This window comes from Parapedobacter luteus, assembly GCF_900168055.1.
In the GTDB taxonomy this organism is placed as follows: domain Bacteria; phylum Bacteroidota; class Bacteroidia; order Sphingobacteriales; family Sphingobacteriaceae; genus Parapedobacter; species Parapedobacter luteus.
The window spans coordinates 690299-799322 of sequence record NZ_FUYS01000001.1 but is presented as its reverse complement, the minus strand read 5'-3'; the positions used below and the strand labels follow the sequence as shown (position 1 = coordinate 799322).

General features: G+C 49.3%; 86 protein-coding genes (1 of these 86 only partly in view). 38 read left to right on the top strand and 48 right to left on the bottom strand.

From position 1 onward, the window contains the following. Positions 1-397, top strand: a 397-nt coding sequence (locus B5X72_RS03210; protein ID WP_139378501.1) for a GDP-mannose 4,6-dehydratase, incomplete at its 5' end; no start/stop codon positions are given. 23 nt (positions 398-420) lie between these two features. Here the strand turns inward: B5X72_RS03210 and B5X72_RS03205 are convergent. The 24 genes from B5X72_RS03205 to B5X72_RS03090 all read right to left on the bottom strand — a co-directional run bounded on the left by B5X72_RS03205 (position 421) and on the right by B5X72_RS03090 (position 26916). Next, positions 421-1701 (bottom strand): glycosyltransferase family 4 protein, encoded by a 1281-nt coding sequence (locus tag B5X72_RS03205; RefSeq protein ID WP_079715365.1) that lies wholly within the window; start codon positions 1699-1701, stop codon positions 421-423. Positions 1702-1728: 27 nt separating this feature from the next. Beyond that, positions 1729-2898, bottom strand: coding sequence for a glycosyltransferase (locus B5X72_RS03200; protein ID WP_079715364.1), 1170 nt, complete (start codon positions 2896-2898; stop codon positions 1729-1731). Positions 2899-2942: 44 nt separating this feature from the next. Continuing rightward, positions 2943-4034 (bottom strand): glycosyltransferase family 1 protein, encoded by a 1092-nt coding sequence (locus B5X72_RS03195; protein ID WP_176146074.1) that lies wholly within the window; start codon positions 4032-4034, stop codon positions 2943-2945. A gap of 203 nt (positions 4035-4237) precedes the next feature. Continuing rightward, positions 4238-4603 carry a hypothetical protein gene (locus B5X72_RS03190; RefSeq protein WP_079715363.1) on the bottom strand — a complete coding sequence of 122 codons (366 nt, stop codon included), beginning with the start codon at positions 4601-4603 and terminating at the stop codon, positions 4238-4240. 87 nt (positions 4604-4690) lie between these two features. After that, positions 4691-5113, bottom strand: a complete 423-nt coding sequence (locus B5X72_RS03185; RefSeq protein ID WP_176146073.1) for a DNA-binding transcriptional regulator Fis — start codon at positions 5111-5113, stop codon at positions 4691-4693. A gap of 159 nt (positions 5114-5272) precedes the next feature. After that, positions 5273-6595, bottom strand: a complete 1323-nt coding sequence (locus B5X72_RS03180; RefSeq protein ID WP_079715362.1) for an NAD(P)H-dependent oxidoreductase — start codon at positions 6593-6595, stop codon at positions 5273-5275. Between the two features lie 19 nt (positions 6596-6614). After that, positions 6615-7157 (bottom strand): dTDP-4-dehydrorhamnose 3,5-epimerase, encoded by a 543-nt coding sequence (gene rfbC, locus B5X72_RS03175; protein ID WP_079715361.1) that lies wholly within the window; start codon positions 7155-7157, stop codon positions 6615-6617. Beyond that, complete coding sequence (locus tag B5X72_RS03170) at positions 7132-8238, bottom strand: NAD-dependent epimerase/dehydratase family protein (RefSeq protein ID WP_079715360.1); 1107 nt, start codon at positions 8236-8238, stop codon at positions 7132-7134. The genes rfbC and B5X72_RS03170 overlap by 26 nt, the downstream gene beginning before the upstream one ends. A gap of 4 nt (positions 8239-8242) precedes the next feature. Beyond that, positions 8243-9079, bottom strand: coding sequence for a glucose-1-phosphate cytidylyltransferase (gene rfbF / locus B5X72_RS03165; RefSeq protein ID WP_079715359.1), 837 nt, complete (start codon positions 9077-9079; stop codon positions 8243-8245). A 77-nt stretch (positions 9080-9156) separates the two neighbouring features. Then, complete coding sequence (locus tag B5X72_RS03160) at positions 9157-10158, bottom strand: glycosyltransferase family 2 protein (protein WP_079715358.1); 1002 nt, start codon at positions 10156-10158, stop codon at positions 9157-9159. Positions 10159-10198: 40 nt separating this feature from the next. Further along, positions 10199-11356, bottom strand: coding sequence for a glycosyltransferase (locus B5X72_RS03155; RefSeq protein WP_079715357.1), 1158 nt, complete (start codon positions 11354-11356; stop codon positions 10199-10201). An 80-nt stretch (positions 11357-11436) separates the two neighbouring features. Beyond that, on the bottom strand, positions 11437-12492 hold the full coding sequence (locus B5X72_RS03150; RefSeq protein WP_079715356.1) for a CgeB family protein: 1056 nt from the start codon (positions 12490-12492) through the stop codon (positions 11437-11439). A gap of 7 nt (positions 12493-12499) precedes the next feature. After that, positions 12500-13957, bottom strand: coding sequence for a hypothetical protein (locus B5X72_RS03145; RefSeq protein ID WP_139378500.1), 1458 nt, complete (start codon positions 13955-13957; stop codon positions 12500-12502). A gap of 185 nt (positions 13958-14142) precedes the next feature. Next, the gene (locus B5X72_RS03140) at positions 14143-15684 is read right to left on the bottom strand and encodes a lipopolysaccharide biosynthesis protein (protein ID WP_139378499.1); all 1542 of its coding nucleotides are present in this window, start codon (positions 15682-15684) and stop codon (positions 14143-14145) included. Next, positions 15636-16694, bottom strand: coding sequence for a glycosyltransferase family 2 protein (locus B5X72_RS03135; protein ID WP_079715353.1), 1059 nt, complete (start codon positions 16692-16694; stop codon positions 15636-15638). Before B5X72_RS03135 ends, B5X72_RS03140 begins: the two co-directional genes overlap by 49 nt. Positions 16695-16792: 98 nt before the next feature. Continuing rightward, positions 16793-19150 carry a GumC family protein gene (locus tag B5X72_RS03130; RefSeq protein WP_079715352.1) on the bottom strand — a complete coding sequence of 786 codons (2358 nt, stop codon included), beginning with the start codon at positions 19148-19150 and terminating at the stop codon, positions 16793-16795. Between the two features lie 17 nt (positions 19151-19167). Next, positions 19168-19899, bottom strand: coding sequence for a polysaccharide biosynthesis/export family protein (locus B5X72_RS03125; RefSeq protein ID WP_079715351.1), 732 nt, complete (start codon positions 19897-19899; stop codon positions 19168-19170). A 415-nt stretch (positions 19900-20314) separates the two neighbouring features. Further along, the gene (locus tag B5X72_RS03120) at positions 20315-20704 is read right to left on the bottom strand and encodes a terminase gpP N-terminus-related DNA-binding protein (RefSeq protein WP_079715350.1); all 390 of its coding nucleotides are present in this window, start codon (positions 20702-20704) and stop codon (positions 20315-20317) included. Between the two features lie 3 nt (positions 20705-20707). Beyond that, entirely contained in the window at positions 20708-21259 is a 552-nt protein-coding gene (locus B5X72_RS03115) for a UpxY family transcription antiterminator (RefSeq protein ID WP_079715349.1), read from the bottom strand. 108 nt (positions 21260-21367) lie between these two features. Continuing rightward, entirely contained in the window at positions 21368-22300 is a 933-nt protein-coding gene (locus B5X72_RS03110; RefSeq protein ID WP_079715348.1) for a hypothetical protein, read from the bottom strand. A gap of 313 nt (positions 22301-22613) precedes the next feature. After that, positions 22614-22973 (bottom strand): hypothetical protein, encoded by a 360-nt coding sequence (locus B5X72_RS03105; RefSeq protein ID WP_139378498.1) that lies wholly within the window; start codon positions 22971-22973, stop codon positions 22614-22616. Between the two features lie 18 nt (positions 22974-22991). After that, positions 22992-24014, bottom strand: a complete 1023-nt coding sequence (locus B5X72_RS03100) for an LLM class flavin-dependent oxidoreductase (protein WP_079715346.1) — start codon at positions 24012-24014, stop codon at positions 22992-22994. Positions 24015-24105: 91 nt separating this feature from the next. After that, positions 24106-26328, bottom strand: a complete 2223-nt coding sequence (locus B5X72_RS03095; RefSeq protein WP_079715345.1) for a catalase — start codon at positions 26326-26328, stop codon at positions 24106-24108. Between the two features lie 36 nt (positions 26329-26364). Continuing rightward, a complete protein-coding gene (locus B5X72_RS03090) occupies positions 26365-26916 on the bottom strand; it encodes a ferritin-like domain-containing protein (protein ID WP_079715344.1) in 552 nt (183 codons plus the stop codon). Between the two features lie 148 nt (positions 26917-27064). Here B5X72_RS03090 and B5X72_RS03085 point away from each other — a divergent pair, with 148 nt between their 5' ends. After that, positions 27065-27580 (top strand): ankyrin repeat domain-containing protein, encoded by a 516-nt coding sequence (locus B5X72_RS03085; protein ID WP_079715343.1) that lies wholly within the window; start codon positions 27065-27067, stop codon positions 27578-27580. Between the two features lie 94 nt (positions 27581-27674). Here the strand turns inward: B5X72_RS03085 and B5X72_RS03080 are convergent, their stop codons facing one another. From B5X72_RS03080 to B5X72_RS03040, 9 genes are all read right to left on the bottom strand, one after another. Then, a complete protein-coding gene (locus tag B5X72_RS03080; protein ID WP_079715342.1) occupies positions 27675-28256 on the bottom strand; it encodes a hypothetical protein in 582 nt (193 codons plus the stop codon). A gap of 215 nt (positions 28257-28471) precedes the next feature. Then, a complete protein-coding gene (locus B5X72_RS03075; RefSeq protein WP_176146072.1) occupies positions 28472-29620 on the bottom strand; it encodes a thioredoxin family protein in 1149 nt (382 codons plus the stop codon). A gap of 184 nt (positions 29621-29804) precedes the next feature. Further along, positions 29805-30911 carry a glycoside hydrolase family 88/105 protein gene (locus B5X72_RS03070; protein ID WP_245826788.1) on the bottom strand — a complete coding sequence of 369 codons (1107 nt, stop codon included), beginning with the start codon at positions 30909-30911 and terminating at the stop codon, positions 29805-29807. 44 nt (positions 30912-30955) lie between these two features. Beyond that, positions 30956-32977, bottom strand: a complete 2022-nt coding sequence (locus B5X72_RS03065; protein ID WP_079715339.1) for a RagB/SusD family nutrient uptake outer membrane protein — start codon at positions 32975-32977, stop codon at positions 30956-30958. A 19-nt stretch (positions 32978-32996) separates the two neighbouring features. Beyond that, positions 32997-36485, bottom strand: a complete 3489-nt coding sequence (locus B5X72_RS03060) for a SusC/RagA family TonB-linked outer membrane protein (RefSeq protein ID WP_217698082.1) — start codon at positions 36483-36485, stop codon at positions 32997-32999. A 255-nt stretch (positions 36486-36740) separates the two neighbouring features. Next, entirely contained in the window at positions 36741-37976 is a 1236-nt protein-coding gene (locus tag B5X72_RS03055; protein WP_079715338.1) for a FecR family protein, read from the bottom strand. Between the two features lie 76 nt (positions 37977-38052). Beyond that, positions 38053-38619, bottom strand: a complete 567-nt coding sequence (locus B5X72_RS03050) for an RNA polymerase sigma factor (RefSeq protein ID WP_079715337.1) — start codon at positions 38617-38619, stop codon at positions 38053-38055. A 265-nt stretch (positions 38620-38884) separates the two neighbouring features. Then, the gene (locus tag B5X72_RS03045; protein ID WP_079715336.1) at positions 38885-39757 is read right to left on the bottom strand and encodes a class I SAM-dependent methyltransferase; all 873 of its coding nucleotides are present in this window, start codon (positions 39755-39757) and stop codon (positions 38885-38887) included. Positions 39758-40021: 264 nt separating this feature from the next. Further along, complete coding sequence (locus B5X72_RS03040; protein WP_079715335.1) at positions 40022-40213, bottom strand: hypothetical protein; 192 nt, start codon at positions 40211-40213, stop codon at positions 40022-40024. A 100-nt stretch (positions 40214-40313) separates the two neighbouring features. On the opposite strand from B5X72_RS03040, the gene B5X72_RS03035 reads away from it, so the two are divergent. From B5X72_RS03035 to B5X72_RS02990, 10 genes are all read left to right on the top strand, one after another. Beyond that, the gene (locus B5X72_RS03035) at positions 40314-40886 is read left to right on the top strand and encodes an RNA polymerase sigma-70 factor (RefSeq protein WP_217698081.1); all 573 of its coding nucleotides are present in this window, start codon (positions 40314-40316) and stop codon (positions 40884-40886) included. A 92-nt stretch (positions 40887-40978) separates the two neighbouring features. After that, positions 40979-42142, top strand: a complete 1164-nt coding sequence (locus tag B5X72_RS03030) for a FecR family protein (RefSeq protein WP_079715333.1) — start codon at positions 40979-40981, stop codon at positions 42140-42142. A 206-nt stretch (positions 42143-42348) separates the two neighbouring features. Then, complete coding sequence (locus B5X72_RS03025) at positions 42349-45681, top strand: TonB-dependent receptor (RefSeq protein ID WP_200120832.1); 3333 nt, start codon at positions 42349-42351, stop codon at positions 45679-45681. A 19-nt stretch (positions 45682-45700) separates the two neighbouring features. Continuing rightward, positions 45701-47176: a RagB/SusD family nutrient uptake outer membrane protein gene (locus B5X72_RS03020; protein ID WP_079715331.1), complete on the top strand. Its 1476-nt coding sequence runs from the start codon at positions 45701-45703 to the stop codon at positions 47174-47176. Between the two features lie 9 nt (positions 47177-47185). Then, positions 47186-49384 (top strand): hypothetical protein, encoded by a 2199-nt coding sequence (locus B5X72_RS03015; RefSeq protein ID WP_139378497.1) that lies wholly within the window; start codon positions 47186-47188, stop codon positions 49382-49384. Further along, entirely contained in the window at positions 49377-51539 is a 2163-nt protein-coding gene (locus B5X72_RS03010; RefSeq protein ID WP_079715329.1) for an alpha-amylase family protein, read from the top strand. Before B5X72_RS03015 ends, B5X72_RS03010 begins: the two co-directional genes overlap by 8 nt. Positions 51540-51696: 157 nt before the next feature. After that, the gene (locus B5X72_RS03005; RefSeq protein WP_079715328.1) at positions 51697-52305 is read left to right on the top strand and encodes an RNA polymerase sigma factor; all 609 of its coding nucleotides are present in this window, start codon (positions 51697-51699) and stop codon (positions 52303-52305) included. 67 nt (positions 52306-52372) lie between these two features. After that, the gene (locus B5X72_RS03000; RefSeq protein WP_079715327.1) at positions 52373-53524 is read left to right on the top strand and encodes a FecR family protein; all 1152 of its coding nucleotides are present in this window, start codon (positions 52373-52375) and stop codon (positions 53522-53524) included. Positions 53525-53692: 168 nt separating this feature from the next. Next, the gene (locus tag B5X72_RS02995) at positions 53693-56836 is read left to right on the top strand and encodes a SusC/RagA family TonB-linked outer membrane protein (protein ID WP_245826786.1); all 3144 of its coding nucleotides are present in this window, start codon (positions 53693-53695) and stop codon (positions 56834-56836) included. A gap of 83 nt (positions 56837-56919) precedes the next feature. Continuing rightward, positions 56920-58455, top strand: a complete 1536-nt coding sequence (locus B5X72_RS02990) for a RagB/SusD family nutrient uptake outer membrane protein (protein ID WP_233632573.1) — start codon at positions 56920-56922, stop codon at positions 58453-58455. A gap of 85 nt (positions 58456-58540) precedes the next feature. On the opposite strand, the gene ligD is transcribed toward B5X72_RS02990, so the two are convergent. Beyond that, a complete protein-coding gene (gene ligD, locus B5X72_RS02985; RefSeq protein ID WP_079715325.1) occupies positions 58541-61261 on the bottom strand; it encodes a DNA ligase D in 2721 nt (906 codons plus the stop codon). Positions 61262-61427: 166 nt separating this feature from the next. Between ligD and B5X72_RS02980 the strand changes: the two genes are divergently transcribed. From B5X72_RS02980 to B5X72_RS02940, 9 genes are all read left to right on the top strand, one after another. Further along, positions 61428-62027, top strand: coding sequence for an RNA polymerase sigma-70 factor (locus B5X72_RS02980; protein WP_079715324.1), 600 nt, complete (start codon positions 61428-61430; stop codon positions 62025-62027). Between the two features lie 68 nt (positions 62028-62095). Further along, positions 62096-63301: a FecR family protein gene (locus B5X72_RS02975; RefSeq protein WP_079715323.1), complete on the top strand. Its 1206-nt coding sequence runs from the start codon at positions 62096-62098 to the stop codon at positions 63299-63301. A 214-nt stretch (positions 63302-63515) separates the two neighbouring features. After that, entirely contained in the window at positions 63516-66980 is a 3465-nt protein-coding gene (locus tag B5X72_RS02970; RefSeq protein WP_176146070.1) for a SusC/RagA family TonB-linked outer membrane protein, read from the top strand. Positions 66981-67000: 20 nt separating this feature from the next. Then, positions 67001-68773 carry a RagB/SusD family nutrient uptake outer membrane protein gene (locus B5X72_RS02965; protein ID WP_079715321.1) on the top strand — a complete coding sequence of 591 codons (1773 nt, stop codon included), beginning with the start codon at positions 67001-67003 and terminating at the stop codon, positions 68771-68773. Positions 68774-68801: 28 nt separating this feature from the next. Further along, positions 68802-70994, top strand: a complete 2193-nt coding sequence (locus tag B5X72_RS02960; protein WP_139378496.1) for a GH32 C-terminal domain-containing protein — start codon at positions 68802-68804, stop codon at positions 70992-70994. Then, positions 70994-73138: an outer membrane protein assembly factor BamB family protein gene (locus tag B5X72_RS02955; RefSeq protein WP_079715319.1), complete on the top strand. Its 2145-nt coding sequence runs from the start codon at positions 70994-70996 to the stop codon at positions 73136-73138. The genes B5X72_RS02960 and B5X72_RS02955 overlap by 1 nt, the downstream gene beginning before the upstream one ends. After that, on the top strand, positions 73135-74514 hold the full coding sequence (locus tag B5X72_RS02950) for a glycoside hydrolase family 140 protein (protein ID WP_079715318.1): 1380 nt from the start codon (positions 73135-73137) through the stop codon (positions 74512-74514). The genes B5X72_RS02955 and B5X72_RS02950 overlap by 4 nt, the downstream gene beginning before the upstream one ends. Positions 74515-74643: 129 nt before the next feature. Beyond that, complete coding sequence (locus B5X72_RS02945) at positions 74644-75648, top strand: nucleoside hydrolase (RefSeq protein ID WP_176146069.1); 1005 nt, start codon at positions 74644-74646, stop codon at positions 75646-75648. 493 nt (positions 75649-76141) lie between these two features. Beyond that, positions 76142-76966, top strand: coding sequence for an NYN domain-containing protein (locus B5X72_RS02940; protein WP_079715316.1), 825 nt, complete (start codon positions 76142-76144; stop codon positions 76964-76966). 19 nt (positions 76967-76985) lie between these two features. On the opposite strand, the gene B5X72_RS02935 is transcribed toward B5X72_RS02940, so the two are convergent. The 4 genes from B5X72_RS02935 to B5X72_RS02920 form a co-directional block, all read right to left on the bottom strand. Next, a complete protein-coding gene (locus B5X72_RS02935; protein ID WP_079715315.1) occupies positions 76986-77846 on the bottom strand; it encodes a sigma-70 family RNA polymerase sigma factor in 861 nt (286 codons plus the stop codon). 76 nt (positions 77847-77922) lie between these two features. Next, complete coding sequence (locus tag B5X72_RS02930; protein WP_079715314.1) at positions 77923-78558, bottom strand: DinB family protein; 636 nt, start codon at positions 78556-78558, stop codon at positions 77923-77925. A gap of 178 nt (positions 78559-78736) precedes the next feature. Further along, entirely contained in the window at positions 78737-79522 is a 786-nt protein-coding gene (locus B5X72_RS02925; protein ID WP_079715313.1) for a hypothetical protein, read from the bottom strand. 249 nt (positions 79523-79771) lie between these two features. Beyond that, on the bottom strand, positions 79772-80371 hold the full coding sequence (locus B5X72_RS02920; protein WP_079715312.1) for a YceI family protein: 600 nt from the start codon (positions 80369-80371) through the stop codon (positions 79772-79774). Between the two features lie 244 nt (positions 80372-80615). Between B5X72_RS02920 and B5X72_RS02915 the strand changes: the two genes are divergently transcribed. The 3 genes from B5X72_RS02915 to B5X72_RS02900 all read left to right on the top strand — a co-directional run bounded on the left by B5X72_RS02915 (position 80616) and on the right by B5X72_RS02900 (position 83137). Continuing rightward, entirely contained in the window at positions 80616-81092 is a 477-nt protein-coding gene (locus tag B5X72_RS02915) for a cation:proton antiporter regulatory subunit (protein ID WP_079715311.1), read from the top strand. A 25-nt stretch (positions 81093-81117) separates the two neighbouring features. Continuing rightward, entirely contained in the window at positions 81118-82362 is a 1245-nt protein-coding gene (locus B5X72_RS02910) for a cation:proton antiporter (protein ID WP_079715310.1), read from the top strand. 253 nt (positions 82363-82615) lie between these two features. Beyond that, positions 82616-83137, top strand: a complete 522-nt coding sequence (locus tag B5X72_RS02900; RefSeq protein ID WP_139378495.1) for a hypothetical protein — start codon at positions 82616-82618, stop codon at positions 83135-83137. A gap of 36 nt (positions 83138-83173) precedes the next feature. Here B5X72_RS02900 and B5X72_RS02895 read toward each other — a convergent pair whose 3' ends face one another. Beyond that, on the bottom strand, positions 83174-83494 hold the full coding sequence (locus B5X72_RS02895) for an iron-sulfur cluster assembly protein (RefSeq protein ID WP_079715307.1): 321 nt from the start codon (positions 83492-83494) through the stop codon (positions 83174-83176). A 121-nt stretch (positions 83495-83615) separates the two neighbouring features. On the opposite strand from B5X72_RS02895, the gene B5X72_RS02890 reads away from it, so the two are divergent. Continuing rightward, on the top strand, positions 83616-85103 hold the full coding sequence (locus tag B5X72_RS02890) for an NAD(P)H-hydrate dehydratase (protein ID WP_079715306.1): 1488 nt from the start codon (positions 83616-83618) through the stop codon (positions 85101-85103). Positions 85104-85158: 55 nt separating this feature from the next. On the opposite strand, the gene B5X72_RS02885 is transcribed toward B5X72_RS02890, so the two are convergent. The 4 genes from B5X72_RS02885 to porW all read right to left on the bottom strand — a co-directional run bounded on the left by B5X72_RS02885 (position 85159) and on the right by porW (position 92417). Then, on the bottom strand, positions 85159-85302 hold the full coding sequence (locus tag B5X72_RS02885; RefSeq protein ID WP_245826783.1) for a hypothetical protein: 144 nt from the start codon (positions 85300-85302) through the stop codon (positions 85159-85161). Between the two features lie 139 nt (positions 85303-85441). Then, positions 85442-87244: an excinuclease ABC subunit UvrC gene (gene uvrC / locus B5X72_RS02880; protein ID WP_079715305.1), complete on the bottom strand. Its 1803-nt coding sequence runs from the start codon at positions 87242-87244 to the stop codon at positions 85442-85444. Between the two features lie 67 nt (positions 87245-87311). Next, complete coding sequence (locus tag B5X72_RS02875; protein WP_079715304.1) at positions 87312-89555, bottom strand: penicillin-binding protein 1A; 2244 nt, start codon at positions 89553-89555, stop codon at positions 87312-87314. Positions 89556-89615: 60 nt separating this feature from the next. Beyond that, positions 89616-92417: a type IX secretion system periplasmic lipoprotein PorW/SprE gene (gene porW / locus B5X72_RS02870; RefSeq protein WP_079715303.1), complete on the bottom strand. Its 2802-nt coding sequence runs from the start codon at positions 92415-92417 to the stop codon at positions 89616-89618. A gap of 203 nt (positions 92418-92620) precedes the next feature. Between porW and B5X72_RS02865 the strand changes: the two genes are divergently transcribed. From B5X72_RS02865 to B5X72_RS02855, 3 genes are read left to right on the top strand one after another with little or no spacing between them, the layout of a single operon-like run. After that, positions 92621-93466 carry a M23 family metallopeptidase gene (locus B5X72_RS02865; protein ID WP_139378494.1) on the top strand — a complete coding sequence of 282 codons (846 nt, stop codon included), beginning with the start codon at positions 92621-92623 and terminating at the stop codon, positions 93464-93466. Between the two features lie 30 nt (positions 93467-93496). Next, the gene (locus B5X72_RS02860) at positions 93497-93928 is read left to right on the top strand and encodes a bactofilin family protein (protein WP_079715301.1); all 432 of its coding nucleotides are present in this window, start codon (positions 93497-93499) and stop codon (positions 93926-93928) included. Further along, positions 93900-94127 carry an AtpZ/AtpI family protein gene (locus tag B5X72_RS02855; RefSeq protein ID WP_079715300.1) on the top strand — a complete coding sequence of 76 codons (228 nt, stop codon included), beginning with the start codon at positions 93900-93902 and terminating at the stop codon, positions 94125-94127. Before B5X72_RS02860 ends, B5X72_RS02855 begins: the two co-directional genes overlap by 29 nt. A 7-nt stretch (positions 94128-94134) precedes the next feature. Here the strand turns inward: B5X72_RS02855 and B5X72_RS02850 are convergent, their stop codons facing one another. The 5 genes from B5X72_RS02850 to B5X72_RS02830 all read right to left on the bottom strand — a co-directional run bounded on the left by B5X72_RS02850 (position 94135) and on the right by B5X72_RS02830 (position 97404). Then, entirely contained in the window at positions 94135-94515 is a 381-nt protein-coding gene (locus B5X72_RS02850) for a DUF2784 domain-containing protein (RefSeq protein ID WP_079715299.1), read from the bottom strand. 33 nt (positions 94516-94548) lie between these two features. Then, on the bottom strand, positions 94549-95529 hold the full coding sequence (locus B5X72_RS02845; protein WP_233632572.1) for a DUF5777 family beta-barrel protein: 981 nt from the start codon (positions 95527-95529) through the stop codon (positions 94549-94551). 13 nt (positions 95530-95542) lie between these two features. After that, complete coding sequence (locus tag B5X72_RS02840; RefSeq protein WP_079715297.1) at positions 95543-96085, bottom strand: YceI family protein; 543 nt, start codon at positions 96083-96085, stop codon at positions 95543-95545. 29 nt (positions 96086-96114) lie between these two features. Continuing rightward, positions 96115-96486, bottom strand: coding sequence for a hypothetical protein (locus B5X72_RS02835; RefSeq protein ID WP_139378493.1), 372 nt, complete (start codon positions 96484-96486; stop codon positions 96115-96117). 72 nt (positions 96487-96558) lie between these two features. After that, a complete protein-coding gene (locus B5X72_RS02830) occupies positions 96559-97404 on the bottom strand; it encodes a hypothetical protein (RefSeq protein WP_200120806.1) in 846 nt (281 codons plus the stop codon). A 149-nt stretch (positions 97405-97553) separates the two neighbouring features. Between B5X72_RS02830 and B5X72_RS02825 the strand changes: the two genes are divergently transcribed. From B5X72_RS02825 to B5X72_RS02780, 10 genes are all read left to right on the top strand, one after another. Further along, on the top strand, positions 97554-98126 hold the full coding sequence (locus B5X72_RS02825) for an RNA polymerase sigma factor (protein WP_079715295.1): 573 nt from the start codon (positions 97554-97556) through the stop codon (positions 98124-98126). A 38-nt stretch (positions 98127-98164) separates the two neighbouring features. After that, a complete protein-coding gene (locus B5X72_RS02820; protein ID WP_079715294.1) occupies positions 98165-99358 on the top strand; it encodes an outer membrane beta-barrel protein in 1194 nt (397 codons plus the stop codon). Between the two features lie 148 nt (positions 99359-99506). Continuing rightward, complete coding sequence (locus B5X72_RS02815) at positions 99507-101867, top strand: TonB-dependent receptor (protein WP_079715293.1); 2361 nt, start codon at positions 99507-99509, stop codon at positions 101865-101867. A gap of 4 nt (positions 101868-101871) precedes the next feature. Beyond that, entirely contained in the window at positions 101872-103158 is a 1287-nt protein-coding gene (locus B5X72_RS02810; protein ID WP_079715292.1) for a hypothetical protein, read from the top strand. Beyond that, positions 103158-104354: an alpha/beta hydrolase gene (locus B5X72_RS02805; RefSeq protein ID WP_079715291.1), complete on the top strand. Its 1197-nt coding sequence runs from the start codon at positions 103158-103160 to the stop codon at positions 104352-104354. The genes B5X72_RS02810 and B5X72_RS02805 overlap by 1 nt, the downstream gene beginning before the upstream one ends. Before the next feature lie 30 nt (positions 104355-104384). Further along, positions 104385-105437, top strand: a complete 1053-nt coding sequence (locus tag B5X72_RS02800) for a YncE family protein (protein ID WP_079715290.1) — start codon at positions 104385-104387, stop codon at positions 105435-105437. Positions 105438-105477: 40 nt separating this feature from the next. After that, entirely contained in the window at positions 105478-106509 is a 1032-nt protein-coding gene (locus B5X72_RS02795) for a YncE family protein (RefSeq protein WP_079715289.1), read from the top strand. Between the two features lie 91 nt (positions 106510-106600). After that, entirely contained in the window at positions 106601-107710 is a 1110-nt protein-coding gene (locus tag B5X72_RS02790; RefSeq protein ID WP_079715288.1) for an ABC transporter substrate-binding protein, read from the top strand. A gap of 13 nt (positions 107711-107723) precedes the next feature. Next, positions 107724-108770: a FecCD family ABC transporter permease gene (locus B5X72_RS02785; RefSeq protein ID WP_079715287.1), complete on the top strand. Its 1047-nt coding sequence runs from the start codon at positions 107724-107726 to the stop codon at positions 108768-108770. A gap of 12 nt (positions 108771-108782) precedes the next feature. After that, on the top strand, positions 108783-109024 hold the 5' portion of the coding sequence (locus B5X72_RS02780) for an ABC transporter ATP-binding protein (protein ID WP_079715286.1). 538 nt of this gene lie beyond the right edge of the window; only the first 242 of its 780 coding nucleotides appear in the window; it begins with the start codon at positions 108783-108785; its stop codon lies beyond the right edge, outside the window.

The window sequence follows — 109024 nt, the reverse complement described above, 5'->3', positions numbered from 1 at the left end:
GCAGGCGCTGCGCGGGGAAGACCTCACCGTCTTCGGTGACGGCTCACAGACCCGTTCATTCTGCTACGTGGACGACCAGGTGGAGGGCATCTACCGCCTGCTGCACAGTGATTACCCTTATCCGGTAAACATCGGTAACCCGGATGAAATCACCATCAAACAGTTCGGCGAGGAAATCATCAAGCTGACGGGCACTTCCCAGAAGCTGGTGTACAGGGAGCTGCCGGTAGACGACCCCAAGCAGCGGCGGCCGGATATCACCAAGGCCAGGGAGCTGCTGGGTTGGGAACCCAAGGTGGGCCGTGAGGAGGGGCTACGCATCACGTATGCGTATTTCAAATCCTTGCCGGACAAGGAAATCGAGCACAAAGACTTCACCTACTATAACAAACGGTAACCCATGCGGGCATTACGTATGCCTCATCGGTGAATGGCAAGCTGTCGGCTCCACTTTTTTACCTTTTTTATCCTATTGATAACATGCAAGGGAAAAAGGATGCCGATAGCCCTTTTGAAATAGTAAACACCATTCCGGGGATCGAATTCAGTAAAGTCATTGGGGTCGATATTTTCACCATTTAACAGCGCCGCCCAGCGCCGAATAGATTTTTCTTCGTTAAAATAAGTGATCATTCGTTTCCGGCCGGTCTTGCCAAACTGAATGGCTTTCTCTTTATGTTCCAAGATATAGGTGATGGCCGATAAAAGCTCCTCTTCGTTTGCTGCTAAAAGTCCCCCGCGTTTGTTTCCAACAACTTCTAAAAGCCCTTCGGCTTTGCCTCCGATGACTGGAACCCTCAGACTCATTGCTTCCGCGGCAGACACACAAAACGTTTCGGTTGACCCATGTGCCGTCGCATTTGGGTTGACGACTACTACGGTACTTCGGCTTATGATGTCATAAAGCACTGTCTTAGGCACGCTGCCTTGAAATGCTACGTTCAGTTCCTTCGCAGATTCCCTGCTTCCGCCCAGTGGTGCTAAAATCCTGCGTTCGTATTCTTCTTCTGCAATCCCGTGAGGCCCAAGTTGCTGTGTTTTTCCGTATAAGCCGGGCGAACCGCATACGTTAAGTATATACGATGGAAAACGCCGGTGCACCTCTGGCCAAACATCCGCTAGATGGTGAAATCCCTTGCTTGCTTTCAGTGCACCGATATAGGTAATGAATGTTTCCTTGTGCTTGGTAGGATTCACCAGATAACCCAATCCGATAGCGTCTACAAAATTCAGAATGGTGACGGTTCGGTTAAATAGCGGATGATGAGCCATATTATAACGTTGCACATTGGAAACGCTGATAAGTTTATAGAAAGCGGGGCAATGATAGGCCTTAGTCATCCAATCAAACGATGGCGAGCAATGGGCCCAAGCGATAATTTTTGTGTGGTTATGTTGAGCGATTTGGAACAATCGGTACTGTACCAAATCTTCTTCGGCATTAAATACCAAAAAGTTGATCTGATTATTGTTGCAATAGTGATAGGCATCAATCAGGTCCTTGACTAAAACGATGGCGGTTTTTTCTTTCTGGCTAACGGGTTTACTGGTCGAAAGGAGATGTACGCCTTTATGTACACCGGCCAACTTCGTGTAAACCCGGAGCGATATACCATCGGTACCAGACAATGCCTGTTCGGATACATTGAGCGACCATTGGCGGCCAAGCCGTGCGGAATCAAAGAAAAAAGCTGCTTTCATGTCGTGCGTTAAGGATGTGTTAATGTGTCAATATTTAATAGCATAAACGTTTTCACTATACGATTTTATGGATGTGACCATTCGCGAAGCAACTCGCTCCATAGTAAAATTAGTCTCAAATACGTGTGTTGTGGCGACGGAAATAGCTTGTTTTTCTCCTTGGTTTAGGTTAAGCCAACGCTTCAGCATGTTGTAAACCCCCTCTCCTGTGTCCGTATCGACCAACCCCCCGCCGCCTTCCACGACTTCCCGCCAGATGTTTACCTTATCGCTGATCAATACCGGTTTTCCACAAGCCATAGCTTCGACAATGGCAATGCCGAAATTCTCCTGATGGCTAGGCAATACAAATAGCTCGCAGTTGTATATCGCGCCCCATTTGGCTTTGCCGGTCAGCATTCCTGTAAAATGAATGCGCGGATTATCTTTCGCCAGTTGAAGAATATATCGTCCGTATGGCGTATTAAGGCCCGGCCCAGCTATAACCAAATTAGGAATATCTACATATTCCGACAACACCCTATTATAGGCGGAGATCAGCAAGTCGACCCCTTTCTTGGGTACTATCCGGCCAAGAAAAAGCCAATAAGGTCTATCCGGTAATGCGGAGGGCATGGTTGATGAGTAAACGGGTGGAAAAGGGATTCCCAAACCCACATTGAATGTAGCTTTGGGCCTATAACCTAAAAAGGTTTCCTTCGCAAGGATCTTTTCCTGCTCACAAGTAAAAAAAAGTCCGTCGGATTTATTGATTAAGTTTTTCTCAACTAAATGCCAGACGAAAATGTTACGGATTGCCTTAAGGCGTCGCCCTCTTGCTTGCTGGAAATAGGGATCCAGCATACCGTGTGGCATGGTGAATAACAGCGGCTGGGTTTTTTGCGAGGTACTAATCGCCTTCACAATGGCATAGCTTTGATATTGCCACAAACCATGTACGATGATGACATCGTATTTCTGTAGATTAATCGTTATCCATTTCAATAAATCTTTATGGTATTTCCAAGCCGATTTGCCGGGACTGAGCGCGTGCACAACATAGGGTTTGTTTCTAATATAACTCTCGAGAGGGTTATCCAAACATAAAACCTCTTGTTTTACGCCCTCATTTTCGGTTGCAATTATAAAACTATGAACTGCGGTAGCCACGCCGCCACTTTGCGGGTCGAGCGTGGAAACTAAATGGAGAATGTTCACTGCTGCTAAATTTTTAAAGGTTTATTTTGGTTCGCGTTGTCTACCTATAAAAAATCCGTAATCGACGCCACGGAATTTCTCGTTTGATTTTCAATGGAATACCTCGAAATTTCACGAGCCAGCTGTGGGTTTTCCGCCGTAAATACGCTGAGCAGCTCCTTTGCTTTGTTCTCCGAGCTGTTCTGGTGCGCCCACTCCCAGCATTTTCGCTGAAGTGATGCGTATTTTTCCTTATCCAGTCGATTGATTTGTCCCATCAAGTCATCATAATCGTGATATACAATACAGTTAACTCCTGCTTTCAGCCCATGAGGTGCACAGGTATGGGGCTTTCGGTCTAAGTCTTTAAAACAAATCACGGCACCGTTTGCAGCCACTTCATAGTGCCGCAGGCAGTCCCATCCTGCGCGCATGGTCGTGATTCCGAAACGGGCGTCTTGTAAATCCTGATAATATTCGATTTCGCTTTGGAAAGCATAGGTGGTGGTGGACCCTGATATCTTATCCGCCAGTTCATTGTCGACTATGTGTTTCGGGAAGTCCTTTTTCTTTTCGGGGAGCTGGCCGACAATTTTTTCTTCCGGCACACTAAAGGAAATCGACCGAAGGTTTTTAGCTGAAGGTAACCTTCTTCGTACCGGAGCCGGTAACAAACGTGCCGCCGCATTGAAATAAGTATCATCCGTCCACTCTCGTTTAAAATAAAGAAAAGGCTTATGGGCCTTCGGAAGAAACCAATAATAAGGTCTCCGCCACCAGCGCCCGCGGGCCGGGTAGGGCTGCGAAGTATCTAACCCATCCATGATAATCGTATTCCGCTTCGTCAACCATGGTCGGAAGTGCACGAACAAGCCAAACTGACGTTGTATATCCCCGAATATAATGAGATCATAGTACCCGTTTTGGAGTTTGTACTCAATATTAAACCGATCGATAGGAATGTCATCCAGCAAACCCGTATACAACGTAAACCCCTTTCCCCGCACTTGTGACAGCACATTGTCCGGGCAATTTTGGTAAAGTATTTCGCATTTTGGATAATCAATACAATCGTCACCAAAAAGTGCACGCAGGCCGATTAAGATGCCATCACCTAAATAATCTTCGACGGCACTGGTAAAAAATAAAATCTTCATTAGAATAAATTGCTTGTGGATGATTGTTTGTTTTAACTGTATCAATTGGCCACTACGTTATGTTTCAAATGGCAAAGAAGCTTACGTAAGCTGGACTTTCGGCAGCTCATGCAGGTTTCATAGCGAAACGCGGTTTTGGTTTAGTTGTAGGAATGTTGTATGAAAGCAAGCCTGGCCAGATCTTGCTTATCAGGCGTTATGTGCTATTTTTTAGGAGGGTGAACAGCGAATTTATGTACCTTCTGAAGTAATTCGTGGTACTTGCTTTTCCAATATTGTTCGTTGAACTTTTCCGTTGCTTTCAACGCTGTCTGAGGGTTCAAACGATTCTTTTCGAAAACGCTGCGGAACTCATCATCAGAAAAAAGTTCAGGAAACTCTTTCGAAAAGTCATATTTAATCGCATAGCCAATCTTGAAGATGATTTCAGAGCGCAAATGGGGCTTATCAAACCAGTTATAAATCGAGCGCCTGTCTACATTTAACAAACGGGCTAGCTCACTAATGCTAATTTGATGAACCCTTATAACACGTTCTATCGTTTTACCATGGTGTTTTCCGGTCTTCATAAACGTTGGTTTTAATTGTAATAGGTACTTTACTATGATAAAAAAAGAACAGTTACCACTAGTAAAATTTAGCTTGGACGATCGGCGTTAAAAGTGAATGGCGAATTCAGCAATCAGTGGTACGCCAAAATTGAATAGTGATCTGCAAACACCGGAACTGTATAATTGCTCGACTTGGTTCAGCAGCATCTCATTATATTTTTCCAATAATGCGATGTATTTATGTTCCCAGCGATCTCCGCTCCGGTCTAAGGCCGCGGTTTTTTCGGGGTTCCGAAGGCATATCTTTTTACTGAACTCCTCGGGACGAAAAAGTTCAGGAAATTCCTTTGAAAAATCATACCTAAGCGCACATCCAATCTTAAAAATTATTTCCGGTCGAATCCTTGGCATGTTAAACCAATTATAAATAGACCTTCTGTTAACATTCAAAAGCCTGGATAACTCGCTTATATTAAAACCATTGCTGCGAATAACGTGTTCCAAGATTTGACCATAATGCTTTTCCATGTCGTATAACAATTAGAAATGTGTTGCAGAATTCGTCAGAAATACCCTTTATTTATTGATTGTAAGGCAAATTTATCTCTTTAAAAATACACATTACGTTGAAAAAATAATGTTTCGATTAATAAATATAACATAACCCAACGCAATTTGACGATTTATTTAAACTACTGACCGAGCTGATTCGGGCATCAATCCAAAGAACGCGTCCTGTTGCCGGATTAGTTGGTCGATGAATCGGCCCTCTGGCAACAAAACATCATCATAGGTAAGTACTCGGTCTTTTGGCACATCCTTCCTAAGTATGCAGCCTTCAGCTGCGCCGATAGGAAGATAACCTTTTGCAGCCCGGGCTGGGGTGTTCTCACAAAGGCCATACGTCATGTAGTGCCCGATACCATCCAAGATGGATCCGGCTGTCAAATCGATTTTCGCCGCCGCCACGACTTCTACATGAGGTTTGTTCATCGGTTTCAGGGTAGCGTCGTTGAACAGCACCGCCCTTGCCACCGTGTTCGGCACCTCGAAATGGCAAAGGTGATAGGGCGTATAAAACAAGTACAGTGGCCCTTCCCCAAGCTTATAAAGATGCAGATAATGTTGCTGCATGGGATGGTCGTGCGTGCCTAATACGAACACGCCAGGACCTGGTTCTGCACCCACCACGTAGTCCACTATCCCTTCTCCGGCCAATAATTCGTCTAACGGAAATAGGCCGACTGCTTCTTTTAGCGAGGTGCCGGCGGGCACCGTAGGGCCAAGCATCCCCAGTTTTGCTACACGCATACCTGTACCATTGGCAATGACGGCTTGTTCGAAGGAAATCTTGCTGCCGTCTGCAAAAGAGGTGACCATGGCCGGCTTCTGTCCCCATTTTTTAGCAAACCCTTGTTGGGTCGTTGGATTGCGATATGGATCATGGAGCCCCTTGATATTGCCACAGAGTACGGGTTTGACTCCGATTCCTTTGACAAAACGATATAGGTTCATGGTTACTCCCGGTTGATCGCCATCCGCATTGGTGTATACGACGCCAGTACGTTGGGCAAACACACTTAAAATAGGGCCCACGGTACCATCAACTTCAGCATTCATGGAGACGACGTGTTTTTTGTGCTTGATGGCCGTGAAGATTACCGTTGCCGCAAATTCAACGGTTCCTGTTACTTCAATGATTGCATCGATTCCTTCGGCCTCGCATAACAGTAACGCATTATCAGTAACCGCAGGTTTTTGCTGTGCAATTAGTTCTTCTACCTGCCGCACCGTACCGGCCTCATACACAGCTGGAACTCCCGCCAATGTATACGCATTCCTGGCCTTTTCAAGGTTTCGGTTGGCAATTGCTACCAGCTCCATTCCAGGTGTATAGCGGCAAATCTGAAGAGCTATGCCCCGGCCCATAAAACCGGCGCCTATCATCGCTACTCGAATGGGCTTACCCTCGCTTTGACGTTTTGCTAAAGCAGTATCTATAATAATCATCGTTATAAACTTTATTCAGTTAAAGATTTTTATTCCATTGAAAAAGGGCATGCGCCTGATCTTTTTCAGAGATAACAACTGGATTTATGGGCCATTGAATTCCAAAGACGGGGTCATCCCAACGGTAGCCCCGCTCATGGCCTGGCGTATAAAATTGGCTCACTTGATAACAGACATCGGTATGGTCTTCCAACGAAATAAAACCATGAGCAAAACCTTCCGGAACATATAACATCCGGTAATTTTCGGCTGTTAATTCGACGCCAATCCAATGGGTAAAGGTTTCCGAATCTTCTCGCATATCGACAATAACGTCATAGATAGCACCCCGCGTGCAACGCACCAACTTGGCTTCTGCATAGGGAGCTGCCTGCAAATGCAAGCCGCGGAGTGTGCCTTTTTTTTTGTTAAAACTGAAGTTCGTCTGTACAACCGTGCTGATGAGTTGGTGTGCGGCAAATTCCTTTTGACAATAGCCCCGGGCAAAAAATCCACGCTCGTCTTCAATGGGGTTTATATCGACAATGTAGGCACCTTTAAGCTTGGTTTCTTTGAAAATCATGATATACTAAATTGGTTTCAAATCTGGGTGGGTTATGATTTGTCCATGTTAAGTCGGCGTTTAACCTTTCTTCAATCTGTAACTTGTTCAACACGCGCAAACGGATAAGGGGCGATTGATAAATATCATAGCTTTTGAAATCCAATGAAACAAGTCCTTCCACGAGTTCAATAATCGTTTCTTTCAAGGTGAAAACAGGTTGATGATCAGGAGCAAGCTCGGCAAATTTATCGAAATTAACCCGATACGATCGTTTGTCGGGCACAGCGTCCGAATTGATACTGATAGTCGTGTCGGGGATGATGTTGGCGACAGCTTGGGCCAGCGCCTTTACCTGATAGTTCCAGGCATTGCTCCCTACGTTGATGGCAAGGAAATCCCCTCCATTTGTCGCAGGCCTACAGACTGCCCATTCGATTGCCCTGGCCATATCACTGACATGGATAAGCGGACGCCAGGGGCTTCCATCGCTCATGATTTTAATGTGCCTTTTTAGCACGGCGTTGGCTACAAAATCATTCAAGACAAGGTCTAACCTAAGACGGTCACTCATTCCACAAGCAGTTGCAAAACGAAGGGAGGTGACCGTAAACTGTTCATCCGCCAGAGACGCTAAGGCTTGCTCACTTTGTACTTTAGATTGCGCGTAAGTTGTGAGCGGATTAAGGTCGTCCGTTTCCACTTTATCTGCACCATCGGCAAAACCATAGATGCTGCAACTGGAAGCAAAAACAAAATGACGCACCCCTGCTTGTTTCGCCAACGTCGCAATGGCAATGGTCGCGCGATAATTGACATCAAGTGTGACATCGTGGTAGGCTAATCCCATGGGGTCGTTAGAGATGGCTGCCAGGTGTACAACGGCGTCAATCGCCGTTAGCACATCCGGCGACAGCGATCGGACATCTCCGAAGATTTGCTGGTTGAGCTTGCATTCAGGCAATACGTCGGCATTGGTTATGCATGAGGCGAAGTAACCCATGTCATAGCCAATCAACGTCGCTGTCGGAAATGCATTTCTGAGCCGATAAATCACACCCGGGCCGACATAGCCCATGTTTCCTGTAATTAAAATGTTCATATTTTTAGGATTTAATGTTATCAACAGCTGCGTACAGGAGTTTCTTGGCGATGTTCTTTTCCAGCGATTCTACATGCCATGGCGCTACGCCTTTTTCCCACAGTTCCTCAAGCACGTTCTTATCGCGGAGGGTATCCATGGGTTGCCAAAAACCAGTATGCCGATAGGCAGATAATTGTCCTTTGTTGGCCAAATACTCAAGCGGTTCACGCTCCCAGACGGTGTGGTCTCCTTCTATATAATCAATGACCGAAGGTTCGAGCACAAAAAATCCGCCATTGATCCAAGGCATCTCATGCCCTGCTGGCTTTTCATGAAATGAGGAGATCTGAATGTCTTCGGCTCCTAAATTAAATGCACCGAATCTTCCTGGCTGTTGGACTGCCGTCAGCGTGGCTTCTGTACCGCAAGCTTTATGGAATTTTATCAGTTCATCGATATCGACATCGCTAAGCCCATCACCATAGGTCATACAAAAGGTCTCATCACCGATATATTCCCGTACCCGTTTAAGCCGCCCTCCCGTCATACTGTGGTAGCCGGTATGCACCAAGGTGACGCGCCAGGGTTCGGTGTCCTTTTTATGCACTTCGAGGCTATTTTTCGCCAGATCAAACGTTATATCAGCATTATCAATATAATAATGCGAAAAATACTCTTTGATAACGTGCCCCTTATGCCCACAGCAAATAATAAAATCATGAATACCGTAGGTCGAGTAGATTTTCATAATATGCCACAGGATCGGTTTGCCACCGATCTCTACCATCGGTTTGGGGCGTATACCACTTTCTTCGCTGATACGGGTACCAAAACCACCCGCTAGAATAACTGCTTTCATTAGTACTGGATTTAATTAATCACCTATATTTATTGGTTCTTTCCGCGTGTGCACTGTTACACGGCGGTTTTGCGACGCTATTTTTCAAGAGGTGTCCTGCTCTGTACCCGCAAAATACGGAGCGCGCTTCGGTAGGTCAGTTCCTGTTTCCTGTTGAAGAATACGTAGATGAGCCCTTCGAACAGCATCCGCCACTTGGGCCAGACAATTGAACCGCGTGTGTTTATGAATGTGCGGATAAAGGCAAACTGTCCATGTAACATGCTTCGAATCCCCGTCCTATAGAAGCTGGCACAGACCTCCTGATTAAAATAATTTACCAAACTCCGTTTCTCGATAGAAGGCGTCAACCGGTCGATTAACAGCTCGTATACCGTTATTTTTTCTCTCAATGCTTCACATTTCCGATTCATGTAATGCGTGGCCGTCCCGTTATGCTGCCGTACATAAACGATGGGTACTTTCTGAAAACCTATCGCAACGCTTTCCGAAGCCCTCAACCAAAACTCAAAGTCCCCTACTGTAGGAAGTCCTTGGTCGAAATACCCCTTATCCGCGATCAATCGGGTACGCACGGAAATATTAGACAAGTTGCCAACAAAATTGCCAAAGACGAAAAACCATAAGTTGGCCATTTCCGGGGTGATGACTTCGGGAAGAAACTTGTTTTTTAGTTTGGTGATCCGCGAATCGGACGGGAGCTCGTCCGTAAAGCACGCAAAACCCACTGCCGGCCGCCCATCCCAAAATTGGACAATTTGCCCGAGCGATTTCGAATGTATAAAGTAATCGTCAGCACATAAAATCTGACTAATCGGGGCCTGCGCCTGTTCGAACAGGAAATTTAAGTTTCCCATGATTCCGAGATTTGTCGGCTGTTTGAATACCCTGATACGCTCGTCATCCAATGTATCCAAGTACGCTCTTGTTCCGTCAGTAGACCCGTTGTCACTGATCAATAGCTCCCAGGAATCGAATTCTTGCATCAGCACGGAATCCACACACTCCCTTATATAAGGGAGCCCATTCCATACGGGTGTAATGATAGAAATAGTCGGAGAGCGTTTCTGCTTGTGCATATGAGATTTAATAAATAGCGTTCAACGTCAGTAGAAAGATCTATACAATGTGGCGATAAATGGTCTCTATACAGTTGAGTGCAGCATTTGTATTGAATCGCTGTGCGTTTTCAACACAATCAGCCACGATTTTCTGGTAGTCTTCCTCGTTCAATTCCAGTACGCGTTCGATTAGCCTACCTGCTTCAAAGGCCCAAATTTCAGCTTCTTCAGGATGGGATGGCCGCCTGGGAATGTAGATACCTGCTTGAGCGGCAACTTCTGTCATAGGTGCCTGATTGGTTGTTATGACCGGACTACCACAAGCCATGGCTTCGGCAATGGGCCAACCAAAACCTTCGGCCAATGAAGGGAATAGAAAAATCTGGGCGCCGGCATACACAAAGACCAATAGCTCGTTATCTACGTCGGACATAAAGTAAATATCCCGTTTATATGGCGACCGGTTATAGGCATCAGCTAATCGACTGTCAGGTGTGGCACCGACCATCACCAAAGGCAATTTACGTTTGGTAAAAGCGCGCCAAGAATCGTATATCTCCAACACCCCTTGCCGGTTTTTGTACCAGTGATTGGAGCCAACGTGCAGCAGGTAACCGCTTCTCAAGTTACGCCCCAGTCGCCTTCCCAAAATAAGCCGGGCGAGTTCTTTATCAAAAGGCTGATAGTCCTCGTTGAGCCCATTGTAGACAACTTTTGAAATAATCGGATCTTTCCTCAAAAACCGGTGAAGGTCATTACGTGTCTTCTCCGATACGGAAATAAAGTTCTTGCCCATCCGGAAGCCACGCCTAATGTAAGCTTGCAAGACTTTCCCGGTAATACCCGTGGGATTTTCCTTGATTTCTCCAAGCGCCGACTGCTGCGCTAGGAAATCGTGGCAATGGATGACGTGGGGACGTTTACGGAGCAAGGGCACATAAGGTCCAAGGGCCTGATCTGTAAAAACAAATAGGGTATGCTTAGGGCATGTCTTTAGGCGCCTTTTAATCGTTATCGGAAAGACGAGGTATTGATCAATGTATCCCAACCATTTTTTCAGTAAAGGGTGCCTGGTTTGCCTGAAGAAGAAATCATCAGCAGTCCAAACTTCCACATCGTGGCCTCTTATTTCCATACCGTCTTTAAGTAATTTAGTGTACTGCGCTATACTTCGATAGCCCAAAAAAGTGGGATGCGCTACCAGTACAATGTCCATATCGTTAAGTTGATAGATTAGCGACTCAATACATCGAAACCCGCCGTGTCCGTGCCTCACGCAGAAGATAAAGAATATGCCTATAGTAAGACAGGTTGTAAATCGACGTGGGACAGGATTTCTTTGCAAATCATCTCGTTGCCAAGCCCCAGTTTTCGAACTTTCTCCGCGCCGGCCTGCTTAATCCGCTCCCTTAAGGTATCGTTTCGCAAAAGGTGTTTACAGATTAAGGCACAGTCCTGTGCGTCAGACCAAAATACAGCTTCTTTCCCCGGAAAATACATTGCGACATGTTCGGGCGTTCGCTCGGCACATAATAACCCTCCCGCATAAGGTATTTCAGCCGAGCGAGTGGTATGTTGGTCGCGATTGCCTTTGGAAACAAAGCCCAGGCAGATCTTTGCACCCTGAATCGCAGCCACATAATCCCTACCGCCAAGCGCGGCTCCTCGGTAATACGGTTTTAGCCGTTCCCAATAGGGCGATTTCGGCCATCGATTCCCCCAAATGCTGACGGAGATATCTTGTTCGATCAGCGTACATAAAAATCGGTCACGGTTTTCATTTTTCATCCATGTGCCTATAAAGGTCACATCCGAGCGGTATTTTGCGGGAATATCCGCAGGATTGTCGAAAGGCCTGTGTTCGATTTCGTCATAACTTCTATACACGCGAATCACCTTCTTTGCTCCTAAAAGCTTGCATTCCCGTTCGGTCTCTTTCCGTACAACCACCACCAAATCGTAATGGCGTATTGCTTTCAATAGCGTCTTAAACCGGCCTTTGTCCCGGCGTCCCGTAGGGTCGTCAATATTGTAAAGGATGACTGGGCACTTAAACGATTTTAGTAATGAGAGACAAGAAACGCCAAAAAGTTCGCCGCTGTCTACCCAGACGATATCATACCTTGTTGTATCTTCCAGCAGACGGCGAATCCATTTTTTGAGCTGCGCCTGCAAGGCACGATATCCTGTCCGGTAATGAATGTAGTTGAGGACATTCGATTGTAGCGACCGTTTCACAGCATCGAACGGATTGACAATCCGAACATGATACCCCAAACGACGAAGTGCGGTTGCGCGATGGGCTGAAGTAGAAAAGGGATCATTGTCACCTAAGTATAGTATCTGTATCATATGGAATTTATTTCGACATAAATAGCTTGTGTACCATGTTTGTGAGATGAAAAAGCATAAAATAAAGAACCATCAGTTGGAACCAACCCCTAACCAGAAAAGTAGCGAGGGAGATGACACTTTCTGAAGGAAGAAATAGGAAAACAGAAGTGATATTCAATAACGCACAAAGGCTAAATCGATGTTCGATGTAAACATAGTCCGTTGGATGATACCCTGCCAAGTAGTTCTTTACATACAAGATATCGAGCAAGAAAAAAACAGGAACAAGTAAAACGCCGAATACCAAAAGATAAAACCAACCGAAGGCCGCAATACCTGTACCTGACATGTGGCCGGCTAAAAAGGAACCCAAATATATTGGATTCTTGAGAACCAGGTAGCGCAGGTAGTCACCGTACGACATGCCGCTTACTTCCGTTTTGTCGACGTTGATACGTAGTAGGTTTAGAAAAGGCTGCGGAAGCTCCGCCCATATTTTATCGAGCGAAAACTCCAGCATGTTGTTTTCTTCCTGCTTGACCCGAGATGCGAGCACAAGACTCATGTCGTTGAATTTTAAGTTACAGAAGCGGGCGAGAAAAATATTGTCCAAGTAATACTCATCCCATTCCTCCAGTTCATTGAAGTCTTGGGCCTCGTCGCGGAACGCTGCTATGGCCTTATAGTCCTGTACGGCCTCCATAGTTTTCATGATAAGCTCATGGCGGGGTATGTCATTCCGTTCACCGCGAACCAGCACCATAGCGACCCCCAAATCGGATATCGGGCCGGTAATCAGCCAGACGCCTAACACAACAATCAACACATTCTTGAATGTCAATATTTTAAATTTATAAATACCGAGAAGCAACCCCAATGCGTAAGTAAAGCCTATCGCCGTGAATCCCATCATAAAAGCACCACGGCTATTTCTTCCCATACTTACCAGGAAAAGCAAGAGGGTGAAGATTGCCAGCATGAGTATAAAATAGGGCGGGTTGTTTTTTGTCTTTCCATAAAGCCTTCCAAATGGAATGGCATATGGCGCATAGCTGAAGGGCATTAAACCCTGAATAACCCTGTCGGCAACACTCACATCAGCACCTTCCTGCGAAGAAATAAAAAATACGCTGTACGCCATTGCCCCTAAACCGACACATCCCATAAGCCAGATTTGCAGATTAGAAGGCGGTGTAAACCATCCGCCCTTTGCCAGTAGTTTTACACCCTTGGAAATCGCCGAGACCTTTCGGTAGGTAAATGTCCGGTAAATCGCGTGCGTCAGGATAAGGACACATAGCTCCGCCAAGCTATGGAAAAACACCTCGTAAGGAAGAAGCAAATTAAAAATCAAGGACTTCCCTTCGATAAATGTAAAAACAACAGGAAAATAAAACTGGGTAAGGGCGAAGGCAATGACCAAAAAGGACGTGAGCGGATATCCCCGCAATATAGCGGGTTTGAAATAGATTGTTGTAATCAATATCCACGCTAAAACTGAGGCGGACAACGCGCTTAAGTTTTCGAAGCTTGGATAAAATGATAGTTGTAAAAAAACAAATAACGCCAATACACCCCATGACCAAGCGGTAAGTTGGTGTAAAAACACGTCGCCTTTCAACAAATAATAATACGGCGGTCTCCACAAAGAAAAGGAAGTATTTAGTGTCAAAATGCTCGGAAATTACAGATTAACGGAATCTTATTCATTAACGTCTTGGCCCGGTCCCTGGCCAACAGGGGAAGTTCTTTCCAAAAGCTGACCGTGTTGGCAACCAATGCAACCAACCCGATGGTGACCAACACCCATCGTGATCCGGGCCAGTAAACCATGGCAAGGGAGATGGTACCTGCAATAATGACCGCCAACAATGCCAAGGTAGCTATTCGTATGGGCCACATCAGTTGGTTCGTTTCAAGCCATTTAATAGCCACCTTGAAATAAGCTGCTGTCATGATCAATTCTGAAATCAATAAAGCCAGTCCCGCACCCTTAATTCCAATCCAAGGCACCAATAAAAATACACCAATAACCAAGATGAGTGCAGCGCCTGTATTGATAATCAATTGCTGCCTCAATAAGTTATTGCCCAAAACGATGGCTATTGCGGGCTGGGCCAGGGCATAGACCAAAACCCCTATCGAGAGATATGCAAACAAAGCCGGGTCAAAATCCAATTTACGCCGTGTCCAGATGGCGTATAGCGGTGTAATAAACGCCTGTAAAAGCACCACCATAGGAGCCATCACCCCCACGAGGATCATCCATACCGTGGAAAAAGCGATCTCACTTCTTGCCTGATCACGTTGATGTAAAAAACGCATCAGCTCCGGCATCAATGGGTCGGTAATACTATGCAGCCCCTGCATGGCAAAATTCGCACCGGTGCGTATGGTAGTGAAGGTAACCAACGCCTGCGTGCCGGCCAAGGAGCTGACCATCAATCGCACCCCCCCTACCTGCCAATTTTCAAGCAGGCTTTTCCAAGAGAGAGCCAGCGAATTTACCCAGTTTTGAAAGCCGAGCCTTAAATTCCATCGATTAAATGGTATTCCTTCCTTCTTGAACAAGGAAAACATATCCACGTAAAGGAAAAAGTTGACCAGCCAGGTAGACAGGACCAGATTAATGCCCGTTTGAAGTAGCCCAGCTCCGAGCACTACACCTATTGCTGGTATCAGGGCGTTGGCAAATGCCATGAGCACACCCCACCAAGCCATACGAGGATAATAGTCAAACGCATACAACGCACGTCCGCAGATCCCGCCGGCGCTACCCGTAAGCATCCACGTTGCGCTTTGCAGCATCAGAACTATACCAGCGTCGCGGAGCAGCTGATCGTCGAGATCGATAGCCGTAGACAATAGCTGTCCTAAACGATTGGATAGGCAGATAAAGACAACAACGACTAATTGAAATGCACCTAAAAAAAATCCGATGATCATGCCCGAACACAAATGAAGACCCAGTTGTTCCCTTTGAGGCTGTAGCCCCAACTTCAGAAATTTATAGCCCAGATAATTTTGGTGGCCAATATCCAGCATGGTCAGTAACGCCTGAAAAGCCCAAACAGCCAACCAAACCCCGTAGGTCTCAATATCCCAGAACGATAAGTACAGTGGGACAATAGCCAATTGGGAGATCAACGTAATGATGATCTTTAACCATGCAGCTGTGGTACCGGAAACAAGTCGAGAAAAAGCTGACATAATGAAAGTAGGTTGAGATTCCTGATTTTTCGGCTTTTTAGATAGAGCTTATCAAGGAAACTTAACAACGTGGTTAGCAATTTAGCGGGGCGTTGTATCTCAGACGGATACAGTCCGTTTGAATTTCCAGTCTGCTGAAGCAGCAGTTCCCAGTCAAAACTCCATATGTTATCCAAATGAAACCGTTTACAACCATGCGTCTTGAACAGTTTTAACACCTCCAAATCTTGCCAGTTGAAAGAAGGATCCGGAAAATTATTAAGATCAACATCTATCGTATGGTGATAATTAATCCAGCTTTCAGGTAGTGGCTCTATCCGTTCTGCGTAGTTTCGCTCATACGTATCCGGACTATAAATGTATCGACGCAGGTAAAAACGACTGGTATGCTTTATATTTTCCAGCGCCGAGTAATAACGCAACTTTGCAAGACGCAAGTTTAACCGTGCACAGAAAAAGTGCATAAACTTAAGTTCTTCAACATACACATGTTCTCCGGACGGGTTGTTGGGCACCCGACGGGAGTGGATCAAATCCGGTTGATGCGGGCTGCCGTCATCGATATAGCCCAAAGGGAAATAATGAGCATATTTTTTGCCCCGGATACATGCTTTATTGCCATATAATATATCCGGCCGCTCGAAGTGCAAGGACGTGCCTTTTGGCAACCGCTTTAATCTGGCCCATACTTGGGTCATTTCCAAGCTGTCGGCGCTGACAAGCTCATCGGCGTCGAGTCCGAGCAGCAGCCTGGTGTCTTTTGGGAAGTGCCTCCTCGCGGTTTCTATTAATAATAACTGCCGATGGTCTTCATTAAACTCTTTGGAATTGTTTTCAATGCGTATTACTTTCGGAAATGCCCTGCAGATTTCGGCGCTGCGATCACTGGATTGCTGGTCGGCAACAATAATGCAGTCAGCAAACAAACTGGTTAATGTAAGAAACTGATGGAGAATCCAATCCTCATTTTTTATGGGCGTCAATACAATGATTTTGGCTTCGTTGTTCATTTACATGAATTGTTTTTAGGTGGTGAAACTTGTCTGCCTACCGCAGGCAGGTATTTCTGCGGCAGGCACAAGCTATGATGTGTTTGCTTTAATAAGCGCTAAAAACGTTTAAGAAAGTCTCCGAAGACCGTATGACCAAATTTTTGTTTAGTCGAATCGTAATACCCATAATCGATATGGTATCCGAAGTGATTGGTCATCATGACGCCGTTGAAAACGATATTCATATTGGGCAATTTGTGATTCCGATAAATCTCATCGATAAATTTCAATTCTGATTTCGGTGTGTAGTTATGCCTGACCACGTAAAGGCACACATCGCAGTAAGCCGCCAGAATCATTCCGTCTGTCACTAAATGCACGGGCGGAGAGTCAATTAGTATGTTATCATACTCTTCCCTGAGCTCATTGATAAGCTGTTCCATAGCGACATTGTCCAGCAATTCCGAAGGGTTGTCCGGCACCGGCCCAGATTTCATGACGTAAAGCAAAGGATGCACTCCGGATGGCTTGATGACTTCGTTTTTGCTGACTTCCCCTTTCAATAAGCTGGTCAATCCAACGGTCTCTATCTTTAAGTTGAGCAATCTGGTCAGTTCTGGTTTTCGGAGATCGAGTTCGAGTACGATGGTTTTTCTACCGGAAGCTGCCAAGGATGCGCCGATATTAGCGGTGACAAAACTTTTACCTTCACTAGCAATGCTGGAAGTCAGCAGCGTCACTTTACCTTTCTCTTGCCTGCCGTACAGCCGCATTAAGTTTGTTCGTAATATACGCATTTGTTCGGCGATAATGAGCCTACTATTGTCGAATACGACTATGGCATTCTGTTTGTCGTTTGAATGGCTTAATTCACAAATAATCGGCGCGCTGGTAGCCGAGGTAATATCTTCTCGTGTCATGACCTTATTGCGTAAGGACTCCCGGATATGGATAATGCCGATAGGCATCAGGAAGCCGAAAAGAAGCGCAACAGCAACCGGGAAGCTTTTTCCGCCATTAGGCTCGTCATAATAGGGCTGCTCGATGATTTTCATCCCTGCAAGCGTAGAGGCATAGCTTAATGCGGTCTCCTCGCGTTTCTGCAACAAGTACACATACAGTCCCTCTTTGATACTTTGCTGCCGCTTGATGCTCATGTATTTCTGTTCCTGAATGGGCATGCTCCTTATTGAACTTTCGATTTGTTCATTGTTGCGCTGCAACTGGCGCTGTGTCACGACCAACGAGTTCTTTATGCTCTTGATGTAATCATTCAAGGCGACCTTTGTGCTGTTGATTTGTTTATTCAACGGAATAAAAATCGGGTTGCCCTCGGGTGTCGTAGCAAGTAACCGCTCTTTCTGCAACTGTAGTTTTGTTAGCTGATCCACTAAACTGATCAGCCCAGGGTCTTTAATACCGATGGTAGCCGGAGGCGTGCTGCTCCCACCCGCCGTAGTAAACCGCTCAATATCCTCTATCACGTTTAATTGAACGTTTACTTCGTTCAGAAGCGCATCATTTTGCTGGACATTGTCTAAAAAAAACTGCGATTTTGACGATATATCAGTCAGCCCGACACTGCTCTTAAAGCCTGCGACGTTTTGCTCCGCAGCATTAAGTTCACCTGTCAAGGAAGTCAGCCGCTCGTCTAAAAATTTAAGTGTATTTTTGGTCTCCAATCTCTTATCTGTGACATTGTAATCTTCATACGCTTCAATCAGCATGTCTAAAATCGCGCTCCCCCTTTCAGGAATCACATCGGTAAGGGAAAGATCCACAATCGGATCTACCTTATCCAGGGTTACCATAATCTCTTTTTGGTATCTCGTCACAACTTTATTCGGATCGCTGACTTCGATTCGGATAGTTTTTCCGATGAAGGAATCAAACCGATCAGTCTTGGTCAGTTTCCAACGGCCGAAGTCATCGGACAACGTATCATTAAACGTAGCTGAAAGCTCCGTTCCATCTTTTTTCTTCAATGTGAAGTGAGTCGAATCGTCAATGGTGATTAAGTATGTGTGATCTTTCTTAAATAGCCCGGATGGCTGCACCATTGTTAACTTTAACGGCGTATTTTTCCATAAGTCGCGTTTTCGATAGTCGGTATGGAAGTAGTTGGTCCACAACTGAAGCCTGGAGACGACCGAAAGAATCAATTTTCTCGACTTAAGAACCTCTACTTGGCTTTTTACTTCTTTCTTTTGCACATTGAAGCCCAACTGTTGCACAGCCAGTTTATCTGCAGTCGATTTTGCTTCGTCCGAGAGCGTCAGTTTGGCTCTTACCGTGTACGCAGGCTGGCGGTAGGAAATGTATAAAAAAGCCCCTGCAAGCGTAAAGAACAGGCATAGCAAAAACAACGGCCAATGATAGAGGTACTTCGATAGCAATAATCTAAAATCTTTCGGCTTGTCCTGCTCTATTAAATCGGCAAATTGCGGCGGTAGATTCAAAAGTTTCGCGTCCATGGGAAATAGTTATTTAATCAACGTGTAACAATAATGGCAACGATGGAAGCAGCAGACAGCAGGAGACTTAAGATTCGGTAGTTTCCATCAACTGAGGCGTACTTATTCCTGCCCGCTTCCACATAAATAATATCATTGTTTTTGAGGTAATAATACTCTGAATTAAAGGTTTTTCGCCCGGCTAATAAATCGATGGGCACGAAGATCCGTCTTCCGTCCACCTCTCGGATCAATAAGATATTGCTCCTTTTTGCCGTTATATTCAGATCGCCGGCCATCCCCAACGCTTCATTGATGGTTATCCGTTCGCTCAACACGGGATATACATCGGGCTTTAAGACATCGCCCATTACCGTTATCTTGAAATTCAGCACCCTTACAACCACGGAAGGTTCCTTTAAATAGGGAAGCAGCTTCTCTTTAACCTCCTCGGCTATTGCTGCAGTTGTTTTTCCGGCAACGGCAAGTGTACCGACCATCGGCAACGAGATGGTCCCATTTTGATCAACTAAATACCCTTTGTCGGTGTTCGCAGTATCTGGCCATGCTATGGGGTTTAGACTGGTAACCGAAATAGATAAAATATCGTTAGGCTGCACCGTTACAGGTGTAAAATTCTTAATAGCTTCTTCAGTTTGCTGTCGCCTACTGATATCCTGGAAATAAATGGTTTTTTTATAGAAACTGCAAGAAGTGGCCCCGAGAAGACATAAGAATGCAATGCTTAAGTTTAAACAGAATCTGAACATAGTGATTGTTTTTTTTAAGAAAAGGATTGTGAGATTTTTTCCGTCGGATATATAGCTTCGCCACTCCGCTTACATGCGCCACACTCTGTAGGCTATTGTTCAGCATAATGTTTTAGCCAAACAATTTTCTCAATAATCAAAGATAAACCATATAGAGCGTAATAAAATAATGCCTATCGACAATTGTTTAATAATTGTGAAATTATGTAGAGTTCTGACTTCCTAATTCCACCGATGAATTATGTATTCAAAATAGGCTTAGGATAGGTGAGAGGGGATTTTTTTTAATCACGTATTGCTCCGGCAATCTGGGCGAAAGACCAAGTGTGAAAAATATTTCATTTTTTTTCACACGTTAGTTACAAACCCGCAAACAAGATCTATAGATCGGATAATGAGCACCTTAAGTTGATGTTTACTTCTCGTAAAATTTATACATCTTAACCAAAAACTCGTTGTATTTCTCTAAAAGATCAACGTATTTGTCTTTCCAGTAATGGTACGCTGCCTCAAGTTCATCGGTTTCCTCGAAGCCGGGCTCAGATTCTTGGTGCATTGAATCAACTGGCAGATGCTCATCGTCCAAAACAACTGTATTCGCCAGTTTAGAAAACTCGTTCGTAAAATCAGTTTTAATGACTGAGCGAACTTTAAACAGAATGTCCGGACTAAGCTGTTTCCGTTTAAACCAATTGTAAACTGACTTTCTGTTTACATGAACCATCTTGGCAAATTCGGACACCGAATAGCCATTTCTCCTAACGATGCGTTCAAGCAATTGCCCTTGATGCAGTTGTTCTTTCATCCGTCACCTAGTGGTACTGACACCTTGCAAGACAGTAAGTTGTTCATATGGAACCTTTACTTTAGCTACCAAGGCACAGTTCAATTGTTTAATGATTACCAATACCTTTCCTCCCTCTACTCCTACAATTTCTCCTTTTAGATTATTTAGTGCTCCTTCGTTGATACTAATGATATCTCCTATTTTAAGCTCCTCCAGCCTAACTGCTTCGATATCATCATACAAATTGACCGATTGCCTAACCTGTTCAATGATCAATTGCGGAACAACTGCCGGCTTGCCGTTGTGGGTTACAAAACAAACCACACCCGCCGTTTGCAGCACCTTCAGCTGTTCATGGAAGTTTGCATATACAAATACATAGGAATTGAAAAGTGGCAGTTCTACTACGGTTTGACGGTCTGCCCATTTACGGCGACGTTTAATTAACGGGCAGAAAGTCGTGATATGCTGATTGTCCAACATCGTTGCGACCTTTTTTTCCCATTTGGACCGCGTGTAAATAACCATCCAATTTCGCGAGTTCATTCTTTTAAGAGATTCTTTACGTTCCATGATAATCACTTTTCGCCAACCAAAGTCGGCCTACCTAAAATATTCTGTCGTCTGTTTTGGTCAGTGCTTGTTTGGCACGCCGGCCTTCACCTGTTAGGTATTCGGATTTCAATGTCCTATCATCATGTTGCGTTGCATGTAGGATAGTACCCTTGCCGCTAATTTTCGCTGACCATTGTCGTTAATGTGAATATAATCCCTGAACTCATCCGAACTCAAACCTAATTCCAAGTCCTTTATTAGTGGTATTTGATTTCCTTCTGCAAATTCGATGATTTCTTTTCCTTGTTCGTTGTACGAACCGGCTCCCAATTCCGACTGTTCAGCATGAAGATAGATGGTTAATGGAATGTTGAATTCCTTTGAGTATGAAGCAAAGGACGAAAATCCGCTATTAAATTTATCGCTGTTTGTGTGCTTATTAACTTCCGTTTTTTCTGAACCTAGTTCTTTCTGCGCCAACTTATCCTTGATTGTTGGTATTACATAGCGTTCCATTAATTCAGATAACGCAAAAGTGTATTGTTTGTTTGGAAAACTATTATCAACGCCCACAACCTTATCAAAAGTCATATTATCATAGGCATCATGTGAGCTGACAAAAAGAAATATCGCCCTCGCTCCGAAGTTTCCATGTCTATTTAGGTACGCAAAACAATTGTCTGGCCCCCAAGTTCCAGCAGAGATATTCAAAAACTGAATCTTTTTTCCAGAAAGGCTCGTTAAGGTATCCGACAAAAGCGTAGTGGCAAGCGAATTATGGTCGGTCACCGTACCCCCGTTGATAAAAGAGTCTCCAAAGCCTAAAATAATCGCCGCAGCAGCATCTATCTCATCACTTCTCATGGATACCGCATTGGTCTTTATGTGTTTTTTGAACCGGAATCGATTTTGGCCCGGCTGGGCAATGTATTCGTAATCCGGATCTTCTCTGATTAACACAGCGTCACAAAAACCATAATGATACCTTAATACAAGCTCGGCGACAACAACGCAACAAACAAGGGAAATAACGAGTAGCGGTAACTTTTTCGTAAGCATAATTTTATTTATTTTTAATAGCAATGAGACTCACCTACCTACTACAGGCAGGTATAAGTTGGGCTTTATTCGTGTCACCGTTGCTTGTCTTCCGTCGCTTTGCTTACTTCGCATCCTTATTGAGCAGCAGCCTATGCAGATTTATGCTACACTCAGATACGTTTGTTTGTTTTCCGCCCCGCGACGTTATCAGTTTGGATCCTGAAAGGGCTTCAAATATTTCACGTTTTAAAGATAGGCATAACTGATGAATGAACAAAACATACTTTTTTTTAATTAAATCACTGCCAAGCAGTTTTTGCTAAAAAAATCATTAGGCGATGGCTTTTTTAAACCATCTCCGCACATACGGAATATATTTTTTATTATTCTTTTTTTTCCGGACAAGCCTGTCGCTCCCTTTTTCGGCTGCTTTTCTTCGCCCTTTTTCCGGCCATTGTTTTGCCGTGATGCGGGGCGGATCCGGGGCGTATGCGGAGCGGATCCGGCTTTTTCCCAGATACATCCCGGATCCGCTCCGCATCGTGCACGGATGATGGCAGGAAAAAGGCAGAGGCGTCATAAAAACATGGCGGGCGATGGTATGGCTTTCTACCGGCATTTGCAGGTACCGCGGACATACCGTGGCAATACCCCAAGAAACCCGGAAGCATACCTGGTCTTGCGGATGCACTTGACCGCAGTTTGAATATTAACGCCAGCCTAAACCGGGCGCAACATGCTCCAGAATAGCAGTCAATATGTGCACGTTATAATCAACCCCCAATGTGTTGGGTATCGTCAGCAGGAGGGTATCCGCTTCCTGGATGGCTTCATCCTGGGCCAGCTCTTTGATGAGTTGATCCGGTTCTGCCGCATAACTTCTTCCGAAAATAGCGCGTTTGTCTTGCTCAATCATTCCGATCTTGTCGACCCGGTTGGACTCATGTCCAAAGTAATAGTGATCTTGATCAGTTACCAAAGCAAAAATAGAACGGCTCACCGATATCCTGGGCTCACGCTGGTGACCCGCTTTTTTCCACGCTTCTTTATACGCCCTGATTTGATCGGCTTGCTGTACATGGAAAGGCTTGCCGCTTTCGTCGTATTTCAGGGTAGAGCTTTGCAGGTTCATTCCGTTTTCGGCCGCCCAAACGGCCGTGGCATTAGACGCCGCCCCCCACCATACGCGTTGCCGCAATCCTTCCGAGTGTGGTTCCAAGCGCAACAGACCTGGAGGATTTGGGAACATCGGATAGGGGTTCGGCTGGGCAAATCCAACACCTTTCAGTTTATCCAAGAATTCCAGCGCTTTCCGGCGTCCCATTTCTGCATCGGTTTCACCCGCGACCGGCTCGTAACCGAAATAGCGCCAACCGTCGATCACTTGTTCCGGCGAACCTCTACTGATTCCCAGTTGCAACCGCCCCCTTGAAATCAAATCAGCAGCTCCGGCATCTTCCACCATATACAGTGGATTTTCATACCGCATATCAATGACACCGGTTCCAATCTCAATGCGGTTCGTTTTGGCTCCAATAGCTGAAAGTAACGGAAATGGCGATGCCAACTGGGCCGCAAAATGATGAACCCGGAAATACGCACCATCCAAACCGACTTCTTCGGCAGCGACAGCCAAATCAATGGACTGCAGCAAGGTGTCACTTGCTGTGCGCGTTTTATAAGCCGGATGATTGGCCCAATGCCCGAACGATAAAAACCCTATTTTCTTCATAAACTGATGACAAAGATAAGGATTATCAACTTTCCGGCATGAAGCGCACAGCTTAGCCGATGGCTTGCTCCCAAACCTACCCGAAATGTTCTTAGGCAGGCACCTGCCTGGGCTTCTCACGCTCCCAAAAGCGGTGCTGCGCGATTGCCGCCTTGAAATGCATCGCCAGCGTTGCAGGATCTGCTTCGATGACAATCCCTTCCCGCATCACGGTTTCGGGCGTGTTGTCATCGGGGAGTTTATTGGCAAAGTAAGTAGCGTCAAGTACCTGTCGCGCTCCGGCATCCGCAGCAATCGCCTTGCAATGCTTGAATGCTTCGTTGAGAAAATGAATAGCCGTCGGCTCACCTTCAATGGTGCCCACGCTATTTGTTCCTCCGGGCACATATACCGCGTCATACAGCACCGAGGCTGCTGTCAAAAGGCTATGGTGCACGCCGATTTCGACGTCATTTGCAGACAACAGAAAGCCTTGCCTCGGCGCAATGATCTCCACAACGGCTCCTTCTGCCTCCAATTCAGCCTGCACCGTACCCAGGGAAGCTTCGTCTACACCATCAGCGGCAAGCACCGCTATCTTGCGCGTTGCAATTGTGTCTTTAGGCGTATTGGCCATGCTCAACGCTTCCGATCTCGCCAACGGAGATTCCGCCGGTATGGGCTGGTAGTCGCTTGGATCGGCGTCTGCCGGAAAACTGTGATTAAGTGGCTCGCCAGTATTCGCTGGCACGGATAACCGGAGGGCATAAGCTACCGCGGCCGCAAGCGCCCTATCGACATGCGCGAGCACACCAATCATGCGCTGACGCACTTCCACGGTTTTCACCTTGCCCAATTCGAAGCTGAATGCATCAATCATATGGTTTTTCTCAGGTTCGGACTGGCTGTGGTAAAACAGTCGTGCCTGGCTGAAATGATCAAAAAAACTCTTGCTTCGGGCCCGTATTTTACGGCCGTCTATGCGTTCAGGATAAGAGGTGAAGCCTCCTTCCGCCGCAGGCGCCTGCGCCGGATAGCCGTCGCCCAAGCTGTTGGGATTATAGCTGGACTTCCCGCTATTGATTGTCTGCCGCATATAGCCGTCGCGCTGGTTGTTGTGTACCTGCACAATGGGCCGGTTAATGGGAATTTCCTGAAAATTGGGACCGCCCAGGCGAATCAATTGGGTATCCGTGTATGAAAACAACCTCCCCTGTAATAGCGGATCATTGGTGAAATCAATGCCAGGCACCACGTGCCCAACGTGGAATGCGGCCTGCTCGGTCTCCGCAAAAAAGTTGTCCGGATTGCGGTTGAGCGTCAATTTGCCCACACGCTCCACGGGGACAAGCTCTTCAGGAATAATCTTCGTCGGATCAAGCAGGTCGAACTCAAACCGGTGCTCATCTGCTTCGGGCACGACCTGAATGCCCAGTTCCCATTCGGGAAATGAACCGCTTTCGATAGCATCCCAGAGGTCGCGCCGATGAAAATCCGGATCTTTACCAGAAATCTTCTGCGCTTCGTCCCAAGCCACGGAATGAACACCCAACAGCGGCTTCCAATGGAATTTCACAAAATTCGACTCGCCCTGTTCATTGACGAAGCGAAAGGTGTGCACACCAAACCCTTCCATCATCCGGTAGCTACGTGGTATCGCGCGATCGCTCATCAGCCACATGATCATGTGGGCTGACTCGGGCATGAGCGATATGAAATCCCAAAACGTGTCATGTGCAGACGCCGCCTGGGGTATTTCATTATCCGGCTCGGGCTTTACGGCGTGTATCAGATCCGGAAATTTCAATGCGTCCTGGATGAAGAAGACCGGCATGTTGTTGCCCACGAGATCAAAATTTCCCTGGCGGGTATAGAATTTTACCGCAAAGCCACGCACATCCCGGGCAAGGTCTGTCGAACCACGGGAGCCGGCGACCGTTGAAAAGCGAACGAAGACCGGCGTTTCCAGTTCTGGATGTTGCAAAAAATCCGCCTTGGTCAGGTGAGACAAGGACTTGTATACCTTGAAAACTCCGTGCGCTCCCGATCCGCGGGCATGCACTACACGCTCCGGAATGCGCTCGTGGTCGAAATGGGTAATTTTCTCCCGTAGTATGAAGTCCTCCAGCAAGGACGATCCCCGCTCTCCAGCTTTTAGTGAATCTTGATCGTTGTTTATCCGCACACCGTGATTGGTAGCCATGAACTCACCCCGCGATACTTCGCGGTTGGGAGCCATTTCATCAGTTTTTTCGTTAGCAGGGTGTACTTTTTTTTCGGTAGGTTGCGCGGGGTTCGGAGTGTCCTGTGCACTCGGTTTTGTTTTTCTGGCCATTTCTTTAGTTACTTAGTTAGTATCAAATAATTTGGCTTATGCCATCTTTTCCGTCGTGCCTGCAAGCATTTCGCCTACCATTTCGGCAAGTAGTTTATCAGTTTGCTGCTCTTCCTGCAGTGTCTCCTGCAACTGTTCGCCTACCTCGCTGAGCCCTAAGGTTGTTGCTAACTGATAAGCACCGAGGTAGCTCGCTATTTCATAGTGTTCGACCTTTTTGGACGCGAAGATGATACCCACATCCCTCGTTTGTGTACCTGCCGGCGTGGTCTCGATAATTGCTTCACCTTCTTTGGTCAGGCCTTCCATGGCGTCGCATTTCTTGGCAACTGCCTTTTCGCCCAGCATTTCAAAAATTTTCTCCAGCCGGCCAACCTGCGTTTTGGTCTCATTTAAATGTTTGGTGATGGCCTTTTTCAAAGCCTCAGACGAGGCCGAGGCGCTCATTTTGAAAAGTGCTTTTATTAAATGGTTTTCCGCCCAGTACAAGTCGCGGACGGTGTCCAAAAGCAAGGTGTGCAATGTGGGTTCAGCGTTGTCCAATGTGCCTGTTTTGGCTGCTGTTTCGGGGTTTGTCTTCGTTTTCATGTCTGCCTATTTTAGTTGAAACTATTAGCTGCCTGGTGGTATGAATGCCAACAATATACGGAACCGTTTGTTTCATCTTCTTGTGCTTTTGCGGAGCTACTTCCGACCGGATTAAAACCTTCGGTGCCATTCGTTGGTTTAAGTCTACATGGAAAGGTTAAACGACTACATCATTCCGGCAGCCCGGCAGGGAAATACAGCCGTGATTAGCGAACTGGTAAAACAAGGAGCAGACGTCAACACCAGCAATGAGCAGGGCCACACACCATTGATTATTGCCTGTTATCATGGCCACTACGATGCCGCAAAACTGCTTCTGGAAGCAGGGGCAGACGTCAATGCCAGAGACAACGGCGGCAATACGGCGCTGATGGGCGTATCGTTCAAAGGGTACACTGATTTGGCGGGGCTGCTCATTAAGCACCATGCCGATTTGGATGTGCAGCACGGCAATGGCGGCACCGCACTCATGTTTGCCGTGATGTTCGGACGCACTCCCATAGCCAAACTTCTTCTGGAACATGGCGCCGATCATAGCGCACGGGATATACGTGGTTTCTCAGCCGCCGACCACGCCGCCCAGCAAGGCAATCTGGAAGCCCAACAGCTTATCGAATCATTTCAAAACCGACACGAGAGGGAAATTAAAACGAACGCCCAATGAAGTGAAAGAAGCGGTCGAAGTCGTCACCCTTAACGTTTCTGGCACTTGAAAGCTCTTTACGCAATAAATTCGCTAACGTATCTAAAGGGATGTTTTAGCTACGATCTCGCCGTTTTAATTCAAGAGGTAATTTGTTGTTGGTTGCTAATGCATAGCTTAATGCTTTGGTTAAACTGTCTTTTTTTAACCTATAGGTATCCGTGTATAGCTGCTGCAGGCTGTCTACTTTTTCGCGCATCTGCGTATCAAACGCCTCCGAGTGGACCTTCATCCTAGTGGTAAGACTTTCATAACCGTTGTTTATGCTGTCAATTGCCGAAGCAGACAGTTGGTCTGGCCCAATAATTCGGTATAGACTATCTTGGGCAGGGTCAAGGTATAGTGTTTTCATCACATAACACTCCTTGCTCGGACGAAAGCGGGACTCTGTTGCAACAGCAGTGAGATTCCGTCTCCACTCGATTTTCAGAATATATTTGTCGGCGGGGATACTGTCGACCGTTAATGTAAAAGCATTGCGGAAGATAGGGGCCTGAGCAATTTTCTTTTTGGTTTCATAATCGAGCAAATACACCCTGCCATTCGCTGGAATAAACACTTCGCCTTTCAGGATGACCTTGGTGTTGAGCTCCGTTTCTCCGCCGCAACCGGCAAAAAAAACATAACTAACGCGCAACTGAATAAAACACCAACCCGTACACTATTCATACGCTAAGATTAAAGAACAGGAGACAAGCCCCCTATTCTATACTTCGACATTTCATTAACAACTAAATTTCAGTCATCAATTACATGTTGGCCGCGTGCAGCTCTGTTAATTGATGCCCTTCTAATAATGCTTCTTCATGTAATGCGGATAACTGTCATTAGCGGATACACCGATCACTCGGCTTACTGTTGTCCTTTTTTAATCTTAGCTTCAACATCCGCTATAAGCATATGCAGACCCGTTGGTTCCATTTCTGCGGCTGGATTGTCCAGCCTATACTGTTTCAAGCCTTTCCCATAAAAGCGTAAAGCAACGGTCAAGTCGCCAGTTTTCTCATGTAGTTGCCCTGCAATTATATATTGCTGGCTGCTAATTTTGTGGTTCAAGCTTTCATTGATCCACATTTTTGCTTTTTCCAACAAAGGGCCATGGTTAATATCTCTTAATACAACCCATGTTGCTCCGTCAATCAGTCTATCGTATCTATCTGGGTACAATGATGGGTATTGCTGCGCTTCGATTAAACTGATGAACTTATCATAGTCCTCGATTTGCAGAAATAAGAGTTTTTCATTCTCGTATAATAGCCGGTCAGTATTACCGAAGTCTCCATTTTTAAGTTTTCCTGCTAGTTTATAAAACGCCGGCACATTGCTTTCCAGTGCTGCATTTTCCAATTGGATGCTGTACGGCCTGGCCAATAGGTGATTCACCCTTTCTTCTCCATATAAGAATACAAGTTCGCTTTTGTGATCCTTAAGAAATCGGTAATCTTCTGTCGTATCACTATTTATATAAGCATTCATCTTTGCCCACATAAACTCACCTTTCATTTCCTGGGGACTACTCAGTTTACAGAGCAGCGCATATACGGAGTCAGCCCCGGAATCGTGATATTCTTCCAATGTGTTTAAGTATCGGCGTAAAAATCCGATCGATCGGTCTCCATTCTCATATTGTTTCCTTAAGAGATTGATTGGCGCGTTTTCAGGATCGAGCCCTTCTTTCAGCTGTTGAATTAAATTATCAGCGTCGTTGTAACCCGAGAAATGATAGGTACGTTCGCCGATCCCATCAATTACGGAAAATGAAGGTACAGTACGGATGTCAAATCGCTTTTTTAAATGTTTACCTGAAGCCGAGTCAATATCAACCTTGTAAAAAACAAATAAGGAATCGATCAAGGAAACCACCTGTTTATCGACGAAAACCTTTTTCTCCATTAATTTGCATGGTGCACACCATGCTGCCGTAAAATACAACAAAAGTGTTTTGTTTGTTGATTCCGCCGCTTGGAGCGCTTTATCAAAACTTCCAGCATAGCTTCTCAAGGAATCAGTCTCGGCCGATGCAATGAAATACCAAACACAAAAACTGTAATCGATACTGTATTTTTATACCACGAAGGGGCATTCATCATTAAAACGCCAATCATAACCAAAAATTTAAAAGGCAGGTATACCAGCTAGTATGCCTGCTCAATATGATAAATCTGAGTCCGCCCAACATATTTAGTCATTTCTCCAAAAGCGCGTTCACACACCAAAGATACGGAGCCTGACCGTGAAAATCACCTGCATTGCGTGGGCGGTCATAATAATATTGTTTGTCATTCTTCTTGTTCGTTCCCACACAAACCTCAGCGACGCTCCCCCGCTCATCAACGTAGTCCACTAACGCCATCCACGCTTTCCGGGCTGCGGGCGTGTATTCATCAGCGTTTAGCCATCCCTGCTTAACCCCCGTAATAAACGCATATGCAAACATGGCCGATCCGGATGTTTCCGCCCAGCAATCCGGTTCATCAATCAGCTGATTCCACATGCCATTGGGGCGCTGAAAACTTTTCAAACTTTCCATCATCTTTTGGTAGCCTCGCAAGATGCGTGGCCGGTCTTGATGATCCGCTGGCAAATGCCGGAGCAATTCCGTGACGCCCGCGGCCATCCAACCATTGCCCCGCCCCCAATAAAAGGGCACATCGGGGGCATGGTAAAACAGGCCGTTCGGACGTTGCAACTCTTCCAGATAAAGTACCATTTCCTTGGCTGCCCGATCAATGTATTTGCAGTCTCCGGTCACGTTGTAGGCTTGCGTCTGCACAATGGTAATCATGTACATGTCATCGATCCATAGGCGTGTCTGCCAGCTGTATCCGTTGTCCGCCCAGGCCTTTTCTTCGGGCTTTGCATCCGCCGGAACCTGCCATTGTGTGTCGGCATAAGGAAGACCCAGTTGCAGATAGCGCTGGTCATCTGTCATCCGGTAGAGCCTCAAGGGTAAGCTGCCAAACATATTCAGGTCGACATGATTTTTGATGGGCAACAGTTCCTTTTCTGCGGAGAATAGGAGTTCAAACCTGTTTTGCAAAAATCTAGCCAGCATTTCGTCGGCTGTCAGTTCAGCGAAATTCAGCGCGCCATTCCAATAAAATGTCTCCGGATAGCCGATCCATTTTCCGGCGTGCAGTGCATGGTTGGCATACACAAACCGGTACGCGATTAGTTTACCCACCTCTTCGGGACTATACCCATCTGGAAAATCCTCCAGTGCATTTTTTTGGGCAAACAAGAAATGAAGAGGAAGAAGAAGTAATAATATCAATAGGTTGCTACGCATCATTTTAGTTTTTAATGATTAAGTTTCGAGTTTCCGAACACGTTGATTTAATCTTCCGTCCGCTCTTCATCCGCAACCGCATCTTCCCAGTTACTCCATTTCGGGGTAGCGGGATTATAGCCATCATATCCATAATTCTGGCTAAGCTGCCCCTTTATGTTGGCCGTAATTGCCGAATTCGGTATAGGCCAATGCATATTCTTTTTGTCCATCGTATAGTTGGGGCTGCTATTGCCGGGAGCATTAATCTCGATAGGCCCTTTGTTATACATGCTGTAGTGGACGATACGCTGGTACCAGTAACTTCCGCCTACAGGATCTGTTCCACTCTGCTTGTCATAGTTGTCCAAGCTATAGGTGTTACCCCATTCGTCGGGTTTACCGCTGCGAGCCAGACAAAGTGAAACCCGCTTTAATTCTACATTGCGCCATTCTTCCCAATACAATTCACGTGCGCGCTCATTCATGATATCCCCTATCGTAACCGGGCCTGTGTATAATTGGGTGCATTTTGCACGTTGTCTTACGGCATTCAAATCGTCTTTGATCGTTCCATCATTTGGGTCCATATAGTATTTGGCTTCCGCACGAAGCAGGTACGCTTCTGCTAAGCGGTAAAGGTACCAGTCTGCATTACCACCGTTTGTGGCACCACGATGCCCGTCAGACCCGATAATATTCGCTTCAGCGACCGGGTCATCCAAGTAGAATTTATAATGGGGTACATCAAACCAACGACGAATGGTATCGCTGCACAGGAGGACACCATTATCAGGGTTGAAAAGCGTGAGGGGATTACCAAATTCTGTCGAAGCCTTATTGTTCACCCGGTAGTCTTCCATGCGTATCCAATTGCCCGCCTCGGAACTATGGCGCAAGTCCGTCTCGTCCATTACGCCATTCACACGCCACAGTCCCGTCATCTGAAAGCGGGTGGGACGAAACGTCGCAATGCCGCGTCCGAAGGCCCGCATGTAGTCGTATTCGGGGTCGTAGTCTGCTGTATTGCGGCGGATATTAAGCAACGCCTGCCGACCATCCTTGGCTTGGAGCCTATTGTCAAATACAAAGGGATACAATATCCGCATGGTCAGCATTTTCACAAAGGACTCGGCTTCCGCACCCCGGTTCGGCATTCCCATAATCAGTTCTCTGTTGTCTGAGCGAAGTTTATTCTCCGCGCGGTGCATATCCCAGATCACGTTGCGCGTAATGGTCCAGGTTCGCGGTTCGCCGCCGTCGTTAAAGGTGCCGAATTCATCACCTTGGATGAGGGCGTAGCCGGACTGGTCAATGAGGATGTCGGTTTGCGCTTTGGCTTTCGCATATTCGCCAATGGCCAGGTAGCATTTTGCAAGCAGCATCCGGCAAGCGCCTTTATTGACCATACCAACTATACCAATCTCACTTTGATCGGGCACCCACTCGACGGCGAGCTCCATGTCCCTGGTAATCATTTGCAGGATCGCCTCCCGCTCGGTGCTGCGGTAATTCTGCTTAGGTACTTCCAGCAATTTGGTAACTAATGGGACATCACCGTATTGAAACACAAGGGCCATGTAGCGAAAGGCGCGGTGAAAGTATGCACGCCCCTTAAACATGTTTTTCGTGGCTTCGTCCAATTCCTCCACGTCGTCGACATAATGGATAATGGTATTCGCGTACATAATACCTTTGTAGGTTTCGTCCCAAAAATACCATAGACTATTGGTCCGGTCCAGGTTATGTTGAGTGCTACCATCATCGCTTGTCGGTGTAAGCATATTGGCTATATCAGCAAGCATATTGCGCTTGTCGGTCGCGGCGGCGACCATCAGTTCGGAAAAGATGTACTCCGTACCGAGCGCCAGCATTTCGTTATGGTCTGTCATCCAATACAATTTTAGGTGGCGGTCGCAAATGGCTAAAGCCGACTCCAACCCCGATCGGGTATTAAATGTCGTGTTGGGTTCGTAAAACGATAGCGGATCCGGGTTCAGAAAATCCCGCGAACAGCTGCTGGCCAGTAAGGTCCCCCCAAAAAGCAGGGCTAATGATATGCGATGTAGTTGTTGTGTTATCTTCTTCATCTCTGTCGTTGTTAATCGCTTAAAAGGTTACGTTCAAACCAAAGGTAAATGTACGGGAGGCCCAACCACCGGTTTCAGGGTCTCCGTAAATCCATTCCTGCGCCCAGGTCGCCGTGTTCCGAACGGCACCAAATACTTTGACCCGGTTTAGGTTATACATGGAAGTCCATTGTTGTGGAAGCGTATATCCGGCGGATATGTTGTCCAGGCGGATAAAGGAACGGTTATACAATTTTTGTGCGGCAGCGGCACCTACAGGTCCAGAAGCTTCAATACGGCCGAATTTGTTGGTCGGATTATCAGGGGTCCAATATTCTTTCTCGGGCAGATTGGCTAAAGCATATTGCATACGTCCACCATCGTCGTCGTTGTTCAGGTAATTGCCGGACAAACTTTTATGGCCCATATAGGAATAAATCTGGAAAGAAAAGGTCAGTTCTTTCCAAAGAACAAACTCATTACGCAAAGACCAGTGGTAGGGTGCAACAGTTTCGCCCAGGAACTCCTTATCCAGGTCATTATAGACATGCGTGATCGAGCCATCTGCGTTGACCACGTCGTCTGCGGTATAATTATTGGCGACTTTCGGATCACCCGGTCGCTGCCCATATTTTGCGGCTTCTTCAACCTCATGCGTCTGCCAAATGCCGGTAACTCGATAGTCCCAAATGGTATTAATGGATTGACCAATGAACCAGCCGTTTGTGATATCGTCCCGTTCCCTACGGCCAATCACATGACCGTCTGCATCTACCACATCTTCATAGTCGTAATAGAGGTGTTTGATCCGGTTCTTGTTATACGAAAAGCCAAGAGTAGTTGACCATTGGAAATTTTCGCGCGCGATATTGCGGGTATTGAGTGCAAGCTCAACACCGCTGTTATTCACCTGCCCCAGGTTCGTGGTTATTGAACTGAATCCTGAAAAAGTAGGTAACCGTTGTCCCATAATCATGTCGCGGGTCTGCATATGATAATATTCGAGCGTACCGGATATGCGATCGTTCAGAAAGCCAAAATCCAGCCCAAAATTCCATGCTGCCGTTTTTTCCCATTGGAGATTGGGGTTGGCCAACCGATCCATCATCAAGTAGCGATATAGTTGCAGCTGGCCGGAAGCGTCGATATAGCCCTGCATTCTTCCGGCTCCACGATAAAGATTGGCCAGCGCCAAATACGGAGAGCTTAACGATCTATTCCCGTTTCTGCCATAGGAGACCCGTAATTTACCCGTGCTCATAATGGGCTTCCATTTTTGAAAGAACGCTTCATTGCTGAAGGTCCACGCCCCTGCCAATGACGGGAAGATCCCATAAGGGTCGGTCGAACCGAAGGCTGAATAACCATCGCGACGGATGGTCGCCGTCAGCATATAGCGGTCGTCATAGCTGTAGAACAGCCGTGCCATCAGTGCGTCAGCCGTCTCGTGCGTATCGTTACTGGAATAGTTACTTTCCTCTTTATTGCCAAAACCTACGCCATGAAAACCCAAAGCGTCGGAAGGCAGGATATTCCGTGCTTCGATGCGCTCCTGCCAATAACGGAGCTGTTCGGCTTCCTGCACCAGCGTGACGTTGAAACGGTGTTTCTCTGCAAATGTGTGTTCCCAGCTAAGGGTATTGTTCAACGACCAATCAAAACGTTTGGCTTGTTCCCGGTTAGCGCCCCGTGTCTTCGGGTCGGATCCAGGTAAATCTGCCGACATAAAATAGCGGTCGTAGAAAAATTGATAGCGGGGCGATGCATTAAAGGAATAAACGATATTAAACGGCAGCTTGACTTTCGCTTGCACGATCGTATTGAACACGGTGTACCCTTTGTCCAATTCCAAAAATTGCCGTTGGAAATCATAGTTGTACCCACGCTGGCTAAATTCCGCACTCAATGGAAACTGCAGCGGATTGCCCAGTTCGTCGGCATAGTCCGCGTACGGACTATTACGCATCGTCTGATCCATATCGATGTCAACATTACCATCAGAACGGTCCTGGAAGTTAACGTTAGCCCCGATTTCGAACCAATCGGTTACGTTGGAATTCACCTTCATATTGGCACGAATCGCCCGGTAATTATCGCTCACCACAGCACCTTCGTTTCTTAAATAGCCCATAGAGAAATAATAATTTGTGCGCTCACTTGCTCCGCTGACACTGGCATTGTAGTCCTGATCCAATCCCGTGCGAAAGGTGCGGTCGGTCCAATCGACAACTTTGCCGTCGAGAAAATTTTGTAACGCGTTGCCCTGGAAGCCCAAACGCCTTGCCCAGATGCTTAAGTCAGATTCTCCTGGATCATTGGTGCTGTAAGCGCGCCAGCTATCCAGCGAAATAGCGGATGGCAATTGGTCTGGGCGCATAAAGAAGCCCGGTTGATCGGCAAAAACACCTGTTTGATACGCTTCATATGTTCCGGTTTCCGGATTGACGCCATAGGTGTTTTTTGTTAGCCAGTCTTGGCGGTGTTGCATATAGGCGTCCGGGTCCCATCTTTTGCGGAAATTACTCGGCCCGGTAGCGCCTAAATTGGCCGTGAAATTGACAACGGGCTTACCGGGCTTACCCCGTTTGGTCGAAATAATGATGACCCCGTTGGCCGCTTTGGACCCATAGACGGCTGCGGCGGAGGCATCTTTCAACACATCGATCTGCTCGATGTCGTCGGGATTGATCTCCGATAGCTCGCCATAGAAAAACATACCATCGAGCACGAGTAGCGGACTATTGTGATTACCGTCGGTATACACGGAGCGCTGACCGCGTATCTGTAACGATCCGCCCCCTTTTGCCGATGGACTAAAACCGACGTTCAGACCCGGCGTGCCCCGCAGGATGTCTTGGACGGTACGTGGATTTTCGTTGGCAATCCTGTCCGGACGGACCTGGATGATCGAACCGGTAAGATCTTTTCGTTGCATCGTCCCGTAGCCCACAACCACCACTTCGTCCAAATCACTCATGGCGGGCTGCAACGACACGGAGATGGTGGTTTGACCCGCGATAGCAACTTCAGCCGACTGATAACCCAAAATATCAAAAACAAGCGCTGTCGCTTCATCAGGGATTGCGATCCGATAGTCGCCCGCAGCGTCGGACGAGACGGCAAGCGGTGTACCTCTCACCGTAACGGTCACACCTTCCAATGGATTGCCATGCTCGTCTGACACCTTTCCGGAAACGACGCGTTGCTGGAGCAAGCCCGTTCGGGTCATGGCGCGTGAACGCTTGTTCGTAATGGTAATAATACCTTCGTCTAATGACCACGTCAGGCCATGTTTATCCAATATAAGGTGCATCGCATCAGCCAAATCGACTTGTTTTAGCTGAGCGGTGATACGTACATCTGCAATCTGGTCGCCCCGAAATAAAAAGGAATACCCATGTTGCCGCTGGATCTCCCGCAAGACTTCGCGCAACGTGGTATTCTGGGCTTTCAGGGTAACCTTTTGTGCCTTACTTTCGGCAACAGCGTGCCATGTAAAGGCGACCGTTAAGAGAATCGCTAATTTCATAACAAGCAATAATCGGTATCTAAATGGCCAACGAGAGCCGTTTACACATGGTGTAAAAATCATATATTTGCGATGTTTGGATGGTTAACAATTGGTTTCCGGCAGTCCTTAGAATAACAAGCCGGCTATCAAATCCAAACAAATCCACGGATGATGCTATCAACATCATCCGTTTTTTGTATGGATGGAATCTGATGGATAAGTAGTCTTTATGTTTTCATTTACAGCCCTCCTTTCATCGTTATATAATTGGTATCATCGTTCTCCCAAAACAATCAATCGTGCCCGTCCATCCGTTTGAGCCATCTCAAACTTCAACCCGCTTTTTTCCAGTGCGCGTAAAACGGCACTCAAGGGTTTATTTCGCTCGACATAAGCGAACATGTTGTCTTCCGACAATTTGCCCTTATAGCTAATTTCGAGATCGTACCAGCGGGCCAATTGAGCGATGGCTTCACGCATTGGCAGGCGGTCGAAATAAAAAAAACCATCTTTCCAAGCTGTATATTTGTCTGCCATTACTTGCTTCACATCCGTATATGCCCCATGTGTGATAGCTTGTTGACCAGGCTCCATGGCGATAGGTGGCCGGTTACCGATGGTCGATGTCACCTGCACACGTCCTTTTACCAACGTCGTTTTGGTCTCCGATTCATCGGGGTATGCTGAGATATTAAACTGGGTACCCAGGACCTCCACGGTTTGACCTTGTGTGATGACTTTAAAGGGTTCCCCCCCGCTGTCGCTTTTCACTGACCTAACATCAAAATAAGCTTCGCCTTCGAGTTCTACGATCCGTTCTTTGCCGTCAAAACGCGAGGGGTATTTCAGTGTGGAAGCGGCATTGAGCCACACACGCGAGCCATCGGGCAGGGTGATGGAATAGGTCCCTCCGTTGGGGGTGGCAAGCTCCAATTGCACAGCGTCCGACCGACCGTTGGTCCTATCAGCCAGGGCAGTTACGGTATTACCATCTTCGTAAGTAATATCACCGTCAACCACCACAATCCCCCCTTGTTCTTCGCTCAAGCTAATGGTGCGCCCACCCGAAAGTTTGAGTGTTGCGCGGTTCCCTCCGGGTTGTATATCGGCGGCAAGGTGTGTCGTGTCGGTTGTTTTAGAAGGGACGTCCGTCCGGTAGTTAATGTAAATACCGACTGCCAGCACCAAAATAACCGCTGCGGCGTAAGGGATCCATCTTTGCAAACGGTGTGTTGCTCGTCGCTTCAGTGACTTTTCTTCAGCTGCACGTATACCGTCGGCAATACGGCGTTCCATGCGGCTGATTGAGGCCGCCTGATCAGTACCGTACACCGCATCGAACGCCTGCAACGCTGCCTTCAGCCCCTCCTCGCTGACCACTTCCTCCAACAAACGGCGGAATGCCGGATCGCGGTTGCCCCAGGCCAGCAACTCGGCCTGTTCCTGCGCATTCAGCTCCCGGCTGATGTGCCCGCGAAGCAAGTAAACAATACGGTTCGTGATTTCCATTGGTGTTACGTGGCTCACATTTATCGATAAAAACAAATGTGAACGCAAAACCTTACATGGAAAGTGTTTTTTTTAACTAAGGGCTATTTCGTAAAAGTTCGTGCAATAGGAACAAGCAAAGCCACAGCTCTTTGTCTTTGAAAATCCGTCGAAGGGTATCCACTGCTCTGGAACGATTGGCAAAGACAGCTGTAGGGGTCATATGAAGGCGTTCGCAGATTTCGTCCGTTGTCAGCTCTTCAATATACGTCAGCCGGAAGACCTCTCGTTGCTTCTCCGGCAACTTGACCATCTCAGCATAAATCTGCTGCATCAGCTCTGCCCGCACGATACGCACATATGTTTCAGGTTCCGTACTTTCCAGCAAGTGGATCGCCTCCGGATCCATGTCGCGGCGCACGTGGGCGGACTGTACATAGTTCAGACAGGCGTTTTTGGTGGCGATATATAGAAACGCTTTGATTTTATCGGTGCCATCAAAAGCATCTCGCCGCTGCCAAAGCTTCACAAAGCTATCAGAAACGATTTCCTCGGCGATCTGTTGCTCATGGACCATCGACCGGGCAAAGTACAATAACGCACGGTGGTAATTCTTAAACAAGACCGCGAGTTGCGAACTATCGATATAAAGGTTAGCGGCCATTTGGTGCGAATTTTAACATATTTATCCAAAGCTGGCCTTTATTTGGCGGCCGTGGCTTGTCCATCGTGTTTGATCAATGGAGATCACATCACTCAGCGAGCAAACACGCGTATTTTTCAAAAATAGCGGTACATTTTTCAAATATTGTAAAAAATACCGTAATATTGAATCGTTTTAGCTAACTTATTAAAACCATTGCACTTTCGATCCCCCGATACGGATTTCGAACAATACGGCTGACCAAGCACTAGCGGACGGGCCTCACTTAACCATTTTTCCTGGCAACGCACATCAACGTGAGTGCGCTGGCCGGGGAAGATGGGTTTCTGCCGGATAGGAGATTACCCAATTTGTATTTGAGTTCAACAGGCCCCGTCTTACCCTCAAATACTTCTTTACCCAAATGGTGGTTATGCGGGTAGATATTTACATTGAAATCAAGGGGTTCCAGTACACTTTCAAACAGGTAAGGCGTCACACCATGGCCGGGTTTGTGGTGAGTCTCGCAAGCAAGCGCCCATTTCTGCTGCTCGGAAGATTTATGGAAGCTGTGTCCGATGAGCCGGTAATATACCAGCCTGGTCAGCCACAATACTTTCGCTGCACCTTTGTAATTCCACGCCGAGCGTTGCGGATCGTGGTCCGTCACCAGCAACCCGCCCGGTTTTACCAGCCTTGCTGCCTCTTTCAGCACAGCATCCATGTTTTCGCAATGGTGCAAGGTAGCATTTAATACCACGATATCCGCGACAGCTGATTTAAATGGAAGGTTGTTTGCATCGGCCAGCACCGTTGTATAGCCCAGGTTTCGCGCCAAGTCAAGTGACCCCGAAGCTACATCCACGCCTATCAATATTTTGGGTTTCTCTTGCAACGTTGCATTGATGTTTCCCGGGCCACAACCAACATCAATGACCACTTTATTTGTCCAACTTCCAGTGGCTTCCCGCCATCTGCTTTTAAAGGCATCACTTCGGTGACAGTAGGTTAAATATTCTTCTGCCCACTCTGGATGGTTGAAGTAATATTCATTGGCTTTTAACGAGTATGACATCCTCGAGATGGGAAAGACATAATGTTTCCCGTCATCTTTAAACGTTGCCTGGGCTTTTAAATAAGGGGTAATGTCCGATCTCATACAACTTAGATTTTAATTTATGACCTAAATACAAACAATATTACCGGTTAAAAATTGATTTTAAGACGGGATTGTCAAACTGTTCCCATTCTATGCAACCCTGGCGATTTGTTACACACTTTTACACGGAAATACGGTATAGAACGGTGATTATTATCACGTTGATAACCGTAAATCGCCTTAATATTCCACCCCCGGATCTATCCCCTGCTTGCGCTTATCGTTATTTTATTTACCTTTGCATTAGGTTTAGGTTGATAGCCCCTAACCCCATTGGGGCGGATTCCCGTTATCTGCAAGGTAACGGGTTTCTTTTTTTAAGAAAGTCGAGATGCTACGTTTTTCCGGACATTCTTTACGGCTTTCCAGACGGGCCCCCATGAAATCACCGGGCACCTCCATGTAGGCCACAGCGATTATCTGCTCCCATTTAATGGGAGGTTGGCAACATGACATGTTTGCCCGATTTGGTAGTAGCTAAAGCTTTCTTTATTTTTACGGCCCCGATTTGGGAGATGGCACCAATAATAAACAGCCGGAAAGAGTTTTCACACTGATGGATGGAGCAGATGATAAGAGGCTAGCCAGCGATTTGGCCAATGGCGAAAGAGGGGCGTTTGATCAATTGTATCATCGCCATTGGGAAGCCCTTTTTCGCTACGTCGCCAATGTGCTGAAAGACGAAGATGACACGGCCGATGTACTTCAGGACACATTTTTCAAAGTATGGGAACAACGTGAACGGCTGCGGCATGTCGAATCCGTCAAGGCTTACCTGTTTACCATGGCACGGCACGGCGCCCTTAGATTTATCGCCTTACAGCAAAACCGACAGCGATTTATTGATAGCTTAGGCGAATTCCTGCAAGATGGACAGTGCGGCTCTGCAGAAGATTCGCTCGCCCTCGCCGAACTTCAGTTATCCATTGACAAACAAATTGCGCGAATGCCCCCGCGCATGCGGGAAGTATTCCTGCTAAGCCGGACGGAAAACCTCACCAACCGCGAAATAGCCGCACAATTGAATATTTCGGAAAATACTGTAAAAAAACAGATTAATTACGCCCTTAAATTGATCCGATTGACTATCAAGGTTTTGCCGCTCATCGCAATGCGGTTTCTCACGTGACTTGAATAGTCTCTTTCTTTTTTTTATTTTTTTTATACTACCAAATGCCCTTTGCTTAATCTTAGTTATATACCAGTTAATAAATCGGTCCTGTGGACAAGCGGAAAAAGGAAATTGAAGAACTGCTTCACCGTTTTGCAAACGGAGCAACATCCCCTGAGGAGGATGAGTTTCTTAGTGCGTGGTTTGAAGCGGAAAGCCAACGGGGAAGTTGGACATGGCAAAATGCGCAGCACCGGGATAAGATGCAAAAGTATCTGTATCAACGATGGGCTGCACGCGTAGACCGTGCGCACCCTCTCCTGCCCTTGCGACACCGATGGCGGATTGCGTTGGCTGCGGCATCCGTACTTTGTGCATTAGGTATTGCGTTGGCCTTGTACCTGTCGTCCAACACGGATGATACCCTTCGTATCAACGAGGAACTTGCTGATGTCGCCGTACCTGCCGGGACCGACGCCGCGATATTGGTACTGGCCGACGGTCGTACGGTACGGCTGGACGAACTGCAGGGCGATGCGCTGCTTGCCGATGGTAATGTAAAAATCAAATACCTCCAGGATGGTACTGTAGCCTATGACGCAGGCGAAAGAACGGGCTCGCAGCAAAAAGCAAGCAAGGAAATGAATACGCTCCACACGCCGAAGGGCGGGAATTTTCGCCTGACCTTGCCCGATGGGACATCCGTATGGATGAATGCGGGCTCATCGCTTTCTTATCCGCTGTGGTTCGGCAGTGCTGAACGCCGGGTAACGCTCCTCGGCGAGGCTTACTTCGACGTTGCGCATGATGCCAAGCGGCCATTCCACGTGGTTTCAGGTGCTTTTGATGTACAGGTACTTGGCACGACATTCAACATCATGGCATATCGCGATGAGCCGGGAATGGCCATAACGCTGGAAACCGGCCGTGTGGCCGTCTCCCACGGAAATCAAGCACTGACCCTGGAGCCGGGAGAACAGGCATATGCCGACGCCACGACAGCTGCGATACAAAAACGCAAGGTAGATCTGGAAGATGCATTGGCATGGAAAAACGGCTATTTTTCGTTCGAAAACCAAGATATAACAGCCATCATGAACCACATCGCCCGCTGGTATAACTGCGATGTCGATTTCCAGCACGGATTGTCCGCACGCAAATACAGCGGTCGTATCGCGCGTTCGCGCCCGCTGCAGGACGTCCTGGCTTCGTTGGAAGCGCTGGGCGAAGTGCGGTTCGAGACAAAAGGAAGGAGGATATCGGTCATGAAATAACACTGATTATTAACCTATGTATGATGACCCTGTTTAAAGAGGCCAGAAGTGTTCCCGCACTCCTGGCCGCCAGTAATTACTGGATTGAGCAGGCCCATGAAAATGAATGTTGGATCATTTAAAAGACCTATATGCAAATATATAAAAATTATGCTGCTCCATCGAGCGGTGTACCCTTACTTTACAGATTAAAACCGATTATAATCATGAAGCTGTCAACGCTTTTCGTGTTGCTATCCCTCTGCCACGTGCAAGCTAACGTGCTGGCACAAAAGGCTTCCATTAACATGGAAAATGCAACAATCAAGCAAGTGCTTTTTGAACTGAACAAACAGACCAAGCTGGATTTCGTATACCTGGCCGACGAACTGAATGACCAGCGAAAGGTAACGATACGGCAAACCAATACCTCGGTCATGGACATCCTGGCGACCTGCTTTGAGGGACAGGACGTCACGTTCCGTGTGGATAAATCCATGGTGATTATTCAAAAGAAAAAACAGCACGAACGGATTCAGGCACGACAGCTTTCCATCAAGGGAAAAGTCACAGACAACACAGGGATACCGCTTTCAGGGGCTTCCGTAACCTTAAAGGGATCACCAAATGTGAGCACCGCCACCGACAATGATGGCAACTTTGCGCTGACGGTTCCCGAGGGGGCCATATTGGTGATCACCTACGTGGGGTTTCTTTCGAAGGAGCAGCCCGTAGCGAACCAAACAACGCTGACCATCGTTTTGGAAGAAGACGCCTCGGAGTTGGATGAAGTAGTCGTCGTGGGTTACGGCACCGTATCGCGGAAAGACCTTACCGGATCGGTCGCTTCCGTGGGTTCCGCAGAAATCCAGGATTTGGGTGTCTCGCGTCTCGACCAAGCGTTGCTCGGCAAAGTACCGGGCGTGCAGGTCATGCCAGTATCTGGTGCGCCGGGTGCGCCGCCACAAATCCGCGTACGGGGGATAGGGAGCATCTCCGCAGGATCGCAGCCGCTCTACGTCGTTGACGGATTTCCTACGGACAATATCCAAACACTCAACCCGAATGACATCGAAAGTATGGATATTCTGAAGGACGCCTCCGCAACAGCAATCTATGGATCCCGTGGCGCCAACGGCGTAATCATCGTAAATACCAAGCGGGGCAAGGAAGGCCGTTCGGTAATCGGCTTCGACGCACTATATGGTATACAGCAGGTGTCGAAACTGCCCCAGTTTATGAATGTGCAACAGCAAGCTCAATATTATTTTGACGGCGTAAGAAATCGCAATCTGGACAATAATGCCGACGTATCCGGCGATCCCGGCACATGGAATTTTCCGGTACCTCAAACAGTGTTGGACGTGCTCAACGGTACCAACACGACAGATGTGGACGCTATGGATTACATCCTCCGCACGGCACCTCAACGCCAATTCCAGCTTTCAGCAAACGGCGGGAATAACCAGATGCGTTATGCCATTAGCGGCGAATATCTCGATCAGGAAGGGATCGTCATCAATAGCGACTTTAAGCGTTACTCATTCCGCAGTAACCTGGATGCCAAGCTCAACGAACGCCTTCAAGTGCAGCTCAACCTGAACGGTGCTTTTACCGACGAAAACCGGGTGACAGAAAGCGGATGGGGAGGTGGTGCCAATCAAAGCATCATTGCGCAGGCGACCTCTGCTCAATACTATTACCCGGTATTGAATGAAGACGGTTCCTATTTTATCTACCGCGATTTGGACGCCTCCACCAACTTGTTTAACCCCCTGGCACTGGCCAATGAGTTGATGAACAAAGCGCAAATGGGGAGATTCCTTGGCAATGTAAACGCGACGTACTCCTTCACCGACCACCTGAATATCAAGGTGATGGCCGGAGCGACATACAGCAACCTAAAAAACACCACGTTTGTCCCCCAACTGCCGGTATTCCTCAACAGCCCGCCGAACGGCCAGGATAATACCGCGCAGTCGCTCAATTGGATCACTGAGACTACCGTCAATTACAACCGAACCTTCGGCGACCACCAACTGACGGGCCTCGTCGGATTTTCCAGCCAGAAAGAGCGGATACAGGACAACTTTCTGGAAAGCAATAATTTTCCGAATAACCTCGTCCCCTATTTGAGCGCAGTGAGCGGCATCCTGACAGATGGCGGTGCAGGCATCAACGATTGGTCATTGGTGTCCTACCTCGCCCGGGTAAACTACAACTACCTCGGCAAGTACCTGCTCACAGCCTCCGTGCGTACGGATGGATCCTCGCGCTTTGGTGCCAACAGCAAGTATGGCGTTTTCCCATCGGCAGCCGTGGCCTGGCGGATATCTGAGGAAGGATTTCTTCAAGATGTGAATGCCATCAACGACTGGAAACTGCGTGTTAGCTTTGGCCAAACTGGCAATAATAACATCGGCAACTACGAGCACTACGCCAACGTGCTGTATCATCGCTATAATTTTGGCGGCGCAGCTGTGGGTGGCTACGCACCCGCAAGATTGGCAAACCCAAACCTGACCTGGGAAAAACAACGGTCCATAAATGTAGGCATGGATGCCTCCTTGTTCAACAGCCGCATCAGCATCACCGCGGACTACTTCAATTCGCGGAATACGGATTTGCTGCTCAATGTAAATGTACCGGCGATCACTGGTTTCAACACATCCTTAATGAATATCGGAGAAGTAAAAAACTCCGGGGTGGAAGTGGTGGTCAGCACACGGAATATTGAACAAGCATTCACGTGGTCTACCAATGTCAACTTCTCGACCTACCGCAATGAGGTACTGCGGCTTGGTCCCACAGGAGACCCCATCATTTCGGCACGCCACATCACGCAGGTGGGGCAGCCAATAGGCATGTTCTACGGATTGCTTACCGATGGCGTATTCCGCAACCAAGCGGAGCTTGACGCTGGCCCGATTTATAATCCAGGGGCACCGGATCGTTCGCGTGTGGGCGACCAGCGTTTTGTAGACGTCAGCGGCCCCAACGGTGTGCCCGATGGCGTGATAAACAGCTATGATTATACGATCATTGGCTCGCCCTATCCAGACTTTTTTTATGGCATGACCAATAACTTTGGCTACAAGGATTTTTCCTTGAGTGTCAATCTGCAGGGGGTATACGGCAATCAGATAACCAGCACAGCAAATGATATCCGGCTCACCACCCGTTCACGCAGCAAAACCTTGGACACACAGCTCGACTACTGGAAATCCGAACAAAACCCCGGCGACGGACAAACCCCGCGCCCCAATGATGCGCCGACCGGCGGTGTACGTACCGTCAGCACACGGTACCTCGATTCGGGTAGCTACCTGCGGATCAATAACATTACGCTGGGCTACCAACTGCCCGCCGCCGTTGTTGAAAAATGGCGCATGGGATCGCTGCGCATTTACTTCAGCGCAAACAATCCTTTCATCTTCACAAAAAACACATCGTTCAACCCCGACGTGAGTACGGGAGCCGATGCATTGACGCCGGGTATCGATTACAACAATTATCCGCTGCCCAAAAGTTTCATCCTTGGATTGAATGCTCGTTTTTAAGACCCAAAATCGAAAGAATATGACTATCAACATAAAAAATATCAGCAGACTGGTGTGCAGATTGACTTGTGCGGTGGCGTTAATCGGCGCCTCGGCCTGTTCAAACGATTTTATCGATATCCGGCCCGAATCAAGCACCACAACCGATCTGCTTTACCAGACAGACGGTGATTTCCGCGATGCCATCACGGCCGTATATACGGCGCTGCAAACACAATACGACGACTTTTGGATATTTGCCGATGTACCGGGCGAGGACGTCACCCAGGAGGTGGTCAAGAATGATCCCTGGTACTTTGCGGATGTATTTGCCATGCAAGACAACACGCCCGTGCTGGCCACCACATGGAGCAATTATTATGTGGCCATTACGCGGGCCAATCTGGTACTTCACCATATCCAAAATATAGATGCACAATCCCTGCCGCAGCGAGACCGCCACATCGGGGAGTCGCGGTTCTTGAGGGCACTGGCCTATTTCGATCTGGTGCGCATTTTCGGGGCGGTACCCAAGGTTACGACACCGCTGACCACGGAGGAAGCCTACAACCTACCCCGGGAAGCTGCCGAAAACGTATACCGCGATGTTATTATCCCCGATTTATTGGATGCCGCTGAACGGCTGCCGACTGCTTACGGCGGTGCCGACGTCGGGCGCGCTACAAGTGGGGCAGCCAAAGCGCTGCTGGGCCGTGTGTACCTGACCATCCACGACTTTGCGAAGGCAGAACAAATACTCGGGGAGGTGACCACCTTAGGCTACGCACTTCTCCCAAATTATGATGATCTGTTTGATTATACAAAAGACGAACACCACAGCGAATATATCTTTGATATCGAATATGAAGAGGGCATGGGCAATCAGGGCAGCGTATTCACCCACCGGTTCATGCCCAACTCGTCCGCAATGGCCGACCATTATGGCATAAGAGGCGGTGAGCTGGCCGAGACGTTCTCCCCTACCCCGGCACTACGGGCGCTCTTTGAGCCGGAAGACAAGCGCCGAAACGTCACAGTGGGCACCACCGGCGGATTTACCAATAGCCAAGGCGACTTTGTACGCCTGCCTGCTGCCACCTCCCAAAATTACACCTTGAAGTATGTGACCTCGGTGAATTTGGTGGGCGACAGCCGGGCAAACTGGAAAGTAATCCGTTACGCGGATGTCTTGCTGATGTATGCCGAGGCGTTAAACGAGAACGGAAAAACACCGGAAGCGATTGAACAGCTCAACTTGGTACGCCATCGTGCGGGCGTACAGCCGGTCGCTACCGACAATCGGGATGAGGCCCGCGAACTGATTTACCGCGAGCGGCGATTAGAGCTGTCTTTCGAAGGCCATCGATGGTTTGACCTCGTGCGCACCGGTAGGGCTTTCGAGACCTTGCAACCTTTGGGCATGCAAAGCTTCATGACGCTGTTTCCCGTGCCCCTGAGCCAAGTACAGATTATCAATAATCCCGCTATATTCCCGCAAAACCCAGGATATAATTAATAAAAGCTTATGTTCCTGATACGAAAATGGACGTGTATAGCGGTTTGGTGCTTGGCGGCTATCCCAAGTGCCTACGCCAAGGATAGTGTGGCAGTATACTTCGATAATGGCAGCAAACCGCTGACATTGTTGACAAACCGGGTAAAAAACCATGCTGCTCAGCGAGGTGCAGTAGTTTCTGTCGGAAGCCTTGACGGGCTTCCGCCGACAGGCGGAATCGTGGTGCTACAACAGGATAAGCCGCAAAGCGGTTTATCGCGTAGGCTGCAGAAAGTAAACAGGGATACCCTGGAGCCGGAAGGATATGCCCTGAAATGGCATAAGCCATCGGAGCGCTTGTATGTTATTGGCGCCGACTCCATCGGTGCTCAATATGGTCTACGTGAGGTGCTGGACCATTGGCTGGCGCATGGTACGATACGGTCAATGAAGGAGAAAACAGCTAACCCGCTTCTCGAATACCGGATCCTGAAGTTCAACCTCCCCTGGTCGCCTTATCGGAAAAATGAAGCAACAGATGTGCACCTTGGCGTGTGCCGCGACCTCGCGTTTTGGGAACGTTTCCTGGATATGATGGTAGACAACCGCTTCAATGTGCTGTCGCTATGGAATAACCATCCGTTCCCATTCATGGTACGATCGGCGTCTTTTCCCAAAGCGACGCCATTCAGCGATGACGAGCTGGCGGATTGGAAACAGTTTTGGACTGCCTTATTCCGGATGGCAAAAGACCGCGGTATACAGACGTTTGTTGTCAATTGGAATATCGTGGTGTCTCCGGAATTTGCCGAGGCGTATGGCGCTTCCGAATACAATGATCGATCGCCTATGGTGGCGGCTTATACCCGCGAGAGCGTGCGTCAGCTTATTGATGAATATCCCGATCTGACGGGTATCGGTGTAACGCTGGCCGACTGGATGGGCAACTTCCCCGATGCGATGTCTCCCCAGGAGCGCGAGGATTGGATAGCGAGCACGTTCGTACAAGGCATGAAAGAAGCGTCCCGGCCGGTCAAGTTCCTCCACCGTTCGGTCCTCGCCGGCGACCCAATGGCCATGCGCAATCTGCTGGACAATGCCGGGCTGGAAGAACCCGCATTGGTAGAAATCAAATTCAACTGGTCACACGGCCACTCCACACCACAGCTCGCCATTACGCACGACTTTCACTCGGGAGAATTGGACAGCCGCTTCTGGGAGCCGGAGCCGGAAAGTTATCGCATTCAATGGATGGTGCGCAATGAGGACTTTTTTATTCTCCGCTGGGGCCAGGCCGATTTTATACGAACGCATATCCTACAAAACAAGCTGGATGTCGTAAACGGCTATTTCATCGGCTCCGAAGGATACATCCCGGCGCTGGACTATGCATCCCTGCCTGGGCCAGATCGCACCTGGCACTACGCTTTCGAAAAACAATGGCTGTTCTATACACTATGGGGACGATTGCTGTATGACCCGCATACGCCGGATACTGTATTCGAGGACCAGCTGGCCGTTCGCTATGGAAGACCCCTGGCAGCAGAACTGTTCAGCCTTTATCAATTGGCCAGCCAACTGCCCCTGCGGTTGGCCAGCTTCTACCGGTCTACCTGGGATTATACGTTGTATAGCGAAGGTTTTATCGCCGCCGAACCTGCTAACCCCAAAGCGCCGTTCGACCGGAGTTCACCGTTTATTTCCATTGCCGAGCTGCTATCTCACGATGTGCTGGACTCCAATTTGATGGCCATCAAGATGTACGTGACAAAGACCCTACAGGGAGGGCTGGATACGGCAAAGACTACTCCCACCGAGCTGGCCAGACAATCAGAAACGGATAGCCGCGCGGCGTTGGCACTCATCGCCGGCATCCGGCAGCGTATACCGCATCATCGCGGCGCGTTGGTTTCCGAGTTGGATGACATGGCCACTTGGGCCTACCTGGGTCTGTATTTTGCAGATAAAATCCGCGCTGGCGTAGCACTCGAATTTCTACAACAGACCGGTGAGGAAGCCAAGCGTACGGAAGCAATACAATTACTGCAACGCTGCGTCGAACATTGGGATGGGGTAATCTTCCATACCAAAGGCCGATACCTTCCTGTGCCGCATGTAGCCACCGAATATTACGGCGACGAATTCAAGACATTTTCTTGGGAGCAACTGCGACCACAGGTGATACGCGATATACAGATAGCAACCAATTTTAAGCAAAACAATGACTGATACAACGAAAAGATCACACGGCCTCCCGGCTCGTCCCGCCGCGGCGGGGTGGCTGGCAAAGGCTGTTTTATGGTTGGCATTATGCCTGCCTTTCTGCACATTGGCGGAGACACCGGGCTGGTGGAGACGGAATAACCTGCGGGTGGTACAGACCAATCTGCCCGACTTTATAGCCGCAGAGATAGATCCTGACGACTTCGTGGCCGACCTTCAAGACATGGCGGCAAATACGCTGATCATCAATGTCGGCGGAATCATGGCGTTTTACCCCACCAAACTGGAGTACCATTACCGCAATCGCCATGCAGCCGATAACCTCATTGGCGACATCGTTAAGAAATGCCATGAACGGGCTATCAAAGTCATCGTACGCGTGGATTTCAGCCGCCTGCATAAGCAGGTGTTTGACAAGCATCCCGATTGGTGTTACCGCTCAGCCGATGGCGAGCGTATGGTAAACGACGATATTTATGTGGTATCCATCAATGCGCCGTATGTCCAAGAAAAGGCTTTTGAAATCATCGAGGAAATTATGGACATGTACCCTATCGATGGTATTTTTCTAAACATGCCAGGGTACCAGACGTCAAACGCCTACACGGGTGAGTACTTCGGGATTGACCACAATCCCTTTGAACGGGAGCGATTTGCTCAGTTCAGCGGCGGCTTGGACCTGCCGAAAAAAGAAGACCGGCAGGATCCGGTATTCCTGCGCTACTTGGAATATAAACAAGCGGTACTCGACCGGTGGGCGGAGCGGCTCCATCAAGTGGTGAAAGGCAAAAACCCCCAGATAGCCATCTGTACTTATACAGACAAATTTGTTGATATCATCCGCCATGAATCACAGCGCAATGCTTCTATCCCCTATTGGCCGTACACCGCCTCGGATAATGTGGCCAATACGCTGGGAACTTATCCCGGCCACATTGTCAGCAATGCGTCGATCCAACAAATCTCATTCCGCTCACGCTTTAATGCCGTAGAGCCTGAAGAGGTGCGCATCCGGCTCTACGAAAATATTGCCAACGGTTCGGGATTGGACGTAAGCATGATGGGCCAAATTGCCGGGAACGCCGATGCTCGTAATTTTGATGTGATGCGGGAGGTCTACCGATTTCATCGGGACCACGAACGGTATTATGGGCGCTATACCTCCGAGGCGAAAGTCGCGGTGTTATCGCCCAGCCTTTGGGTGCATGGCGATATGGCCGAGGAATACCGGGGGCTGCAGTTGATGCTTAAAGAAGCTCACATTCCTTTCGACATTATCGGCCATTACACGTTGCATCGCCAGCCCGATCGGCTGAAGCAGTACAAAGCGATTGTGGTACCCAGCATTGCCGGGTTCAACCCTGCAGATCTGGCCGTCTTGGCTTCAGCGGCGCGCAGCGGCACCAGCCTGATAGCCACGAATAGGGCGTTTATCAATCACCCCGACTTTCTCGAGCAATTTTTTGGGGCCGTACCAGTTGAGGGCGAATACGATGGCACCGGCAATTACTTATGGGTGGATACACAGGACGGTTTTGCCGGACTGCCCAAGCAAACCATGCTTTCCTGGCAGTACAACCTGGGGCGCTATAAATTTCCCACGGCAAAAACATTATTCCCCATTTTGTCGAAAGGGCGCCCAGGCCCTCCCGAAAACGTAGGTGGGCATGAAGATACAGGCTATGCAGCGGCAGCAATGAAGGCTACCGGAAAAAGTACACATGTCTTGCTGCCCGGTCATATTGGAAAACTCTATTTCCAAACAGGCTACGAGCAGTATAAGCTGCTGTGGCTGGCTTTGCTGGAAAAGGCCTATCCACAAGCTGGAGAAGTCATCAAAACCAATGCCCCTGCCAAAGTCGAACTGATATGGAAGGCTTTCCATTGGAACGACGAAGCCGTAAACGAACAGCGCCAGCCCGACGGACATATCTTGCATGTGATCAACCTGAGTGGTTATAATGGCAACACGTATTTTGCCCCGTATCCAATCCATAACACGGAGCTTGATGTGCTGCTCGAACAAAAACCGGCCAAGGTATACACGTTAAAGGGCAATACCGAACTACCCTTCTCATGGAAAAACCACCGGTTGACCTTTTCGTTGCCTCGACTGGAAGATTATGAAGCGGTCGTTGTAGTCCCGGAAGTTGGCCAATGAAAACCAGCAATCGATAATGCTCACCGCGATTGGGCATGGACCCGTTATCAGGTAAGATAACGGGCTTTTTTTTCTAACGGTCAATCGTACATGCGTACTTGCTAAAACCGATTATGTTGCCGACATTAGTTCCCCATTAAAAGCGCTTGATTGGGAGATGTCCGAACAAAACGTACTGTACTTAACCAATTGGAAATTATTTATTAAAGGCGATGATCGGGCGCTGCGTGTCATGTTTGATGCACTGGTAGAAGAGTTGTACACGTTCGGTCTTCACTTATGCACGGACGAAGAATTGGTTAAGGATGCCATACAGGACCTTTTTCTTGACCTCACGCGATATCGGGCTAACCTGAATCCAGAAGTGCATGTACAGGCCTATCTGTTTAGCTCACTGCGCCGCAAACTGGCGCTCGCGATAAAGCGTGACTTGGGTAATACCCAGTTGCGCGAGCAGTCAGCTGTACACATGTTTGATTTTGAGTGGGACCCGGAAACGAATTTTATCCAGCGCGAGGAGGAACACGTGCTATACGCCAAGCTCCGGAAGGAACTCGCCAACTTGTCGGCTCATCAACGGGAAGCCCTCTATCTGCGGTTTCGTGCAGGCCTCAGCTATCAAGAGGCCGCAATGGTGCTGGATATTTCCGTCGCTTCATGCCGTACGCTTATTTACCGGACGGTTAAGCAGTTGCGGGAGAAGCTGGAGGTCACGAAAGAATCGATTTCTTCTATTCTATGGCTACTCACCGGTCCAAGCAAATAAAAAAATCTTTTTTTGTCTATACACATGCGTTTGGGCGCTCTTTATTTATAGAGGCCAGTTATAACGTATGGAAAAAAAAGCCGAAGATTATTTGGACGACGAATTTAATGTCGAAGGGCATAAATACCACCCCACTGATAAGCAACAATGGATTGCAAAAGCAATCGTCTCCTTAGTACGGTCGGTAAAAGGCAAACCGCTATCTGCCCCCGAGAAGGACGAATTGTGGCGCAATGTGACCACGCGATGGGAAAGCGAACGTCCGAATGCCGGCAGCGTGTTAGGCAGACGATACCGGCTATGGGGATCGGCCGCGGCCGTGATTATCGTTGCGGCAGGGTTACTCCTATTCCGCTATTACGAGGATCATTCCGACGAACGACTATTGAACCATGCCCGCCGGCTTCACGGGGCTGGCGCGGCCACGGATGGCGCTCCGCTGCTTACCTTTGACCAAGATGCCACAATTTCGCTGGCCAATGCGTCATCAATCCGCATTGTTGGCGACACGGTGGAAACGACGGACGAAAATGGCTTGACCATCCGTAATACAATCCAAACGCGCGGAGACTATGCGTCGATGACCGTGCCCTACGGCCAGCGTACGACGATTGAGCTTCCAGATGGAACGCGCGTCACGCTCAATGCAGGATCGGTATTGAGCTTTCCGCATCGGTTTCCGGAAAATAAACGAGAAGTATCGCTCATCGGCGAGGGGTTTTTCGAAGTGGCCCACCAACCGGATAGACCGTTTTATGTGTATTCGGAAAACATGCAAGTGAAGGTACTGGGCACTTCATTTAACGTCAGTGCTTATTCAGACGATGAGGAGGCCGGTGCTTACCTCGTAGAAGGGAAAATTGAGCTCACCCCAATGGGGGCAGTGCGATTCAAACCCCGCATCCTCGAAAAAGGGACGGTAGCCACCTTTAATAAACGCCAAGGCCAGTTGGACGTCAATCTCAATAGCCTGGAGAACCATGCTGCCTGGACCCAAAAGCGGCTTGTCATTCGCAGCGCAACGCTAGCGAGCATCCTGCGGAAACTGGAACGTTTTTACAATGTGGAGATTACATTGGCTCAACATCGGGCATTAGGAGCAGATCGGTTTTCGGGCGTATTGGACCTACAACGGCCCTTGCAAGCTATATTACGTGATATATTGAACGTCGAGGCCAGTGAAATTAAACAAAAAGGAAGGAGGATTACGATCAAATAAGCATACGACCAGTTATAAACGAGAACGGGTAGGTGTTCCAGCACCCACCCGCTAAGATCACTTAACGCAATCATTTAATTAAATAACCTATATGCAATGATACGAAAAAATCCTTGCCATTGGAGGCTCATGGGTCTTCATGGCGGAAAGTTTAAAACAATATGGACCATGACCAAAACAGTCGCCATGCTATTTTTTGCAGGACTCGTTGCTGCGCATGCCAATACCTATTCGCAAACCGTCACCGTCACCATCGAACGGGGTACGCTGAACCAGTTATTCGCTGAGCTCCAACAACAAACAGACTATGTTTTTTTCTATAACGATGGATTGGTCAAAGGCAAAACCATCAGTGTGTCCGCGACTAATACCGACATGCGCCAGTTGCTCAAATCGGTACTTGGCGAACAACAACTGGATTTCACGATTTCGGGCCATCAGGTGACTGTGAAGGCCAAGGGTGTCAACCAGCAACGCGCAGTCGAAGGAATCGTCCGCGACAACAAAGGTGTACCGCTGGCCGGCGTGAGCGTATTGGTAAAGGGAACCAATATTGGAGCCCAAACAGACGAAGACGGCCGGTATCGCATTCAAGCGACGGGTGCCGTTACGCTGATCTATAGCCTTATTGGCTTTGCAGACACAGAAATTAGCATTGGAGAACGGTCTAAGGTGGACGTAGTACTCCAAGAGGCAAGCCAACAGATAGAAGAGGTGGTCGTAACGGGCTATAGCACCATCGAGCGCCGCCATGTGGCCTCTTCAGTTGCCGAACTGAACATGGACAGGGCAACAAATAGGCCGATATTTAAACTTCAGGAGGCTTTCAGCGGTACATTGCCAGGCGTGACGATGATGCAGGGCACAAACCTACCTGGTAGTGTACCGGGGCCCATCGCTATCCGAGGTACCAGCACGCTGCAAAACGCAGATCCATTGGTGATTGTAGACGGAATGGAGCAAAACCTTACCGATCTGGATCCCAACCAGATCAAAAGCATCAGCGTACTCAAGGACGCTGCTTCGGCATCGTTATACGGGTCGCGAGGAGCAAATGGGGTAATCATCATTGAAACGAAACGAGGTTCCACCGGCCAGTTCAGGGTAGATCTCCACTCCTGGACAGCAATAAACAGTGCTATCGATTTACCAAATTGGGTAAACGCGGCCGATTATATGCGGCTAAACAATGAAGCGCGCACCATACAGGGGCAAACGCCGCTGTTCTCTACGGAAGACATTGCCCGGGCCGACCAAGGCCAATATACGCAGACCGATTGGCTGGGCGAAGTCATGGAACGGCGGGCGGGCTCACATAATACCACCGCAAGCGTGTCTGGCGGCGGCGGCGTGGGCACATTCAACCTTATGCTGGGTTATATCAATGAACATGGTCTTAACGACTATGAAGGCTCTGAAAAATTCAGTGCCCGGTTCAACACTAACGTCAATGTTGCAGATAAATTTGTTTTATTGGCTGATTTTTATGCCCATCGTCTTCAAGTGAATCGCTTGATGGCCAATAGCGATGGTAACGGCCTCTATGCAAATGCTTGGCGGATGAATCCTACACAACCGATATTCTATGATTCCGAACTTCCAGATCACTATATTCTGCATAATAACCTCAATCCGCTGGCTTCCATAAAGTATGGCGGCGAACGCAACAACATGTATGACGTGAGCACCATCAACCTCCGTCCACGGTATTTTATCAACCCCGGCCTATCGTTGGAAGGAAACGTTTCATACAAAATTGAAAAATCATCGGCCAAATGGAAACGGAGCACATTCATGTTTCGCGATGGTGACGGAAAGCCCGCTGACATCTGGACCAATGACGTCGGCGCCGAACAAGGGGTAAGCGTAAGCCAGCTGACCGCCCGAGCCAACCTGAACTATGAGCAGGAACTGCGTCAGCAAAAAGACAAGCTCTACCTGATTGCCGGCTCGGAAATCATGACCTACAACTATACGGACTACCGTGAAGTGAGCAAGGCTTCTTTCTTCGGTAAGGCCAATTATGCTTTTGACAACCGGTATTTGTTGGAAATCACCGCCCGTGCCGATGGCAGCAGCAAGTTTGCTCCGGGGCATAGGTGGGGTTTTTTCCCATCGGCGGCCGTAGCGTGGAACGTTCAGAACGAATCTTTTTTTAGCAGCTTGCGGGAATCGGGTGCGATTACAAATTTAAAATTGCGCTTTTCATATGGATTGATAGGTAATGAAAATGTGGATCCTTACCTCTGGCAGGAGGATGTAGACGACTGGGGCTGGGCGCAGCGTGTACCGAATCCTGAATTTAGCTGGGAGAAACAACGGCAATGGAATGTCGGGTTGGACGTTGCGACCCTGAACGATCGGCTGAGCCTGACGGCAGAAATCTATCACAAATTTTCCTACGACTTGATTTATGGTCGGTTCCCGGTACCGCCGCTTACCGGATCCAACGGTCTGGAGTCTGCCGTCAACATCGGTGAGGTGGAAAACAAGGGTTGGGAATTGAGTGCACGCTGGTCGGACCAACTCGGTGACTTTGGCTATGCGGTAAGCGGGATGCTGTTTGACAACCGGAATCAGGTACTCAAAGCCGGATACGGTGCCAGCGATACGTTGATTTTTAAAGACAACGAAAATAGAATCTGGTATCGTGGGATCGCTCTGGACAACTATTATGGTTATCAAAGCAATGGCTATTTCCAGACGCAGGAGGAAGTGAATAGTACGACGGCCAAATTACCCAACACGCTCCCTGGCGACATTCGTTATATTGACCAAAACGGCGACGGCGTGATCAACGAAATGGACCGAGTGAATCTGGGCGACCCGTTTCCCCACATGAACTACGCATTTACGGTTGATCTGCGCTTCAGACGGTGGGACTTCAGCTTACTGGCACAGGGAGTAGGTAAACGGACCGGTTGGGTGTCGGGCATGGAAGGTTACCCCGTACTGATGGATGGCTCAAACAATAGCTTGGGAACGCCACGGCAGGAGTACATGGACAACCGATGGACACCAGACAATCCCAATAGCCGCTTTCCCCGGGTGTGGACCGGTGCCAGCGCAAATGCCGTGCTCAGCGACGTGTGGCTTAGCAACGCCGCGTTCTTGCGCATCAAGACACTCCAGCTTGGCTATACCATCCCACGAGTCACCAAGGGGATAGAAAATGTGCGCATCTATGTCAATGCGCAGGATGCGTTTACTTTCACGAGGTGGGAAGGATTGGATCCGGAGCGCGACGGGGGTAACGGAGCCTATCCCAGAATGGCTATTTACAGCATTGGCATACGGGCAGGCATTTTATAGAACGAAATGAGAAATTCACAATGAAAAAGCAACTGATTAGCATCGTTATAGTTTGTTTTGGATTAACAGGCTGCGAGAAATTCTTGGATAAAACAGACCCCACGGCAACCACCTTCGAGGAATTCTTCGTTGACGAGGATGACCTCCGGCGGGTCGTCTACAGCACTTACCTGGACGTATTTACCAATAGGGACGACCGTAAATTGCTCTTCTACATGAAGGATGCGCGGTCAGACAATGCCTACGCGCGCAATGAGGATGACCACCACCAGCGGATTGCGAATGGTACCATGAACAGCAACACCCGCGCGTTTGAATTCTATTGGACCATTCACATGAAACACATCGGGCGGCTAAACACCTACATTGCCAACATAGACGTGCCCTATGTGGAAGATGAAGCGGTACGCCAACGCTATAAAGCGATCCTTGAGGGCCTGCGCATCTGGCATTATTTCGAGGCGGTGATGCGATGGGGAAATATTCCGTTTGTACTGGAGCCAGCATCCGTAGAGGAGGCAAAAGCCGAGCCAATGCCCAAGGAGCAAGTGCTGGACAATTTGTTCGCCATGGCGGCGGAAGTCACCACCCGCTTGCCGGAAGGAGAATACACCACTAACAAATACATGTTCAACCGCAATTCGTTTAAAGCATTGATCATGCGGTATGCGTTGTTCAATGAACGCTATGAACTGGCGGCACAGCTGGCGCGAGAGATCATGGACAGCGGACAATATGAACTTTACGCAAACTATGGCGACTTGTTCCAATATGAAGGGGATACCCGGAACCGCGAATTTATCATCCACATGGAGCGGGAAAGCGTAGGCAATGGCGCTACTTATTCATTCAGGGATCTAGGGCCCCATTTTCGCACCGGAAACGGCCAGTCCTACGCCGTGCCACTGAAGTCGCTCGTAGATGCCTATTGGACGCTCCAAGGCCGGCCAATAGACGAATGCCCGCTGTACACGAAGGAGGACTATGAACTGAATCCCGGCCTCAACCGAGACCCACGCTATGCCGCCAGCATCATGGGACCCGGAGACATCTTCTATGGTGAGCCGATAGACGTTTACAACCCCGGTAATCCGATGTATTACGAAAATCAACGCGCCAGTAAATCCGGCTTCTGGTTTCGCAAATTCGTCTCTGATGCCGATGCCTTCCGTGATGGCACACTGACCTTCGGTCTTATTCGATATGCCGAGGTATTGCTGACTTATGCCGAAGCGAAGCTTATGCTAAATGATTTTGACGAGTTGGCCAAGGACTGTATCAATCAGGTCCGTAGACGCGCTGGGTTGGATATGACGATTGCCGATGTAACACTACCCCGGTTTAGTGGTTACTCGCATGACCAATGGGTAGATCTCCTGCGCAATGAACGGCGCATTGAGTTCGCTGGCGAAGGCCTCCGGTATGACGATATCCTGCGGTGGCATATAGCTGAAGATGTACTTAACAAACCCGCATTGGGACACACACGCCTGATCAACGGACAGCTCGTTTCGCTGAAAATTGAAGACCGTTCATTTGCACCGCATAATTACCTGTGGCCATTTCACCAAACCGTACTGCGCGTAGAGCCCGATTTGGTGCAAAACCCGGGGTACTGATGGCTAAGTATACGCATGCCGCCCCGTTGCCTCCAGATGGGCAACGGGGCAACTATTGGCACCATGACCCTTACACCGTAGCACATCAGCCGAAGATAGACTGCGTTTTTTTGATCGTCTTATCGAGATCAATGCCTTTGCCCAACACGTCCTTGAACAGATCGCCTGTTTCCTTCAATCGGTCATACGCATTGTGGATTGTGAAATCGCTCATTTTTAAGCCAGGCTTCATTTCATCCCAAGCCAACGGCATCGACACGGTAGCACCAGGCTTTGGCCGCAGGGAATAAGGCCCGGCTATCGTAGCCCCAGGCCTGTTCTGCAAAAAATCCAGGTACATCTTTCCCTTCCGGCTGCTTACTTTCCGCTCCAGGCTTGTGAAATCGGGTAACTGCTCGTGTACCAGACTGACAATTAACTTGGCAAACAGCTGTGACTGATCGTAGGTATATTTTGCCCCAAGCGGGATATAGATATGGATTCCCGTAGATCCTGATGTCTTTGCATAACCCGGCACTTCAATGGCATCCAGCACTTTTTTGATCGCCTGCGCCGCTTGGATAACCTGCTCAAAGGTATTTTTATCGGGGTCAAGGTCGATTACGCAATAGTCGGGATTGTCGGGCGACTGGACACGGCTGAACCAGGGGTTCATCTCGATGCATCCCAATGAGGCCATCCACAGAAGCGTAGCCTCATCATCACCTACCAAGTATTCTTTATGCTCGCCTTCACTGGTCACATAGGGATAAGTTTTCGTGACCCATTCGGGAGCCTTGCCCTTGACGTCTTTCTGATAGAAGCTGGGGCCTTTAATGCCGTTGGGGAAGCGATTTAGCGACATCGGGCGGTCCTTTAGGTATGGAAGGATGTACTCGGCCATACGGTAGTAGTAGTTAAACATATCCCGCTTCGTAATGCCATCATCCGGCCAATACACCTTACTGAGATGGGTAAATTTGACCGCTTTGCCGTTTATCTTGCGAACTTGTGTCTCCTCGCGCGGATTCAGCAGGGTACGCCGCTCACTTTTGGCAGGCTTCACCGTGGTATCCAATGCTTCGTTCTCGGCTTCAGCTACCGTGGCTTCGGCGTCCGCGGGCTTTTCAAGCACCACCTCATTGGCGTCTTTGTCTTCCCGCATGCCTTTAAACGAGGCCTGGCGGAATATTCCCTCGCTGGTCACCTCCGCGTAATTGACTTCACATACCAATTTAGGTTTCAACCAAGTCGGCTTGGCCCCGAGGCGTTGCGGGCGAAAACGCGAGGGTTTATCGACGTCTGGTTCACTGTCGAAAGGGCTATGGTCGGTGATCAGCGGCTTGAACCTTTTCATCATTTCCTTTTGCGTCTTGTCGGAAAAACCCGTTCCGACTTTACCTGCATAGCGTAGCTTCTTGCCGTCGTACACCCCCAATACGAGGGCGCTGAATACCTTGGAGGTGCCGGCGTTGCGGGTAAATCCAGCAATGACGACTTCCTGCCGGCGCTGCACCTTGATTTTCAGCCATTCTTTTGAGCGTAGGTCCGACGTGTACTTGCTGTCCATCTTCTTAGCCATGATGCCTTCCAGCCCTACCTGCTCAGCCGCATCAAAAAAATCGATTCCACGCGCAGCAAAGACCTTGCTCAGCCGGATGCGATCATCGTCCGTCGGCAGGATGTCATGCAGGATGGCCTGTCGCTCCAACAGCGGTAAGCCCATTAAGTTTTTGCCTTCATACCACAGGATATCGAAGACATAATACACCAGATTGCCATCCGCTTCACTCCGCCAATTCTGTAAAGCACCAAAATCAGAAAGCCCCTTGTCATTTAACACGACAATTTCACCGTCAATCAGCGCATTGATACGCCACCCTTTTAACACGTCTATCAGGGGGTAATATTTATCAAAAGGGATGCTGTTGCGGGAAGCCAGGCTTACCCCCCTCTTACTGACATGGGCAACGGCCCGGTAACCGTCCCATTTCACTTCGTATACCCAGTCCGGATCGTCAAAAGGCTCATCAATAAGGGTAGCTTTCATCGGCTTAACTTTGTCAGGGATCGGTGATTTTGGCGCTTTCTTGAGCAGTGCCGCCACGTCCAGTTTTTGTGGTTCGGTGTTTTCCTCCGCTTCTTCTGCAAGGTGGTCTTCCGCCTCCTTAGGTTTTTTCGGTGTTTTTTTCCGGCTAGACCCGGATACCTTAACGTCCGTTTCGCGCCCGTTCTGCCAAACCTTATCGCTCGTTTTCGCCACGGCAGCAATGGTCTTTCCCGAAAGCACGGATTTATCCTTCTTGGTGATATCGGACTTTTTGGCAAACTCGTCTTTGTGTTTGATAAGTAGCCAACCGTTTTCTCCCATGCCACGCGTCCGGACCAACGCGTATTCACCCTGCAGCTTCTGGCCATGCAACCGGATTTTTAACGATCCGTTGTGGAGCTGCTCGAGCAGATGCTTCTCTTGCGCCTTCTTGGTTTTCAGCGGCTCTACCGGCTCATAAGTACCCTCGTCCCAAACGATGACTGTACCACCGCCGTATTCACCTTTGGGGATAATGCCTTCAAACAACCGGTAATCCATCGGGTGATCTTCAACCATCATGGCCAGCCGCTTGGTCTCCGGATCGGTAGAGGGGCCTTTCGGCACAGCCCAGCTTTTTAGTACGCCCCCCAACTCCAAGCGAAAATCATAATGCAAGCGTGAAGCGTCGTGCTTCTGTATCACGAAGGTGAGCTGCTTTTTGTCGGGGCTTTTGCCAGCCTTCGGCTCATTGGTTTTTTTAAAATCCCTCTTTTTACGGTATTGTTCAAGCGCCATAATAACAACCTTATTTCTTTGCAATCATTCGAGCCGGTTGCCCGCTTGATGGCCTATCAATCTGAATAACACCATTGGGCCGGATTCAGTTTTGGAAAAATGCCTACGCGGAAAGGAATTGTACATCCCTAAAATATGCTTAACTTGGGCTGCAAATTGCAGGGGTGTGAGCACGGATTATAACTATACCGATTATAACGATGATGAGCTGGTGATGCTGCTGAAGCAAAGCAAACAGAAGGCTTTGGTGGCCATCTATAACCGATATTGGGATAAGTTGTTTGTAGTGGCAGCTAACTTGTTGGGCAGCGCAGAGGAAGCGGAGGAATGCGTGCAGAACGTATTCGTTGGCCTATGGAACCGTCGGGAAACCATCCAACTTAGCCACACGTTGAATACCTACCTTTCGGTCGCAGTCAAATATCAGTCGCTGAGCGCGATGGCACGCAACCAACGGCGCCAGGAAGTAGTGCACCAAGAAGAATGGACGGATCCGATGGAAGCCGTATCGCCGGAGAGTGCATTTATCGCGAAGGAATTGCGGCAACGTATCGAACAGAGTATCAACCGACTGCCTCCGCAGTGCCAACTTGTATTCCGAATGAGCCGGGAACAGGACATGAGCGTGAAGGCCATAGCCGAAGCCCTAAACTTATCTGAAAATACCGTGAAAATGCACCTTAAAAACGCCAACAAAAAACTCCGGAATGACTTATTGGCTTTTTTACCCCTGATGCTCGCGTTGATAGCAGGGCGTGGGTTGTGACATTTTTTTTTCGCCGGATACACCCTTCCGGTAAAAAAAATAGACTATATAACCAAAACCGGTTATAAATGGCATTGTCTCGTGCTGAAATAGAAACATTGGCGGCAAAACTGATCGATGGTCGTATCACCCCCACGGAGCAGGAACAGCTCAACCAGTGGCTCAATGCGCAAATGGCTAAAGATTCCTATGAAATAGAAACGTCTTTTGCCAACACACCGGAGGAGCTAAGGCAGCGCATGCTGGCACGAATCCTGGACGCCGTCGGTGCGGATAGTCATCCCCGTACCCATTCATTGTGGCAGCTATGGCTCCCTTACGCCGCCGCCGTGATTGTCGTACTCCTGGGCACGTGGCTCTTTTTCGGCGATCGGCTAATGCCGGACGGAGGGCAGCACCCGGAAACGGATGCTATCGTGAAAATCACACCGGAAGCAATCCCCCCCGGCGGGAATCGGGCTACCCTGACGTTGGCTGATGGTAGGAAAATTGACTTAAGTGTGTCTCAAAAAGGAATCATCGTAGGCGAAGACAACATCACCTACGCCGACGGTGCCACAATGATTGTGCCGCATATCGTCGATGGTAACTGGACGTCGGCACCCGCCGAGATACTGACCTTGTCGACGCCCAAAGGAGGTACGTATCACGTGACCCTTCCCGATGGTTCCACCGTATGGCTCAACGCCAATAGCGCGCTGAAATATCCCAGCAAATTTACCGGCAACGAGCGCGTGGTAGATATCACCGGCGAAGCGTATTTCTCCGTGATGAAAGACGCCGACAAGCCGTTTAAGGTGATCAGCGGCGGGCAGGAAATCGAGGTGCTGGGCACGGAGTTCAACATCTCCGCCTATCCGGATGACCCGGAAACCAAAACTACGCTCGTGGAGGGGGCCGTGCAAATCGTCAACCTCGCCGCAAACAGCAGGACGGTCCGCAATGCCATTTACCAGCTCGCACCAGGCGAACAGAGCACGACACGCGGAACGACTACCGCTATTGAAAAAGTAGACACCGAGCTCTTTACCGCTTGGAAAGACGGCTTGTTCTATTTTGACGGCCTGTCGCCGCAGGCGGCATTTGCGCAACTGGGCCGATGGTATGATATCGACGTGGTATATCGGGGACGAATGCCCATAGTGCGTTTTTTCGGCATGATCGGACGGGATAAATCCCTAGCCTCCATTTTGAAAATCCTGGAAAAAAGCGGCGTCCGGTTTGAAATAACCCAAATCAACGGTAGAAACCAATTAATCGTATTAAGTGAATAACCAATTAATAACTAACCTTAATAAATGAAAAATGACAACATGACAAACTAAAAGACAGCTTCTATTCCAGATCAACAAAAAACGGATGATGCTCGCGACACCATCCGATAATGCTGTCTGGATAAGTGTTGCGGAGCGTTATAAACACTCCCTTTAACCCATTTATTCACCATCCAAACAAGACAAATATATGATTTATCGATCATTGCTGATTATGAAATTAGTGATTTTCTTGAGTATTGCGTTTACTTTCAATACTATTGCGGAAAGCAAGGCACAAAAGATCACGCTCAACGTCAAAAATACCACGCTGCGCGAGGTGATGAAAGAAATCCAACGGCAGCAGGGCTACTCGTTTTTCTTCCGTGGCGATGATATCGCCGCCACGCGTATCAATGCGATCGTCAAGCAGGCCGACCTACGCCATGTGATGGACCAAATCTTGGCCGACCGTGACCTGGTCTGGTCCATCGAAGAAGAGACTATTGTTATCGCGCATAAGTCGCCCACAAAACCTCAACGTGAATCCACGCAACAAAACTTAGAGATTTCCGGAAAGGTGACCGATCAGTCCGGAACGGCGCTAGCGGGCGTGACCGTAGCAGCAAGGGGTACAACGGCCGCAACAACGACCGACGCGGGCGGGAATTACCGAATCACCGTACCGGATCAGGCTTCAACATTGGTGTTTACCATATTGGGATATGAAACCGTGGAGCGCACCTTAACCAATCAACGGGTCGTAAATGTAACGATGGAAGCCACGGTGAGCGATCTGGATGAGGTGGTGGTGGTAGGATACACCACCCAAAAGAAGGCGAGCATCACCGGCGCTGTCGCCGTAGTGGCGGTAGATGAACTGAAGCAAGTTCCCGCTAACAATTTTGCCCAACAATTGCAGGGCCGGGTAGCCGGCGTGACGGTAGGAAATGATGGTACCCCCGGTGGCAATGTGATGGTACGCATCCGGGGCGTGGGTTCGATTACCGGTGGTAACGATCCGTTGTATATCATCGATGGCGTGCCTACACAAGGTGGATTGAACCAAATCAACCCGAACGATATCGAATCCATGCAAATCTTGAAAGATGCATCGTCGGCGTCCATTTATGGGGCTCGGGCGAGCAATGGCGTGGTCATTATCACGACTAAAAAAGGAAAGGAAGGCAGGTCCAGGCTGACTGTCGAGTCCTTCTACGGCGTCCAGCGGCCATCAAGCGGCCCAGAAATGCTTTCACCACAACAATTTGCCGATTTGACGTGGGAAAACTACCGCAATATCGGCAATGTGGATCCAACGACCGGAAACCCGGCCGACGCTACATTTGGCAGCGGCCCCAACCCAGTCATACCGGATTACCTCCTGCTGCAGGGTGGTGCCATGGAGGGAGATCCCCGTGTTGCGCTTGAAAACTACACAAATGACCCAACCGCACCGGGATTCGGTACCACGAAATTTATGTTTGCTAAAACAAACAAAGCGGGAACCGATTGGTGGGACGTGGTCACCCAGCTCGGACACATACAAAGCCACAACCTCAGCGTGTCTGGCGGCAGCAATAAAAACACCTACGCCATTACGGGCGGATACTATGACCAAGAGGGGATTTTCAAGCATACCAATTTTAAACGCTATTCAGTAAGGGCAAACACGACGTTCAACATCATGGACGTCCTCACCATAGGCGAAAACCTGCAGTTTGCGTATACCGACAATGTGTCTACCATCATCCGCGCGGAAAACAGTCCGGCATTGGCTTACCAAATGGCACCATTCATGCCGGTGTACGACGTAGGGGGTAATTTTGCGGGCGGCCGGGCCTGGGCAGATCATCCTTATACCAGGCAATACCGCAATAAGGATAATCACGCATACAATGCCCGGTTATTCGGGAATGCGTTTGCTGAGGCGAAGTTGGGCTATGGACTGACGCTAAAAACCAGTTTGGGCATCGACTACGCGAACTTTAATTTCTCCAACTTTTCGCCCGCCGCGCCTGAATCTTTCCTGCTACCACAACAGGCCCAGTTGAGTGTGACCAACAGCTACACGACGAATGTGGTGTGGACCAATACCGTGGGTTATCAGAAGACGTTCGGCAATCGGCATCGCCTGGACGTACTGGCCGGCACAGAGGCCGTGAAGAGCAGATTCAGAAATACCATCACAGAAAAAGCAGACTTTGCCTTTGAAGATATCAACTACCGCTACCTCAACGCGGGAACAACCCTGCTAAATGCCACGGGTGGCGGGTCGGACTCCCGCCTGTTCTCCTACTTTGGCAAAGCGGATTATAACCTTGATGAAAAATACCTGGTATCGGCGACCATCCGGCGGGATGCATCCTCCCGCTTTTCGACGGCCAACCGATGGGGTACGTTCCCCGCTTTCAGTGTCGGCTGGAGACTCAGTGAAGAACCATTCCTGGAAAGGGTAACATTTATCGATGAGCTGAAACTTAGGGGTGGCTGGGGACAAACCGGCAACCAAGAGATTGATAGCTACAATCAGTTTACTACCTATGCGACAAACCTGCATACGTCATCCTATTCCATCGATGGCCAGAACAATGCACTGGTGCCCGGCTTCTATATTGGCGCACAGGGCAACCCCGATGCACGTTGGGAGGCACAAACCATGACCAACCTGGGTGTAGACCTGAGCGTTTTTAACGGTAAATTTGCCGTAACGGTGGACGCCTATAACCGGAAATCTTCCGATCTGCTGCTGGTGATACCGAGCCCGGCTACCGACGGCCAGAATCGCAGGCCTGCCGTAAATATTGGCGGTATTCAAAACAAAGGCCTGGATATCGCCCTCAACTACCGCAACAGATCACAAAACAGCAACTGGCGATATGACGTGGGACTCAACTGGTCGGTATACCGCAACCGGGTCACTGAACTATATGGGGGCTCGGAAACCTTCATTCCGGGATTTTCCACTAGGCAAGCTCCTTTCACCCGTACCGCAGTAGGCCAACCCATTTCAGCCTTCTATGGGTATACCATTGATGGCATCTTCCAGACACAAGAGGAGGCTGACGCGCATGCGACGCAGGGCGGCGACCGGGCACTGTACAACCAACCAGGACGGTTCAAGTTTCGTGATATCGATCAAAACGGTGTCATCGATGCAAACGATGAATCGTTTATTGGCAACCCGCATCCCGACTTTACCTATGGCTTGAACCTCAGTGTGAGCTACAAATCATTTGACTTATCCGTGTTTATACAGGGTGTACAAGGCAATGACATTTACAATTACCAAAAGTGGTGGACAGATTTTCAGAACCTTACCGGCAACCGGAGTGTCCGGATGTTGGACAGCTGGAGTCCTGAAAACCCCAATGCAACCCTACCGAAGACAAACTCAATTGCTACGGGTTTTGAGTCACAGGCATCTACCTACTTCATAGAAGATGGGTCATACCTGCGTGGGAAAAATGTGATGATAGGCTATACATTTCCTTCTCGGTGGTCTAGCCGGTTGAATATGCAGCAATTGCGCGTCTACGTACAGGCCACCAACTTCTTCACATTGACGAATTATAACGGCTTGGATCCGGAAGTCAACCTGTCGCAATACGGTGCCGGTGCGGACCGTGATATTGGCGTGGACAGGGGGATATATCCACTCGCTCAATCCTTTAACCTAGGGCTAACTGTCGGTTTTTAAACACAAGATTCTACGAAACGATGAAACACAGCATAAACATTATCGGCCGCGTCGGAAAGGGAATTATCATCGCGGTATTATTCACAGCTTGTTCGGAAAAATTTTTCAGCACACCGCCGTTGGGAACAGCAAGCCAGGTGCAGATGCAAAATCCCGAAGGCATTGACAAACTGCTCATTGGTGCATACTCGTTGCTCGACGGCGTGGGTGCCAGTACCGATGGATGGACAGGTCGGAATGAGGGTCGGGCCTCGGCAGTGACCAACTGGTTGATCGGCGATGTTGCGTCGGACGATGCATATAAAGGATCTACGCAATCCGATCTACCGGAGATGAACGCATTCGAGCGTAATAGCATTCTGCCTACCAATAATTTTGTGCCGGATAAGTGGATTGCACTCTATGACGGCATTTCCAGATCCAACGAGGTCTTGCGAACAATCGCAAACACGGAAGGTCTTGACCCTGATTTTGTAAGCAGCAAGACGGCGGAGGCTCGTTTCCTGCGGGGATACTACTTGTTTGAACTGCGGAAAATCTACTACCGTGTCCCGATTATCGACGAAACGGTGTTTGATACGCGCGTGCCAAATGATCAGGAAGCATGGCCATTCATTGAAGCCGACCTGCAGTTTGCGGCGGACAACCTGCCGGTGACGCAAGCGGAGGTAGGCCGGGCAAACGCCTGGGCAGCTAAGGCTTTCCTGGCCAAGTGCTACCTTTTTCAGCAGAAGTTTGTGGAAGCAAAAACGCTACTTGACGACATCATTGCCAACGGTGTCACCTCCGGAGGCTTGAAATATGGCCTGAATGACTGTTATTACGATAATTTCAACATCGCAACCAAAAACTCCAAAGAGTCTGTATTTGCTGTACAGATGTCGGTAAACGATGGCAGCGGTGGGCCGTTGAACGCGAACTACGGCGAACACCTGAATTTTCCGTTGGTGGGGCCAGGTCAATGCTGCGGGTTCTTCCAACCATCGCAAAACTTGGTAAATGCCTTTAAAACTTCAGCTGACGGCCTTCCCTTGTTTGATTCGTTTAACGACAGCGACCTGAAGAACGACGAGGGCATCCGGTCTTCCGAACCCTTCGAACCTGATGGAGAGACGCCTCTGGACCCACGGCTGGATCATACCGTGGGAAGAAGGGGTATCGCCTACCTCGACTGGGGTCCTCATGGCGGTGAGACCTGGGTAAACCCTGCTGGCGATGGCGGGCCGTATTCGCCTAAAAAACGTGTCTACCGGAAAGAAGAACAAGGTACGCAATCTACCACCACGGGATGGGCTGGTGGTCCGAATGCCAACAACTATACGGTCATCCGCTTTGCTGATGTATTGCTGTGGGCCGCGGAGTGCGAAGCGGAGCTGGGCGATTTGGAAAAGGCGCGCGCCTACGTAAACCAGGTTCGGAACCGCGCCAAGAATGGTTGCTACGTCAAAAAATTAGATGACAATGGCGCGGACACGGACGCTCCAGCGGCCAACTATCATATTGAACCTTATACGGCTTCCTGGCCTTCGAAAGATTACGCCATGCAAGCCATCCGGTTTGAACGGCGGCTGGAATTGGCCATGGAAGGCCACCGGTTTTACGACCTCGTCCGTTGGGAGGTCGCCGATCAGGTGTTGAACAGCTATTTCCTAACGGAAAAAGAAAAGCGGACGTATCTTAATGGTGCCTCGTTTACACGGGGAAAGAGTGAATATCTCCCGGTGCCACAGACGGAAATCATCAATAGTTCGATCGGTGGAATACCGACGCTGACCCAAAATCCGGGATATTAAGGTGAGGGCGTGGCTTATTTTTTGGTTGGTGTGTTGTCCTGCGTGCGTGCTGGCAGGCAACACCACAGCCGACATACTGGCCGGAGCTACTTACCGGTGTGTATTGACCCACCTGCATACGGAAGAGCGGGCATGGGACAGGTTGGTCGGCAATGGCATCAGCTTTGACGACCACGAAGGTGCATCATTTACCGGCCAGGGTTACCTGGAGGTAGCACATCGCCGGTTCGGCAGCCGCCTGCCAGTAGCTGGCACAATTGCCCTGGAAGTAAAACCCACACAGGCGGGGGGGATTTTTTGGACCCCCAGCCTATCCATGGCCATCACCGACGACCGTACCTTGGTAGTGATGGTAAGTACGGTGGACGAAAAAGGCAGCTTATTCCGCGAAATACCCGTTGGAAAGTTGGCGCTGGGGCAATGGCATCAGCTGGTGATCAACTATGCGGACCGGCAGCTGGAGGTAGTGGTCGATGGCGCGCGCTTGCTGGCCAAGCAACTACATGGATCGATTCATCCGCAGGCGCCCGGGGCGGTACTTATCGGGGCATGGAAGGCGACGGACCCACCGGTCGGAAATTTCCCGAAGGGTGTGCAGGACTTTCTCTTCGAAAGGCGGTTTACCGGCCATATACGCTATATGGCATATTGGGATTACCTACTGGATGATCAGGCTGTAGCCGGCCTTTGCCATACCCGGGGCATCAAAGACGTGCAAGACCCGGCCAGCGTGATGTACGAGCAATACGATGCGTTTTTTGACCAATCCCGCGCAGGTGATGTGGAAGGGGTGCGCGCGATCGGAAAAGCGATGCGGCACTATATGGCCCGTGATCCGCGAAGGCCGTCGTTTCATCTCACGGCACCCATGGATGCCATCCTGGACCCCGCGGGGGCGGTGTATCATGGTGGCAAATACCACCTATTCAGCTATCGGAATATGATATCGCTATTGGCATATACGCCACTGGCACATTACGTAAGTGATGACCTGCTGCATTGGGAAGATTATCCGATAGCACTTTGGCCGGACAGTCCGTTGGATACATATGGAATCTGGCTGGGCAACCTGTGGCTGGAGGACCACCGGCAACCCAAAATGTTCTATACGGCCCTGGGCCAGTCGGGGAAATATGGCGTGATGGCGGAAAGCGATGACGGCCTGACGTCTTTCGGCAATAAGAGGCTCGTGATGGATGATATGGAACATCACGATGGCCACGTGTGGAAAGACGGCGATCGCTATTACGCGCTCACCACGCGCCAACATTGGGGACGTTCAGCCGATAGCTTAGGCGATGATATCGTCCTGCTTATGTCAAAAGACCTCATGCAGTGGGAGACCCGCGGAACGCTGTTCAGCGCGCATAAACACCGCAACCCGAAAGACAACCAACAACAATGGGGCTTCGCCGAATATCCCTATCTATTGCCTTTCGGCGACAAATACGTATTGATGTTGGGTACCCGGCCGGCACGTTATTGGGTGGGCGAGTTTGATAAGGATTCGGCGGCGTTTATACCCGACGATCCCGAAGGCATGTTGCTCGATTACCTCAATCCGTTTCACTGTTTTAACCCATTGATGGTAGACTCCTGCGGACCGCAAGGAGGCGAACGCCGCATCATCCACGCACTGCAGCTTTATGCCTCGGGTGAGGTAGATGGCATCCGTTGGTCAGGCACTCATGTCACCCCACGGGTACTGGAATTCACCGAACGGCGATTGACACAAACGCCGATCCCTGAGCTTGAAAAATTACGGAAACTCCACAGCAAAACAGTTAATTTTCAGCTGGATTCGGCTGTCCAACAAAAATTCGTAACATTGAAAGACGGAAGGGCCGATATCTTGATCGAGGTGCCGGGCGGTCAACGGGGGATTTTCGGATTTTACGTGACCTCAGGTACACGTCCGGGAGACACAGCGTCGGTTTTTTTGAATCTGACGTCAAACCGCTTTGGCGTGAAAGGAGGCATAAAAATGCCGATAGACTATCCCGAACTGGGGAGTGCCCCCGCGTTTTTGCCTCAGGATGGCCGTTCGGTATCCATGCGCGTGCTCATTGATGGTTCATTGATAGAGGTATTTGTCAATGGACAGTCTTGCACGGGCGTGCTTAGCGGCGATTGCCGGGCAATCACCTTCAGGCCATTCTGCGAGGTAGGGCCGATTAATGTCGATTCGTTAACCATTTGGAATATACAACCCGAAATGTAATGTTAAAATTTGGAAAACTTGCAGTTCCTTTCCTGGCTCCGATAGTGGGCATCTGCCAGCTGTTTGTGATGGGATGCGGGCATTCGCCTGCCACCGAAACGACATGGCGCGAATACCTTGGTGGCCCAGACCGAAATCATTATTCCACGCTCAGCCAAATCGACACGTCAAACGTAGCCAACTTGCAGGTGGCATGGGTATACCATACGCGCGATTCAGGGCAAGTGCAATGTAATCCCATCATTGTAGACGATGTGCTATACGGTGTGACCGCATCAAACTTCGTTTTTGCGCTCGATGCGGCCACGGGACGCGAACTATGGACCGATACATCCAGTGCCCGTTTTTCCGGTAACGTGAACCGGGGTGTCACCTATTGGGAATCGGGCAACGATAAACGGATTCTGTTTTCGTATGGCGAGTGGCTGACGGCGCTGGATGCACGTACTGGTACAGTCATCGAGACATTTGGCGAAGCCGGACGTGTAAGCCTGAAGGCTGGCCTCGGACCGACGGCAAAAGATAAATTTGTGGGCTCCACCACACCGGGGACACTGTACGAAGACTTGATCGTGATGCCTATACGGGTGGGCGAAGGAGACGGCGCCGCACCGGGGCACATCCAGGCCTTTAACGTAAAAACCGGCAAATTGGTGTGGGTGTTCCACACGATTCCCCAACCGGGTGAACCGGGGTATGAGACTTGGCACGACGGTGCGGCGCACGAAATCATCGGCGGAGCAAACAGTTGGGCGGGCATGGCGATAGATCGCAAACGCGGTATCCTTTATGCACCTACCGGATCACCGGCATTCGATTTTTATGGCGGCAGGCGGCACGGCCAAAACCTGTATGCCAACTGCCTGCTGGCGCTCGATGTACGTACAGGCAAGCTCATCTGGCATTACCAGTTTGTCCACCACGACATCTGGGACAGGGACCTGCCTGCTCCGCCGAACCTCGTGACTCTGAACCGGCAGGGCAAAAAAATCGATGCCGTAGCACAAGTGACGAAGTCCGGCCACGTGTTTGTGTTTGATCGCGTATCCGGGACGCCCTTATTCCCGATTGAAGAGCAAGCTTTTCCTGCTTCTGATGTGCCCGGCGAGGCGGCCTGGCCCACCCAGCCCATCCCTACCCTGCCCAAGCCTTTTGCCCGGCAACAACTCACTGAAAAGGACATCAGCGAGCTGGCTGAAAATCGTACGGAACTGCTGACCGCCTATCATGCGGCCAGCAAGGGCGTGTTTCAGCCTTTGGCGGTGGGCAAGCAAACGATTTTGTTTCCAGGCGCTGATGGGGGGGCGGAATGGGGTGGCGCGGCAGTAGACGACAAGGGCATCATGTATGTCAATGCGAATGAAATGGCCTGGCTATTCAGCTTGTCGCCCCAAGGGACGGACAACGAATCGGCGGGACTCACAGCAGGAAACATGCTGTTTAATAAACATTGTGCAAGCTGCCACGGCGTGGATTTAAAAGGCCATCCGACCAGCGGATACCCGGCATTGGTGGAGGTACGGAAATCCTTTCGGCGCCCGGAACTTGAAAGAATCGTGACGAATGGGAAGGGCATGATGCCGGGATTTGGCCATCTGAATACGGCGGATAAACAAGCGATCATTGATTTTTTGCTTGGCACCGAGAAAACGGAAGCACAGGAGACTGCAACCGTCGCCAACACGTTGCAGACGAAATCGCCCTACCGGTTTGACGGATATCATAAGTTTTTGGACAACCGTGGTTATCCTGCGATAGCCCCACCTTGGGGGACGCTGACGGCCATTGACCTGAATACGGGCGAACAGTTGTGGCAGCAGCCGTTGGGCGAATTCAAGGAACTCACCGCCCAAGGCCACTCACCAACGGGAACCGAAAACTACGGCGGGCCGGTGGTCACTGCTGGCGGATTGTTGTTTATCGCCGCCACGAAGGATGGTATGTTCAGGGCATTTAATAAAACGAACGGAAAACTGCTCTGGGAAGATAGCCTTCCCGCTGCGGGCTTTGCAACGCCCAGCACGTATACCGTAAACGGAAAGCAATACATCGTCATTGCGGCCGGTGGAACGAAACTGGGGACACCGAAGGGCGATGCTTACGTCGCTTATACATTACCTGATTATCAAACGCTAAAAAAATGAAGACCAACTGTTTATTTTTTGTTTCGCTATTGCTGTGCTGCTTATCTAAACAGCACTTGTGTGCGCAGGAAGTCACATGGACGGGGCCTTCCGTCGATTTCAGTCATGGAAAGCTCATCGTGGATACGTCAAAACGGCATATTGCCTTTGAAGATGGTACACCCTTCTTGTATTTCGGAGATACGGCATGGGAGCTATTCCACCGGTTGGATCAAAAAAACACAGAAAAATACCTTGAAAATCGAAGGGAAAAGGGGTTTACCGTGATCCAGGCTGTCGTATTGGCCGAATTGGATGGCCTCGGCAAACCCACGCCGGCGGGCGATACACCACTCAAGGACAACAACCCGCTGCTTCCCAATGAACCTTATTTTGCTCATGTGGACTGGGTGGTTCAAAAAGCTCAGGAAAAGGGCCTATTTATCGGCATGCTACCTACATGGGGCGATAAAGTGGATAAACAATGGGGTGTAGGCCCGGAGATTTTTACGAAGGAAAACGCTTTTGCATATGGGAAATTCCTTGGCGAACGTTACAAGACGTATCCCAATATCATCTGGATCATCGGTGGCGACCGATCCGGTGGCGGAAAAAATTTCGAGATTTGGGACGCTATGGCTCGCGGCATCAAGTCGGTGGATGATGCGCACCTGATGACTTTTCACCCGCAGGGCGAACGGAGCTCTGCCGAATGGTTTCACGAGCGCGATTGGCTCGACTTCAACATGGTCCAAACCGGGCATGGGCAACGGTCATTTGCCATTTATAAACGGCTCTTTTTACCGGGCTACCATCGTACCCCCACTAAACCCATCATGGACGGCGAACCCCGGTACGAAAACCATCCCGTGAGCTGGGCGCCCGACGTCTTCGGTTGGTTTGACGACGCTGATGTCCGGCAAACGCTCTATTGGTCGATGCTATCGGGGGGCTTCGGCTACACCTATGGATGCCATTCCATCTGGCAGATGCGGGACCAGACCAAAGAGCCCATAGGGTTGGCAAGGAGTTTTTGGCATGACGATTTGGACTTAGCCGGCGCATGGGACATCATCCATGCCCGCAAGCTGCTGTCATCGCGACCAGCAAGCCAGATGCGCCCATTTCCTGAATTCATCAAAAATGAATATATGCCGGAAACGGATTGGATTGTCGCTGCACGAGGAACCGATTTTGCACTGGTGTATATCCCTACCGGATTAGACGCCCTGCTGGATCTCAGTCTGTGTGGCACCAAAGCGGTCGATGCATCGTGGTATAATCCCCGCACCGGCGATCAGGAACATGCCGGACATGTGGCAGCCAACGGAGTGGTCAAATTTTCCCCGCCAACGCGGGGCCGTGGAAACGACTGGGTGCTGGTGTTGGCGTACTAATCAATAGAACGTTTGTCATTACTAATTTGGTTTTTAGACATGAAAAATAAGACGGTTTGTAGGTTGCTATTTCATCTCGCGTTTGCACTGGCGATCGGTATCCCGCGGTATGGGATATCCCAAGTCAAAATGAACAAAGAAATTCCGAAGATTATCTTTGATACGGATATGGGACCCGACTACGATGACGTAGGGGCGATTGCGGTGCTGCATGCGCTGGCAGATAGCGGCGAATGCGAAATACTGGCTACCGTGGCCAGCGCCGGGCACCCGACCATCGCGCCGACCATAGAACTGTTCAACCGGTATTTCGGGCGTGCTGATCTGCCTGTAGGCATACCTGCCGACGATGCTCCGGGTTATACGGCAAAAAATGATTGGAATACGTTGCTTTTAAAACAGTATGCTCCTGATCGCATTAACCACACCTATCCCAGCGCTGTCAGTGTATATCGTAAAGTGCTTGCCGCACAGCCGGACAATAGTGTCGTCATCGTCACCGTTGGTTTCTTATCCAACATTGCCGACCTGCTGGCGTCTGCCCCTGACGAACATTCAAAAATGAACGGGATAGCCTTGGTAAAAGCGAAAGTAAAAAAATGGGTTGCCATGGCAGGAAACTTACCTGAAGGCAAGGAATTTAACGTCGTCGAAGACGCACAAGCTGCTTATGACGCCATCAGCCAATGGCCCAAACCCTTATTGATTAGCGGCTTTGAAATCGGATCAAAAATCTTCACCGGCGGTAAGCTAAATGAGCAGGGCGACAAAGATGGTCCGGTGGCAGCTGCCTACGCCTATAACTTGAAAACCTACGAAGAAGAGGAGAAAACGAACCGGCCATCCTGGGATCAAACCACCGTATTGGCCGCTGTGCGCAATCCGGAAGATTATTTCTACGTCAATGGGCCGGGAACATTGATGGTAGACGAACAGGGGTACAATACGTGGAATCCACTGACTAATCGGGAACACTATTTTTTAGCTCACAAATATCCGTATGCATATCTTGAAGCGGTCATCGAAACCCTGATGTTGCATGTCCCTCGCAACAATTTCAGGGGCGTCAGCAATCATCACAACACACGTCCGATGGAGACACGAGGGCCGACGAACGATAAATCCGGAACATGAGATCATGCTTGAATCACCGTTGTATAACAACAAAGTTACCGGAAAAATCAGCAATATCAATACCTATAATTAGGTATTTTATAGGGTGTTACACTCAAAAACACAAACGTAGCGGTATTGATATCCACCCTATGCCACACCACAGAAAACGTTCGCTATGCAACCGGCAAAACTGCCCGAAACATGCACTACTTTAATTTAATTTTCTTACCTTACCAAGAATTAAACTTTAGGGTCATGTCAAAAGAAAAAGGAGCGAAGAAGGAAAACGGCAAAAAAACCGCCGTAAAGAGTTTAAAGGAAAAAAGAGCGGATAAAAAAATAAAACAGGCAGAGAAACGCAGGAAAGATTAAGCCGCTTATTGGTGAGGTATTTTGCCAGGTTATAACAACATGGATTCGAAAACGGAAGGGTTCGGAAAGAAAAGCCTATGTCCATATTGCCAATGAAATTGATTACCTTGCACGCATATAGGAAAATAAAAACAGATTTATGGCGCAAGGGATGGACTTAAAGATAGCTGTGCTAATTGACGCAGACAATGTATCAAACACCAAGATAGCGAGCATTCTGGATGAAGTAAAACGATACGGCATCCCATCCATCAAGCGGATTTACGCGGACTGGACGAAATCACATGTGACCGGATGGAAAGAACCGCTCCTTACTCACGCCATCACGCCGATACAACAATACAGCTATACGAGTGGCAAGAACTCTTCTGACTCGGCCCTCATCATCGATGCCATGGATATTCTCCATAGTCAGCAGGTGGATGGGTTTACCATCGTTTCGAGTGATAGTGACTTTACAAGGCTGGCCATTCGGTTAAGGGAGTCGGGAAAAATGGTAATAGGCGTAGGCGAAAAAAAAACGCCTAAACCTTTCATCGCTGCTTGTGATAAATTTATATACATCGAAATATTGGATAAGGATGCGACAACGACAACGCCCAATGGAAAAACGCCCACGGAAACGGCGACTTCGGCAGTCAAGGTTGTAAAGCAGACAGCCCAAGGTGTACAGCCACATGACCCGATTGGCACTGAAACAATTGACCTACTCAAAGCGTCGGTAAACGATGTAGCCGATGAAGGTGGCTGGGCGCCTTTGGCCGCTATAGGCGGGTTGCTTAATAAGCGGAAGCCTGACTTTGATCCCCGGATTTATGGATTTTCCAAACTTACGCCGTTGTTCAAATCACTAAGCGATCATTTCGAGGTGGAGGAAAAAAGCACAGAAAAAACGAAAATCAAGCACGTATATATCAAAATCAAGGAACCACAAAAAACAGGCAGGAGAAAGGTGACCCGTTGAAAATAATTACCCAGGTTCACTACCCGAGGTAAGCCGACAAACTTTTCCCCCAACGCGAATGCTGCAACCAAATCAGTGCACGAGCTTTGATCTGCCTGACCCGTTCGGTGGTCAGCCGGAGTTGTCGGCCGATTTCCTCCAGCGTCTTTGGTTCGGAATCTTCAAGCCCGTAAAAAAGAGTAAGCACCAGCTTTTCGCGGTAAGGAAGTTGTCGTAGTGCATCTTGAACAACTATTTTCAGTGATTCTTTGATCGTGCTTTGATCTGTCGGTTCGCCGCCGTCCGGTATCGCGTCAAGCAGGCTTATCTCCGGCGACACCAGTGACGGTGCATCTACGGAAACCTGTTTTTCGCCGTTTTTCAACGAACGGCGTATTTTCTCAACTGAAACATCAAGCGCTTCGGCCAATTCTTCAGCGGTAGGCTCGCGTTCCAACAGTTGCGCCAACGTGGATTGGGATTTCTTCACCTTGATCAAGTCCGAAATCTGGTTGCTTGGCAACCGTACGATGCGCGACTGGGTAGAAATGGCCGATATAATGCTTTGTCGTATCCACCAAACAGCGTAAGATATAAACTTGAATCCCCGGGTCTCATCAAACCGCTTTGCGGCAGTGACAAGCCCGAGATTCCCTTCGTTAATCAGGTCTTCAAGTACCAAACCCTGGTGTTGGTATTGTTTGGCAACAGACACAACAAACCGTAGATTGCCCTTGATCAACCGGTTTAGGGCCAGACTATCGCCCGTCCGTATCCGGATGGCTAAAGCTACTTCTTCTTCCGCAGTAAGTACATCGTATTTGCTAACTTCCAATAAGTAGGTATTCAAGGATCGATTACTGCGATCGGTAATCGACTCAGATATTTTCAATTGTCTCATGTACTATTTGCGCCTGACGGGTATCCGGTAAAGGTAGTCAATTAATCGGCAAATGCAACAAGAAACCCCACGCCCATCATTCTCCTTTGGGAAAGCGACTGTCTGCTTTTACCTCTGCTATCTGCAGCGTATGCCTGGCGGTATGCCCAGGGATGTAAAGCAGCGAATGGTAGCCGTCTACCGGACCGAAGGGTGAGTCGGAAACGCGATTGCGCATATCGTCTTCACTGAGCGTATCGATATAGTCCAGCAACGTCCTACGCTGGTTGCGCAGCTCTTCAAGGGCCACCTCCGCATCCGTGTATTTGCCGGGTGTCGCTGGTGTTAGTTCTTTCGAAGCCTGTACCTTGAAACTCCTGTCCTTGATGCCATTGATAATCTCTTCGTCCGTCATCTTGATCTCGCCCCTGCGCTCCGCATTCGGCGATTGAGCGAATACCTCCTGGGCAAAGCCGAACAACATTTTCTCCGTCAGGATAATGTGCTCAAGGCACTCGCTTATCGACCAACGGTCCGGCGCGGGCTTGAATCGAAGCTGCGCTTCACTAAGCCCTGCCACCGCTTTCTCCAAATCGTCATAGGTCTGCTGATAATAATCAAGCAAGAACGACTTATCGTGCCGGGCTGCCTGCTTGGTGGTTTGGCCAGTCGCATCGGCAGCCGCCGCACAAGCGGCGCATACCGTGATGAATAAGATGAATAATCGTTTCATATCAGGATAATTTAATGACTAACAGAAAAATTCGTTGCCGTATGAACGGCGATGTAGACAAATTTAATTTATCCTGACGTGAAATAGCGGTGTGGGATGTGACATATTCAGTGGGGTTTTGAGACAAGTTTTAGTCATGCCGGCCTGATAGACCGCCCCCAGAAGCTTAACTTGTTGATTACATGATATCGTCGGCCACCAGGACCCGCTTAATCCATCGATCCTTGCCGTGCATCCGGGCGTTGGACGCCGAGTGCGCATGGATCGTATTCCGGCTATTAAACATCAACAAATCCCCTTTTTCGAGCACGACACGCGTATACACCTGCTCGGCGGACGCCCTGTTGGATGAAATCATGGCAGCTGGCTTTTCCTCACTTTCGGCCAGCATCGCCAGTTTCACAGACGCGGCATATTCCTTGTGGAACAGGCAATCGACTCCTTGGCTGCAAATCGACCCAATCAGCGAAGACAGCTGTTCATGATACCACTGTATATCATCGTAGCGTGCGATTTTAACGACCGCTTGCTCATCACCATGTACACAAAGCAATCCCGTCCAAACCGCTTGTGTGGTAGCGCCAGTGCCGTGCGGGCGCAGCGCAGCCCCCCTGCATACCGCCTTATCGAAAAAAAAGGTATCGCCGAACAGCGCTGCGATAACACCCATCATGCTATCAGAAAGCAGGGGGATATGATCGGCTACAAACGGTTCTTCGGGCGTATCTGCGAAGAGGTCTTCTGTGGGGAGGTTGCGCAATAGCCCGACATCAGATTCCGCCGTTTCACTCCGCCAGTCGAGCAAGCGCTCGGGCAAAAGCGCAGCGGCTTTTTGGCAACTTTGCATAAATGTATCGAAATTTTCAGTATGATACGGGGCGACAACATCCGCCACCATCTCCCGGGTGTATTGTTTCTCTTCGCTGGTCAACGCATAATAAGGTTGTTGAATTTCGGTCATCATAATAAAGGGCTTGAATGTAAAGCAATCTCACGTGCTGGAGGACATTAATTTTTTTTTCAAGTAGTAGATAATAGGGTCAAGCATGTATTGGCTTATGTTTTTCAAAGAAACAAATGTCGGAATCCAAATCAGTGATCTAAATACACCAAAATGGGTATTTTTTAAAATCCAACGCACATCCAAAAAATGAGTTCCGTTCCTTTCTATGAAACGGAGCTCCATGCTAATATCCTCAATGGTTAGGTGTACTTATTTGACAGCAACGATTTCAATATCCAACTGGAATTCATCAGAAATTGCCCTATCGCCCAATCCGCTGAAAAAGTTGCCAGACCGGTATTTGATGTCAAATTGCGTACGGTCAATCTTAACCTCCTTCGCGATGGCGTGTACCATATTGCCAGATTGATGAACCGTCGCCGGGAAGGTGATAGGTTTCGTAATTCCTTTGATCGTCAGGTCGCCGGTAATCGACAGATCGCTTCCCGAGCCACTGACCTTCGTCACCTTAAACACGGCTGTGCCAAATTTGGGTGCATCAAAAAAATCTTCGCTCTTCAGGTGGTTAGCAAGCCTGGCTGCGCGATCGCCCGTCAAGTCGGTCACCGTGATAGCATTGATGTCTATGGTAAAGGTGCCTCCCGTTAGCTTATCGCCATCAAACGTCAGATCCCCCTGGCTGATACCGATTTCGCCGGTATGCTTTCCGCCGGCCACATTACGTCCTGTCCAAGCTATCTTGGATTTGGTTGTATCAACTTTGAAAACATCGGCCGCTGGCAGCGTAAATGCGTAAAACGTCAATAATAATGCTACCGAAAAAAGTGTTGATGAGATGGTTCTTTTCATAATAATTCCGTTAATGAATAACTGTCAATGGATTTTTGCCCGGATCCAAAGATAGGCGTTGGGACCCGGGTTTATGCCGGTTGTTGTTGTAATTTTTTCATTAATAATTTATTTCGGTATATGATGGCGACCAACTGGATAAGTTCACGTTTTCTATGTGGCAACGCATGGTACCGAGTAGGTGACAGCAATCATGAATAAAGTCGTATCTTTGCATGACTTTTAACTATAGGGAGAGACAACTATGTCAATTGTTAGAGAATCAGACTTAATTGGTATCGGTAAAAAATATCAAATTGAGACCGAAGCCGGGGATTATATGGTCGTGGTCATCCACGACGACGGCCGCCGGGAGCTCTACCGCTATGACCAAGAAGAAAATGAATCCAAATGCGTGATGACCTTGTCTGATGAAGAATCACGCCAAGTGGCCGGCATCATCGGTGGATTATCCTACAAGCCAAAGGCCCTTGAAACAATTGAAGTCGCACTTGACGACTTAATCATTGAATGGTACAAAGTGGAGGGCGGTGCTCCAAGCATCGGCAAGTCCATCGGCGACCTGGAAGTGCGCAAGCGCACCGGAGCGTCCATCATAGCTGCCATCAAGGATGGCGACAGCATCATCAATCCTGGGCCCGACTACGTCATTGCCGCCGAAACTACATTGGTAGTGGCCGGCAAAAGAAGCCATATCAAATTATTGAAGGAGATTTTATAAAAACCAAGGTACTGGAGCGAACAGCATGCTATCACATACCCTGATATTGGAAGTAGGCATTGCCGTTGGATTGGTAGCCCTTGTTGGATTGATATCGAATAGGCTTCGGTTTTCTGTCATCCCCTTTTTCATCCTGATTGGAATGGTACTTGGCCAACATGCTCCAAAATTTGGCAACATCGACCTTACCTTTACGGAAAGCAAACCGTTCATCGATTTCATGGGGCGCCTGGGCGTACTGTTCCTACTGTTTTACCTGGGGCTGGAGTTTTCCGTGAGTAGGCTTATCAAATCGGGGAAGTCCATTCTTACAGGGGGAACTTTCTATGTTGTCCTCAACTTTTGCTCCGGTCTCCTGGTTGGCTGGCTGATGGGGCTTCCGTTTAAGGAAACCATGGTCCTTTGCGGCATCATGACAAGCTCTTCCACGGCTATCGTAGCGAAGGTGCTTACCGATCTCAAACGGACGGCCAACCCCGAAACGGAGGTCATTATGGGCATGATTATGTTTGATGACCTGTTTATCGCCATGCATATTTCGTTCCTTTCGGGACTTATTCTTACCGGAAGCAGTTCTTTTTGGACGGTAGCAGGCACATCATTGCTTGCCTTGGGATTCATATTGGCCTTTCTCATCCTGGGCCGGAAACTGGTTCCGGCCATTGACAAGGTACTTCAGGATAAGTCTTCTGAGCTGTTTATATTGGTGATATTCGCCCTCTTATTTATTGTCGCCGGTTTCTCCGAAACCATCCACGTCGCCGAAGCCATCGGCGCCCTGATGGCCGGACTGGTGTTGGCTGAATCCCAATACATCAAGCGCATCGAACAAATGGTGCTGCCCTTCAAGGACTTCTTCGGAGCAATGTTTTTCTTTAGCTTTGGGCTGTCTATCGATCCCATGTCTTTGGGCGGAGCGGTCATGTGGGCCGCCATCGCGGCGTTGGTAACGGTATTATGCAATGTGGCTTCCGGCTATTTTGCATCGCATTTCGCTGCACTAAAAAAGCGAAAGTCGGTAGATATCGGCTTTACGCTCGCTGCCCGGGGTGAATTTTCGATCATCATGGCCAATATTGGTAAGGCCGGTAAGCTGTTACCTGTCATCCAGTCGTTTGTGGTGGTATATGTTTTGATTTTATCCATCGTAGCCCCCTTGCTCACCAAAGAATCGCGCAACATCTGGAATGCGCTGTTCGGCAAAGATAACGTAGAAAATAAGCCCTTAAAAACGCTTAGCGACCTGGAAAACCCGCCTCCAAAATCGTAGTCAAACAGGCCTGATGGTCCTATCAGCTAAATGATGTGCGGATGATCACTTTTTGCTATGATTCTCGTACGTTTTGTTGTGTGCTTGAAAAATATTCCGGATTTTTGGGAAACAAGCGGTCGGTTGAGCTTGTTGGTAGCAAATATAACATACACTAAAAACTGAAGCGATGAACCGTTTTACGATAATTTTGCTGGCTTTGATAGGTTTAGCAGCCTCGTGCAACAACACGCCAAAATCAAGCGATTCGGGCATGAAAAAGCTGTCGGCAATCACCAACAACCCCGAGAACCCTACATCGATTTTTCTTACCTTGCTGGACAAAACGGAAGATGCCACCACCGTATCTTATTTAGCAAAGGGTGTTTATCAAGATGATACGGTAGGCATACGGATTGAGGTTGATAAAGGCATTCCCGCGGGGATCAACCCGGATGGCTCGGTGAATGAGGAGCTCGGTTTCAAAAAGGGATCAATCAAATTTATAAAATCTGGGCCGGAGAGCGATCGCTTTGTTGCGGCGTTGGGCCAACTGTGGCAAGTTAGCGAAGTGAGCAGCATGAAGCGTGCTGTCCAGCCGCTGGTATTCTCTTCGAACAAAGCGGCTTTTGATGACGCGAAACCTACGACAAACAATTTCAAACTGTTCTTCGATGAAGACGCCCGTGTCCCGGGGGAGCTGTTTTTTACGTTAGATACGTATCAACACCTTGTCGAATTTCAAGAGAAAGGACCGCAATACCGGTCTCAAATCGTGCATGCTTTTGCAGAATAACCGCAGCGGAGGTGGCTATTAGGGCGGTGAAACCGGCTACATGAAGCCGAGTTCCAACCGGGCGACCTCGCTCATCATGCTTTTGTCCCACGGCGGGTCAAAGGTGAGTTCTACCAACGCCCTGCTTACCCCTTCCACCCCTTCCACTTTGCGCTGAACTTCATCGATAATGTTGCCTGCGACAGGGCAGCCCGGTGCCGTAAGCGTCATAATCACTTTAGCCGAACCATCTTCTTTCGTGATGATTTCGTATACCAAGCCCAATTCGACAATATTAACCGGTATTTCTGGATCGAATACAGTCTCCAACTCCGCCGTAATGGCCGGTGCAAGATTCAATGGATCATTGATAATCATCGTTTTTACTTCACGGGTACCATACAAAGGTAATGTATTTTTCTGGCACCAAGACCAGTTGATCCTACATCTTGACATTGCATTCACAAAGCCGTACCTTTAGCTAACGATATTGAGAAAAATGAACATCATTACCGCCGCGCAAACAAAGGATGCCGACCGGCATACCATTGAAACGGAGCCCATCGCTTCGGTCGACCTCATGGAAAGAGCTGCAAATGCTTTTGTAACGGCATTCATACCGCTGTATCCCGACAGCAATACGAGCATACTGATCTGCTGCGGTACCGGCAACAACGGTGGCGACGGGTTGGCGATTGCACGTCTCCTGCAAGCACATGGATACGATGCCATCACCGTGTGGGTCGTACGGTTTGCCAATAGTGAGCGCGACGATTTTACGGCAAACTTCGCCCGCTTGCATAATACGCCCATCCGGATAACGGAATTTTTTCCCGGCGATAAGCTACCGGATATTGACCAAACGGTCATCATCGACGCCTTGCTGGGCTCTGGTCTGAATAAGCCGCTCACCGGTGATTGGCTGCGATTGGTAAAACACATCAATGGTGTACCGGGCCGTAAGGTTGCGGTAGATGTTCCGACCGGGCTAAGAGCTGATGGCATCATCCCCGATACGGAGTATGCCCTGTACGCCCATGACGTTATTTCATTTCAACGGCCCAAGCTGAGCTTTTTCTTCCCCGAATCAGCCAAGGCCATCGAACGTTTCCACGTGGTAGACATCGGCCTTGATGAGTCGTACATCGAACGCTTACCCACCGATTTCCGGTTGATCACCAGAGACGACATCCAGCGCATCTACCGCAACCGCCTACCATTCAGCCACAAAGGCACATACGGACATGCGTTGCTGATCGCCGGGAATACCCGGACCATGGGCGCCGCCCTGCTCTGCTGCGGAGCAAGCGTATATAGCGGTGCCGGCCTTACCTCGGCTTGTATTCCGCCGGCAGGACTTGCAGCCCTGAACACCTGTCATCCGGAAGTAATGTACTGTCCTGAAGAAGATCTGGCTGAAATATGGGGCACATTTGACGCAGTAGGTATTGGACCGGGGTTGGGGCAGCGGGAGAAACTCCTTACGGCATGCCTGGGCTACAGCGCAAAACCGATGGTGATCGATGCTGATGCGATTACCTTACTGGCACGAGAACCGTCGTTGATGGAGAAATTACCTACACCGTGCATCCTCACGCCACATATGAAGGAATTTGACCGCTTGTTTGGCACACACAGTTCATGGTGGGATCGGCTGCGCACGGCAAGGGAACAGGCTGAAGCACGGCATATTGTCCTGGTATTGAAAAACCGCTATACGTTTATCGTGATGCCCGATGGCAGCGTATACATAAACCCCACCGGTAACCCGGCAATGGCCAGTGGCGGCATGGGTGATGTACTTACAGGTATGCTGACGTCATTCTTGGCGCAGGGTTACCCACCACAGGAAGCCGCAATACTGGCCTGTTACCTGCATGGCACCGCAGGAGACCAATTAGCCGCCAATGGCATGGCGGTTGTACCCGCGGGAAAGCTAATCCGGATGATTCCGCTGGCAATCGGGAACAGGGGAGGCTTTTCCTAATTCCATCGCTTCACCTGCTTACAAAATAAAATGATGTCCCAGCCGTTCCCTTACTTCAAAAAGTAAACAAAAGCGCTTTTTTCTGCTGACCGGGGGCATGGTCACGGGCAGATTTCTTTCCCGTGATTTTCTTGGCCTGGCCTGGCGGCACCTTACCGCTCTTGCCCGCTGTCCGGTGTGTGACATATGATGTCGTCATTGCGATTATAACCGCTAACAATGTGATGCGAATCGTTTTCATATTCATAGTTCCCTGAGTTCATCGATCTTAAAGGCAAAAAACGTACCTTTCCTGCAACAACCCGAAATCAACACGAATAAAAAGGATATTGTCCACTTTAGGATACGTGACTAAAATAGTCGCGGACTGCCCGGATTTGTTTTTCAGAAAGTACGGCGCGCAGTTGGTCGTCTCCCGCTTCACGTATTTTCTTGACCGACTTAAACGTCTTAAGCAATTTCTCAGCTGAGGTCTTGCCGATACCCGGTATATTTTCCAGTTCCGTACGGAAGGTTTTCAGGCTGCGTTGCTTCCGATGGAACGTGATACCGAAGCGGTGCGCTTCGTCCCGCAAGTGCTGGATGACCTTCAACGTTTCTGACTTTTTGTCCAAATACAATGGATACTGGTCGCCGGGATAATACAGCTCTTCAAGCCGTTTGGCGATACCAATAATGGTGACCTGTTTATCGATTCCCAGCAGCTTGAGGCTTTTCAATGCAGCGGAAAGCTGGCCCTTGCCGCCGTCTATAACGATAAGCTGTGGGAGGGTCTGCCCTTCGTCCAGCAGCCGGCGGTATCGCCGATGTACCGCCTCTTCCATGGTGGCGAAATCATTAGGGCCCTCAACCGTCTTGACGTTAAAATGCCGATAGTCCTTTTTTGATGGCTTGGCATCTTTGAATACCACGACGGCCGATACCGGATACTTACCCTGGAAATTGGAGTTATCGAAGCATTCGATATGCCGTGGCAGTACATTCATCCGAAGGTCTTTTTGCATTTGGGTAAGGATACGCTCAACCTTCAGCTCCGGATTCAGCTTCTCATATTGATCCAACCGTTCCTTTTTGAAATAAAGCGCATTCTTCAAGGACAGATCCAACAGGCTTCGCTTTTCGCCCAACTTGGGTATCGTGAATTTAAGATCTTCCGCCTTGATACCAATCGCAAAGGGGACGATAATTTCCTTCGAGGTACTGTTGAAACGGCTCCGGATTTCAGGGATAGCCAGGCTGAGCAGCTCAGCATCGGTTTCGTCAAGTCTTTTCCTAAGTTCCACCGTCTGAGTCTGGATAATCACACCGTTCATTACCTTAAGGTAATTGACAAACGCATGGCTTTGATCGGACGCAATGCTGAACACATCCACATTGGTGATGGAGGAATTGACCACCGTAGATTTGCTTTGGTAACGATCCAGCAGGTCAAGTTTGCTTTTCAGCTGGTGCGCGTACTCAAAATTCAGCTCCGCGACGGCGCCATCCAGTTGGTCTTTCAGCCGCCGGATAACTACGCCGATTTTGCCATTCAGGATATCGCGGATATCGTTGAGGTTTTGTTCGTAATCTTCCTCTGTTTGATAACCTTCGCAGGGCCCTTTACAATTGCCGATTTGATATTCCAGACATACTTTGAACTTACCTTTACTGATGTTGTCCTCGGTAAGGGCGAGGTTGCACGTGCGCAGTGGAAACAACTCGCGGATGGTGTCCATGATAGCGTGCATCATGCCCACCGACGCATAAGGACCGAAATACCTTGACCCATCCTTGATGTATTTCCGTGTCGGGAAAACACGCGGAAAGCGTTCATTTTTTATGACAATCCAGGGGTATGTCTTGTCATCTTTGAGCATGACGTTGTACCGGGGTTGATGCTTTTTTATCAAGCTGTTTTCAAGCAGCCATGCATCGATTTCGGTATCCACGATGGTAAAGGTGATGCGATTGATCTTGCGCACCAGCACACGGGTTTTGCCGTTGAGCAGGTTGGTCTTTACAAAATAAGAGCTGACCCGGTTTTTGAGGTCCTTCGCCTTACCGATATAGATAAGTTCGCCGTTAGCGTCCCAATATTGGTAAACACCCGGCCGATGCGGTATCTCTTCAAGCGCCTTACGGTAGTCAAATTTAGTCATATCGAATAAGCAGCAGGCGGAAGGCCTCAGCGTAAGCTTATAGCTTATAGCCTAAAACTGAACCAACTCAGAATCCCAATCGATCATCCAGCTTCTCTTCCTCTTCCCCGAAAAACTGGCGGTATTTACTGCAATCCAGTTCGCGCGTGAGCCCGCCATCCGGCAAGGGGAAGTCACCTTTGGAATAATGCAGCGAGGTATCGGCATAGACTTTTTGCATATAAATGGCAAAGACCGGCAATGCGGCTTGCGCCCCCTGCCCTTCAGTCATCGAATAGAAACTGATGCCACGATCTTCGGCTCCTGTCCATACGCCGCTCACCAGTTCCGGCGTGATGCCGATAAACCAGGCGTCCGCATTGTCATTGGTCGTACCGGTTTTCCCGCCTATAGGGTTGGTAAAATTATAGCGGAAACGCAGGCGTCTTCCCGAACCGTCATCCACGACACTCTTTAGCATATCCACCATAATGTAAGCGCTTTCGCTGTTGAGCACCTTGGTTACCCGGGGAGCTTTCTCATAAATCGGCATGCCGTTTTTGTCTTCAATGCGCAGGATATAGGTGGGTTCCACCCATACGCCTTGGTTTACGAACGAAGAATAGGCACCCACCATATCGTATACAGACGCCTCATAAGCCCCAAGCGCGATGGACGGGTATTCCGGCACTTCGGAGGTAATGCCCATCCGTTTGGTCAGTGTAGCAACCGGCCTGGCACCTACTTCGTTGATCATGTAGGCCGTAGCAAAGTTTTGCGAATGGGCCAATGCCCCGCGCAATGTGATGGGACTTCCCACCGATTCGCCACGCGGCGTCCACGCATATTGCCCGGTACCGATAGTCAACGGTACGTTTGGTACCTGGAAGCACGGCGAGAACCCATTATCGATGGCTACCGCATAGGTAAATGGTTTGGCCGTAGAACCCACCTGCCGGGTACCCATCTTGACCTGGTCATATTTGTAGTGTTCGAAATTGATCCCCCCCACCCAGGCGCGTACATAGCCTGTCTGCGGCTCCATAGACATGAAGGCATTTCTAAGGATCAGCTTATTGTAGCGGATAGAATCCATGGGTGTCATGGTTGTATCCCTGTTTCCTTCCCACGTAAAGATGGTCATCGGCACTGGCGTATTGAAATCCTTTTTTATCTCTTCATCCGACTTACCGGCTTGCTTCAACACCCGGTAACGGTCTGAACGCCGCATGCCGGTTTCAAGCAATTTAGCTTTGTCGCCCTGAAACGGGTCGCGGTTCCGCCATTGCCTGTCGAAATTTGCCTGGATGGTTTTCATCCATTCTTGCTGGGCTTCCTCAGCGTAAAGCTGCATCTTGGAATTGATGGTTGTATAGATTTTGAGCCCGTCCCGATCCAGATCCCAGGGCGTACCGTCAGCCTTGGTGATTGACATCTCGTTGAATTCCCGTTGTATTTCACGCTTCAAGACAGCCCTGAAATAAGGAGCAAGCCCCTCTCCGTAATTCGATATACGCATATCGGTAATCAGCGGTTCACTTTTGAGGCGCGTCGCCTCTTCCCGTGTGAGGAAGCCTTCTTTCCGCATATTGTCGATAACCACATTACGTCGCCTGATGGCATTCTGTGGATACCGCACGGGCGAATAGATACCCGGTCCCTTGAGCATCCCCACCAGCAGGGCTGCCTGTTGGACATTCAGCTTATCCGGGGTTGTATTAAAATAAGTCCGTGCTGCCGATTTGATGCCGTACGTATTATAAGCGCCGAAATCGACGGTATTGAAATACATCGTAATGATTTCTTCCTTGGTGTAATTACGCTCCAAGCGCACGGCTGTAATCCATTCTTGAAATTTCTGGATGATGCGTTTGCCCGTACTGCGTGCACGGCCTTCCGAAAACAAGTTAAGCGCCAGTTGTTGCGTGATGGTACTCGCACCTTGGCGATTGCCTACCAAATTGTAAAAAATAATCGTGAACGTACGCCTGTAATCGATGCCGGAATGCCGGTAGAAACGTTTGTCTTCGGTTGCTATCAACGCCTGTATCAGGTGGGGTGACAATTCGTCATACCGTACATTGGATCGATTTTGCACAAAATAAGTCCCAAGCACCACACCATCATCCGAAATAACCTCGGATGCCAGGTTGCTTTTCGGATTCTCCAGGTCGCGGAAAGTTGGCAGCTTTCCAAAAAGCCCCATGCCCACACTGAAAATAAACAAAAAGCCCATTAAGATAGCACCTATCAGTATTTTCCAGAAATTACGGGTATATCGGCTGATTTCTTCTTTTGTTAATGTATTCGCTTTCTTCGTCTGTTTCTTCATTATGTTTTAGTACTAAGTACCGAGTAGTTAGTCGTTAGCGGTTTATACTTACTCACGTATTCACTTATCCATTTGCTCCTGGTAAATGGCATGGTAATCATCTATCTTATCAAAATCAGATAGCGTGCCAAAATATGTTTCCGTGATGACAAATGTATTATAGATATCCGCCGGGATTTTCATAATGTCCGGCAACAAGGGCAATAACGAGGTCTCGTAACGCTTGGCATCGTCATAACGGTAAAACGGACCGATATAAACCAATTGGTTTTCGCCATTTACAACCTTAAGCTGGTGGCTGATGGCATTGCCCGCATACCGGGTACGGTTAAACTGTCCGATGCCGAACCTCGATGGTGCGAGGTTCACACGTTCATTCATTACATTGATAACAAAAAAGTAGGTTGCCGAATCCGGAAGCAGTTCCAAATCCCGATAGACATTGGGCCCAAGTTCACCAACTTCAGCCGTCTTAGCCAGCTGTTGCCTGGAAACACCGGACGCGTTTCCCAAGCTATTGCGTCCGCTTAACCCTGCTTGCCCGGCGGCAGCCACGGCCAGCTCCCGGCGTGGCCTTGGCGGCTCGGGACCGTGGTTGATGACCAGTTGCGGCCATAAGGTCATCGTCGGCTCGTCTACAAACCGCTCCCTGTTTTCATCGGCGCCTTGCAAAGCATACGGCCGGGCGGCCAGCGTATCCCTGTTCACTTCAATAAAAGCAAGATGCTGGGCAACCAATGGGGTGATCAGGCTATCGTCCGGAAAATCTTCAACGAGCTGCAGCAAGGCATGTTCAAATGTATCGAGGCTTGCGGTGCGTCCCAATGCCAAAGCCTGCAAATAGCCCAATTGACTTGCAATTTGTTGCCTTTCGGGGTTTTGACGGCGTATACGCGTCACCTCTTCGATGACGTCAGGGTACCGCTGTTGCGTGTATAAGGTATATACGTTTTCATAAGCTTGGTCCAGCACCCGCTTTTGTTGCTCAAGCTTGGCCATATACGAAGGGTCCCGGATTAAATGACTGTATAGCGCGTCAGGAAAGGCGGTCAATAGCCTGTCCTTATAATACGCTGCGCGCGCTTCGTCGACATCGGTGTAAAGCCGATACAGGTTATAGTAGAGCAATGCAGCCTCCTCGGTGTCGGGGTAGCGTTTTAACAGCTCCTCATAGGTGTTGATTGCCGCCTCATTGTCACGCAGTTCGTCTCGGTAGGTGTTTCCGATGCGAAGCAATGCATCGTGGATTTGTCCGTGCGACGTCGCCAGCTTCGCTTCATTATCGGGCAAGGCCTCGATATAACGCCCACGGAGTTGCTGTACCCATGCGGTACTATCGAGCGCGGCCGTGTCAGCCAGCGCGGCCGCGCCTTCACCGAAAGCCGCAGGGCCACTGCCTCCAGTGGCAGAGGGTTGACCGAGCATATCACTGAACCGCCAATTATCACGCAATTGGCGAATGCCCCATCGCCGTCTAAATTCCGCCTGCCCCATCCCCATAGCATCCGGGTTGTTAAAGTAAAACCGATTATCGGTGTAGCTTATCGTCGTGGGCAAGATATCATCAAATGCCGGCCGTCGGTCCGACCGGCGGCTGACATGCTTAGGCTCACTTTCGGCCGCAAACTGCCTGGCATATGCGTCACTGACAATGGTATCGAGCACGGCTTCGCGCCTTACGTCATCCAAAGCTGCAAGATACTGTAAGCTATCCTGGCGTGCCACCACTTGCAATTGCGTGATCAAATCATCCAGATTGGCGATTTTACGCTGAACCGCGCCTACATCAGGAAAGTCTGCGGGCAACGACATACCCACGCTGTCATAGTAGTGCTTTGCGGTTGTGTATTCAGCGGCGCTGAAATAATGATCAGCCAACTTCAGGTAAGTAAGCGCCGTTTGATAGCGGTTGTTGCTCGGCTGCTGCAACGCCATTTCGTAATTGGCCAAGGCTTCTGCTAAGTGACCGTCTGCATAAAACACCTCGGCAATCTGATAATAAATTTGATCCTTAAATGCCGCATTTTTGTCATCGCGAAGCATGCGCCGCAACAACCTTACACGGTCAGCACCGGTGGCATTTTCATCGGTGGCAAGATAAACGCTGTTCAACCCCGCATAGAACGACATTTCGTAAGGTGCATTGCTATTTATTACCCGGCGGTAATGTTGATGCGCTTCATCCGCGTAACCATGTTTTTGCAGTAACTGCCCCAACAGGAAATGCCAACGCAACTTGGTCGGCTTGTGCCGCGTATTTTCGACCGCCTGACGCAGCATGGTAATCGCCGATTCCTCATCATGTGTGAGGAGGTAATACTTCGCCTGGGTGGCAAACGCCAGCCCTTGCGAACGCTTGTCCGACTCCAAACCTAAAAAGACCGTATCCAACACCAAACCGGCATCATGGAGATTGCCCAATTGCATCAGCGAACGGGCCTTTCCTATCAATGCCGCCTGACGGTACGCTGGCATGTCGGCAAACGCATGTGCTACATACGAGAAAAACTCAACGGCATTATAGTAGTTCGCCTTCAAGTAGTTAGCCTTACCCGTAAGCAGGTAGGCTTCATTAATGTACTTACTTCTTGTTTTCTTATTAATGATATCCAGCGCTTTGCCGATGACCGAATCCATCAACTGGCCGTTGGCTGCAGCCGTAGCCTCGGTAGGCTCCACGAAGATGGGAAGCAATTGCTGATAGTTGTCCTGATGTGAAGCGAAATTTTCACGTTCGGCGTCAGCAATGATTTTACGGCCATGGTAGACGATATTATACCGTGCGGTAAGGTTTTCCATCATGTCGTACTTAACCCCTTCGTCCTGCCGATTAACAGCGCATGCTACAATCACATAAGACATTAAGGCTAAGGCAGCTAAGCGAGAGAATAAAAAAGAAAATGTATTACGTTTCAATGCCGCTATTTCTTAGAGGATGTGCCATAAAAATAAATATCTTTGCTGGGAACACACATGCAAAAATATCATTTATTTTGATACCAGCTACACAATAAAAAGGAGGAACGTTGCGCAAACAAAAAACGAAACTTGCTAAAACACTCAATATGCGGTATAAGGTTGTCGTGCTCCAGGAGGAAACTTTTGAAGAAAAAGCGTCATTTACCGGAAAATTGTGGTACTGGATCACTGGCGTTAGTTCCGCGGCTGTCATCGTGGTAATGTTGACGATCGCCTTTATCCGGGCCACACCATTGCGCGAGTATGTGGCGGGCATGTCTTTAAACGGTTTTGAGCGGAGCCGCCTTATCGAGGCTTATACCCGCATCGATTCCATGGAGCAGGTCGCAGCGGCAAACACCATCTACCTGGATAACCTTCGGCAGGTTATTGCAGGCCAGGCCGGCGAGACACTCGAACAAGCCGGCGGGCAACATATCGCGGGCAAGACAACGAACCCGGCACCTCCGGCTGTAGCTGACGTTGGCCTTTCCAAAGATGAGTTGGCACTCCGCCAGTTGGTGGAATCCGGTGCGCCGTATGACCTACCCGAAAATCCGGAAGCCGCCCACACGGGTATCTCATCTTACACGTTTTATAGCCCTATCAAGGGTATTATCAGTTCAAATTTCAGTGCCAAAGAACAGCACTATGCCGTGGATATCGCCGTGAAGCTGAACGAACCCGTGAGAACGACGTTGAGCGGCAACGTCGTGTTTGCCTCCTATACACCGGAAACCGGATACGTCGTCATTGTCCAACACAGTAATAATTTATTATCACTTTATAAACATTGTGCTTCGATTATCAAAAAAGTTGGTAGCTTTGTACGTGGCGGGGAAGTTATTGCGTTTGCAGGTGATACAGGCGAATTGAGTACAGGCCCACATCTTCATTTTGAGTTATGGCACAACGGCAACCCGGTAAACCCCACCGACTACATCGCTTTTTGAAAAATCCATAATTACCTAAGCAAAACCAGCATGTTTGTAAACAAAAAAAATGAAAAACCGCAGGAACAACGAGGAAGCACCTTTAACCTGATTGCCAGCGGGACATCAATCACCGGAGACATCAATACATCCGGCGACCTGCGCATCGACGGCCAAATCATTGGCGATGTTACCTGCACAGCCAAACTGGTCATTGGCGAAAACGGAGACATTAAAGGCAATGTAAACTGCAACTCCGGCGAAATTTCAGGCACCGTTCAGGGAGAGGTGGTAGCCAAAGAGGTACTCCAGCTCAATCATTCAGCGTCGATACATGGTGATATCAAAGCAACGCGGTTTATCGTCGAAGACGGGGCTTCCATTAATGGGAAATGTACGACCAGCAAAAATTTAAGCTTGCCTGACCACCTGCCCGAAGTGAAACTGATTGGCTATGAAAAAGCCCAGGTCGTCCCCCAATAACGCATTAGGCAAATACGCTTATTTTACAGGCGTCGGTTTCCAGATGCTGGCGATTATCGGCATTTTCACTTATCTCGGATACCGTCTGGACGAATCCCGGCATAGCGAGAAGCCGCTTTGGACTGCTTTATTTGCGCTGGTGGGTGTGTGCATCAGCATCTATACGGTGATACGGTCGGTGACACGCAGGGGGAAATAATACCGCATTAACCGCGCTGCTTTTTTCTGTCGAGGATATTCAGGTAGACAGACAACACACTGACCACGGCGAAGCTTATGGCGGTGACACTATCCACCAATCCTGCATCGATGGAGGTGCCGGTGAACGTATCTACCTGGTATTTGATGAATGAATCAGGAAGATTGTTTTCGCCCAGCTTAGTTTTTACCTGCCATTGCCAATCGGTAATGGGGCAATAACCGATGCCATACCATATGCCCAGCAACAGCCAGGAAGCGGCTGTGATCAGCACCGCATATAAATGAAGCCGGCGGGTGGACGGCCATATCCAACCCAGCAGGTTGAAACCGATAATCAACACATGCAGCAGGGTAAAAAAGCTGTCGAGCACTTTCAGCCATATCATACCTATTAATCGTACAAAACGTGTGCCTTTACATCACCGGCGCTCGCCCTCCTTATTACCTAATGAAAACCGCCTCGAAATGGTGAATCCCCATCTGAATTGCCCCTTTCTCCATGACGAGGTGGTTTCCGGGATGTACTGCATTTCCTGAATAGCAGTAGCATTGGTAAAGTTCAGGTTGAATACGTGGCCGCCTGTTTCAATTTCGAGTCCCACGCCCAATGGATTATATAGCGCCGTGATGGCATCCGCATACCTTTCTTTGCTTGCCGCCGATCGGAAAGGCAGAAAATAATCCATCACAAGCGCCATACGCCTGCTCACCTTTAGCCTACCGCCAATCCCCAGGGCAAACAGGTCATTCATATCATCATAATAGGCCGTGGTATTTCGCCGAATGTATGTCGGATGGAGCGCCAAGGACAGGTTGGACCCGAATTTCCGTGCCAGGATAAATTGCGCCACGATGTTTAGCCTGTCTGAAAACTGCCGGTATGATACCGCTTCGCCATCGTTCTGCCGGTCGGCTTCCACACCGGGGATGGTTACACTCGTGTAAAGCGTCACGGATAGTGGCGTTTTCCCATCGACAGTCTGCCGCAGCACCCGGTATTTTAGGTTTGCCTCATACAATTGCGAGACCCGGGTCGCTCCCTTGGCCCGGGCTATCCCCACGTTCAGGTAATCCGTTATCCCGTATTCAAAGCCTATTTTGATATCCGTTGAATTGTCCAATCCAAAAAAATTCCGCCCCCCGCCATTGGCACCGGCAATATCACCGAAACGGTGGTCAACCTTAAAATCCAGCTCGTGCTTATGAATGGTCTCGATGGATTGGCTATTGATTATCCGTGTTGTTTTGAATGTAGCTTCCACCTCCTCACGCGCATGCCCTACACTGTCGCCTGCCAATACATCTGCGAGCTCGGTCTGCGCCGACAATGAAAAACTCGTAGCCAGCATGGCCAAAACCATCAGTAGCCTACACTTCTTCGTTATTTTTGATTTACGCATAAAATGGATTAGTTTATTGCCTTTGATAAGTAGATGAAACGTCTACCGCTACAATTTCCGCTATATTTTTAACCACGACCCGTGGTATCTTAATGCCGTGATCGGCAAGCTTCACGTCAAACTTGGCATGGGCCTTCACGGCATTGCCTCGTATTTCAATCATCGCCTTGGTTGTATAAAATTTCTTTACCCCATGGATTTCCAACTGGCCTGCAACGATCACCGGATAGCGCCCATCACTGGCCCAGTTTATCGGCTCGTTTATCTTGCCGCTAAACGTGGCATATGGAAATTGGTCACTTTCCATGTAGTTTTCGTTAAAATGTTCCTGCATCAAGCGTTTATTGAATACGAAGGATTTTATGGCTACTTTAAACGCGATTTCATTGCTTTTGACGTGAAGGGCTGAACTTGCCCGTTCTGTGACCGCGGCAATATCTTCCAGGGGAGCCGAGGAGAAAAAAGAAATCCGGCTTCCCCGATCGACCAAAATATCCTGTGCTTCCGCCCGGAAGCACAGGATCATAACGAAAAACCAAACATAGTATATCTTCATGGCTATGGTTCTATCCGCTGTCGATCGTCTTAGTTCTGTGGTGCCCCTTTAGCGATCCAAGCTTCAAGCAACTGCAGTTCACGCGTGGATAGGCTTCCATTCAGCGGCATGATGCGGCGTACCACCACCACGTCATTGATACGCTCCAGGTTGTTGTTTACGGAAGCGTATCCCGAAAAGACCCAGCGAGCGGTACCAGCTCCTGATCCGGTGTGGCAACTGCTGCAGCGCGACTGGAATAGGCCGCCTACGAAATTGGCGTAGGTCACATTGTCTACCGTTACGTTTTCACCGCCGGATAGCGGCGGTTCAGGCGTTGGCGCATCGTTGTCCTTTCCGCATCCCGCCAGGCTAAGCACCATTATCGTTAATAATGATGTCTTCCATACATACTGTTTCATATTCTATTACGTTCTATTATGTTATTTAGCTAGTTATATCAATTCAGTCCTATCAGATGTATCTGCCGTCGGTCAAGGCGCGGTCGCTTCCGGTGAATCGGGGCCCAACACCGGCCAGACACCAACCGCAGGAAAATCGATTCCCTTGGTCTCGCCCCTGGCGACATCCTGTCCGAAATAGTAGAGTGGCCAGCCTTTATACGTCAATTGCGTACGGCCATGTACGGTTATTGATGCAAAATCATCGCGATTGACCGCCGAAGGTACCGTTTGCAACGTGGCATCGTATATCGGCCATACGCCATCGTTGCTGAAATCCGGATTGGTAAAATTGTTGGTATTATACCGGTCATTCCGAAACCCATATAAGGTACGGCCGTACGCATCCACGAGATATGCGGTCAGGCCCTCTCCCGGTGTCAAATCAGCCGTGTATGCCGTCCCATCGCCGCCGACAAGCTGATGGCTGACCAACATGACCGTATAATCCGGTTTGGCGACAAACCAGTTGCCACCGACACCATCTCCGGTGATTTCTCCCGGGTTGCCATCGCCGGAATAATAATATAAAGGCCAACCTTTGTAGGTCGTCTGCATCGTGCCGTCGGCCAAGGCAACCGTGCCTATATCTTCCCTGTCGATACCTTCGCCGGGCGCGGCCGCATCATGATGATACGGCGGCCATAGCGACAAGCAATTGCCCGCGCAGGCTGAGTTGCCGTCAGCGTCAAGCGCAAAAAAGTAAAGCGCCCGTCCCGCTCCATCCGTCAGCACTTGCCCAAACGTGGTGTGGACCTGCAAACGGATACCCATTGTTTCGGGCTCCGGCTCGGGATCGTCATCGCTGCAGGAAAGGGAGGAAAGACAAACCGCTGCGGCTGCCAATCCAATCAGTCGGGGAGAAAAAAGAACCATCATGATCGTTGTTTTATTATTATTGTCTCTTTACTGGGAGTACGCAAAAAAATGACACGAGGTTGCCCCAAGTAGCGGAATAAAAAATTTAGTTGCATCAAGGCAACCTTTGGTGGTCATCCTCCGTAATATTGTATATATAAGACAAACGCTTGCCGACGGTCAATGAAGAAATAGTACAAAAGTATATTGCGGGTTGCCGAAAACACAAAAAGGAAAGTCAATATGCTTTGTTCAAGCAATTCTATAGCTATGCTATGGGAATATGCAGGCGCTATGCCCGAAATTCGGACGAAGCATCGGACATCTTAAGTGATAGTTTCCTGAAAGTATTCAGCCATATCGAACAATACGATTCCTCCAAACCTTTTAAATCATGGCTCGGAAAAATCATTACGAATACGGCGATTGATTATTACCGTGCGAACTTGAAATTCGGTCAGCAAGAGGACGTAGAAGACCATGAGCACATCAGTGATGAGGCAAGTGTCTATGGCAAATTGGCTTACGATGATTTGCTGGCGTTAGTCCGGTCACTCAGCCCCGCGTATCAGGCCGTATTCAATCTTTACGCAATAGATGGATACAGCCACAATGAGATCGCCGAGCTGTTGGGCATTACCGTAAACACCTCGAAGTCAAACTTACATAAGGCACGCAAACGGCTTCAGGAACTATTGGATGAAACGACCAAAATGGAACGGCCCACGATACGTACGAAATAGATGACAGGCGCAGCGCAATATCGATAAAGTATGGAATAATGCAAGAGAAACACCCCATAGACGAACTTTTCAAGGATGGACTCACCGATCCGGATATCCCTTTTAACGAAAAGGACTGGCGGAGATTGTCCAAGAAACTACGTGGGAATAGGAAGCGTACCATACCCTTGTGGGTTTGGGCAGGTAGCGCCGCTGCGGCAGCAATAGTACTGGCCATCATGCTATTTGTCACGAATCGTAATACACGTTCAACGATAGCGGAAAGTCCGGGATATACCCAGAAAACTCCAGCAGAAGCGCCGCCTTCTTCAGGAGTGCAACGTCATTCGGCGGTGTCTCCGGGAAACGGATTAGCCGATAAGCCGGCGGTTGACGACGAAAACCGCAGCAAGGCGATACCACCGCCGGTCGGTCGCATGCAAGCTGCGGCAACCGACAGCCAGGGAAGCCCTGCCTTGTCTGCCGCAAAGACAACCTATGCATTGCTTAGCAGCCCCACGGCAACCGCCTCACTTACCCCGCGTACGGATAGTTTGTACAACACATCGATCATACGGCCGGCCCGTACGATGATTGGCCCTCCCGATGCCCGGATGCAGCAACCCCGCTACCGCGTCGCCGGCCCGCCACAACGCGGCTGGGCGTTCAGCATATTAGCTGCCCCGGATTTGTCTGGCACACAGCCGCTGGGCGGCAAACTCAGTGGCAACATCGGCCTGATAGCCACATACCGTCTCAGCAACCGATTCTCCATCAGCACTGGCGCCCTTTATGCGCGAAAACGATATGCAGCCGATTTCGCCGAATACCGCCCAAGCGCCACTTGGAACAACAGCGCCGGATCGCCAACCTTGGTGGAAGCTGACTGCGGCGTACTGGATATTCCGTTCAACATCGGGGTGAATGTCAGCCAATCAGCGAAATCATCATGGTTTGTATCTGCGGGCATCTCAAGTTACCTCATGCTCCGTGAAACGTATAACTATAGCTATCCCCCCCATGAATACGGCTACCCACAGCAGATCACCTTGCACAACCAAAATCGCCATATGCTCGGTATCGGCAACCTTTCAGTGGGCTACGGGCGCAAACTTACGCCTTCCCTGTCAGTAACGGTACAGCCATTCGTGAAAGTGCCCCTGACCGGTATCGGCAACGGCAACCTTAAACTCTATTCTTCTGGGATAGCCATCTCAGCAGATATCGACCTCACCCGCCGCCGGAAACCGTAACATACTTGCTACGCTTACACGTATGTGTTACTTTTTGCGGTGTGATTTGGTATTAATCTATAATTAATCTAAATTAGCGGCATTTTAACGCGTCGCTGTGGGAAGAGGATTTCACTTACTTGTAACTTTTAGAAAATATGTCATCGTAATGGTTATGCTCACGTTCGGCACGACGTACGGGCAAACCTTGCAATTTACAGGCACTGTACAAGACGAAGGCGGACAAGCGTTGGCCGGAGCGTCAGTACACATCGGCGAAGAGGTCGCACCGCAGATCACCAACCAATCGGGAACGTTTTCTTTCAGCGGCTTAACTTCTGGCAGCTACACCTTGAGGGTAACACATGTGGGCTACCTCGAATACACCCAAGCTATCACGTTGGAACGCCAGAAGACGGATATTGCCGTCCGGTTGGTTGCTCAATCGACCATGCTTGAGGATGTGACCGTCACCGGAAAAACGGAAACGCAGCAGGCACGCGAACAGGCCATCCGGGCCGTCGTGGTCGATACCCGGGCTATTGCCGAACAACCCACCACGTTAGCGGAGCTCATGAACCGATCACCGGGCATACGAATCAGGCAAAGCGGCGGATTGGGCAATATCGTAGATGTCTCCATCAATGGGTTCCAAGGCAACTCGGTTCAATATTTCCGCGATGGCATACCGCTTGAATACCTGGGCGGCGGATATGGTATAAACAATGTCCCAATTAATTTGCTGGAACGTGCAGAAGTATACAAAGGGGTCGTACCCGTTTCGCTTGGAGGAGACGCATTGGGCGGTGCGGTAAACCTCGTGACACGAAGGCATGTTGGCACGATGCTGGACATCTCTTATGAAGCGGCATCATTTAACACGCATATTGCCAACATCGCTGCCTACCACAGCAATGCATCAAACCGCTGGTTCGTGGGCGTTGACGGGTTTTATAATTATTCGGACAACAATTACAAGGCAGATGTTGAAGTGATCAACGAAAGCGCGAACCCCACCCCTGCCACGGTATCGTTATTCCATAATGGCTACCGGCACTATTTTCTGGAGGCATACGCGGGGATCAGCAATCGGGCCTGGGCGGATGAACTGAAAATTTCCTTAGCTCGCTATGATATTGATCGTGAATCGCAGCACCCGGCCCTGATGACCAATCCGTATGGTGCATTAATGGTTTACAACCAAGGCTGGGTACCCAGTCTGCGCTATAAAAAAAATATTGGCGGCAAGCTGGCGCTGGACCAATTCGTTTCGTATAGCATCCTTAACCGTTCACGTGTTGATACCGTGGGAGGTACCTTTGACTGGTTTGGAAACTTTACACCTCACGGCGGAATCGGGGAAAGCCCGAGGCGCTCACTGTCCGATATCGACTTCGATAACATCATCAGCCGTACGAACGCAGCGTACGACATAAGCGAAACGCATAGACTCGAAGCCAATGTCGTGTTCAACCACAACAGACGCGTCGGCGAAGACCCCTACGGAATGCGTTTTAACGGTACAGACATCGACATTCTCTCCCGAGCGGCAATTTATGCGAAAACCATTGCGGGAATTACCTGGGAATCGAAGTGGCTTGATGGCCGCTTAACCAATCAGCTGGTTGGCAAATTTTTCCATTTCCGCACGCGGGGCATCAACGGATTCATGGCCAATGCAACCGACCTTGACCATTACACCTCATCAGCCAACAGCAATTGGGGCATCGGCAATGCGATGAAATACACCATGGGCGACCGCCACCTGCTCAGGGCTTCATTTGAGTTGACCAACCGGCTCCCGCGCGAAAACGAACTGTTCGGCGATAACGATACCCGTGCTCCAAATTTCGATTTGGAGCCGGAACGAAGCTTCAACGCAAACCTCGGCTATCGCTACCAAACGCCTACGCTTGCCCTGGAGGTAACCGGCTTTTATCGTAAAACAAGCGGCATGATCTTATTGATTCCGGTTCAACCGCCCTTTGCGCAATACCAGAATCTTGATAGTATCCGCGGGTATGGCTTTGACATCGACATTTCTTACCGCATCGGCCAGTACCTGCGATTAAATGGCAATGCGACCTGGCAGGACAACCGGATGGTGGATGTTGGCGAAGGCACGCACAAATGGATTGAAGGTACGCGCCTGCGCAATACACCGTACTTCTTTTCGAATGTCGGACTTGCAGGCACTTTCCCTTCGCTCATTTGGCAAGACGACCGGTTGAAACCGTACATACATTGGAATTTTATCCGCGAATTCTATCTCAACCACATCCCTCGCGACCAAGAACCAGGCGGATTCCTCGGATTGTTCGGGAAGGCCGGTGTACCGGTCACTAACGTGGTGCCCAACCAGCACCTCCTTAACGCCGGTTTCACTTATTTTCTGCCTGCCCAACCGATATCGGTAGGCGTTGAGATTAAAAACCTGGCTGATGCCAAACTCTACGACTATTATAAAATCCAACGGCCAGGCCGGAGCTTTCATGTAAAAATCAATTACCATTTAACGAAAAAATCATAATCAAATGAAAAAATTCAATCAGTACACGCTTCTCATGCTACTCGCAGGTGGTACGCTAGCAAGCGCGTGTAGCAGTGATGACCCGACTCCAAGCCAATTGACGACAGACAAATACGTCTTGATTACGTTAAGTGACCGGGTTTCCGGCAACAAGGCCGGTTTTATCAGCGCCTTCGATGAATTGCCTACCGGTACCGTTTCCAATTCAGGGGCCGGTTCGCTCGAAGGGCAAGGAATGGGCGGCTGGCGGACGCATGGCAACAACATCTACAAAATGTTCCGCACTTCGGATTACGCCACGGGCATCGAAAAGATTAACGTCGCCGCCGACGGAACGGTCACCGCCGGACAATTTATCGCCTCCAAAAACCCAACAGAAGCCGACAAATACTTTGGAACGGGCAATTTCGTCATCAAGGATGACAACCTGGGTTACTATTGGGATGCTGCAGAACCTACCAAAATCCAGAAATTCAATCCCAGTACAATGAGCAATATCGGATCGCTCGACTTCGCTGACGCAATCAATGAACGCGGCGAGGACGGAACAGGGATCAATTTCCGTGCTATTGGCCAGAAATTTCTCGCTATCAAAGGAAACAAACTCTTTGCAAACCTTACCTATGCCAAGAATACCACCAGCCAGGGCCAGATTGGCTTTTTCGACGACTTCTATCCAGATGTATACATTGCCGTGATAGACTTAGGTACCGAGACACATGAAAAGACCATTGCTATCAAGAATACAGGGAGTATCGCCTATATCAATGAAAACCACATGTATGACTTCGATACCAATGGCGATCTCTACATCGTTTGCCAGGGCAGAAGTGCTATTGGCGGCCAGTCGAAAATTGTGCGCATTAAGGCGAACGAAACCGATATCGACCCTTCATGGGAACTCGATTTCGCGGGTGATTTTACCGATGCATACAATGGCAAATTTGTCGGCGTGTTTGCGAAAGGCGGCGAGCTCATCCTCACCGTCAATACAGGCCCGTTAACCGGCGGTCCCAATGGCAACATCAATTCAGCAAATATCTGGAAATTTTATGCGGTTGATGTAGCCAGCAAAGCGTTCACCGAAATCACCGGGGTACCTGTAGGCACCAATCCGGGTGCGGCCATGGCGGCTGTCGAAGTAGACGGAAAAATCCTGTTGCGCGGTTCGACCGTCAGCGGCGAAAACGGTTACTATGAATATGACCCCGCAAGCCATTCAGCCGAATTGTTATTCAATGTGAACGTTGGCGGAGCGGTATCGGGCTTCCACAAAATCGAAGTGCAGTAATGCGGCTTAAGGCATGGCTATACGCGTTGTTTTTGCTGGGCACGCCTTACGATAGCGCTGCCCAGCAACTGCTCACTGTGCGAGTGACGGACATCCCCCATACCCATGCTGGCGAGCCGATCTACATCACTGGCAATTTCAACCGCTGGAACCCTGCCGAGGAAAGCATGGTATTGCAACGGCACACCGATGGTTCCTATGGCATCCGTGTGCTGCTCGAAGATGTACCCAGTGACCGCCTGGAATTTAAGTTCACTCGCGGCGATTGGCATACTTCGGAATGCACTGCTGAAGGCCGCCTGGAAGGCCCCCGGCTTGCGATGCTTGACCGCGATACGACCATCGTCTGCCAAATCGAAGGGTGGCGCGATGATTTCCCGCCCTCCACGGCGTCCCCCAATGTACACCTGCTGGACTCCGCATGGTATATCCCCCAGTTGGATCGGCATCGCAAAATCTGGATCTATCTTCCGGAAGATTATGCAACCTCCGGTAAGCGGTATCCCGTGCTGTACATGCATGACGGGCAGCACCTCTTCGATGAAGCTACTTCCCGAGGCCGCATCGGCCCCATTGAATGGGGCGTCGATGAAGTCATCGACACGGCAGCGGAAAAATGCATTGTCGTAGCCATCAATCACCAAACGGATTACAAAGACCGCGTACCTGAGTTTTACTTCCGGCCCAACGAGGAATACCCCGAAGTGGAAGGCCCCCGGTACCTCCAATTTATCGTGGAGACCTTGAAACCCTACATTGACAGCCATTACCGCACCTTGCCCAGCAAAGCGCATACCGGCTTGGCCGGCAGTTCTTTGGGCGGATTGATCACGCTGTACGGAGGGTTGGCTTACCCTGATGTATTCGGCACGCTTGGTGTATTTTCGCCATCCATCTGGTTGGACCACGGCAATATCGAACAGGAATTAACTACGCTAACAAACATACAAAACATCCATACACAACGGTACTACTTTTATGCCGGCATGAGCGAAAACCGCCTCAAGCCCGACAGCACCTTCGTGCACATGCATGATGATGTGCAACGAGCGATGGGACTGCTGAAAAAAGCGGCAGCCCCCCAACTCAAGCTGTCGGTACGCGAAGATGGTAGGCATGGCGCACTGTATTGGCGCGAGGCCTTCCCCGCGTTCTATGACTGGTTCATAACGGGTACCCGAAAGCATGTTCAATAATCAGGATGTTTAACCATAATTTCAATTCACATGTTTACTATTAATTTCCGCCGTTCGTATTTCCGCGTTGGCACACTGGCCCTTGCTATGGCTTCAGTTACCGCAATGTCAAATGCCCAGACCCTCTCCAAATCGGCGAAGGTAGGTGCGGGGCTGTATGAAATAGCCGTCGATCACCGTGATGGCGCAGTTTACGTGGCCTCCGTGGGCCAACAGGGCAAACCTGGCGCATGCGTCTACAAGCTTGACCCCCAGACGTTGGCGGTGACCGACAGCATCGCGCTTGGCGAGGTACCTGGTTTCGGGCTCGGCATCAACCAAAAGACCCGTACACTCTACACCACCAATACCCGGTCAAATTCAGTGCATGCTATCGACCTGAAAACAGGCAAGATAGTAGCCACCATCACCAACGGCGCCGAACGCAGCCATACGCGCGAGGTGGCGGTGGACGAAAAAGCCAACAAGATTTATGTCTCTGACGTAGGCGATCCGAGTACCGTCTGGGTCATTGATGGAAAAACCAACCAATATGCGTATTCACTGGACGGCGCCGGAAAAACGGCGACAGGACTGGCTGTCGATAGCGACAAAGGATTGTTGTATGTAACCGCCATGGGTGATAACGAAGTGCTGGTATACCATACCAAAACCCGCGAAAAGATAAGGTCATTTCCCTCAGGCTCGGAAAGCCCTATCAACATCGCATTGGATAAAAAAGGCGACAGGCTTTTTGTGACCGACTCAAAAAACAGCGTGCTTACCGTGTTAAATGCGTCATCCGGCGAGCTGCTGCAAAAAATCACCGTCGGCGAAAACCCCATCGGTGTCAGCTTCGACGCAGCGCGAAACCGCATTTATACCGCCAATCGCCAAGGCAAGTCCCTTACCGTGGTTGATGGCAGTAGCTACGCCGTTATGAAAACCATCCCCACGGAAGGCTTATCCAACACGGTAGCTGTACATCCCAAAACCGGTACCGTTTATGTGACCAACAAACAAGTGGGCACCCGCGTACGTGAGGGACAAACACCGCCGACTCCCCTGCCCAATGGTGACACGGTAAGTTTAATCACCCCGTAAATTGGGTAAAAAAACCGTTTAATCAGTTAAAAATAAAAAAATGAAAGCAATAGCCAATCGCCGCGCGGCGGCATTAACCATCACAACAGTTGCCTTAACGGCAGCCGCCATCAATCCAATCACTGCCCAGACGCTCGTGAAGACCGAAAAAATAGGTGCCAACATCTATCAACCTGTCGTCAATCAGAAAGACGGGGCCGTCTTCATCTCTTCAGCCGGCACCAGCATGGTGTATAAATTGGATCCGACAACATTAAAAGCAGTGGACAGCATATCCACCCCTGAATCCGCCCCGATGGGGTTGGGTATCAGCCAAAATACGCAAACGCTCTACACGACCAACAGCCGTTCGGGACTTGTTGTCGCCATCGATATCCCCACCGGGAAAAAAACCATTATCAAGGCTGATGCGGACGGGCGTGCTCCGCGTGAAATCCGTGTGGACGAGAGCCGCGGTTTGGTTTACGCCAGCAGCGTGCGTGGCAAGGGCCTTTGGGTCATCGATGCCAAAACCAATAAATTCCTGAAATTTTATGGCGACCTCGGAAATGCCATTACCGGCCATTACGTTGATGAGCAAAACAATATCATTTATGCCACCGCGATGGGCGACAACGAAGTGGTGGTGGTAGACGGCGCCACCGGCAACGTGCTGAAGAAATTCGCCGCCCATGGCGAACGTCCTACGAACGTCCACTACGATGCCAAAGGCAACCGCCTCTTCGTGGCCAACCAGACGTCGGAAAACATCACGGTGCTGGATGCCGAGACCGGTGCACTTATCAAAGCCATTCCGACAGCCGCAGGCGCACTGGGCGTGAATTACGACCCACAGCGCGATCGTATCTTTGTTGCCAACCGCCACGGGCGGACAGTCAATGTAATTGATGGCACATCATTGGCGATCATTAAAACGTTTGAGATCGGTGCCCTGCCCAACACGGTGGCCATCAATCACCAAACGGGCGACGTATACATCACCAACAAGGAAGCCGTACGCGAACGTGGTGAAAACGCACCCGAACCGGTACCTGCACCAAATGCGGACTCCGTGAGCCTTATCAAGCCATAAATCAGTGATCAGTGGTCTGTGATCAGCGGCAGTGAATGACAAGTTTACGATTAGCGAACCCGCAGACCACTTTTTAATTTTATAAAAAAACATGAGCAGAAAAATAAAAACCAACTTGATCGCCCTTTTTTTCGGCATCTTTTGCGTCACGCAACTATGCGCCCAACCCATCACGGTGACAGACGTGGTCGGACGCGAAGTAACCATCCCTTCCCCGGCCAAACGAATCATCCTTGGTGAGGGACGGCAGCTAATCACCTTGAGCCTTTTGGTGCAAGATCCTGTGTCCATCATCGCCGGCTGGACGGGCGATTTCGCCAAATCCGGTGGCCTGCTGTATGATGAATACCGCAAACGCTTTCCGGCGATGGACAAGATTCCGCTGATTGGCACCTCGGGTAAGGAAACTGTCTCCACGGAACAAATCATCACCTTGAAGCCCGACTTGGCCATTTTCGGGGCCGGTTCCCACGGACCGGATGCCAAATCCACGGATATCATCCGCCAGCTGGAAGCAGCAGGCATTCCCATCATCTTCATTGACTTCAGGCTCCATCCATTTAAAAACACGGTTCCCAGTATCGAAGTGTTGGGCAAAGTGCTTGGCCAAGAGCAGAAGGCGGCTGAATTTACAGCTTTTTACAAGCGCCGGATGAACCACATTCAGGGCACGCTGGCCAGGCAAAGCGACCTCAAAAGGCCCAAGGTATACATGGAAATGATTCGCGGCAATGTGCCTCCGGGATCACCGGGCAAAGGCAACCTCGGCGAATTTATTGAATTTGTCGGCGGCAACAATATCGGCACCATCCTTCCCGGCGAAGTAGGCACGCTCAACATGGAATACGTGATCAGTGAACAGCCTGACGTATATATTGCCACAGGCATTGCTATACCCGGTGAGGCCGGATTGGTCATCGGGCAGAATGTATACACGTACCAAACTCAGCAAAGCCTCGCACAGCTCGCTGCACGCCCTGTCGTGAGCCCCCTTAGCGCCATCAAGCAAGGGAAAGTATACGGTATGTGGCACTTATTCTACGATTCGCCGCTTAACATTGCGGCTGTGGAAGCGCTGGCGAAATGGACGCATCCCGAACTGTTCGGCAAGCTACAGCCACACGGCGTATTGAAGGAAATAAACGAGCGATTTTTGGCAGTACCACTGAAAGGTGTTTACTTTGCGGAATTGAAACAATAACAGGAGAGCAGATTTGTCGACGACAACCACGGCCATCGAACAAGGGTACCGCAAGCAATTCGCCCGACGCATCATTTTACTTGTTGCTTTAGCCCTTGCCACGGCGCTATCCTTCTTCTTTGATATGGTCGTGGGACCTTCGATGCTTTCAGTAAGTGAGGTCTTCCAAGCTATCTTTTCACCTGGCGCCGTCGAGCTGTCCAGCAAAGTCATTGTATGGGAGGTCCGCATGCCGTATTCCATCATGGCCTTACTGGTTGGCGCGTCGCTCTCCCTGGCAGGCTGTGAGATGCAGACCATCATGAACAATGCCATGGCGAGCCCCTTCACGCTCGGCGTATCGGCCGCTGCGTCCTTTGGAGCAGCTCTGGCCATCATCATCGGCGTAAGCCTTCCCGGCGTGGCTGGCGATTGGATGGTCATTGTCAATGCCTTCGTGTTTGCGTTCGGCGCCACGCTCCTTCTACAGGCGCTTTCATCTACGCGCGGAGCTGGTCCGGAAGGACTGGTTCTGTTTGGTATCGCTTTGGTCTTTACGTTCAACGCCTTTACAGGCATCATGCAGTATATGGCCAGTGCCGAAGCCCTACAGCAATTTATCTTTTGGAGCCTCGGCTCCCTGACAAAGGCAAATTGGGACAATATTCCTTTGCTTTTCCTACTATTCGTGGTCATTGTGCCCTTCTCCTTAGCTGCTGCATGGCCACTCACCGCGCTGCGGCTCGGTGAGGATAGCGCACGGAGCTTCGGGGTGTCCGTACGGCGGCTCCGATTTCTGTCCCTGCTGCGCATCAGCCTGCTGACGGCCGGTTCGGTTGCGTTCGTTGGTACTATCGGCTTTATCGGTTTGGTTGGGCCGCACATTGCCAAGCTCCTGATAGGCGAAGATCATCGCTTTTCGCTGCCAGCAAGCATCCTTTCCGGCGCGCTGATCATGTCGCTGGCATCGCTGGCCAGCAAGGCCATCGTAGCAGGTGCTATCATACCGGTGGGCATCGTCACCTCGCTAATCGGCGTACCGGTATTCATTGCGCTCATCCTAAATAAGCGAAAACGTTAACGGCAGGAAGATATGGCTACACTACGCATCGACAACCTTCATACAGGCTACCCGGGCAAACCCATTATCAGCGGGCTCACCTTGCCTCCCCTGGTCAGTGGCGAAGTAACGATACTTACCGGGCCGAATGCCGCCGGTAAATCCACCTTATTGCGCGCGATAGCCGGCTTACTCCGTACGAAGGGATCCATCACATACGAAGGTCAGGACCTGGGTCCCCTATCGCCGCAAAAGCGAGCAGGGGTGGTCAGCTT

What these genes read in the sequence shown, in the direction of transcription:
- B5X72_RS02900 (WP_139378495.1), top strand. Translation starts at nt 82,616, where the DNA reads ATGAAAAAGCTGTCGGCAATCACCAACAACCCCGAGAACCCTACATCG.
- B5X72_RS02845 (WP_233632572.1), bottom strand. Translation starts at nt 95,529, where the DNA reads ATGCGTAAATCAAAAATAACGAAGAAGTGTAGGCTACTGATGGTTTTG.
- rfbF (WP_079715359.1), bottom strand. Translation starts at nt 9,079, where the DNA reads ATGAAAGCAGTTATTCTAGCGGGTGGTTTTGGTACCCGTATCAGCGAA.
- B5X72_RS03110 (WP_079715348.1), bottom strand. Translation starts at nt 22,300, where the DNA reads ATGCTTACGAAAAAGTTACCGCTACTCGTTATTTCCCTTGTTTGTTGC.
- B5X72_RS03035 (WP_217698081.1), top strand. Translation starts at nt 40,314, where the DNA reads ATGGATGGAGCAGATGATAAGAGGCTAGCCAGCGATTTGGCCAATGGC.
- B5X72_RS03195 (WP_176146074.1), bottom strand. Translation starts at nt 4,034, where the DNA reads ATGAAGATTTTATTTTTTACCAGTGCCGTCGAAGATTATTTAGGTGAT.
- B5X72_RS03135 (WP_079715353.1), bottom strand. Translation starts at nt 16,694, where the DNA reads ATGAACAACGAAGCCAAAATCATTGTATTGACGCCCATAAAAAATGAG.
- B5X72_RS02910 (WP_079715310.1), top strand. Translation starts at nt 81,118, where the DNA reads ATGCTATCACATACCCTGATATTGGAAGTAGGCATTGCCGTTGGATTG.
- uvrC (WP_079715305.1), bottom strand. Translation starts at nt 87,244, where the DNA reads ATGACTAAATTTGACTACCGTAAGGCGCTTGAAGAGATACCGCATCGG.
- B5X72_RS03095 (WP_079715345.1), bottom strand. Translation starts at nt 26,328, where the DNA reads ATGGCCAGAAAAACAAAACCGAGTGCACAGGACACTCCGAACCCCGCG.
- B5X72_RS02800 (WP_079715290.1), top strand. Translation starts at nt 104,385, where the DNA reads ATGTTTACTATTAATTTCCGCCGTTCGTATTTCCGCGTTGGCACACTG.
- B5X72_RS02860 (WP_079715301.1), top strand. Translation starts at nt 93,497, where the DNA reads ATGTTTGTAAACAAAAAAAATGAAAAACCGCAGGAACAACGAGGAAGC.
- B5X72_RS02850 (WP_079715299.1), bottom strand. Translation starts at nt 94,515, where the DNA reads ATGATATGGCTGAAAGTGCTCGACAGCTTTTTTACCCTGCTGCATGTG.
- B5X72_RS02925 (WP_079715313.1), bottom strand. Translation starts at nt 79,522, where the DNA reads ATGATGACCGAAATTCAACAACCTTATTATGCGTTGACCAGCGAAGAG.
- B5X72_RS02995 (WP_245826786.1), top strand. Translation starts at nt 53,693, where the DNA reads ATGACCAAAACAGTCGCCATGCTATTTTTTGCAGGACTCGTTGCTGCG.
- B5X72_RS02885 (WP_245826783.1), bottom strand. Translation starts at nt 85,302, where the DNA reads ATGACGACATCATATGTCACACACCGGACAGCGGGCAAGAGCGGTAAG.
- B5X72_RS03155 (WP_079715357.1), bottom strand. Translation starts at nt 11,356, where the DNA reads ATGGACATTGTACTGGTAGCGCATCCCACTTTTTTGGGCTATCGAAGT.
- B5X72_RS03065 (WP_079715339.1), bottom strand. Translation starts at nt 32,977, where the DNA reads ATGAAGAAGATAACACAACAACTACATCGCATATCATTAGCCCTGCTT.
- B5X72_RS03130 (WP_079715352.1), bottom strand. Translation starts at nt 19,150, where the DNA reads ATGGACGCGAAACTTTTGAATCTACCGCCGCAATTTGCCGATTTAATA.
- B5X72_RS03020 (WP_079715331.1), top strand. Translation starts at nt 45,701, where the DNA reads ATGACTATCAACATAAAAAATATCAGCAGACTGGTGTGCAGATTGACT.
- B5X72_RS03190 (WP_079715363.1), bottom strand. Translation starts at nt 4,603, where the DNA reads ATGAAGACCGGAAAACACCATGGTAAAACGATAGAACGTGTTATAAGG.
- B5X72_RS03125 (WP_079715351.1), bottom strand. Translation starts at nt 19,899, where the DNA reads ATGTTCAGATTCTGTTTAAACTTAAGCATTGCATTCTTATGTCTTCTC.
- B5X72_RS02805 (WP_079715291.1), top strand. Translation starts at nt 103,158, where the DNA reads ATGCGGCTTAAGGCATGGCTATACGCGTTGTTTTTGCTGGGCACGCCT.
- B5X72_RS03025 (WP_200120832.1), top strand. Translation starts at nt 42,349, where the DNA reads ATGAAGCTGTCAACGCTTTTCGTGTTGCTATCCCTCTGCCACGTGCAA.
- B5X72_RS03205 (WP_079715365.1), bottom strand. Translation starts at nt 1,701, where the DNA reads ATGAAAGCAGCTTTTTTCTTTGATTCCGCACGGCTTGGCCGCCAATGG.
- B5X72_RS03010 (WP_079715329.1), top strand. Translation starts at nt 49,377, where the DNA reads ATGACTGATACAACGAAAAGATCACACGGCCTCCCGGCTCGTCCCGCC.
- B5X72_RS02815 (WP_079715293.1), top strand. Translation starts at nt 99,507, where the DNA reads ATGGTTATGCTCACGTTCGGCACGACGTACGGGCAAACCTTGCAATTT.
- B5X72_RS03150 (WP_079715356.1), bottom strand. Translation starts at nt 12,492, where the DNA reads ATGATACAGATACTATACTTAGGTGACAATGATCCCTTTTCTACTTCA.
- B5X72_RS02840 (WP_079715297.1), bottom strand. Translation starts at nt 96,085, where the DNA reads ATGAAGATATACTATGTTTGGTTTTTCGTTATGATCCTGTGCTTCCGG.
- B5X72_RS03100 (WP_079715346.1), bottom strand. Translation starts at nt 24,014, where the DNA reads ATGAAGAAAATAGGGTTTTTATCGTTCGGGCATTGGGCCAATCATCCG.
- B5X72_RS03115 (WP_079715349.1), bottom strand. Translation starts at nt 21,259, where the DNA reads ATGGAACGTAAAGAATCTCTTAAAAGAATGAACTCGCGAAATTGGATG.
- rfbC (WP_079715361.1), bottom strand. Translation starts at nt 7,157, where the DNA reads ATGATTTTCAAAGAAACCAAGCTTAAAGGTGCCTACATTGTCGATATA.
- B5X72_RS02940 (WP_079715316.1), top strand. Translation starts at nt 76,142, where the DNA reads ATGGCGCAAGGGATGGACTTAAAGATAGCTGTGCTAATTGACGCAGAC.
- B5X72_RS02875 (WP_079715304.1), bottom strand. Translation starts at nt 89,555, where the DNA reads ATGAAGAAACAGACGAAGAAAGCGAATACATTAACAAAAGAAGAAATC.
- B5X72_RS02970 (WP_176146070.1), top strand. Translation starts at nt 63,516, where the DNA reads ATGAAATTAGTGATTTTCTTGAGTATTGCGTTTACTTTCAATACTATT.
- B5X72_RS03015 (WP_139378497.1), top strand. Translation starts at nt 47,186, where the DNA reads ATGTTCCTGATACGAAAATGGACGTGTATAGCGGTTTGGTGCTTGGCG.
- B5X72_RS03140 (WP_139378499.1), bottom strand. Translation starts at nt 15,684, where the DNA reads ATGTCAGCTTTTTCTCGACTTGTTTCCGGTACCACAGCTGCATGGTTA.
- B5X72_RS03070 (WP_245826788.1), bottom strand. Translation starts at nt 30,911, where the DNA reads ATGATGCGTAGCAACCTATTGATATTATTACTTCTTCTTCCTCTTCAT.
- B5X72_RS03180 (WP_079715362.1), bottom strand. Translation starts at nt 6,595, where the DNA reads ATGATTATTATAGATACTGCTTTAGCAAAACGTCAAAGCGAGGGTAAG.
- B5X72_RS02950 (WP_079715318.1), top strand. Translation starts at nt 73,135, where the DNA reads ATGAAGACCAACTGTTTATTTTTTGTTTCGCTATTGCTGTGCTGCTTA.
- B5X72_RS03045 (WP_079715336.1), bottom strand. Translation starts at nt 39,757, where the DNA reads ATGAGATCGGACATTACCCCTTATTTAAAAGCCCAGGCAACGTTTAAA.
- B5X72_RS03090 (WP_079715344.1), bottom strand. Translation starts at nt 26,916, where the DNA reads ATGAAAACGAAGACAAACCCCGAAACAGCAGCCAAAACAGGCACATTG.
- B5X72_RS02945 (WP_176146069.1), top strand. Translation starts at nt 74,644, where the DNA reads ATGAACAAAGAAATTCCGAAGATTATCTTTGATACGGATATGGGACCC.
- B5X72_RS02835 (WP_139378493.1), bottom strand. Translation starts at nt 96,486, where the DNA reads ATGAAACAGTATGTATGGAAGACATCATTATTAACGATAATGGTGCTT.
- B5X72_RS02930 (WP_079715314.1), bottom strand. Translation starts at nt 78,558, where the DNA reads ATGAAACGATTATTCATCTTATTCATCACGGTATGCGCCGCTTGTGCG.
- B5X72_RS02955 (WP_079715319.1), top strand. Translation starts at nt 70,994, where the DNA reads ATGTTAAAATTTGGAAAACTTGCAGTTCCTTTCCTGGCTCCGATAGTG.
- B5X72_RS03005 (WP_079715328.1), top strand. Translation starts at nt 51,697, where the DNA reads ATGTCCGAACAAAACGTACTGTACTTAACCAATTGGAAATTATTTATT.
- B5X72_RS03185 (WP_176146073.1), bottom strand. Translation starts at nt 5,113, where the DNA reads ATGGAAAAGCATTATGGTCAAATCTTGGAACACGTTATTCGCAGCAAT.
- B5X72_RS03085 (WP_079715343.1), top strand. Translation starts at nt 27,065, where the DNA reads ATGGAAAGGTTAAACGACTACATCATTCCGGCAGCCCGGCAGGGAAAT.
- B5X72_RS03170 (WP_079715360.1), bottom strand. Translation starts at nt 8,238, where the DNA reads ATGAACATTTTAATTACAGGAAACATGGGCTATGTCGGCCCGGGTGTG.
- B5X72_RS03000 (WP_079715327.1), top strand. Translation starts at nt 52,373, where the DNA reads ATGGAAAAAAAAGCCGAAGATTATTTGGACGACGAATTTAATGTCGAA.
- B5X72_RS03060 (WP_217698082.1), bottom strand. Translation starts at nt 36,485, where the DNA reads ATGAAATTAGCGATTCTCTTAACGGTCGCCTTTACATGGCACGCTGTT.
- porW (WP_079715303.1), bottom strand. Translation starts at nt 92,417, where the DNA reads ATGTCTTATGTGATTGTAGCATGCGCTGTTAATCGGCAGGACGAAGGG.
- B5X72_RS02790 (WP_079715288.1), top strand. Translation starts at nt 106,601, where the DNA reads ATGAGCAGAAAAATAAAAACCAACTTGATCGCCCTTTTTTTCGGCATC.
- B5X72_RS02895 (WP_079715307.1), bottom strand. Translation starts at nt 83,494, where the DNA reads ATGATTATCAATGATCCATTGAATCTTGCACCGGCCATTACGGCGGAG.
- B5X72_RS02810 (WP_079715292.1), top strand. Translation starts at nt 101,872, where the DNA reads ATGAAAAAATTCAATCAGTACACGCTTCTCATGCTACTCGCAGGTGGT.
- B5X72_RS03055 (WP_079715338.1), bottom strand. Translation starts at nt 37,976, where the DNA reads ATGGAAATCACGAACCGTATTGTTTACTTGCTTCGCGGGCACATCAGC.
- B5X72_RS03050 (WP_079715337.1), bottom strand. Translation starts at nt 38,619, where the DNA reads ATGGCCGCTAACCTTTATATCGATAGTTCGCAACTCGCGGTCTTGTTT.
- B5X72_RS02935 (WP_079715315.1), bottom strand. Translation starts at nt 77,846, where the DNA reads ATGAGACAATTGAAAATATCTGAGTCGATTACCGATCGCAGTAATCGA.
- B5X72_RS02915 (WP_079715311.1), top strand. Translation starts at nt 80,616, where the DNA reads ATGTCAATTGTTAGAGAATCAGACTTAATTGGTATCGGTAAAAAATAT.
- B5X72_RS02830 (WP_200120806.1), bottom strand. Translation starts at nt 97,404, where the DNA reads ATGATGGTTCTTTTTTCTCCCCGACTGATTGGATTGGCAGCCGCAGCG.
- B5X72_RS02795 (WP_079715289.1), top strand. Translation starts at nt 105,478, where the DNA reads ATGAAAGCAATAGCCAATCGCCGCGCGGCGGCATTAACCATCACAACA.
- ligD (WP_079715325.1), bottom strand. Translation starts at nt 61,261, where the DNA reads ATGGCGCTTGAACAATACCGTAAAAAGAGGGATTTTAAAAAAACCAAT.
- B5X72_RS02920 (WP_079715312.1), bottom strand. Translation starts at nt 80,371, where the DNA reads ATGAAAAGAACCATCTCATCAACACTTTTTTCGGTAGCATTATTATTG.
- B5X72_RS02975 (WP_079715323.1), top strand. Translation starts at nt 62,096, where the DNA reads ATGGCATTGTCTCGTGCTGAAATAGAAACATTGGCGGCAAAACTGATC.
- B5X72_RS03120 (WP_079715350.1), bottom strand. Translation starts at nt 20,704, where the DNA reads ATGAAAGAACAACTGCATCAAGGGCAATTGCTTGAACGCATCGTTAGG.
- B5X72_RS02855 (WP_079715300.1), top strand. Translation starts at nt 93,900, where the DNA reads ATGAAAAAGCCCAGGTCGTCCCCCAATAACGCATTAGGCAAATACGCT.
- B5X72_RS02890 (WP_079715306.1), top strand. Translation starts at nt 83,616, where the DNA reads ATGAACATCATTACCGCCGCGCAAACAAAGGATGCCGACCGGCATACC.
- B5X72_RS03040 (WP_079715335.1), bottom strand. Translation starts at nt 40,213, where the DNA reads ATGTCATGTTGCCAACCTCCCATTAAATGGGAGCAGATAATCGCTGTG.
- B5X72_RS02965 (WP_079715321.1), top strand. Translation starts at nt 67,001, where the DNA reads ATGAAACACAGCATAAACATTATCGGCCGCGTCGGAAAGGGAATTATC.
- B5X72_RS02865 (WP_139378494.1), top strand. Translation starts at nt 92,621, where the DNA reads ATGCGGTATAAGGTTGTCGTGCTCCAGGAGGAAACTTTTGAAGAAAAA.
- B5X72_RS03160 (WP_079715358.1), bottom strand. Translation starts at nt 10,158, where the DNA reads ATGCACAAGCAGAAACGCTCTCCGACTATTTCTATCATTACACCCGTA.
- B5X72_RS02820 (WP_079715294.1), top strand. Translation starts at nt 98,165, where the DNA reads ATGCAAGAGAAACACCCCATAGACGAACTTTTCAAGGATGGACTCACC.